The organism is Bacillus sp. 007/AIA-02/001, from assembly GCF_004634455.1.
GTDB lineage: Bacteria > Bacillota > Bacilli > Bacillales > Bacillaceae_G > Bacillus_A > Bacillus_A cereus.
Map to the genome: position 1 here is coordinate 364,734 of NZ_SEIY01000003.1, position 82,180 is coordinate 446,913.

Genomic DNA, 82,180 nt, shown 5'->3' on the forward strand with positions numbered 1-82,180 from the left:
CAAGATAAGTACACCAATTGTATAAAACAGCCACCCGAGTCTCTCTAACTTCCGATAATCAAATAGCATCATCCCAATCGCTGTTGTAACACCGAGAATTACAAATATCACCTTATTCATTAATAAGTCAGCATGTCCAAGCGCTATAACTGGCAAAAATCCTAGCCCCATCGCAGCCACTAATAAACCAATTAAGAACCAATCAACCTTTGGCTTATGTAGTTTATTAAGTTCCTGGCCAAGCTTAATTGGACTTCCCATTTGTTCAACAGCCTTATCTTCAGCAACTTCCTCACTTAAGCCTTTCTCTATCCACATATTCTTCGTCTGTTTCAAGTGAAAGTCTAGTTCTGTTGCCACCAAGTCCTTTGCTTCTTTTGATTTAATATGGTTCGTAACTTCTTTTAAAAAACGCTCCCCTTTTTTGCTCAATTTTTTCTCACTCCTGTACTAATCCTTTTAATATAAATCGTGCCTTCGTAGCATTCTTCTCTGCCTTTCGCAGCATTTTATTTCCTTTATCATTTAATTGATAATATTTAGCTCCCGCGTGATCCCAGCTAGATTGGATAAAGCGATTTTGTTCTAGACGATGTAATAAAGTGTATAGAGACCCTTCACCACCTTCGAATTTTTGAATCCCTCTCCCTCTTAGCAACTGCATCAATTCATAACCCGTTTTTTCATTCATAAGAAGTTGTAACACTGCTAAAAGGATATCTTCTTCCTTTTCGGACGATTGCTTAATTTTTTCGCGCACCTGCTTCTGGTGCTGATCAGAAAAACTCAAATGTTTAAACGTTGTGTTCTCCATTGATTTTCGCAAGCCTTTTAATCGATCTTCCATTTGATTATCCCTCCAATCCTTTCTTCAAAAGTTCCTTCGCTTTTTTCAGTCTCGTTTTTATCGTATTTTCCTTTACGTCTATTACCATAGCAATCTCTTTAATTGATAATTCTTCATAATAAAATAGATAAATGACTTCTCGATATTTTATCGGTAAACTCATTACCGCAGAAGCCAACCTACTATCCTCCGCATTTTGAATGACAGTTTGTTCGACACTATCATTTTGAATCCCAATATACGCAAATTCATCCTCTGTAACGATTACCTTTTTGTTATACCAACTTTTTATATAGTCCTTACATTGATTAATCGCAATTCTCCATAACCACGTTTTCACATTCGATTTCCCTTTATATGTATGAAGAGATTTATAACATTTCACGAATATATCTTGCGTTAAATCCTCCGCAACCTCTTTATTATTCACATACGAATACACAAGCTGCAGGACTTCTTGTCCATACTTGTTCATTATTTCGTCGATAAGGTCCTCCTTATCTTCTATTTCAAACGCTTCTATCGTTAATTCATCCACATCATTTCCTCCTTCCCATATATTAGACGACGCACTGTATGGAAAAGTTTTATAAATGTATAAAAAAATACGGATTGTAATGTCCATACCGTTTTTTTATGAATATTTATTTACTTCTTGTCCCCTGACACTAATGCTCTGCTTAAAAACAGGAATTTTCATCCATATATCTTGTTCCCTATTTTAAAACATAATACAATTAAAATGTAACTTAATAAGCTATAACTAGTAGGTGTGGCAATCATCTCTTCCATTTTGAAAAAAGGGGGGAGGTGATAATATAATCGCGATGTTTATAATTAAATTAGTGTATGGTATCCTAACCGGAGCTGGCGTTGTCATCGGTAGAAGATACGTCGGTCCGTGGCTAATTTCTGTATACAAAAAAGCGAGAACCACCCTGCTTCGTGGAAAAGGTAAGGGCGGTTCTCGGCTAAAACGTTAATGTAATTGTCTTATAACCGCACCTACTACCACCACAATAGCAAGTTAGGTTACACAAGGCAGAAGTTTCTCAGGCTTCTGTCTTTTTTATTTTATGCAAAATTCACACTACATACTCTATCATCATTGTAACACATTTTATTTATTTTTAGTCAAGAGAAAAACTACCTAAAGGGCTCCCCTTCAGGTAGTTCTCTATTTTACGCTAACGCAGCTAGACTTTTTCAAGTTCAGCTGTGCCGCTCTCATCATTTATAGCACCAATAAAGACGGATTATGTACCCGCTTCATAACAGTATGAGTAAACAAGGAACAACACCTATTACGAATATAAAAAATCCTCTCACTATATAGCACCTATGTTTTCAGCAATACTCTATTACCATCAAACTAAATTTGTATAATTTAAACTACAGAATAGCAAGCTAATTTTCAAATATCTTCTTGCGCATTATCCTAAATTTATTATCTATTTGTATCATGCTTATAAATAAAAGATATCCTACCGACGCACCGAGCATATTTATAGCAATCCGCCACACATCAAAAACATCAGACAAAGTTAGTAAATGTAATATCTCCCAAACAAGAAAGGTCATAACATACCACTTACGAGCTTTCTTATAGTTAGTCACTTTATTAATCAGCACTGGAACGAAAAATCCGAATGGAACTACTAATATTATATGTTGTAAAACACTTAACCAATAAGTTGAGTTTCCCCAAGGACCTGGATGTGCAATAAAATCTTTAATTTGCCAAAGTGTTATTCCAAAAAGTTGTAATAACGTTTCTAAATCAGATATATGTAAAAATTGCTGCCAAAATTCAATGGGATGATAGACAGTCCCACCTGTCAAACTGCGAACAGAGTCAAATGTAGAAGTTGAAATAAACGTTCCTAAAAAGACAATAAAACAAATGATTATATAAGGAATACATAAAATTTTTGATAATACCTTTAATGGTCTAGGAACTTCGTATACCGATTTATTAATCTCTACGCCAATAACTTTTGATTCTCCAAAACTTTGAATCGCTTTATAAATCGCTTCTTTTTCATTCATACCTTGTTCCATATATTCTTCTTTCAAGCTGTTCAAGTGATCATACATTTCTAGAAATAACTCATCCTGTTCAATATCACTAAGTTCTGAATAGGCTAAAATAGACTTAATATACTCATCAAATTCACTCATAAATAACTCCTTTCTGACAAGCTTGAATTAATGCTGTTACACTCTCCCAAGAATTCACTTTCTTCTGCAATTCTTTTTTCCCTTTATCTGTAATAGTATAGAATTTCCTTTTCATCCCATTCTCAGATTCATTCCAATAAGATTCAAGAAACTCCTTTTTCTCTAATCTCTTTAAAGCAGGATACAAAGTTCCCTGCCCCATACTATACAAATCTTCACTTGCATCCTTTAAACTTTGAGCTATTTCATATCCATATGTATCACGTTTTGCAATGATAGAAAGTAATAAAATATCTATACTTCCCTTCAAGATTTCTTTGTCCAACAATACCACCACCTTATATACATCGTATAACAACATATGTCGTTATGCAATATAGTTAGAAGAATATTCCATAAAAAAAGAACCACCTAAAGGCTCCCCTTCAGGTGGTTCTCTATTTTATGCTAACGCAGCTGCCTGTTCTTGTTGATCTACAGGAATAACAGCGTCTGTTAGTGCTTTTTCTAGTTCTGCTGTATATTTCATTTGTTCTTCTTTGCTCCAGCCTAGTTTCGCAGCCATGTAGTTGATTACTGCTTCTTTCCACTCATATACCCAGTGGATGTTGAAGAATACAGCGCCTCTGCGGCGTACGAAGAAGTCAACTGGTTTTGCTGTCATTTCGTAATCCATTGCGTATACAAGCGGGATTAGAACGTCAAGCGGCATGTTGTATTCTTTCGCTTCGTCTTTATGTTTTTTCGCTAAGTCAAATAGTACGTCAACGTTAGAACCATAGAATTTCGCGAATTCTTCTGCTTGTGCTGTTGTTAAACCATATTTCGTACCTTCGCCAGCTTTTTTCGCAACGAATGCTGGGAATCCGTGTGAACCATCTACATGTCCACCAGAGATTGGCATATGTTTCGTGTCGCTCTTCGGATATGCGCTATGACCTTCTTTTTGTAGTAAGTTCGTTACGTAGTCTACTACCATTTCAGCCATTTTGCGGTATCCTGTTAATTTACCACCTGCGATTGTAATTAAACCAGATTCAGAAGTCCAAATTTCGTCTTTACGAGAAATTTCAGATGCACTCTTACCCTCTTCATAAATTAACGGACGTACACCAGCCCAGCTTGATTCAATGTCTTTCTCTGTAATTTTCACGCTTGGGAACATGTAGTTAATCGCATTAATGATGTATGTGCGATCTTCTGTTGTCATTTGTGGTACAGCTGCGTCTTTATCGTAGAACGTATCTGTTGTACCTACATAAGTTTTTCCGCCGCGAGGAATCGCGAACACCATACGTTTATCTGGTGTATCGAAGTAAATCGCTTGACCTAATGGGAAACGTTTTTGGTCAATTACTAAGTGAACACCTTTTGATAACTGAAGTACTTTTCCTTTTTTCGAGTTATCTTTTTCACGAAGTGTATCTACCCAAGGGCCAGCTGCGTTTACAATTTTCTTACCGTAAACTTCGTATACTTCTCCGTCTAGTAAATCGATTACACGTACACCGCATACTTTTCCATCTTTATATAAGAAACTGTCTACTTTTGCATAGTTAACAGCTTTTGCGCCGTGCTCAATTGCTTCTTTCATTACTTCAATTGTAAGACGCGCATCATCTGTACGATATTCTACGTAGTAACCGCCGCCTTTTAATCCTTCTTTTTTTACAAGAGGCTCTTTGTTTAATGTTTCTTCACGGTTAAACATCTTTCTGCGCTCACTTCGTTTTACACCTGCTAAGAAGTCGTATACACGAAGACCAATTGATGTACTAAATGATCCGAACGTACCACCTGTATGGAACGGAAGTAACATCCACTCTGGTGTTGTTACATGGGGACCGTTCTCATATACGATCGCACGCTCTTTACCCACCTCTGCTACCATTTTCACTTCAAGTTGTTTTAAATAACGTAGACCACCGTGTACAAGCTTCGTTGAACGACTTGATGTACCTGCTGCAAAGTCCTGCATTTCAAACACAATTGTTGATAACCCGCGTGTTGCTCCATCTAATGCAATACCAGAACCAGTAATACCTCCACCAATTACGATCACATCTAACTCTTGTTTATTTACTCCGTTTAATACGTCTTTACGTTGTTTACTTGAAAATTTCATGGTAATTCCTCCCTTTGATAACGAAAAAAGAGACCACAAACTCCGCTATAGATTTCGCCTCTATAGCGCGTTGTGGTCTCTCCAAATCTCCTACCGAATTATTAACTTGTCACCATTATAACACTGTTTATGATTATTTGAAAGCTTTTGTTGCTTCAATTGCTTTTTTCCATCCAGCATATAGCTCTTCGCTTGTTTTCGCTTCCATCGTTGGTTCAAAGCGTTTGTCCATATGCCACTGTTCTTTAATTTCATCTTGGTTTTTCCAATATCCAACCGCAAGACCAGCTAAGTATGCTGCACCTAGAGCCGTTGTTTCATTGATTACTGGACGCTCTACAGGAACATCTAAAATATCACTTTGGAACTTCATTAAGAAGTTATTTTTAACCGCTCCGCCATCAACGCGTAATGTTTTCAGTTCAATACCTGAATCTGCTTCCATTGCGCATAATACATCTTTCGTTTGGTAAGCTAAAGATTCTAGCGTTGCACGAATGAAGTGCTCTTTCGTCGTACCGCGTGTTACACCAAACATAGCGCCGCGTACTTCACTATCCCAATAAGGTGTTCCTAGTCCAACGAATGCTGGTACAACGTATACACCATCAGTTGATTCAACGCGACTCGCATACACTTCACTCTCACTTGCATCTTTAAACATGCGCATTCCGTCACGTAACCACTGAATTGCAGAACCTGCTACGAAAATACTTCCTTCTAATGCGTAGTTTACTTTACCATCTATTCCCCATGCAATTGTTGTTAATAGACCATGCTCAGAAGCTACTGCTTTTTCACCTGTGTTCATTAACATGAAGCAACCAGTTCCGTAAGTATTTTTCGCCATACCTTCACCGAAACAAGCTTGTCCAAATAATGCTGCTTGTTGGTCACCAGCTACACCTGCAATCGGTACATTTTGACCGAAGAAGTGGTAATCAATTGTTTCTCCGTAAATTTCAGATGATGGACGTACTTCTGGAAGCATGCTCTTTGGTACTGTTAACATTTCTAGAAGCTCATCATCCCACTGTAAGTCGTGAATGTTAAACATTAACGTACGTGATGCGTTTGAGTAATCTGTTACGTGTGATTTACCACCAGATAGTTTCCATACAAGCCACGAATCAATTGTTCCGAATAATAGATCGCCGTTTTCTGCTTTTTCTCTTGCACCTTCAACATTATCTAAAATCCATTTTACTTTCGTACCAGAGAAGTATGCATCAATTAAAAGACCTGTTTTTTCGCGAACCATTTCGCTATAACCTTTTTCTTTTAACTCATCACAAATTTCAGCTGTTTGGCGAGATTGCCATACGATTGCGTTGTAAATTGGTTTACTAGTTGTTTTATCCCAGACAACCGTTGTTTCACGTTGGTTCGTAATACCGATACCAGCGATTTGTTCTGGTTTTACATCTGCTTCGCTTAAGCAAGTTGCGATAACTGCTAAAATAGATCCCCAAATTTCTTGTGCATTATGCTCTACCCAGCCCGGCTTTGGAAAATGTTGTGTAAACTCTTTTTGAGCTGAATGAACAATTTCACCTTTTTTATTGAAAAGAATTGCGCGTGAGCTTGTTGTTCCTTGGTCTAATGAAAGAATATATTTTTTCATATCGGTTTCCCCCTTATGCCACTTTTCTACTATTTGTATTGCTTCCACTTTTTTTACTTGTCATATAAGAGATTGCTAGTACAATCACAGTTGCGATAATCACATAAATAAGTGCTGAATTTTGTTTTCCTTCAAATACAACTTGATGGAATAAACCTGCAAGTGATCCACCTAAAATTGGACCAACTACTGGAATCCATGCATACTTCCAGTTTGAACCGCCTTTTCCTGCAATCGGAAGGAAGAAGTGTGCGATACGCGGACCTAAATCACGTGCTGGGTTAATTGCGTATCCTGTTGTCCCACCTAATGATAAACCAATACTTACAATTAAGAAACCTACGATAAATGGATTTAATCCATCTGCAAACTTATTTGCACCAATTGCTAATATACCAAATACTAAAACGAATGTTCCAATCATTTCACTTAAAAGGTTTGCAAATGTGTTCGGAATTGCTGGACCTGTTGCAAATACACCTAACTTTGTTCCTGGATCTTCTGTTTCTTTCCAGTGTGGTAAGTAATGTAAATATACGATAACTGCCCCGATAATTGCCCCAATCATTTGTGCTGCGATATAACCTGGTACATCACTCCATGGGAACGCTCCCTTAAATGCTAATCCTATTGTTAAAGCTGGATTCAAATGTGCCCCACTAATTGATCCAACCGCATATGCTGCAACCGCTACCGCTAAGCCCCAGCCCATTGTAATTACAATCCAACCAGAATCTTTCGCAAACGACTTCTTTAAACTTACACCAGCACAAACGCCGCCACCAAGTACGATTAACAACGCAGTCCCTATTAACTCTCCTAAAAATGCTGACATAGTATCCCTCCACAATCAATTTAAACGCTTCCAAATGTGATAGAGGTAAAATGAATGGCCATTCGTTTTTGTCAAAAGAAAAAGACCCACAGCTTGCACGCTTCTATATAAATTTATATAGAAACAATGAAATGTGGATCTCTACTTTTCTCCGTCACGTTTATTAACTTGTCTATAATGTTAACCGTAAATGAAAGCGGTGTCAACGAAAAAATTCACATTTTCGTCACTTTTTTTGGTAATGTTTCCATAGTTCGCGTTTTGATGTCGTAATTGCTGTCGCACCAGCGTTTAAAGCTCTTTCCACATCTTCTACAGTACGAATAAAACCACCCGCTAAAATCGGTACACCAGTACGCTCTTTCACTTCAGCGATAATATCCGTCATTGCTCCAGGAAGTACCTCAATATAATCCGGTTTCGTCTTATCTAAAAGATTGCAGCTCTTCTCCATCGCACTCGAATCGATTAAAAAGATGCGTTGTATTGCCACAACACCTTTTTGCTTCGCCTTCATAATAACGCTCGCCTTTGTTGAAAGTAACCCGTACGGTCTAAACTCCTGACATAAATATTCCGTCGCATGCCCATCACTCTGCAAACCATGAATTAAATCCACATGTAAAAATACCTTTTTACAATATTGCTTCGCAAGTGATATAACACTCTTTAATTGACCGACATGAATATCTAAAATAACGATATATTCATACGAACTATGTAATAGCTTTTCCAAATCTTTAATTTGCCTCACTGCCGGCAAAATCTTCTGTTCATGAAATTCCATTCTCTATATCCCCTTCTTTATGTCATCCTATCCTTTATAGTACACAATTTAAGTGAAAAGAACAGCTAGTGTAGGGGATTTCTTTCAAATCTTTCCTCTATCTATATATTTTCTTCAACTTATCCGATCCCATACCACCTATAATCATGAATGCAAGGGGCAAAAGATTCATTACATATGGCGCATCTGCTACAATTGTAATACTTGCTCCAGCAAACTTATTTAGCATCCATACAACGATTTTTGCAATAAACAAAAATACTCCTATCATAAATAGACTATCAAAAAACACCTTCCATTTTGGATACGCCAATTGCTTACTATCTTCAATTACTTTCTGCGTCAATTCTTCATCACTCCTTAGCAGTTCATCAATTGTAATACCGAACAGATCACTTAAATGAATAATAATTTCAATGCTCGGATAGTTCTTTCCCGTCTCCCATTTCGAAACAGATTGCCTGCTCACATGAAGTTTTTCAGCCAAATCATTTTGCGACCAATTTCTTTTTTCCCTTTCTTCTTTTAAACGCTCACTAAAAATCATACTGTGTTTATCACCTCTCTATGCCCATTATGTTCAAATAGATGATGAAGAGTAAAGCGAGTTATCGTTGCATTTCCTGCGCAACTTATACGTTACAGCTTATAATGGCGCTCTTTTATATGTATCTTCCCTATACTATGCTCCAATAATAATTTCCCGAACAATAATACAAGGGACGGATACTAATAAAGTGAAACTTTAATCAACCCTCACTAATCGGGCTTTTACGGACAGCCCGTCCCCCACCTAACTTCTTTGATTCCGCTGAATTTTGAGGTGGGGTCTTACTGCCCGGCAAATAGCGGGATAAAGACTAGATTAGGCATAAAAAATACGCCATCCCTTCTTATCAGTCTCTAGAAAGAATAACGCAAATTTTCATTTTTACTCATCATTTTTCGGACTATATGAAAACCCCGGATATTTCACAACAGGCCTCTTCTCCTTACGCAGGGAATCCATTACTTGCGGGCCAACATGTATATTACTCTCCACTATTTCTTTAGGAGTCAGTGCCATCCATTGATTTAACGATACATCTTCAAAACGATTACTTCTGAACATCTCTAAAAACCATAATGTTTCGGTACCTGTATTTTGAATATAATGCCCCGTCGCAAACGGTACATATCCGACATCGCCAGCTCTATAATCAAATGTACGAGCGGTACCATTTCCAAGAAACACAGTCATTCTCGCTTCCCCTGTCAAATAATATTGCCATTCATCATTATTCGGGTGCCAATGAAGTTCTCTCATTCCACCAGGCTCAACCTCAACGAGCGCTGCTGCGATTGTTTTGGAAATAGGGAAATTTGTAGAATCTACAATTCGAACGCTACCACCAGGCGTCTTAATCGGCTTTTGTTTTAACAATTCATGTTTAAATGTTAAAGGAACTTCTCCTTTCGGTGATTGAATTTCCTGACTTCCAAGCGAACCTGGCACCTCTCCTTGATAAATATAAACTTGATCTGAAGGGATAGAACGAAAAGCACTCTCAGGTACTCCGAAATTAGCCGACAACACTTCTTTTGGCGTATGCGCAAACCAATCAGAAATAGCTAAAGTAGATAAATCAGAAAAATGCCCATCATCGAAAACGAGTAGAAATTCACAATGTTCCAATCCTTGAATGGAATGCGGAATACCAGGCGGAAAATACCAAAGATCACCTGGTCCAACATCAGCAATAAAATTACGCCCATTTTGATCAACAGCCGTTATGCGCGCCCGTCCTAAAAGCATATACGCCCATTCCGCTTCTTTATGCCAATGTAGTTCTCGTACTCCACCGGCCGTTAAACTCATATTTACTCCCGCAATCGTCGTCGAAACCGGTAGTTCCCGAGCAGTAATCTCCCGAGACCACCCGCCTTGTTTCAAAATCATAGAAGTGTCCGAAAATGAAAACTTCAAGTTAGGAACTAACCCTGCATCGGTTATAGGCGGAACAAGCATATTCGGATTTTGAATATCCCGCATAACATTACGAGGTCCAGAATCAATCGCACCTGCTCCGTCGCTGCGGATTGGTTGTGGCACATTCCCTCCCGCTTCATTAACAGTACGTTTCTTCATGATTACACTCCTTTTTCATCCGATTAGTAAGTAAAAAGCCTCCATCATAGTGTATGAATTGGGCTTTAGATGGTTACAGTTACTATGGAGTTACATCATCTGCCTATCATTATCGTTTTGTTCATTTCTCAACTTATACTAGTATGCTTAGCGCTTAGGAAGACAAAAAATAAACTAGAACTAACAAAAAACCCTGTAAAATTTATTACAGAGTTTTTCACCAATTATTTATTGTTTTATATATCGAATACGAACATTATCGTCCATTTGATAAATTTGTAATGTGTTCCCATAACTAATTCCTAACTCTTCACTTGCACCAACTGTACTTACAAATACCCCTTTAAATACTTTATTTTTAGTTGGTTTTACTACCGATACTCTTCGCTGCCTCTTCAAACAGTTTCGAACCTTCTTGTGCTTTACTTACTGATTGATGCATTTTACTTTCGTCTTCTTGATCTAATGCATCAAAGAGAAGTTGAAAACAATCCGCATATAGTTCCATCGACTGCTTTATCTTCGCCTGTTCCCCCTGTAACTCTGGAGGCGCTTGTAGATTCTTCAGCTTTGTAGCAGTTGCCTTTGCTCCACCTAAACTCAGTTGTACTTCACTTTTCTTTTGTTTGTATGATTTTACGTCTGAATCTGCTATTCCTTCAATTAATTTCATTGTATTTTCAATTTGAGTAGCACTATTTATGATATCTGCCTTGTACCTTTCAACATCTGAACCAGTTACCTTACCAGTTGAAGAACTAGAAGAAGTTGAATTATTTGAAGAAGAATTTGGTTGACTACTTGATGAACTACTGTTTGTACCTTCACCTTTCGCTACAGACAAGCTATCCTCTTTCTTGCCATCAGTTGACTTACTCTCTTTTTCAGAAGTCTTATTCTCTTTCTCTACCTTTTGCGTTTCTTCTTTCTTTGGTTCAGCTTTCTTACCATCAGTTTCAATTGTAATACAACCACTCAATAACATAACTGGTAACGCTAAACTTACTAATTTCTTTGCTTTCATGATTACTAATACCCCTTTATTTGTAAAATGTAGTGCAAACAAGTTAATATACTTAACTAATAAATTCCCCCCGAATAATTTATTAAAATCTACTATCCATAGATTCCCTGTATATTCATAATCTTTCCATATATAAGATTTTACAAAGAATTACATATTTGGTCAAAGGGATTTATGTAGTTTTTAAAAGGAAATTTACTAAACGAAAAGAAAATTTTAATCACAAAGAAAAGAAGCTAACAATAAATTGTTAACTTCTCAGCTTAAGGAAAAAATAGTATCTTTCCTTATCTTCTACTATCTAGATTGTGGATGAACCATATACCGCTCCCTCAAAAGAAAAAAGCTACCACCTAGGCAATAATTTCTACTAAGTGGTAACCTTTCAAAATTTCTATTAAAGCAATACCGAATCTTTATCACTATCCTGATTACGTTTCTCACGCTCTTCTTCTAAACGCTTCATATATACTTCGCCTTCTTTTTCGATAAACTCATTATCCATATCTTGCTCTTTTTTCGAAGTATATAAAACCATGTAGCCACTTAATACAATCCCAACAATTACAAGATAAACCCACCATGGTAAAGTTTCCACTCTACTTCATTCCTTTCCTTAGACAAGCCTTATTAGTTTCACTCTATGAGGAAAGAAGTGGATTTATGCTTAAAATTTTTATTGTGGATGCTTCACGAAAAATGCTTGTACATATTCCATAAACTCAATTGGTTCCTGACGAAACGGTGCGTGGTATCCTTTTTCAATAATATGAAACGTACTATTCGCAAATAGCCCATGATACAGTTCACCATTTTTCCACGAAACACTCTTATCATGTCGTCCCCATATAATTAAAGTCGGTACCTTAATTTTATCAGCTTCCATCGCAATGCGGCGCTCTCGCATTTTCGTAAGCTGATCATAATGCTCTTTATCATCACGACTATTTTTTACTTCATTTTTATTATACTTCGTAATCTCAGTTACAGTTTGTAAGTCCGTCGATAGCGGTGGTACTTCATAACTTTCTTTTTGCTGGAAAGACTCTATCCCTGTAGCATCCGCCAAGATGAGATGCGTCACTGCATCCGGATATAAATACGCTAAATTAAGGGACATCTCTCCGCCCATTGAATGGCCGAGCACCGCAAACTGATCGTATCCAAGCTTCTTCATTAACTTATAATATAAATTCACTTGCGCAGGAAACGAATACTGAAAATCAACCGGCTTAGAAGAACGCCCAAACCCTAAAATATCAACCGCAATAATCGTATGATCTCGCACTAGTTCCGGATAAATATCACTAAACCCATCAGAAGAACCACCAAACCCATGCAACATGAGTAACGGAGGTTTCCCCTCACCAATTTGCTTAAAATAAATCGTCTGCCCATCAATTTGCGCCATACTCTCTTTCGTATTCAGCTTCATCATAACAGTATCTTTCACTTCTTCAACCTTCGCAATCGGCTTATCAACGAAGTTACATACGATAAGCAAAACAAGCACAATACCGCTAATCAAATAAAACTTAAACCGTTTCAAAGTTCCCGTCTCCTTTCTTGAGTTGCTATTTAAAGTTTTTACATTTTTTGGTTGTTTTATGTTCTCTTTTTAATTGTAACTAAAACAGTTACAATTATATTAAAAAAATATAACTCATTTCTATTACTAATGGTTATTCTGTAACTATTATAGTTACATATTTAAAGTAAGTCAATTCTTTTCTCTACATGGCCTAAAAATAGAAAAAGGGACTTCATGTTGAAGTCCCTTTCTTTGTTATTATAGTTGGCTTACTCCGCCGCCGTCGCCTTTATTATCTGCTGGTGCTCCTCCTGTGTCTCCAATGTTAACGTAGTCTGGTCTTGCTGGTGCTCCGCCACCATCACCTCTATTTAAAGCATGTTGTTCAGACTCTGTAAAAGCAGTAAGCCCTAATGAAAGTAGTATTACTAAACCTGCTATCAATACATTAATTTTTTTCATTTATTTTAGCGCTCCTTCTTTTAAAAGTTTTTTTCGAGCTTGGCTACTAATATAAAAGTATTTACTAGCCTTTTCATGTTTTTCTTCTTGATAAAATTTATAAGCTAATATTTCTGCGTATTCCTTAACACAATCTAAAAGGGAGTGTTCTTCAAAATACGAAATACTTTCCACAGTTACTTTCTCTAACTCATTAGCACTCGAATTAATATTTAATTCCTTCAATATCATAAAGCGATGTTGAAATTCTTTATTTTGCAACTCATTACAAATTTTCAGCCCTAGTTCTATTAAGTTATTAGCAATTTCTATTTTGCCCAGTTTATAATTTTCCTCTGCTTCAGTAAAAATCGCTTTAAAATGCTTAGGCATTTTCTTAGTCACTTCACTTAAATGTCTAATTGCCAAATCTGATAAATTCTGACTACTATATAACCACCCTAAGTTACTTCTAACCATTAAAATATGTTTTTCTTCTTTATCATGTTGTTGAAGTAAATGGATTGCGGTATTAAAACTTTCCTCCGCTAACTCAAACTGTTTAAAATCAATACAACATAATCCTATGAAGTTATGACACAACGCCACGTTTCCTTCGTAACCTTTATGTTCACAAAATATTTCTTTCGCCTTTTTGATATAATCTAAAGCTAACATTTGCTGATATACTTGATAGTAAAAATATCCCATCCGATAATTAAACTCCGCATGTTCTATCGGATCTGCAATATATTTCAATAACTTCTCAGCTTGCTCATACTGTTCTTTCGCTTCGTTATAATTTGAAATTAATGTGCAATGAAACCCTTTAAAAAAGTGATAATAATAAGCTAAAAAGCCCTCTGTTGGAATTTCGAAAGATTCCACTTTATCAAAACTATCTTCTCTAACTGAAATCCAATCAACTAATGCATCATATCTAAAATTCAACAACGCATGATAAAGTAATACATCCTGATCCACATCCAACCCACTAATCTTACTTTCAATCTCCTCTTTCATTTCTGTGGCCTTCTCTATATTTTGCTGTAACATTACACGATACCAATCATCTAAAGAATGTTTCATTTGCTCCCGCGTTACTACATCTGCTCCCATACACTCGCATCCCCTTTTCTCCAAAATTACAAAATTAGGATTTTTATACAATTATTAAAATTGTATATTAACACTCCTTTTCTATGCATTGAAAAATAATTATCAGAAAATTTAATATTTTAATTAATTATACCAAAGTTTTCCTTTTTAATAACTTGAGAAATAATTGTCAGAAAACTTACTAGGATAAATAAAAAAGCAAGTAGTTCCAGCACTCCGCTAAAACTACTTGCTCTCCTACTTACTATCTCTATTTTTACTCTTTAATAAATTCCTTCGTACTTCTCACTGTATCAATTGGACGAACTAATTTTTCAATTTCTTCACGTTTTGGCTCTAGGAATGGAGGTAAAGATAATTTTTCACCAAGTGTTTCGTATGGCTCGTCTCCCATAAATCCTGGGCCGTCTGTTGCAAATTCAAATAAGATTTGTGGTGCAACTCTTGCGTATAATGATTCGAAGAAGTGACGGTTTACATAGCCAGATGAAGGAAGTCCTACGCTACTGATTCTCTCAATCCATTCTTCTAATACAGCGCGATCTTCTACACGGAATGCCGCATGGTGCACTGTACCAAAACCTTGTTGTGCTTCAGGAAGAACTGTATTATGTTCTACGATGACAGAGGCACCGTTTCCGCCTTTGTTCACTTCAAATAAATAGAATTCTCCTTCTTGCGCAATCTCTTTAAATAATAAAACTTTTTCTAACACTTCTTTAAAGAAGCTAAAGTTTGCGATACGAATGAATACAGGTCCTAAACCAGTAATTGCGTATTCTAATGGTACTGGTCCGTTTTGCCATGGTGTACCTGATTCGATTCCTTTATCAAGTTCATCTGAGATTAATTGATAGTGTTGATCATCAAAGTCAACGAAAGAAAGAGTTTTCTTACCAAATTGCTCTTTAATTCCTGTATGTTCTACTTCAAGACGGTCAAAGCGTTTCACCCAATACGCTAGTGCTGCATCAGTTGGAACACGGAATGAAGTTTTTGAAATTTCATTTGTACCGTGTACTCCTTTCGGAACACCTGGGAAGTCAAAGAATGTCATATCTGTTCCTGCACTACCTTTATCATCTGCAAAGAATAAATGATACGTTTGAATGTCATCTTGGTTTACTGTTTTTTTAACTAAACGCATTCCTAAAACGTGAGTGAAAAACTCATAGTTTTTTTCTGCACTACTTGTAATCGCTGTAACGTGGTGAATTCCTTTTAATTGGTTCATTTTATATTCCTCCAATGGTTTTAAATTTTATATTTTCTCTTCAATAGGTGCTAAATTCGCTTCAATCTCTGCACGCTGATCTTCTAAGAACGGTGGTAAATCAAGTTTTTCTCCTAAATGCTCTACATCGCCATCAACTGTAAATCCTGGTCCATCTGTCGCAATTTCAAATAAGATTCCGTTTGATTCACGGAAATATAAGCTTTTAAAGTAGAAACGGTCGATGATTCCTGAAGACTGGAAGCCTCTTTGTTTCACCTGTTCTTCCCAATAGGCAAGCTCTGCATCGTTTTTCACGCGAATTGCTAAATGGTGGATGCTACCGCGGCCGGGCTTTTCAGTAGGACCATCTAAATATTTCACAACGATTTCTCCAAAAGCCTCTCCTTTAATGGACTGAAAAATTGCTTCCTCTTCGCTTCGGCTAACCTCTGTATAACCGAACATCTCTGTAAGTGTACTCGCCATTTTATCAAGTCTACGAACTGTCATTTCCACAGAACCCATTCCTTGAATTTGATGCTTTGCAGGAACTTCTGATTTCTCCCAAGTTTCCCAGTGCTCTACTTTTTCTCCGTTTGAAACGAGTAGTACTAAGCGAAGACCTTCAGCATCCTCAAATTGTAAAGCAGGACGATTTGCATATGTTGTCATCTCACTATGTTTCACATCAAATTTCTCAAATCGTTCTTTCCAGTAATGTAAGCTTTCCTCTGAAGGAACGAGTAATCCAATTCGAGTAATCGCATTTGTACCGCGATATGTTCTTCCTACTAAAGGAATTTCAAAAAATGATAACTCTGTACCCGGACTTCCTGTTTTATCTCCGTAAAATAAATGATACATTGACGGATCATCTTGGTTTACTGTCATTTTCACACGACGTAATCCAAGCACATTTTTATAAAAGTGATTATTTTCATTTGCATTTTTCGTAACCATTGAAATGTGATGATGCCCTTTAATTTTATACATTTGTAATTCCTCCACTTCGTTTTACTAGTCAAGTGATGATAAAAAAATAATATGTTTTTTAGCTGTTCAATTTATTCTCATTATGTTTTTGTAAATTCATCTTAGTTTTTACTGCATAAGTTACTTTCGTTTTTAACTCGAAAACAACTGAGTGTATGTTTTTCATATGACTCAATCGCTTTCGTTACTATCACTTTACAACTCAAGTGATTAAAAAGCAAGTATTTTATCTCGAATTCGAGATATTTTTTTATTAAATAACATTTTGGACTAAAAACACGAGAAATTCTTGGTTTGAGGACATTATAAAATTCATAAGTTGATGGATGTGAGATATCGCCAGCATTTTTGAAAAAAACACGCTAAGAGTATGCGAGATTTTATACAGTTTTTTCGTTAATCCAATAACAGACAAGAACCCTAAAACCGCACCAGAATAGGAATGTATAAAAAATTGCATAGATTGATAGAACAAAAAAAGGAGGTTCCCTTGTGAGAGTAGGGTTCCTCCTTTTTCCTTGCTACCGATAATAGGACGTTATGTTAACTGATCATGTATAGGATATTCATATAGGAATTGTTTCTATCAATGCTGAATTATACAAAGAAGGAGGCATGATAATGAAAAAAGAACAATTAATATTAATTGCTAGTCTTACTCTTTTATTTCCTGTCCTTGAATTTTTCTTCCAGAAATATGATTACTTTAATTTTTACGCACATATAGGTATTATAGCCATTGCTGTATCAACTGTCGTATTCACACTCCATTATATAAAACAAATTTATTGGAAATTATCGATCGTATGAGGAAATTATGAAAGAATAGAATTTAATTGAATATGTTTTCTATTACCCGTTTCAAGCTTTTCCCCATACCTTTTACTGCCCATACTAGTTTAAGGAACACTTTAAAGATAGCATCCCATACGTGTTCATTAATAAAAAATTCGTATACTTTCTTTAACCACTCTTTCGGGGATTTACTCTTACGTTTAAACCTTTGCCAATGCGTTTCTTCACTAGTTTTCATAACTACCCCTTCTTTCTTAATCGAATATGCTTTCTATTAGAAGTTTTAACACCTCGCTATAATGATGAAAAGAACGAGGTTTATCATATCTGGCAATTTAATCACTCCTAATTTTAAATTAAATTCATTATATAACGATTTCTAAATTTTTAGTTAATTACTAGTGAGAATTAAGCAAAATTTAAACAAAAACACCTATGTTAGGCTTTAGTTACAGGTTTTCCCCCTATAAAATCAACTATTTGCGCCACCAACTATGGGGTACGCGAATTACTTTGATATTATCTTTGAACGAACAAAATAACTCCTTTCGAAAAACAAATGAACTGATATTAATCAACTTCCAATATCGAGAATTATGTAAATAAGCTGCCCATATGGACAGCTTATTGTATTTTTTGCTTAACATATTTTTCTGAAATGCTGGCGGTACTCAATTTAAAAGTTGATATGCCCCCATTCTAGTGGCAAGATATGTTTTATTAGTTCTTCGTTACACCCATGCGTACTTCTTAACTATTTTATTTCATTTTTAATAAAGTGAAACTTTAATCAGTGGGGGTTTTCTTCACCCCCCACTGATTATCAACCCTCACCAATCGGACTTTAATGACTTAACATTATGCTTATCTTAGGAGCAAGGTATTTTATCGGTGAGTGTATACAAACCATGTAATGCTTGCTGTTAATAATGCTGACGAAATCAAAGCTGTAAGAACACTATATGTTTGCCACATAAGTATTGTTGACCAATCGAAAGCGCAGCACAGTATACCCAGAGCAATCGTAGCGATCAGGAAAATAACTGTTACGGTTATTCTCTTTTTTGTCATTGGCTGTCGCTCATTCGTTCTCCTTCTGCGTAATCCTAAGAGAAATAGCAAAACGGCCAATAGGCAAAAAATAATTGTGATAGACGACAAAATGATATCCAAAAGCTGTGTGCCGCTTATTTCATATGACTGAGTTAGATTGCCTTCTAATATATCTTTAACTTTTAGTACCATGTTTGTATTGGTATTTGTGCCGTTGCTCAGCAAGGAGACGGCTGTTCGTTCATTTGGCAGTATGACTACTTCGGTTCTGAAATTTGGATTGCCCCCAGTGTGTTCTATAATCGTTTGTTCGGCATTTACGGACCAACCTGCCGCATAATACATACCGTTGACAGCCGAAACAGACATATCACCCCTATGTGATTTTTCGATAACCGTGTGAAATATTTCGGGTATGTCCTGCACGATACCCATCTGTATGCCCAGCCAACGAGCCATATCTTTTGTATTAGAAATGATGTAGCCTGCGGGTTTATTCCCAGCATAATCCGGAGCTTTAAATGGAGTTGTCATAAAAAAGGAAGAACGGTAGCCCTGTGCCAACTGTCCAGTAGCTTGAGCATCTTCTTTATAAACATACGTCTGGTGAAGACCTAGCGGCTGAAATACCTGTTCCTTCATAAAGTCTTCATAGCTTTGTCGCGACACAATCTCAATAACCAAACCCAATACGTCATAATTAACGGTTCCATAGTTATACTGTTCACCGGGAGGGAACGCCAATTCAGCATCAACGAGCATTTCCACAGTCTTTTGCAACATATCCGGTGTATTGCCTTGTGGAATATTTTGAGTATGCCTAATATTTATTAGACCACTGGTATGGTGAAGAAAGTTATTTAGTGTAAGACTTTGCATATCAACAGGTTTCCCTTGATACTTTAATGTAAACCAAGGTAAATATTTTTGGACAGGGTCAGTCATTGAGAGCAGCCCTTGCTCTTCCAATAGCATAATACCCATACCGGTAAAAGCTTTACTGACCGAGGCTAACTCATAGAGTGTATTTTCACTTGCAGACAACCCCTTTTCACGGTCTGCATACCCTGAAGAAAAGTAGAACACTTCATCATCAGCAAGTATTGAGATTGACATTCCCGGCACACCTGATATACGACAGGCATCATCTAGCAACGCTTGTATTGCCGCAGATTGCGAATCTGACAACGCATAACTTTGTGTTGCGAATCCTGAGAATAATATAAATATCGTTAATACAAAAACAATAATCTTTTTCATAAACTCTCCCTTTTGGAAAATTATAAAAGAATAATATAAATAACCTCCTTTTACAACTACGAAACTAATTTTTAATGTATCTTTCTATTCACCTATATAATATCAAATAATTGCGAATAGTTACACTTGAACGAACAGATGGATGTAATTTGAAACAACTTTAAAGAGCCTTGCTACGTAGAATGTAGTAAGGCTCTTAGCTTTTTAATAATCAAAATTCAATAACTTTATTATCATTATACAACAGCCCCACTAAGCGTATTAACACTTAATGAGGCCACTTTATTCACACTATTAATTATGGAACGTCGGTTTATAGAACGAACGATTATCAAGTGCAAAGACACGCTCTGTGTATTCGCCTGGTTTTGTGCGTCCTAATGCGCGGTCCATCATGTTCATTTTTGCATCTAAGTTATCGATGTAATGCAGAATTTCTGCTTCTTTTACTAATGGTGGTTTTGGGCTACCCCATTCTGCTTTTCCGTGGTGAGAAAGGACGATGTGTTGAAGAATTAATACTTCTTCTGCATCGATTTGCAATTCGTCTGCTGCTTTACCAATTTCGTTCACCATAATAGAAATGTGGCCTAGTAAATTTCCTTCTAACGTATACGTTGTAGAAATTGGGCCAGATAGTTCGATTACTTTACCAAGGTCATGTAAAATAACGCCTGCATATAGTAAGTCTTTATCTAACGATGGGTATAGATTTGAGATAGCTTTCGCTAAATCAAGCATTGATACGACGTGATAAGCTAGTCCAGATACGAACTCGTGATGGTTCTTTGTCGCTGCTGGATAGTCTAAAAATTCGTTTTGATGCTTATTTAATAAATGTCTTGTTAGACGCTGAATGTTCGGGTTTCTCATTTCAAATATGTATTGCGTAATTTTCTCAACCATATCTTCTTTTTTCACTGGTGCTTTTTCTACGAAGTCTGAGATATCTGTTACTTCATTTTCATTCGCAACACGAATTTGTTTCACACGTAATTGAATACGTCCTTTGTAGTTTAAAATATCACCAGCTACTTTCACGATTGTTTCCGCTACATATTGTTTCTCAACTTCTGGTGATACGTCCCATAGCTTCGCTTCAATGTCTCCACTTGGATCTTGTAAGATTACTGTTAAAAATGGCTTTCCATTGCTTGCGATACCTTTTGTCGCTGTTTTAATTAACAAGAAAATATCGACTTGTTCACCAACTTCATACTCTGCAATTTTCTTTTTCATTCGAATTCCTCCACCAAATCAGTTACTTTTAGTATAGCACACTACAACTCATTTTCTTTACGCATATGTGTTAATTTTATAATCTGTTTTTCTGGAAAATACGCAAGTAAATGCGCATGACATGTAAAGAATATGACTTGTCTATCCTTTGCAATTTCCTTTATAAGTTCAATCGTTCGATTCGTCCTTACCGCATCAAAATGCACGAAACTATCATCAATAATAAATGGATAATCATGTTCGAATGTTTTCGCGAGTGCAAATCTCAGCGATAAATATAACTGCTCCGCTGTCGCTTGGCTTAGTTCATGACTGTAAAAACGCATACCGTCGTTACGTTCAACGATAAACGGTTCTGCCTCTGACGGTGAAAAGATTTTACTATAGCGTCCGCCTGTTAAATAGACGAAATACTCTTCTGATTTTTGTAAAATACGAGGAAGATGAACTTCATGATAATAGTGCTTCGTTTTCGTTAACACTGTCTTTGCGGCCGCATAAGCAGCCCACTTCTTCACTTGTTCACGCACTTGCGCTTTTTTCATTTCCCATTCATGCATTAAATCGCCGTACGTACTACCTTCTTCTAAATTCGCAATTTCCATACGATGTTTCGCAATACGCTCTGTCAGTTCTTTCTCTTTCGTAAGACAGTTTTGGACAGTTGTAATTTCTTGCTTTAATTTTCCTTCATAACCGTCAGCTTCATAATGTTCAGCTAATGATAAACTCGTTAAACGCTGTTCCAACAGATCAATTTGCGGTAATAAACGCCCCACTTGTTTTTCTGCATCCTCACGTTTTTCCGCCAGTTTACCTGCTTCTAAAAACATCTCTTCATCTGTAGACTCTGCAATATGCCATAAACCATCTCGTTCTATTAGTAATTGCTTTAATTGTTCTTGCATAAACTCATATTCTTCTTGCCATTCCGCCAGTTTTTCTTTTAACTGCTTACAAGTTTGGCGCTTCTCTTTCTCATTTTGCATACGGCTTTGTGCCTCGTGTAGCTTACTATACTCCGCACTACCGATAACAGTTTCTAGTTTATGTTCAAATTGCGAAATCATTTCATATAATGAAGATTTTCGTGTACCTTGCTTCTCTAACTCCCGATATAATTGCTGCATTTTTTCAATACGCTCAAACGCCGGCAATATGTGTGCATACGTATAAAATTCAGGAAACATATAGCGCGTTTTATATGCATCGACTTGTTCTCCCGCCTGGAACGTTTCTCTCTCCCATTCCTCATACGATGAAACGACTTTATCATACGCTCGTTCCAACTGCTGTAACTTATAAGACTCACGCTCAAATAATTTACGTATCTCTTCATCTTTTTCTAACTGATAGCGAACAGACATCGCTTCTTCACTTTGTCTCCCGCCGGCACTTTGCTGAAGTGTAAGGAGCTCTTCTTGTAATCCACTTGATGGATCTTTATATAAAACAAGGGCGAGAACAATCCCTACAAATACGATGACACTAATAAATAAAAGCGGGCGATTGTCTATAAATAAGCTCGTGAATAAAATGCCTGTATTAATAAGGAGTAACAGAAGACAAACTCTTTGCCACTGCTTTTTCTTTTGCATAGCCGCTCCTGCTTTTTCCTCGTACTTGCGCTTCATTCTCTCTGCGCCCATACCGATAAACGCCGCATCTTGGAACGACTTCTCTTTCTCAGCTAACGCATTTCGCTCTTCATCCGCTAACATTTGTTGCTTAATCTGTCTTATATTTTCTTCTTGTTCTTCTAATTGCTCCTGCGCTACTTTAAAACGATCATCGAGCTGTGCTTTTTGCGTTTCTAATTCGCGCGCCTTTTGCACTGTTTGCGTAATTAACTCTTTCGTTGCCAAACTCATATCAAATGAAAGAACTGTTTCCTTTTCAAAAGTAGCACCAATTTGTTGTTCTAGTTCTGCGATTTCTTCTTTTATATTCGTAATACTTCCTGTCATATCACGCATTTCTTGGCGTGCATTTTCGTAAGACATATGCTGCATACGAAGTTCTTCTACATAACTTTCTTTTTGTAAAAACTCTTCATCTATTTGAATCGAGGCAATTTCCGATTGCACTGTCTCAATTTTCTTGTGGAGCGAATCAACTTGTAATTGAAGCGGCTCCATCTTCGCCTTAATTGCTTCATAACGCGCCATTCCGTTTACAGGAAACTGCCCGCTCTCGTTCTCTAATACTTTCTCATGCGCACGCTTTTCAATAACGAGTGGCTCAAGCGCTGCTAATATTTCATAATCTTGCTTTCTTTTTTCTGCACTCTCTTTTTCCCCGCGAACAGAAGCAAGCTTCTCTTCGCTTTCTTTTAACTGCTCGACCTGTTTTTCATACGTGCCGATTTTCCCTTGCCACTCTTTCATCTTCTCTTCAAGTTTCTTCATCTCTTGCAATGACACGTTAATTTCTGGTTTACGACCACTCGGCTTAAAGCGCTGGTCCATTTCTTTTTCTAGCTTTTTATCTAACTGCAATAGCGCATCACTTCCGACTGCACTTGCCGAAAATAAATAATTGCCAATATCTGCTTCGCCAAGCTGATGAATGTTTTGAAGGCCATGCATATCAAATGAAAAGACAGATTCAAATAAACTTTCATTCATCCCGCTTAATATATCGTTTAAAATTTCTTCTCCGCCCGTTTTCCCGTCTTCAAAATAAACGGTCACCTCGCCAGCTGCCGTCTTTGGCAACCGTTCAATTTTCAAACGGCCGTACTTCTCTGTTTCCACAGTCATCGCACCGCCATACTTCCCGCCTTCTTTCGGCTCATAACGGCGCTGTCCTCTCGTCGGAAAACCGAATAAAATACTTTTCATAAATGAGCGAATTGTCGATTTCCCCGCTTCATTTTCACCGTATAACACTGTCAGCAAAGAAAGATCCATTTCCACATTTTCTAATTTTCCGTACCCATAAATATGGAGTTTTTCAATTCTCATTTTTTATCCCTCTCTTGCTGGAATAATTGTTCTAAAATAATATTTTCTGCTTCCTTTTGAATCTCTTTCTTCTCTTCTTCTGTAAAAGATTCAATACTATTACGCGCTACAGGAGATGTCCAAATAGTGCGCAATACTCCGTCCATATTAGTGAAAGCTTCTAACTCCTTTAGCACACTACCGACGAAATGATTTTCCGCTTTCAAACGTTCGATTTCCGCAAAAGAAACCGTCTCATTTTTCCACTTCATTGCATATACGAAATCTTTTCGCTCTTCTCCAGATGCTAAAATGTGAAAAATCTCTTCCACACGCTTTTCGTCGCGCAAATAAGGTGAAAGTGGGCCTTGTCCTGTAAATACGACAGTTAATAGCGTACCTTCCTCTTCTCTTCGGCATTCATTCATCGCAGTAGATATGCTTGTCATAAGTTCATCAACAGTGTCAAGTCCATCAATACCAACCTCGATTTCGTCCCATACAACATCTGCCGTATGGAAAAATGAACACTGCGATCCTTTTTTCGTAAGTTCAATAAGGTATGCACCCTTCTCGCCTGTTTCCTTACGATGACGACCTTGTATGTTCCCTGGATAAATAATGTATGGTTCTTCTGATAAAATTTCACGTTTATGTATATGGCCAAGAGCCCAATAATCAAACTGTTTTTCTTTCAACTCACGAATTTGAAACGGTGCATAGCGATTATGCTCTGCATCTCCTTCCACACTTCCGTGAAGCATACCAATATGAAAAGGCGCATCACTCATTTTCGTATACTGCGCTGTCATATTATCCGTTACCGCTTGCTGCAAATAACTAAACCCGTAAATAGAAGCTAACAATTCACCATTTTTATAAAATGATTTCTCTTCTACATAAGGCTCAGTAAATACATGAACATTTTCCGAAAACTCAATTGCTGCCCAGCTTCCCCCTAAATGATCATGGTTACCGTGAATAATAAAAACAGGGATATCGTATTGCAAAAGTCTCTTCATTTGCTCACGCACAAACACTTGCGCCCTCAAACTTCTCGTCTCCGCATCATACAAATCCCCAGCTAGTAATACGAAATCAACGCGCTCTTGAATCGCTTTATCAACAATACGCTCAAATGATTCAAACGTACTCTGCTTCATTCTCTCCCACACAGACTGCGTAACATTCATCTCCATCCCTTTAAACGGACTATCCAAATGCAAATCAGCCGCATGTATAAACTTTACTTGTTTCACAAATAACGATCCTTTCTATCTTTCAAAAGTTTCATTTTATCAAAATTTAAATCGCTGAAAACTAATAATCACCGAGAATAAAAATATTCTCGATGATTAAAGTTTCATTCTATTTTACCACGCAATGTCATATATTTCTTTGCATATTGTAGCATTTTATGTCAAAATAATTATAAGATTCTGATTTTAAATATTGGAGGGAATTTTCATGGGAGTATACGTTCTAACAGTCTTTGAAAAAGATGGTTCAAAAGCATTAGACGAATCATTCGAGGCGGCAACTGAAAAAGAAGCGAAAGCAAAAGGTGAATCTATCTTACAAGAAAAAGGATTGTATGAAAAAACACATCGCTGTACATCTACTGCAGGTAAGCTCGTTTTATTCCAGCGCTAAAAAAAGAAGCGTCATCCGCTTCTTTTTCACTCTACTATATCTTCGTCACACCACGTAAACACCACATCTAGAATACGATTACCGATACGTACGCGTTTATTCCATTTACCTGTTTGGATCTGATGTTGCAATTCTGCTTTCATCTTTTCCGTCCAGTCGTGAATTGTTTCACTACCGTCGTACGGATATACGCTTGGAAACTCTTTCTGCAGTAGATGCAAGCTCTCTGCATCAAAATGAAAATGGAAGAAGTAGTTTGCTGTAAGCGATGGTTCTTGCAATCGTAAAAAATGATCATCAATTTGCTTTCTATTTCGATAGAAAGTAAAGATATTCACTTTACCGCTAGTAATTTGGTCAATTTGAATTTCGTGCTTCTCTATAATCACGTCTTGTCCACCTCGTTGTATACTATCTTTAGTATATATGTCTTTTGCAACAAAGTTAACCATTTTCGCGCGAAATTCATTTCCTTCATTATATTACCTGTACCTCCATATGCAATCAGAATAAATAAAACAAAGTTGAAGGGGAGCGATCACATGTATTTCGGAAGCAAAGGTTGGTATGTAAAAGAACTTAAAAAATTAGGTATCCGTACTTATGAAGGTAAAAAACTAGAATCGTATCGTACGCATGTGTTGTCTAGTTTACTTGAGAGAATGAAGAAGGCTTCGGCTTAATAGAATAGCAAGAAGTAAACCTGAATATTGATAAATGATAAAAAACACCTCCTAAATTCGCATACTAAGTATGCAAATTAAATGGAGGTGTTTTTATTAGTTTCACTTTTCCAGGGGCGCTTCAGTTTTCATAAAATATTTTTTGTTTCCGCTGAAACGGATAAGTTTTAATCTCAGCTGTATCTAAATTTTCATTGAATAAATGAATAGCTATAATTTGTCTACAATCGTAAGTATGGTAATAATATGTTCCAGATTCCATACACATTGCACTCGTATAGATGGTATTATCTAATGTTCCGTCTTCTGTTATTACTGACCCTTTAGGAACCTCACAATTTGATAAGATATGAAAAATAGCAGATATCCCCTCTTCTTCGTTCTCTATACCTTGAATGTTTTGTTTTCCATATGCTGCCCGCACAAATCTTGATGGCGGGGTAAAATCTCCAGGAAGTCCCATCGTTCCTGAACCTTGGCCAAAAGCACTTAATGGTACATCTCCCCACTCCGTTGGCGCAAATGGCTGCGATTTAAGTCCAATATATTGTCTTAAATTTTGTAAATGCCAATTAAACTCCGGACTATTAGTCATCACTCCTAATGGATTGTCATACATTTTTAGTCCATCAGTTGTCGGCTCAAGTACAATACACTCTCCCCATTTATCTGCTAAAATCCAATGTAGCGGTGGGGCAATTCCTAAAACTGGTAATGGTATATCTATAAGGGAAATGTTATCAACAGATTTTTTTAACTCTTCAACAGAATTAAATTGCGTGAGGCTCCAAGCCACAAAATCAAATGGCGCTAAATTCGTTTTATGGTTATCTATACTGTTACTATAAGTAGCGAATCCCGGGAAATAGAGAGTGGCACACGTCATACCAGCTTCATTTACTCCGTCCGCCATAATGACCCTTCCTTCATGATTAATTCCCATTCCGACAACAGCCTTTTTCGCTCGGATAGTTTCACCAGTTATATTGTTCCACTGATAACGCCGAGGAATGATTATTACTTCCTGATTCATATCTAATGTGAAATCCATTGTTCTCGCAAAAAGATGTTGGAAATTTTTAGTTTGTAACGTCAAACTAGTACACATGAAGAAATCCCCCCATTTTATAGTTATATACACATTTTATAAAATTCTGATAAATACGTAAATTAAAAACCCTATTTATCACTAACAAAGTAACCACCCAAACTAAAAATGCTATAATAAACCCAATCAAACTAAGGGGGCAAATTACTTTGATTGGAACATGCATTCAATTTCATAAGTTTGGCAATCCAAAAGACGTATTACAAGTTGAATATAAAAATATAGAACCACTGAAAGATAATGAAGTTTTCGTCCGTATGCTAGTTAGACCGATTAATCCATCTGACTTAATTCCCATCACAGGAGCGTACGCTCATAGAATTCCTTTACCTAACATACCTGGCTATGAAGGTGTTGGTATTGTAGAAAATGTTGGCGCTTTTGTTTCTCGAGAGCTTATCGGTAAACGAGTGTTACCTTTACGCGGGGAAGGTACTTGGCAAGAATATGTGAAGACATCAGCTGATTTTGTAGTCCCTATTCCTGATTCCATTGATGATTTCACAGCGGCACAAATGTATATTAATCCCCTTACGGCGTGGGTTACTTGTACAGAAACGTTAAACTTACAGCGTAATGACGTTTTATTAGTGAATGCTTGTGGGTCCGCTATTGGACATCTATTTGCGCAGTTATCCCAAATTTTAAATTTCCGATTAATTGCCGTTACAAGAAATAATAAGCATACAGAAGAATTACTGCGCCTTGGTGCTGCATATGTAATTGATACTTCCACTGCCCCGCTTTATGAAACTGTTATGGAATTAACAAACGGGATTGGTGCGGATGCTGCGATTGATTCTATCGGAGGACCGGATGGAAATGAATTAGCTTTTTCCTTACGTCCAAACGGGCATTTTTTAACGATCGGTCTTCTATCAGGAATACAAGTGAACTGGGCCGAGATTGTCACAAAAGCAAAAGTACACGCAAACATATTTCATTTACGACATTGGAATAAAAATGTGTCAGCATATAAATGGCAGGAGACGTTTCGTCACTTAATTCGTCTAGTAGAAAATGAGCAATTACGTTTTATGAAAGTACATTCTACATATGACTTAGCGGATGTGAAAACGGCGGTTGATGTTGTGCAATCTGCGGAGAAAACGAAAGGGAAAGTTTTTTTGACGAGTTATTGAATGCCATAAAAGAATCTCTTTTAGTATCTCGGCTTCAACTACCTAAAAAATAACATTGTCAACACAACTTAAATTGGTTATCATAAAAACGAATATAACAGGAGATGAGCAGATGAATATGAACGAAAAGAAATCCTTTTCAAAAGTTTCTCGGCGAAAATTAGTCGATGAAGTATTGGAACGTCTACAAGAGAAAATCTTTTCTGGCGAGTATGAAGTTGGTGATCGCCTCCCTACAGAGCCGCAATTAATGGAAGAGCTAGGGGTAGGACGTTCAACGCTGCGAGAGAGTATAAAGATATTAGTACATGCTGGCGTATTAGAAGTTCGACAAGGACAAGGCACTCGTATTGTCTCATTAAATACAACGCAAGATTCATTTGAAAAAAGACTGCAAGCAGCTAATATAAATCATGTGTATGAAGCACGAAATATGTTAGATAAAGAAGTAGCAATGTTAGCGGCACAACGCCGAAGCGAAGAGGATCTTTTATATTTAAAAGGACATTTGAATAAAAGAAAAAATGCCCTTCAAGAAGGAAATTATGTAGCATACATAGATGCAGACATTCAGTTTCATCTAGCCATTGCAAAGGCGAGTAAAAACGAAGTTCTATTTGATTTGTATCAATCTTTCGTACCTGCCCTTCGCCATATTTTAAGTCAATTAATATTACATACAGCGAACTATGAAGACAACTCTGGCATTCATGAAAAGTTATTCCAAGCTATTTTAAAGCAAAATACCGAAGAGGCGCGAACATACGCTGTTCAAAATTTGGAGCTGAAATAAGCTCCTTATCTATTACACAAAAACATCAGATGATATACTCAATAACATCTGATGTTTAAGAAAGGAGAAAATGAAATTGAAACAGCAAGAACGAACTTATTTGTATATACTAGCACTATTTTTTGTTTCCATTAATTTACGTATCGGAATTACATCTGTTTCACCTTTATTAGAAACAATCCGACAAGACTTAAATATAAGCAATTTTTCCGTTAGTTTTTTAACAGCTATTCCTGTTTTTTGTATGGGGACATTCGCCTTACTGACTGGGAAGGTAATTAAAAAATACGGGGCAGAAAAATCAATTATGACTTGTCTTATTTTAATCGGCTTGGCAACATGTATGAGAGCTTTTACCTTTTCCATTTCCACATTATTCGCGAGTTCTTTATTTATCGGTATTGGAATTGCACTGGCAGGTCCTTTACTATCAGGTTTTATTAAAGAAAAATTCCCTACAAAAATTGGCTTAATGATTGGCATATATTCAGTAGGTATGGGAACTGGCGCTTCTTTAAGTGCAGGTTTAACAATCCCTTTACAACATGTATTAAAAGGATCTTGGAATATGGCACTCGCTTTTTGGGGTGCACTAACTATTATCGCTATTATGTTTTGGTATCCTGTTATGAAACGAAAAAAGAAGACGAGCACACAAAATAAAAAGAATAATAAATTGCCTTTAAGAAATAAAAAAGCATGGTTATTTACAATCCTTTTCGGGCTACAATCAGGAATCTTTTATTCCATTACGACTTGGCTTGCGCCGGCAAATCAAAGTATGGGTGTGAGTAGTGAGCAAGCAGGTACTCTTATAACTGTTTTTACCGTGATCCAAATGATATGTAGCTTTTTAATTCCGACATTAGCGGATATTTATAAAAACAGAGCACTTTGGTTATTAGGGAGTATATGCTTTGTAATCGTAGGTTTATCGCTTATGATTTACCCACTAACTACACCATGGATCCCTTCTATTTTACTAGGTATCGGGCTCGGCGGCGTATTTCCACTCGCTCTTATGCTGCCGCTATATGAAACAAAAACTTCAGAAGATGCAAGTGCATGGACTGCTATGATGCAATCAGGAGGATATATTATGGGCGGATTCATTCCTGTCCTAGCTGGGATAGCTCGTGACTATTTTGATAGTTATACGCAAGTTTTTATTATAATGGCACTTTTAAGCTTAATTTTACTCCTATTAACTTTAGTCATGAATAAAAGGAGAAGAAATGCAGAAGACCTTCTCTCCGCTTAAATTTAAAATGTTAATATATGGTATAATTTAATTAAAAAACGAAGGAGCTTCTAACATGTGGTTCATTTCGGCACTCGCACCTATTGTAATAGTTGGTGGAATTGTAGTATTTGTAATGAAGAGAATGGAACGTCAATATAAAGAAGAAACATTAGGAAAGAAAAAATTAAAAGAAGCTCAAAACTTATTAGACATTTTCATACCTATAGGAATGCTTGTCGGCTGTATAATTGGTTTGATTTTCGGCATGTTTTCCCCAGATTTCTCACTACTTTCAATTAGTTTAGGATCCGGAATAGGCTATTTATTTGGTTTTTTCGCCTATGAAATTTATAGCAAGACAGGAAACAATTTTTCCTAATCCAAAAGGAATAAGCGGGACAGTACATAGTAATCATATAAAATATGTAACTGTCCTTTATTTTTGCATCAATGTTATCACCTTACCTTTCGCCTACTATACACCTCTTTTATTGATTTTTCTCTCCTCCCCTTTTTGCATATCCGCTTTTTTATTTTCATTGGATCTATATCCAAAGTAAAGTAGCGCACATGTAATAACAGAACCTACAATGTATCCTAAAAAACATCCTAACCAAAACATAAAAATTGCCCCCAATCCATTATAAATTTTATGTAGTAGACATCTGTAAACCGTTCTCAGTACCTCCGTTTTTTATTACAGATTGGAAAATCCCCTTAACCATTCCATCCATGAACATTCTGTCTTCTCTATTTTGATTATTATCTATAAAGTTATTTATACCACTAATTCTTCCATTATCTCAAATAACAACTTTATTATTTATTATAAAGTTTGCACTCACACTACATATATGTAGCATCACTGTCTCTTTTTCATTTTACCCTTGCAACTGGAGTTTACTTCTACAACTTAAAAACAAAAAACCCCCTCAAAGCATAAACTTCAAGGGGGAGCCTGTTTTTTATTTACTTATATACGTACAGCTGTACCACTTACAGCAACCATTAACATTCCATCACGAACAACTTCGTAATCTACGTCAATACCAACGATAGCGTTCGCACCTTTTTGTTTTGCAAGTTCTTTCATTTCATCCATTGCGATATCACGAGCTTCTTTTAGCTTGCTTTCGTAAGAACCAGCACGACCACCGACAACATCACGAACGGAAGCGAATAAATCGCGGACAATATTTGCACCCATAATAGCTTCACCATTTACAATATCGATATACTCAATAATTTCTTTACCTTGAATTCCAGACGTTGTTGTTACAATCATGACTGACACTCTCCTAATAAGTTGTAGTTTTTTAATGCGCTTTCTTATGTCTTTATTATGACACAGAAAAAATATCTAATCTATTGAATTACCTTACAGGAGTGTGACAATTTTGTAAGAATAAAACCCCCATTATGTTCAATAAAGCGCTTTAACATTAGGATACATAAACGAGTCTCTATTTTCTTTCCAATCCTTTTCTACTTCTTTAAAAGTTGGTCGCCCTAATTCTTTATTATTTTCATGTTTACTAAACCATTTTTTCACATACTGATCTCCATTTTTACTTTGAACTGTGCAAAGGAAACTATTACTACTATCCTTTAATATTTTTACAATCACGAATAGACACCTCTTCCCTTCTCAATATCATAATAGGACTTGATCTTTTACTATAAGCCCTTCCTCTCTTATAGTCATACGACTCCTCGGCCGCGCCAAAGTTGTAAGATCAAAAACGATATTCACTTTGTTTACATTTTATTTAAAGAAATCAGAGTTATAGGCATTATGCTTATCAAATATTTTATAGATTTCTAACTTATCATCTAATTTTGCATCTACTAAAATTAATATATTTCCATCGTAAATATATTCTTCATACTTTTTAGCATGGTCTTCAGGGATTCCTAAGCCGATAAATGCTCCTATTAAACTTCCAGCTCCTCCGCCAATACCAGCTCCTCCAATAGCTGCTGCGATTGGTCCTGCTGCTACAATTGGACCCATTCCAGAAACGGCAAGTATACCAAGACCTGTTAATAAACCACCGAGTCCGCCTGCTACTCCTCCAGCTACAAGCCCTGTCGCTGAAAAGATATCTGCTTTATGTGCAGTTTCGCTATTCACTTTTTCACCCGATTTTTCTTCCAGATGTTCAATTTCCTTTTGATCTTTCGCAATAGCTGAAATGTTATCTGCTAAGTATCCTTTTTCATTTAATTCATTAATAACGAGTGCCGCATCATCAATTGTTCTAAAAACACCTACTATTTTTCTATCTACATTCATAACTATTAACCTCCTAAAGTTTTATATAATGTATCTTTATTTTTCTTCATTTCTGTATACACTAATCTTTTTATTAACATAACCATTTACGAAAAAAGCGAATAGTAAAAGCACTACAAGTGAACTACTTAACAAGTAAATTAAATCAAATGTAATATTAATCATCATTTCATTCATGTATACCAGGCTCCTTTTTATTTAAAGTAAAAGTATATTTTGATAGACTAATCTACTAAACATAGACATCTTACAATTCATCTTCAGTTAATCTCTTTGTAGTATATGTATACCCTTCCTAACCTTTTCTAAACGTAAAAAACTATAATTATATTTTTTCTTATTTATATGTTTAACACTTTTTAAAACGGGTATGTTTATATTGTTATGCTTACTATATGGAAAGGAATATTACGATGAACGCCATTCACTCTACTACTATTTCTTATAATGAAACACCTACAATAACTCAGATTCATCATTTTTATGCTTTAATGACAACATTTCAAACGAATGTATTTATAAGTAAACACGGAACACTTACTTCTATTAAAAACTTAAGCACTCTAGTATCCTTTTTCCTTACTGTAAAAAAGAGAGATCTTGTATTATTTATTTTTGAAGGAATAGATGCAAAAAGAGCTTTAAGAACACTCTTCCCTTCTTAGAATATTTGTTATCCTCTATTCCCTCGTTTACTACCTTTCATATATGTTTTTATATTTCAAAATGATTTCCTCTATAAAAAAAGAACCCCCTAATACAATAGGGGGATTTCTAGTTTAGCCTTATGAAAACTGATATAATATATATTACGTTTTTCATTCTTTAAAATAGAAAAGTTTTAATAACCTTGAAGGTAGGAATTTTTAATGAACTCGAAAGCAAAATTTAGTATTCGCTACAAAATTATGGCTGGTTATTTAGTTATCATTTTGTTCTTACTTGTTTCTTTCATTATGTTGAACAATGAGATTTCTAATTTACAAAAATCTCGTAATTTTATTATTGATCACGATTTTAAAGTTCTCAATTTAACAAATCAAGTGGAGAAAGATTTACTAACAATTGAAAATAAAGCGAAAGGGTTTATCATTTCTAATAATCCAAATTACGTACAATCTCTTAATTCTGCGGAAAAGGATTACGAAAAGCATTATCAAGATCTTTTCTCATTATTAGAGGATAACCCATCTCAGCAAGAAAAATTAAAACAGATTAACGAAAATATTATTAGTTGGATAAATAAAGAGATTCACCCGTTAATTGCAAATCATAATAGTAATAATGTACAAACAATCGACACGACTCAAATTCAGTCATTACAGTCACAGGTAACTAACTTCCGTAGCACTGAGGAGCAATTAACGAAAAAAAGAGCAGCACAATTAGATACTGAAAATAATAAATTAGAGATTTGGTTATACAGTTTATTGTTCTTACTTTCTTGTATTTCTATTATCATTTCACTCTATATTTCGAATTCCATTACAAAAACGATTAAAAATGTAATTCAAGCTATTAAATCCATTTCTTCTAAAGAAAAAATCACGGAAAGAATTCATGTAAACACACGTGATGAAATAAAAGATCTTGCTCATACAACGAATCACCTACTAGACGAAATATCGAAAAGAGAATGGTTACAAACGGAGCTTGCAGAATTAATTTTAATGTATCAAGGTGTATCTTCTATTGAGATGTTAGGTAAAAAAATTCTTAGTGGAATTATACAAAAAACGCAAACTTCTTGCGGTGCATTTTATGTACGTGAAGAATATGAAGAAACTGTCTACTATGTGAAAAAAGCTTCTTTCGCCGATCAAGGTGCTGATATTGGGAAACAATCCATTCAAATGGGTGAAGGTTTCATTGGACAGTCTGCCTTAGAAAAGAAAAGTTTTATTCTCAGGGATATACCCGAAGAGTTTCGTTATGTCACTAGCGGAGTATTAGAAATACGTCCTAAAAATCTATTAATCATCCCTATCTTATTTGAGGATGAAGTAATCGCAGTAATGGAGTTAGTAAGTGTAACTGAGATTTCAGATTTACATCAAGATTTAATTCAACAAACCGTTGATAATCTAGGTTTAACAATCCATAGCATTATGGGACGTATGCGAATTCAAACTCTTTTACATGAATCACAAGCAATGACAGAAGAGTTACAAGTTCAATCAGAAGAATTGCAAACGCAAGCGGAAGAACTACAAATGCAAGCAGAAGAATTACGAACAACGAATGAACAATTAGAGTCTAGAACGGAAGAGGCGGAGCAAAAGACAGCTGACTTACAAATTACTAAATCAGAATTAGAAGAAAAAGCAAGTGAGTTGTTGCGTAGTTCAAAATACAAATCTGAATTTCTAGCAAATATGTCACATGAATTACGCACACCGTTAAATAGTATTTTACTATTATCTGAAATGTTAAGAGAAAATCATGATAACAATTTATCCGACGATGAGATTGAATTAGCAACTGTCATTCATTCATCAGGGAAAGACTTACTTACTTTAATTAATGACATACTCGATTTATCTAAAGTAGAAGCAGGCAAACTAGACATCATTTTTGAAGCAACGAACATAAGTGACATGGCAGCCAATATGCATCAAAACTTTTTACATATAGCTGCACAAAAAAATGTCGAATTTACTATTGAAGACAGTGATACGATTCCTGATCTGTTTTATACAGATGCAAAACGGATTGAGCAAATTATTAAAAACTTATTATCCAATGCATTTAAATTTACAGAAAAAGGATCCGTTTCTTTACATTTCGATTCGATAGAAACAAGTAATTTAAGTCATGATATGCAGTCTATAAGTAAAGATTGGATTACAATTTCAGTAAAAGATACTGGTATTGGTATCGCTAAAGAACAGCATCAACTTATTTTCGAAGCCTTTCAACAGGCAGATGGCGCAACGATTCGGAAGTATGGTGGTACAGGATTAGGTTTATCTATTTGTAAAGAGTTTGCTAGATTGTTAGGTGGTTGGATTACGTTAGAGAGTAATGTAGGAGAAGGTAGTACTTTCACGGTATATATTCCTAACCTTCCAAATGGATTACCAGATATACAGTTATCCAATTTAGAAGTCGCAGCAACGATAGAAGATGTTATTCCTGCTGAAGTTGTTGAAGAAACTATCGTTACTCCCGAAACAAATAACGTCTTCCAAGAGAAAACCATTTTAATTGTCGATGATGATCATCGAAATATATTTGCGTTACAAAACGCATTAAAAAAACAAAATGCCAACATTATTACTGCCCAAAACGGCTTAGAGTGTTTAGAAATACTAAAAAGTAATACAAATATTGACCTTATTTTAATGGATATTATGATGCCTAATATGGACGGTTATGAAACGATGGAAAATATCCGAATGAACTTAGGGTTAAGTGAAATACCTATTATCGCATTAACTGCTAAAGCAATGCCAAATGATAAGGAAAAATGTTTATCTGCTGGCGCTTCAGATTATATAAGTAAACCATTAAATCTACATCAACTCTATTCGGTAATGAGTGTATGGTTAATAAAATAAGTGAGGTTTAGTTGGAGTGGAAAATAAGTATTATAATTTTGATCCATCAGTAGATACAGATGAGCGCACGAACTTAGAAATTGAATTACTATTAGAAGCAGTATTTAAACTATCAGGATTTGATTTTCGCCAATATGCTCGCACATCTATTTATAGAAGAATTTGTAATAGAATGCAGCTCTCTAATATCCCTACCATTTCAAAATTAATTGAAAAAGTAATTCACGAGGAAGGGGTTTTAGAACAGTTATTAAATGATTTCTCGATTAATGTAACTGAGATGTTCCGTAACCCTGCCTTTTTTAAAGCGCTTAGAGAGCATGTTATTCCTGAATTAAAAAAGCAAACTGAAATTAGAATTTGGCATGCTGGATGCGCAACTGGTGAAGAAGTATTATCAATGTCCATCTTACTTCACGAAGAAGGATTAAGTGAAAAGTCGGTTATTTACGCAACAGATATGAATACAAATGTGTTAGAAAAAGCAAAACAAGCTATCCTCCCGTTAAATAAAATGCAAACTTATACGAAAAATTATTTACAAGCTGGCGGTACACAAGCATTTTCTAACTATTATTCAACAGATAATCGTTTTGCTTATTTTAATCCATCACTTTTACAAAACATTATTTTTGCACAGCATAATTTAGTAACCGATCAATCTTTTAACGAGTTTCATATTATACTTTGTCGTAACGTTTTAATTTACTTTACAAGTAAACTTCAAAATCAAGTGCAGCAACTATTTTATGAAAGCTTAGGTCACAATGGTTTTCTATGTTTAGGAAATAAAGAAACTCTTCGTTTTTCAAATATAATGCCGCATTATACCCAATTTAATCCTAGCGAACAAATTTATCAAAAAATACAATAAAAAGCGTATGAAATCCTCTGTTTGGATTTCATACGCTTTTTATTTCGCATTCGTTTGTATCATAATTAGACACATATCATCTGATTGCGCTTTCTTTTGTTCTTCCTTGTAAAACCCTTCTATCTCGCCTTCTAAATCTCCCCATTTTCTTTCTGTAAAAGTACGTAATTTCTCTTCAGCCTCAAATTCATCATTTGCAATTGCTTCAAGAACACCATCTGTAAACAATACGATTTGAGCGTTCTTCTCAAAAGGTATAACTGTCTTTTTAACTTTTATTTCATCAAAAAATCCTACCGCACAACTCCCGCGATTTAGTTCAACCATATTTGTTTCATCAACTAAAACGTATCCAGAAGGATGCCCTGCATTTACATATTCAATCGTTCTCTTTTCTGTATCTACTACTAAATATATCGCTGTAAAATAATATGGAATATCGTCATTCTCATTATGTAAAAGAGTCATATATTTATTTAAGTCTTTAATGACAAGTTCTGGATCGATTAAAGATTTAATCGTTTCACGTAATACAGACGAAATAAACATACAAACTAATGAAGCAGATATACCATGTCCCATCACGTCTAATAATATAATACCGTAGCGGTTTTCATCGATTTTATACCAATAATACATATCTCCAGCTAATTTAAATGAAGGTAAGTAACTTGCTTCAATTTTTATATAATCTTCTCTTAATGGGCTACTTAATAAGTTTCTTTGTACTTGCGTAGCTAAATCTAATTCATTCCGAAGATTTTCTTCTTGTTCTTTATGCCAATTTAATTCCGATTTCAAGCGTAACGCTACACGCATACGTGCTAATAGTTCAACTTTATTTATAGGTTTCGTAATATAATCCATTGCCCCCATATCAAGAGCTTCGGCCAATTTATTGGCATCCTCTAAAGCTGTAACAAAAATAATAGGAATATCTTTAAACTTCTCCTCTTTTTGTAATCGCCTACAAACTTCAAGTCCATCAATTTCAGGCATCATAATATCTAATAAGATTAAATCAATTTCATTATACCTGGAAGAATCTTCTCCAAATTGAATGTATTCGAAAAGCTCTTGTGCAGAATTCAGCGATACAAGATCCTGATATCCGGCTTGTTTTAAAATTTTTTCAATTACAAAGATGTTAACCGGATTATCATCGACAATTAAAATGGACACAAGTTATTTCCCCTTTTCTTATTTAAAATGTAAATCTATTATCATTTTCTATTTTTCTAGTATTGCATACTCAGTTACAAAATGAAAATTTCCTACTCTAACATAATTTTTATACAGCAAAAGAACAAACCCCCAGAAATGAGAGTTTGTTCTTTCATTCTATAAATTTCCACTATTAATTTAACACCATTGCTTTGTCATTTAAAAGACGATCTAATTCTTCCATATGATTTGTTTCATCTGCAATCATATCTTCTAACTTTACAACTAACTCTGTCATATTTAATTTCGCTGCCTGTTCTTTTCTCGTTTCATAACGCTTAATTGTCTCATATTCTGATTGTCTAGCCGACTCTAACATTTCTCTAACATCTTCTACTTGTTTCACTGGTAAAGGGATTGTAGTAGGTGTACCACCTAACGTCTTAATTTTCTCCGCTAAATATAGGGCATGTCCTTGTTCATCACTAATTTCAGATTCAAAGAAAGGTTTTAATACTTGTCTATATATACCAGAAACTGTAGCTGCATTATGGTTATACATAATAATTGCTGAGTATTCTCCTGCTAAATCTTCATTCAATCCTTCGATTAGTTCTTTCACATCGTGTGACATTTTTATATCTCCTCCTATATTTAATAACTACCCCTTTTCTCATGTTTTAAACATAATGATTTTAAATTTTTATGTATCTAAAAATGCTGCTTGCTTCAATTTACTTATCGCTTGTCTTTTAATACGAGAAACGTGCATTTGTGAAATACCTAACCGTTCCCCTGTATCTTTTTGATTTAAATTTTCTCCAAATATATAATGAATAACACTCTTTTCTGTGTCATTTAATACGTTGAAAATATCCTTTAAAACGAGACGCCTTTCTGTCTCTTCATATCCTTGCTCTACTTCACCTACAGATTCAATCCTCGCTACCGAACTGCCATCAGATGAATTTTCAACTACATCATCTAAGGAAGATACGCGATAATTATTTTTCGCATCCATAATTTCTAGCACTTCCTCTTCGGATAGTCCTAAATGATCTGCAATCTCTATAATCTTCGGTGAACGCTGGAAACGATCTGTTAGCTCCTCTATCGCAAGTTTAATCTTCCCGCCTAAATCTTTAATTCGCCTTGGAACGTGAATACCCCAAGTTTTATCACGTAAATATTTCTTTATTTCGCCTACTATTGTAGGTATTGCAAACGGCTCAAAAGCATTCCCTATCGAATAATCATACCTTCTTATTGCACCTAAGAGCCCTAACATTCCTACTTGTATAATATCTTCATGCATCGGCCCACCTTTTGAATAGCGATATGCAATGGAGTATACAAGATTTTTATAGTGATTAACCAATCTTTCCTGTGCTTCATCACATTGGTTTTGTTGGAAGTCTGCAATTAGTTTAATAACGTCTTCTTTAGTAAGATTTGTAGGTTGAGATTGGATTTCCATCATTCTCCACCTGCTCTCTTTGTATATATTTTGTCATTAAAACTGTCATGCCCTCATCATGCATAATTTGTATATCATCCATTAACGTATTGATTAAATATAAACCCAAACCATTTTCTGGCAAATGTTCTACTGGTTTATTAATATCATACGGACCAACTTTACTTTTTAAGCTATTAAAATCAAAGCTAACTCCATTATCCGCAGCCATAATTTCTAATCGATCTTCATATAAGCCAAAGACAATTGTAATTTCTCCAACGTCTTCTTTATATGCATGTTGTACAATGTTTGTACAAGCTTCACTAATAGCAATTTTCATATCTTCTATATCGTCATAAGCAAAGCCCATTCGATTCGCAACACCAGCCATTGTTAAACGAATAATAGCCACATATTCTGCTTTTGCAGGAATTTTCATTTCTATCTTTTCAAATCTCTCCATCATCCCTAGTCACCTTCTTTCTACTTTTTCAAAATCGGAATTCAAATTTAATATTTCTGTTAGCCCTGTAATATCAAATAATCTTTTTAGCCTTTTAGACACACCAGTAAACTCTAGCTTCCCATCATTTTTCTTAACTGCTTTTAATAAAGCTATAAAAACTCCTAAGCCTGTACTATCCATATAATCTACGTTATGAAAATCTACTACAATATGAACCTCTTTTTCGCTTGTAATAGGCATTACCTTATGTTTTAAATCTGATGCCGTATACGCATCAATCTCACCATTAAGTTGTACCGTATAACCTACATCATTTTGCAAAATATTTATTGCCAAATTCATCATTTCCGCCCCCTTATCTCGAACTTTTACTATTTAATTACCCATAAAAATTAGTTTTAAACATATTTTTTTATTTTCATTATAAATAAATTTTCTACACCTTTCTCGGCTTAACACTTAAATCGTACTAATAAATGTTTAAAACTTATAATTTTGTGTATGTATAATGTATAAACATTATTTTTAGGGGGATCTATCTATGGAAGAGCACAACTTTAAAAAGGGAGATTTCGTTCAATTTTCTTATCGACACGATCATGCTACAAAATTAGTTGGTTCCATTATTAACATACTAACGAATACAATTGTAGTTGATATAAGTAATAGCGAGGACTTATCTCATATAGAACCAAGGCAAGTCGTAAGAATAAATAATTGTAAAAAGGTAACGATGGCTTAATACATAATAGAAAGTGTAATGTTAATGAGTGGGGGGTTCTTCATCCTCCACTCATTCCTATGTAAAATACATAAAAAAGCATCCAAATTAGTTTAATTGGATGCTTTTTTATGTATTTTTATCAGTTCATTAACTTTATAACTATATATAATAAACTTAAGATTACTATTTATTATCATACTTACGCTTTCCGCAGCATTCTAGAGAAGAATGTAACGATTAAAATAAAGACGATTGCACCTAATAACGCTGGAAGAACAAAAATGCCTCCCCATTCAGGACCCCAATGACCAAATAACGCACTACCTACCCAAGATCCGATTAATCCGGCAATCACGTTACCAACTATACCTAACGGAAAGTCTTTTCCTGTAATCATTCCAGCTAACGCACCAATAAGTCCACCTACAATACACGTAATAATAAGTCCCACAATTAAACCTCCTATATTCGTTTTATATTGAATTCATCAAGCTTTAGTATGTAACTAAAGCTTGATGAACATATATTATTCTTTATTATCCAATTCATCACTTATCTTTTGTTTCACTTTTCCGACTTTTTCTTTTATCGTTCCCTTCGTTTTTTCCCACTTACCTTCATTTTTCAACTCTCTATCTTCTGTAACTTCACCAATTCCTTCTTTTACTTGTCCTTTTTTCTTTTCAACTTTACCTTTAACTTGTTCTTTTAGTCCGTTCTCACTCATATTTACAATCTCCTTTTCGTAATAGATTTATAGATTTAAAGGATACAAATTTAAATAGAATACATGCATCTTCTTTCTTGTAACCATTCACCGACTCTTTCTAAATCCTTAACGAATAACAAGATTTTCCCTTCATCCAGTTTTTCTTCATAAAAGTTCGCTTCTTCCTCATTAAGCCCTAACTCTTGCATTTTATTTCTTAACTGATCTCCTGTTTTTTGAAAGACGTTAATAATGCTTGTCCCAAGTCCCTCCTCTTTTATCCCAATTGTATTCACGTCTGCATTGTCCGCAATTCTATCTGTCCTATCTTTCTCATGCGTTAATACGTAAATATCTTTTTGGTCTATTCCTTTTTTCACGAGATCATTCGCCGCATTCATGACCTCTTTCTCCGTAATAAATTCATATACAAAAGGTTTACTATACTTCGTTTCCATCTTTAACTTCCTCCTTTAAAATGAATTATTTGTTATATTATATGTAGTACACCCATTTTCGAAATGTTAAACATAAAATATGAAAAAAGTTATGTGAATTTTGATTTTAATAGAGAATGAACATCATCATTTACCACTTTAAAACACCTTCTCCTTACAATAACTACCTAAATTAACAGAAAATTGATATAATTAAACTTAAGGAGGGATACTATGAAAAAAATCATATCTATATGCGCACTAACCGCTCTATCTTTCACTTTAATAGGTTGTACAAGCACCTCGGCTACAGATAAAGCTTCGCAGGCTAAGCAAGAACATACACAAAATACCTTTCAATTAAATTCCGCTAATATTACAGACATTGAAATACTGAAAACAACAAATCATACTACTTCCAAATCTCAAACAGACAACGAAAAAATGATACAATCTATCGTTTCAGCAGTCCAAAAAGGCACTCCTAAACAAATCACACTAGATCAAAAAAAGAGAGAATCTGCACATTCTACTATTACTGTTACATATAAAGATGACTCAAAAGAAGAATTTCTTGTGTGGGCTGATAATAAGGAGCAAATTACGATTGCTAAAGATGAGAAGAAAGATAAGGTAGAAGGTGTGATAGTGAATATTAAAGATGCTAAAATAATGAAGGATTTCTTTTAAAATTCTAATTAACGTTAAAAAAAGTAGGATTACATCCTACTCTTTTTTTAATCATGCTCAATAAATAGACCTTTATAAAATCTATTTAAGGTCTAATTTTGCTAAATCATGTTGTAAAACATTGTTTCCTTCTTGTGGGTTAAATATGATTGCACTAAGACCAAAAACATTCGTAACAATATCTCTATCTTTCGGACGAATGATTCTTACTTCATAAGCAAAAACTCCTGGAGGAAGAGCTGCTGAACGAAAAGTAACATATCGATTAGGTGGCAATGTTTGTGTTGAAGGGTCTATTAATGGTAACAATACCGGAGAACCAGATGACCAATCAAACATTTCAACTGTTACTCTACGAGTATCATCTGGATCAACATTCATAGCTTCAACAGTAAGAAATAACGTAGCGGAATGTCTACGTAATACACCCGTTGACAAAGTTTCATTGTGATGTTTATGACATCTTCCAGGAGGATGACCATAGCCATAGCTCATATCAATTCCCCCCTTTCATTTACAATTAAGGACAAGTATTCCTTATAATATATAATGCTAGTATTATTTTAATGAAAGGTATAAAAGCGGATTTCTATCTATTCGCTCTTAAAGAATAATATGGATTCTCCTGTTTTTCCTTTGAACTCCTGCTAAGAATAAATCTATTTTGAAAAGGACCTGCTCCATTTATTCGTAAAAAGCATAAAGTAAATGGAATCCGTTAAAACACATGAGTGAACCTTTGTTTTTCTCCTCCTATTTAAAGGAGGAACTGTTATGGGCTTTGGTGGTAGTTGTGGCGGCTGTGGCTTCGCTGGAGGATTTGCTTTATTAGTTGTATTGTTTATTTTATTAATCATCGTTGGAGCTGCTTGCTTCTGCTAAAAACTATCGAAAGGACACTCACGTGAGTGTCCTTTCTTCATGAAAAAAGCTCTACGCAATGTGCAGAGGTTCAAGTGTAACGAATACTTTAAAAATGTAGTATTACATTCCCCCTCCAAAATGAACTTCGATGCTATAAATTTCGTTTAAGTGCAATCTTAATATTTTAGTTTAATAGCAATATGGTGAAACTTTATTCCAAACAATATTGCTATTGCACCAAAGTAAAACAAACTGGACAACCTAGATTTCAAAAGGAAGACACCTTAAAGGTTGTCTTTTCTTTATAAGTAAAAAAAGCCCGCCTATTTCCGTAGGCGGGCTTTATCTTTATTACACAATATGAAGTATACTCTCTTTTTCTTTGAAATTTTATGTAATTATACATATTCATGAAAATAGAAGAAGTGAAATTGTACGTTTAGATACAGTTTGGCAACAAACTAACTGTTTTCTTGTGCATTAATAGACAACTACTGCAAGAGTTATAGTTTTTATGTTTTCATTTCCTTTTTGCATTTCTCTTTTAATTAGACGAATGCTTTTTTTAGTACATAATAAAAAATATCCAGAAAAACTGTCACAAAATCCGTTTTTCTGGTTTCTCTATAATACAGGTATCAAATTGAAAGTGAGGTTTAAACGAACATGTTAACCATAGAAAATGAAGAAAGTCATGCTTCTGATATGACCTTTGAAGATTTATTTAAGCAGTACTATGCTTACGCTGTGAAACAAATCATCTGGATCGTTAAAGATCAATCTATCGCTGAAGAGTTAGCACAAGAAGTATTTTTACAATTATATCGTAGTGATTGGAAAGGGATTGAAAACATACCTGGATGGTTGATTAAATCTTCTACTTATGTAGCCTATAACCATTTTCGATCTGAAAAAAGGCAGCAAGCGAAGATTGATAAAGAAATACAATACCATGAAGTACAAAATGTTTCATCATTAGACGATGATTGGATAAGAAAAGAAGAAATTACAAAGGTCCAAACGATACTAAATAAAATGAATGATCGAGAACGAACCCTTTTACTAATGAAATTCTCTGGTTTTCAATATAAAGAAATTGCAGAAGTACTTCAAATTGAAATATCTTCTATTGGAACATTATTGGTCCGAGCCAAAATGAAATTTCGCAAGATTTATAAACAAATGGAGGAGGCATAACAAATGAAATGTTATGATATCGGGTTTATTCAAACATATATTGATGGAGAACTTTCTCATGATATAAGAAAGGAATTCACAAAACACCTAGATACATGTGAAGCATGCCAAGATTTATTAATAGAAATTAGTAAATTAAATCAATGGGAAAACGTAATGCTAGATGAAGAATCTGCAAATTCACCACAAGAAATCAAAATTGATATAGAACAAGCATGGAAAACATTTGAAAGTCGTTCCAAGTTAGACAATGTTTCTAATATAAATCACAAAAAACAACAAAAGAAGGGACTCTTTACAAACATGAGTAAAAAATCAAAACGTTTTATTTATACAGCAGTAGCTGCAGCAGCACTTTTCACAACAGCAATGATTCCACAAGTACAAGTGGCGGCTACAAATGTTGCTTCCTATTTTTCTAATGCAATTACAAATGATAAAGTTGTAAATGAAGGAATAAAAGATGAAAATGGTATCACACAAGATATGATGAAGAATGGTAAATATATTCCTATTGATGAAAAAATTACAGATCAAGGTATTACTGTACATCTCAAAGAAGTATTTATCGCAGATTCACGTATATCAGTTCATTATAGAATGGAAAAAGCGGACGGAAGTTTAGTACCATTTGAATTTGATACATCAGGATTAGATCTTGAGAGTGATGGTAAAATTGATGGGCAACAAGAGGAAAACCCTGAGATTAAAAATGACGGGAGACTATCATTTATCCATGATTCAGATGATTATCTTCCTTTTGAACTTATGGCAGCAGGTAAAAAGTTAGATAAAATAGGCATTCGTGATAATGATAGACCTGAAGGTGTTGCTACATTTGTTATAACTACTGAAGAAAAAGACGTTTTTAAACAGCCTCTTACTTTAGACGTAAATATAACTAGAATTGGAAAAGTAATTGGTTCTTGGAAAGCTCAAATTCCAATTGATACTTCACATTTGAAAAATAATACGAATTAACATGAAAAAAAGAATAGAACAATATGTATCTAATTCTCAGTTTATATGTTTCCTTGTTTTCGTTACATTTATTTCGTATATAGTTTTTACTCTATATTTTATTTATGATTTAAGTTTATAACCTTAAATCAATCATTTAAGACCATTATAAGAAAAAGCCCTCTAAAAAAGTGGGGGAATAAATAACCGGTTTCTTAACGTATAAGGAATCGGTTATTTTGTATTTAAAATGCGTCTAAACGTACAATTTTCTTTTTTTATAAAAAAGCAAAGATACCCTAAGGTGACTTCCTCCGACTTGAGCTATGTTTAGTTGTTTTGTTTATTGAGAAATACAATAATTTATTTATGCTGGCCGTCTGTATGAGGTCCTTTTGTAGTCCATGCAGCGGTTAACAAGAAGATAATAGCATTGATGACACCTAAAAGTCCCTGCTTAATCCACATAGATAATGCAGCATTTGTGCCAATGGCTAGAAAGATAAGCATTACTGTGTATCTATTGAATCTCAGTATAGACAACCTCCCAATGAGAGTATATTTAAGGGGATTTCATCATTTTTTTGTTCCGTAAAACATTGTACTTCCTAGTGAAGAGAAATTCAGTTTTACTTCTATAACTCGCCCTGTTTCCACTCTTTATTATGGATATCCAATCCTTCTTGACCAAAGAAATGGAGAATAAATTCTTTTTCATCACTATCAGTTTTTTTAGCTAGTTTAGATCCCTCCATACTTTGCTTTTTTCCTGAACGTAAATAATGAATTTCTTCAAAGTCTTTAACTACAGATTCGAACTCTCCATCATACCATTTGTTCAGAATAGATTCATATTTTGGTCTTTCATCATTATTAATAACATTTAAGTTGTTTTTTAAGTATTGAATGTTTTCTTTCGTCATTTGCAATCGCCCTACATCACGGGTACCGGAAACATGAAGATTATTCCTACTGAATGTGAGTTTTTGTAAAGACATATGTATCATCATATCATTTATAGTTTGCTCGTTTTGGATTTCACCAATCGACTGTGCCGCTTTAGAGAGTTCATCTTCACTTACTACATAACTATCTTTTTGCTGCTTTTGAATGGTTTGAACTTTCGGTTTTTCCTGAACCTTTTCTTCTTGTTTAGGTTTTGATTCAGTTGTAGCCTTCTCATTTGAGCTACAAGCAGCCATTCCCATAAGCAATGTACCGCATGTTAATACCGTTAGTAACTTTCGGTTCATTTTTTTCCGCCTATCTGTATTAGTTATTTTAAACAGTTTTTTTAATGTAAGATTTCTCATCTCATAGTAGCAAAGAATTTATCTTTATATTGTCATGCCTTGTCGAAGAATAATAAAAAACAACCTAGATCCTATAGGATCTAGGTTGTTTTTAATACGTAAACGTAATCGTCACTAAAGAATACCCTTCTTTCGCATTATACGACTCCGCTTTATAAGAAACACGGTTGGACCCTTGCGGATAACCGATTTCCCCAATTGCATTTTTCACATCTTGCAGCGCACCGTTCATTGATTGCTTATAAAGTACTTCTATCTTTTCTGGCTTTGCACTATAACGCTGCTGCATTTTATTTTTTAATTCAGTATAGTTATTTGCAATATATTCATTTCCTAAATAGTTTAACTTTGTATCTTTTAATATTTGCTGATATGCAGACGTTTTCGTACTACCTGCCGCAATTTTATTTGTCAGTGTACTATAATAATTTGTTGTAGCTTGCGGATAGTCTCCACGGTTCCACTCATGATTTCTTGCGATTTGTTCATCTGATAAATTGAAATACGAATACGTTACGCGGCCCTGCTCATCTGGAACCGGATCATCGAATGTTGTATCAAGGTGATACCATTTGTTTTCGATTTTCACTAAATTCCAAGCATGAGGTTGTCCGTCCCCAGTTCCTGTCACGAAATGATTTTCAATTCCTGCTTCTTTTAATAATTGATAAGTTAATAGTGCGTAACCTTGGCAAACCGCAGAACGATTTACAAGTGCTTCATATGCTGTGTAAGCTTTATAAGACGTATCATAAGAAACATGCTTTACTACGTAATCATGAATCGCCTTCACTTTTTCGTGATCATCCATTCCAACTTGAGTGATAGAAGAAACGATTGCTTTCGCTTGTTTCATGACATATTCCGTCTGTTCTTTCGTTTCACGATATGTAATCTTAAGCGTAAACGTATAATTTCCAGGTGATCCAGAAAGTCCATATGAAACATTCGATCTATTATTATTTGTATACTCATTTTTACTTGCCACTTCTTTATATGCGTTAAAAAGTGTATTCATCACTTCGTCTGTATTATTATTTTTCGTTTTATATGGCAGTGTAATATTTGTCTCGTATGTATTAATACGCTTTTGTACTTCCTCTTTAAACGCTGTTAATAATGCCGCATCTCCTGTATCTTTCACATCAGCATTTTTATACTTCAAAGTTTTATATAAAAACTGCGCATACTGTTCACGTGTTACTGTGCCATACGGTTCAAAATTCCCGTTCCCTGTGCCATCTGCGATTCCATTTGACTGCACCGCACTAATTGCATTTTCTGCCCAAAATGGATTTGGAACATCCTTAAAGGTATGTTTTTGTTTTGCCGCAAGATGGAAAGCATTCGTAAGAATTTGTGCCATTTCTGCACGATTCACAGAAGCTTTCGGTCTAAATTGGCCATTTTCATCACCTTTAAAAACTCCTAAATTTGTTAAAGTTAATACCTCTTCTGGGAACATTGTAGAACTTTGATTAATATCACCGTAAGGATTTTTAAACGTAGACCCATCCTTTAATACGTAACGAGTTCCATCATTACTAAACGAGCCGCCTTGTTTATTTGGTACTAACACTCGATAAATTAAAGCCGCAACTTGCTCCCTTGTCGCAACATCTCCAAAACCAAATATCCCATTTCCATAACCGGAAATAATATTTTTACTCGCTAAATCTTTAATCGCAGGATATGACCAATGTGATGTCGGCACATCAGAAAAAACACCCACTTCAGCAGCTTTTACATCGCTGCCATTTGTATATAACAACGCACCACCAATAAGTGATAATGATGTAATTGATTTTAATAGTTTTGTATACATAATGTCTTCTCCCAATACTCTCTCTATTTTTGTTGGTTTATGTCGAAAAATCTAAAAATATGACAAAATATATTATACAATTAAAACTTTTTAAGGGATATATTAAATTTTAAAATATGCAAAAATTCATATTGTTATAAGGATTCATAGTGATATTATGTTATTTTACTTGCGAATATATAAATAAAAAAACTCTCATCTGAGCGTTTCATCTATATACCTAATAATTACTTTTTTCTACACTTCGAACTCTTCTTCGGTAATAATCCTTTGATCTAACAACTCTTTATACTCCAATATTTCTTTAGCCCCACGACTCTCCATGCGTATATTGTATAACACTTTTTGTATTGACCTTTGATTGGTCCGTTGAAAGATTTACTCCATTTAGAAATAATTCTATTGAATTTTTCACCACTAGCCACAAAAATATCTTATAATCTTTATATAATAAACTACAGTATTAGGAGTAGATAAAATGCCAGTTACACTCGAACTTATTCTTTTCATTCTTATAGCAATTAGTGCTGTTGGCTATTTAATAAAAGAATTTCAAAAAACTAGGAAACGAACACTTGGAATTTCACTAGAATTTTTAGTTCTTTTCTGGTCAATATGGAGAATATCAACTCTCATAATCTAATTTATAAAACATGAATTCCTTCGAATGAAGTGAAACTCTAATCAGTGGGGGTTTTACGGGATAAATTTACCAGTATTTTCACCACAACATTCATGTTAAAATCCCTTGTGAGTACGACATAACTCGACCTTATGAAGCTCCGCAGCTTTTATCGCGGAGCTTTTTTTATTTAAATTAACGCTTTTGTTCACTTTTTTGATACATTTACGAAACATTCATATGTTACGTTATATAAGTCCTTTTTTAAATCATATTCATTCTAGTAAAAAGTCCTAGTCCCCCTAGGACTTTTTGCATTCAAATAATGAGTTGTCTTTTTTCTCAATAACCGAAACTATTTAACATGGTAAAATAATAATTGGACTGGCATCCAATACCATATTACAATGGAGCAAATCGCAAGAAGGCACCTTAGGGTGTCTTTTTTGTACATAAAAAAATCTCACCATCTTATAGAAACGATAAGCCCTTTAAAACAATAATTGCAACTATATTAATTTTACATTACATTAAGGTTAGAGAATGTTCTTATTTTAATAAAGTGCTAAATAGTAGGTGGAAAAATGGAATTTAACGATTTGGGTATTACCATTAAAGAACTTAGAATCAAAAAAAATATATCACAATCCGAATTATGTCATGGAATATGTTCACAAAGTCAAATTAGCAAGATTGAAAAAGGTATGATTTATCCATCTAGTATATTGTTATATCAATTATCAGAAAGACTTGGTATTGATCCGAATAACATATTTGCACTAACTCAAAACAAAAGATTAAAATATGTAGAAAATGTAAAATACGTAATAAAAGATTGCTTAAAGCAAAAACAATATAAAGAACTTTATGAAATAGTAAAAAAAGAGAAAAACTTAAATAATTTTCAAACAAAAGATGAGAAACAATTTCTAATATGGCATGAAGCAATTGCTGTATTTATGGTGGATAAATCAATAAAAACTGCTTTAGATTTTTTAAATAATGCATTAAAACTGACTTTAACTAATTCTGATTTTTTATCAGAAAGAGAAATAGATATTATGCAAACAATGGCTATATTTTATGCAGAAAATAAAGAATATGAAAAAAGTATTAATATATTCAAAAGATGTTTAACTAATTTTAATAAGTTAGATTTTCCTAGAGATAAAGAAATTAAATTAAAACTCATGTTAAATTTAGCAAAATGTTTCGACTTCACATACCAATATGAAGAGGCAATAAAGTACATTGATAAGGGTATCAAATTAGCAATTAATCTACATACTTTATACCTACTAGGTGAACTATTCTATTTAAAAGGTCAGTGTTTATTAAAAATGAAACAACATAATGTAGAAGATGTTATTTATAACTGGAAAAAAGCATTATTTATATTTGAACTAACAGAAAAAGAATATTATACAAAAGTGATACCAGATGAACTTATTGAATTACAAAATAAAAAACACTCATAATTTCATAAAAACTACTTACAAATCCTACAGAAAAAATCCTTATAGCTTTTAAACTTAGATCGATAATATTAAAATAATTTAAGCCGGCGGAAGGCACCTTTAGGTGTCTTTTCTTTATTTTTACAAGGACCTGCTCAATTAATTTTAAAAAACATAATAGGGAATATTGTTTTATTTATCTCGTTTTCATTCATGCTATATATAAAATTCGTTAATAAACCCACCTCAAATACTAGTTCCTTTTATAAGCCGTTTTTTTGATGTAGATGACATTATTCTCAATACAATAGAATGAATTATGGGAACATACTTAGCAATATATATCAAAAAATAATATTAAGAAAACCCCTCCACCTTAAGGTAGAAGGGATCTTCTAATTTCTATTTCAAACTACCCGAAATTTCCGTAAAGGTACCCTAAGCGCATGTGTATCTGCATATCCTAAACTTCTTTCACCAACTACCACTCCTCTGCCGAACGATCTTTCACCAATAGATTGTATGCCGTGAAGTGCTACTTGTAACATTTCAATTCAGATATACGACAGTAAAGAATACATCATCACAGTGTCAGCAAGCAAAAGTGTATTCTGCATTTCTGAAAACAGTAGATGGCAGATTATGACCTACTGAATCTGCTAAGAAAGAATATACAAGAACATCCTTAACATCCTCTTTATTTCCACTAATGATGACATCAAGGAAATCTTCTACTTGAAATTCTGGAGTAAATAACACAATCTTAGTTGTTCTGTTTGGTTCTAAAGAAACAAAAGTACGAGAGATTTCAACTAATTCATTTTGAGTTGGGAAAAAAGTGTTTCGACTTCTCTTAACAGTTACCGTTACATTACTAGTATGGCAACGTGAATCATTGTTTAACATAATGTTGAGAGCAGTTGGAATAATCCCATTTTCAGAAACTGGAACTCGAAACACTCCAGTAGATTTATGAGCCATATAATCAGATCCTTCCAAAATAAAATATATTTACAATATATTAGATGCAAAAAACGTTCATTTTGATATGGACAAATTATATGATTAATATATCTATAATAACCCTCGGTATTACTAAGCCAATGTTTTAAAAGATTAACAAATAATTACCTCTGCAAATTTAGAAAATATCTACACTTTTTACAAACATTATTACAATTAGATAAACTAAAGCAATATCTCATTAACAAAGGGACTCCATAATTGGAGTCCCTTTGTTAATGAGATATTAAAAATGATCAGCATGTGAATATTGTATAATTTCTTCCTTTTTTAGAGCATGTTGTGTATCACCTGTATTGTTACTAAATGATAATACTATCACTAATCCTAACGCCGCTAATATAAGCTTCTTCATTATTTTAACGCCCCTTTGCTTAGTAGTTTTTGTTTCGCTTCGTAACATACATCGAAATAATCACTAACTTTTTCATGCTTATTCAAATTGCTGCGACAACATCATTTGATAAAAATCATTAAGTTGTTGCATAACTGCTTCATGCATTAAAATATTTGTGCTCATATCACTACGTCCTCCTCAACTACTTCTATTTACCTAAGCATTACCATAATTCTGTAAATTATATAATAGTTCAACCTCTAATTGTAAATTGACAAAAAAACAGCAGAATATTCCGAATCAAGAGAAGGGATTGGCTAACAAATGGTTACTGTATAAAAATAAAAAACTTGTGATATTGCTTTTATCATATTTGCTCTTATATATGGTTCTGTTACAAAGTTTGCTAAGTTAATATAAACTCTAGAAAAAATGAATAAAGATCACCACAGCTGAGCTATCTTTAATCCGTATAATAATATAAACATTCTATTAATTCATATTATTAATAAAGAAATACTTAAATATTCGATTTTTTTCTAAAAGTGTATTATACTGTAAATTGCTGAGGGGTACATTTTAGTATTTTCTGGTAAATATTCAGTTTGTTAGGTTGTTATTAGTATTATGGTAACGAAAACCTTATATTTTCCCTTGAAGATAAAGCATTAGCAGCAATTACATCGAGATATCATAATAATAATTATTTTCTTAACAATATCACGGAATTTTAATTCAGAAAATTCAAACCCTTAAGTAATATAAAGTGCTAAATAAAATATTTAGACAATTGAAGTCCAACAACGATTAGAAGATATATATATTAGAAAAGGAATTTTGGGAGATCTTATCCTATATAACTAATACATATAGCGTTGTCTCTTTAAATCAATAAATTTTTCGATAAGCTAGTTAATAGATTATTGAATTTAATCTTTTAATAGAGTTAAAAAAATCAACTTTACATTCTAATTTAGAAATTATTAGGTGGTGTCGGTAGTGTTTGAGTATCTTTTAGTTAAAGCTTTATTTACTATTTTCTTAATTAGCCTAATCGTGTTAATCAGTGTAATATGGACTAAAATAGAAAAAATTCTGGACGAGACTGTATTTAAAAACGTTTCTGAAAAATCCAGATATGTAGTAACTATGGTAATTGTTATGGTGGGAGAATTTGTTCTCATAGTCATTACTTCATTAAATTGGAGAGCTTCAATTATTGACACACTCTTTTTTGGTAGTATTATTTTGTTCTGCTGTATATGGCTAATACCTTATTTTGTTAATCAACAACAAAACGTCGCTAAAGTTATGGATAAGCATTTTAGTGGAGGGGTAGATTTAGGTGAAATTCAAGTTCATCGTGCGAAACTTTCTGCATTTAATTTAGGAAGTATTGTATTTTCTATAGTGGGAATTATTATACCTATTTGTTATTATTTTAAATATTTTTTATAACGGTTTATTGGTACTGTTGCATATTTTTTAAGATATAGTAATAGGTGAGATTACAGATATTTATGTAGAAGCAACTTAGATGTATAAGACAATCCATTCATTTGAGCGAAAACAGTAAAATACCCTATAAGGTCTCTTGTACTTGTATTAATTAAAAAATGGTTCTCATTTCCAAAACTTCCACCAGGACTTCTTTTTAGCTGCCCTCCCACCACCATGAGAGGTAAGTGAAGGAAACCGATACAGCTTGTACCTATGCAGTGCATTTTGGTCTGGGTCACAGTCTTTTAACATGGTCGAACTACAGGGGGAGTAAGCATATTCCCGATGGATCCATTTCCATACTTCCGTTATCTAGGGAAATCCTCCAGTATCCAATACTAAATTTTACCCATACATCATTTTTTTGATGTAGCTCTTGAAGATAAAAACTATTTAATTTTCAAGGAACAGTTATTAACTTAAAACTTATTATACGAGGAGGGTGTATCATGAAAAAAATATGCTTTGTATTAATTGTCGACGCTGGTATAAATTATGGTTCAATATTTTCTCTACCATTTTTAAGGAATCAGGATGATTTGAAGGAATATTTTTCTAAGTATTATGATGTTTCAATTAATTATATTAGGGATAAAAACTCAGTTGACTATTTGGTAGTTCCCAAACCGTGTCCAGCTTTTGATAATGAAAATAATCTTCCAATAATTGAAGTACCAGCAATCTTATTTATGGAAAAGAATTTTGAAAAAATAAAGACTTATATAGACAATTATTTTTCTAATAACTCATAAAGAAAATAAAAGTACAGTAAAAAGAAGTCCGATAAAAAACGAGTGGTGTAGAATATTTCTATTAATCATTCGTTTTTTATTATATTTACATATATTTTTTAAAAGAGGATTATAGACGTTCTGAAAAAAATTAATTATAACAAGAACAGTGTTCGTGCTACTATCTACGGCTATTTTTTGTACTAAGTACCCCTTTAACTAACAAGACAACAAAAAATAATTAACATATTAAAGTGAATAATGTTACTATTTTTCAAACCTAATCTAGAAGACACCGGAATTCTTTCGGCTTCATATTCCTTCATCAGCTCAAAATCAGCCTGATTATTAACATCTAACTTTCGTAAATCGTACTTTTTGTCTATTTGACGTATCATATTTGAAACCTTCAAGCTGAAGCTATTTTCTTGCACCTTTTCAAAACCAAATTTAGGATAAAATTCTAACACCGTATCATTCGCGAATAAGTATATAAAATCATAATCCTTCTCGTATTTTTTAATGATATGATTCATTAATTTAGTCGCTAAACCTTGATGTCTATAATCCGGATGTGTCATCACTGTACCCAATTGAATTGCTTTATATCCCTTACCGTTAGAGATTACATTCATTTTATTAATAGATGTATTTGCGATGACTTTATCTCCATCCACATAAGAATAGCAAATATAGTTATCATTCCAACAGCCCCTGTCATACCATCCTTTAAAATCCAATTCAAATACATGTTTTGCAAGGTCATTAAAACTTTCCTTATATTTTTCATTTTGCTTGTAGTCACTAATTAATTGATATTCATTCATGATAAATCCTCCATTTTTTATTATATTTTCCTAAAAAGAGTGTATATTTCTTACAACAATCTACTCCGCCTTATAATAGGTGTAACGGCATAGAAACATGCTTCCGGAATCAAAAAACGACAAAAAAAGACCACAAGAAGAAACATCTTCTCATGGTCAAATTTTTGTCTATTATAAATACACCTATCCCGAAAAAATAGATATCGTGAAATAACATGAAATTTTTTGATAAGATATAATGTCTTCTAACCGCTACTAGTAAAAGGGTATAACAAATAAAATCAAGGAATTATCCTTAATTTGACCTTTTACAGTATAAAATTCGTTTGAATTTTAATTAGCGATTAATAAGCTTCATCATATACAATCAAAACCCCTTTTCAATATAATTTCTTACTAAGAATATCTCCTTTGAAAACCGTTGTAAATGAAGACATAACAAAAAACGAGATTTATGTCCTTCTGTATCACCAAAATCGGTCGTTTTTGGTGATACAAAAAGACACATACTATTATTCTCGAAAACTACAGAAAAATCCCTCCACCTTAAGGCAGAGGGACTTTCCAATTCCTATTTCAAACTACCCGCAATCTCCGTAAAGATAACTCCAAGCGCATGTGCACCTGCATCAGGGTATCCTAAACTTCTTTCGCCAACTGTACCAGCGCGGCCCATGCGAGCTACGATTTCTTTCGTGTACTCTGCTCCTTTAACCGCTGCTTCTGCACCTTTTTCAAAGGCAGTTTTTACGTCTACTTCGTTTGAGGCGCTATCTAACCAAGAGTCTACACATGGAGCAAGTGCGTCAACAAGCGTTTTGTCACCAACTACTGCTCCTCTGCCGAATGATCTTTCACCGATCGATTGGATGCCTTGCAGTGCTGCTTGCAGTATTTCAGCGAATTCTTTCACTGTTAACTCACGCTTCTCGCCTGCTGCTTTACTAGCTGCGCGGAATGCACCGCCCCAAATTGGACCAGAAGCGCCGCCGCAATGTTCCATAATAATCATGGAGCAACCATCAAGGAATGATCCGATTGTTACGTTCTCTTGATCTACAATAGAATGCCACTCACGTTTTAATTGCTTAAATCCTTTTGCTACACTCATTCCGAAATCGCCGTCACCAGCGTGCGTGTCTAACTCACAGAATGGTACTTCATTTTTAATGATAATATCGCTCATTTTATCAACGAGATAAATCATGTTGTTTAATGTAATGACATTATCTTTAATAACAGCGTGTTCTTCCGCCGTTTCTAGTTCAAATGAAACTTCCTTCTCTTCTGTTTCTTCAAGTACATTTACATACTCCACACTTTCAACTGGTCCATCTACTTTAAACGCTGGTGTGTTACATTCTTTCGATAGTAATGTTTTTAACTCATCATCTAACTTCATTACAGTTAAAGACATACCAGCCATATCGATACTCGTCATATAGTTGCCGACGAATACTCTATTAATTTTAATGTTTCTAGCAGCTAATTCTCGCGTCACTGCATTGTTAAATAAGTAAAGTTCCTGCAGTGGTGTTCCGCCAAAACCGTTAACTAGAAGTGCGATTTCCTCGCCATCTTTTACTCCTAAATCTTTTACAAGATCGTTTGTCATACGGTTAGCTAGTTCATCTGCTGACAACATTTTTTCACGCTTAATTCCTGGCTCGCCGTGAATACCTACGCCGTATTCCATTTCATCTTCCGCAAGTGTGAAAGTAGGTGATCCGCTCGCTGGAACTGTACAAGACGTTAACGCTAAACCAATTGTGCGCACGTTAGCCGCTGCTTTTTCTGCGACAGCTTTCACCGCTCCTAAATCCATACCTGCTTCCGCTGCTGCGCCGGCAATTTTATGAACTAAAATAACTCCTGCAACGCCGCGGCGTCCTACTGTATACAGACTATCTTCTACCGCAATATCATCGTCCACTTTGACGTAGTCGACTTCAATTCCATCTTCCGTCGCTAAATGCGCACCGTTTTTGAAATTCATAATATCGCCGCTATAATTTTTAATAATTAATAACGTACCTTTTTTACTAGCTGTTTCTTTAATTGCTTGATATACCTGAATTTGTGAAGGAGAAGCAAAAACATCTCCGCACACCGCCGCATCTAACATTCCTTTTCCGACTAATCCTGCATGTGCCGGCTCATGGCCACTACCGCCGCCACTAATTAACGTTACTTTGTTTTCGTTCATTTCTTTCTTCTTAATCACTTTATATTTTTTCAAAAGTTCAAGCTCTGGGTGAGCCATAACCATTCCGTTACACATTTCCATTACTAATGTTTCTGGTTTGTTTATAATCTTTTTCATTGTGATTATCCCTCAATTCCTTTAATATATTGTGATATATTTGAAATCTTCTTCTTACTACTCATGTTAAAATGAAAGCGTTTTATAGTAAACGGACAAAATGGACAATCTGTCTAAAGACACCGCTCTCATTTATAGATAGGATTTTTATATTACTAACATTCTAGGGATGATTCAGATGACCTCTTCTATAATTTCTAAAAAGATAATCGCGAACTCATTGAAATATTTAATGGAAACAGAGTCGTTTCATAAAATATCAGTGAGCGATATTATGTTACACTGTCAAATGCGTAGGCAAACTTTTTATTATCATTTTAAAGATAAATTTGAACTATTAAGCTGGATTTATAGAGAAGAAACGAAAGAAAATATTATAGACTTTCTCGATTATGAAAAATGGGAAAACATTTTTGATTTATTATTTGATTACTTTTATGAAAATCAAAAATTTTACCGAAATGCTTTTAAAGTTATTGAGCAAAACTCGTTTAATCACTATTTATTTGAGCATACGAAAAACTTATATATGAAGATTATTGATGAACTATCTGTAAGCTGTGGATTCAGCCTTTCTGATGAGACAAAAAATACGATTGCCTCCTTTTATAGTCACGGCTTCGTTGGAACAATAAAAGATTGGATTGAAAGCAAGTGCGAAGTAGATCCTTCCATTATGTCTTCTCTTATGAAAAATATGATAAACAATCAATTACTACTATTACTTGAGCAATCAGCAAAGTAATTAAAGGGTGGCAAAAGCAATGAAAAAGATTATGAATGATGTACAACATATCGTTCAAGATATGCTGCATGGCTTTTATTTTGAACATAACGACAAAGTAAATTACGACGAAACAAATAACATCATTTATGTAAAGGATATCGAAAAACTAAAGCAAAACGTCGCGATTATAAGCGGCGGTGGTAGCGGACATGAACCCGCTGATATTGGCTATGTAGGAAAAGGTATGCTTACAGCGGCAGTAAACGGCAGCATTTTCACTCCGCCTACAGTGGAACAAATTGTAGCGGCTACTCGCCTCATGCCAAAAGATAAAAGTATTTTATTCATCATTAAAAACTTTAAAGATGACGTTGAGAACTTTCTAGCGGCTGAGCAGATCGCTAAAGAAGAAGGAAGAAAAATTGACCATATCATCGTAAATGACGACGTTTCAATTGAAGATGATGCTTCTTTTAATAAAAGAAGACGCGGCGTTGCTGGTACTGTTTTCATTCAAAAAATACTTGGTGCGGCTGCTCTTGAAGGTCATTCTTTAGAAGAACTAACGACAATTGGCCGTTCTGTTACAGAAAACTTACACACATTAGGAGTTGCTCTTTCACCTGCAAACAATCCAGTGAAAGGAAAAGCTTCATTCACATTAAACGAAGATGAAGTCTTTTATGGCGTTGGTATCCACGGCGAAAAAGGTTACCGTAAAGAAGCACTATCCTCTTCTGAAATATTAGCGATCGAACTAATGAACAAACTTAAAAGCATTTATCGCTGGAGAAAAGGAGACAACTTTGCCATCCTTATTAACGGACTCGGCGCAACTCCATTAATGGAGCAATACATTTTCGCAAATGACATTCGCCGTTTATGTGAGCTGGAAGGATTACAGATTACATTCGTAAAAGTTGGTACATTGCTAACTTCTTTAGATATGAAAGGTGTTTCGCTCAGTTTGCTTAAGGTAAAAGATTTGGATTGGGTGAAGTGGTTGAAGGAAAGTACGGAAACTGCTAGTTGGTAATACAAATAGGATGGCTTCAATTGGCCATCCTATTTGTATACGTATATTTATTGAAAGGCAACTTCTCCTACTTTCCATATGCCATCACGTTTAAATATTTAAAACTCTGCATCATTCCTCACCTTGAAATATCCGCTGTGCTTACCCCATTGCTATCAAGCTAAACTCGCACAACGTCAATTAAAGTATAGGTTGTTTCTTGCAATAAATTTTTAAATAACTCAAAATAACAAGCAAAAAGTCCCTTCAAAGTTAAAGGGACTTTTTAGTATGTAGAAATTAGCCTAAACCTAAGATTACATCTCTTGAAAGGGGGCATTTTTATGTTATTCAGGTTTATTGAGGAGCTTTTGTTTGAAGCAACTTTAACCCCATACCAATAAAAATCAGTCCTGTTATCTTATTTAGAATCATTCCTACCTTTTGGTTTCCTCTTAATTTTTTTGTAACATATGAAGAGAAATAAGCAACAAATAAACACCATAATAGTCCAGTTACTGTAAAAGTAAGTCCTAAAATGATAAAAGGCATAGGACCTGAAGCCTTTGTATCTATAAATTGCGGAAGAAACGCAATAAAGAATAAAGAGACTTTTGGATTCGTAAGACTTGTTAAAAGCCCTTGTATATATATTTTTCTAATGTTCAATTTATTGGACGAGGCCTGGAAAGCTACATTCGTCTTATCAAGTATCATTTTAATCCCTAAATATACAAGATAGATAACACCTATAACCTTAATAGTGTTAAATAGCACAATGGATTTTGTAAGTATAATAGATAAACCAAAAGCAACCAACAACGTATGAACTAAAGAACCAGTAATAATACCAAACACAGAATACACACCTGCTTTTCTACCTTGTGAAATACTTCTCCCCACAATGTACATGGTGTCTGCACCAGGAATTAAATTCAATAAAATTCCTGTTAGTAAAAACACTTCATAATTAATAATACCGTACATTTTAGCACCTCTATCTATTTTTTTGGTGCCCTTATTGATATTAAATTAAATAAACGAAAAAAGAAAGTATTTTCTATTTATTCAATAAAATTAGCGGATTTTTGAATCTACAAACGAAATCCAGCTATTTAAAAATTCAATTACTGAAGAATTCTGCCCTCAATATTACAGCAAATTTACATTAAAAATGTAAATCCTCATTTCCTTTGTATTTTCCTTTATTAAGTCTTTTTCTTATGAATAATTCTGCAACAATTAAATTGGGTACCCACGCTAACCAAGCAATAATAGCGTAACTAAGTTCAAAACGCTCTATTCCAAATAGAACGATAAACAACGGTAGCCAAATTCTTAATGTAACTGCTCCAAAGGTTAAAGAATAATTTCTAATCATCCAATTCCGATGCTCTTTAATTTTTTTATTCTTAACTCCATGTAACGCTTGATATGCTGATGTTAGCCAAAATACAGATAACAAACCGAAACCTAGCTTCGCTACCAATCCTCCCGTAGCATAAAAAGATAGGTATAGTCCAGAAACGCCTCCTAATAATATACCAACCATATAGATTCTCCCAATTATTCGATGACGGTTGATATTCCTTTCTCTAAATCTAGTGGATAATGTAAAAGGACCAATTACTAATGCTACTATACTAGTTGTAATATGTATAAATAGCATCATATACCAGAACGCACTTAATTTAGATCCAAACATAAGCTTCACTTTTACAAGCCCTGTTTGAAATCCATCCATAATAAAATATTGGACAACAATATAACTAGCTACTAAAAATGCAAAACAAGTAACTACAAACCAAATTTTCCTGTTCAAATTTTACTGCCTCCTTATTACATTCACGAAAATTAGATTATATATTTCTTTTCATTCTCGGGAAAAATAGAAAAGCCTTCTTTACTCTCTTTAGCACATTGTTTTTATAAACCGAATGACTTACATGCAACGACGAATAAAATATATGATACAAGGCCCTTCTTCATACATAAAAACCCTCAAGTATGTCGTTCTATACTTGAGGGTTTTTTCATTTATTCTCTCTCGTCTCTCATTTTCTTAAATCAATAATTAGCTCATCTGTAATCTGCTCAAGATGGAAAAATCTTTTTATATAATGGATATCAGACCATTTTTCTTCTCCACCAATAATAAATAATTCTTGCGCATCATACATAAATGAAAAGCTTGGATAGAAACTGTCCGCTTTTATTTCAATCCCACCAGTACGATTACTGATAATCTTACAGTCTGCTGAATAGCTTAATAGCGTATAGAGAGAATCTTGTGCTGATTGGAAGAAATACTTCATAAGTGTGGTTATATCATCACTATTGGTAATGCACACTTTAAAAAAGTTCGTATCCTTTTTCTTATTAGTAAAAACTAGCTCAAAATGAAGTTTATTCTCTTCTAAAAACCCTTCAATAAAGTCTCTACATAAATAAGTTTCAAATAACATATACATAGGAAATTTGTTATGTGCGCCTATAAATCCTTTAATGATTTCTTCAAATCCTGTATGCTGATTCAAATTCGTTCCCACTCCTATCATAATAGGGTGATTTAAATAAATAGGATACGGTGATTGCCCTTCATCTTTTAACATATACACTCGTTTTTCATCTGTATGAAGAGCTGGTTTAGACTCTTTTAGTAAGTATTGAGATAATTGAACATTTAACACATTTACACCTGCCTATCATGTCATACATAAACTGTATCTATTAAGTTAGAAAAAAGGATGAACAATTCATATTTTACCGTGTATAAGCGAGAAGAACTAGAATAGATCGCCGGCTTACATGTCTCCAGGATAATAAATGAACATCGCACCTACAAATGAAAAAACTAAACAAAAAACAGCCTCGTATTTTATAACTAAAGAAGAGTTCGTATCAAGCCTTTTTTCCTCTCTTTTACATATCATTTTAAATAAAACTCTATATATTACATACCCCACAATTGCCCCAAGGGTATTCGTAAATACATCATCAATATCTGTAATTCTATTATTTAATAATTGGTTTAACTCAATTGCCAATGAAAAAAAGAATCCCGCACATACGGTGTTTTTCATTTTTCTAAACTGCGACCAAATAGTCGGTAATAAAAAACCTAATGGCATAAACAGTACAATGTTCAAAAGATACGTCGTACTACCTGCCGTATCAAATAGAGTCAAGTTGATTTGACTTACACGAATCCACGTTTCATATCTACTTATATCCCATACAGTCGCGATCTGCGTCACCCTATACACTAGCGAAAGGTAGAATAGAAAAACATATACCCACAAAAAATGCAGAATAGATATAGTTCTTTTCGCTTTAAAATAAAATCCAATTTGAAACACAATACAAAACATAATAGTAAAAAAATAAGTATACAAATAACTCATCAAAACTCCTGTATCCATGTAGAATCCCCTAACTTTACAATTTCATCTATGACTTTGTTGTTTATAGGATAGGAGAAACTTTTAAAATAAAAAGTGGGGTAAACATAAAATTTTTCTTAAATCTTCAGTTGGGTTTTATTATTACTCTTCTTAGGAATCCACCATTGATAGCTAGGCAACAGTATGCTTACACTTAACAATATTATCATTTTTGCACGTAATCCTCGTAATACTTTAACCGATGAAGCATATATAAAATCATGTGAATCGTTTGTTCAGTTAAAACATGAAATTAAGAAATATATGACGTACTATAATCACTCTTGCTATCAATAGAATGTACAGAAGATGACTCCTGTTTGCATACAGAAATCATCTTTTTTAGGTTACCGATTTTTTTTATAATGTCCTTTACAAAGGGTACAAATCAAGAGCATCTTATTCCTATTCAAGGGGATCAACTATACCTTCTTCCCTTAAAATCACTAAAACCCATTTACAAATCTATAAAAGTAGATATAATATCATTATGGAACCTTTATTAATTTATAAAGCATTGTCAAATGAAACAAGATGTCAAATTTTATCATGGTTAAAAAATCCAGAAAACCATTTCGACGAAAAACCTTACCTAGAACAAGACCTTAACTTTCAAGTTGGAGTATGTGTAGGAGATATCCAGCTTAAAACTGGCTTAGCTCAATCGGTTATTTCTAGTTATTTATTAACTATGAAAAAAGCAGGCTTACTAGAGTCTGACCGAATTGGAAAATGGACCTACTATCGTCGAAATGAAAAAACAATACGAGAGTTTTCTGAATACGTCCAAAACGAATTATAAAATGAAAGCTAATAATCAATCAGCATACTAATTGATTATTAGCTTTCACACATTCTGCTTTTTTACAGGTATCCAATGACTTCTTATAAATTGCACTGCCTGTAAAAGCAAGAAACATCGAAAGGAGAATTTTTTTTAATATATCATATCTAGTTATTTAGATATCTGTTATTGTATTTCAGATTACATACTCCTGATAATATTGGCATCCAATCATGCTTATAATAATGCTTCTTTGTTAATGAATTTACTTTCAAAATACTGATACGAATGGAGAGTTTTATAAATGAAAAAAGTAAATCCTTTACTTATTCTGACACTCGCAATAGGTGTGTTCGGAATTATTACTACCGAGATGGGTATTGTCGGCGTATTACCACAAATCACTGAAAAGTTCGGAATTTCAACTACACAAGCTGGATTTTTAGTAAGTATATTTGCACTAGTTGTTGCTATTTCTGGTCCGTTTTTAATTCTGCTCGTCTCTAGTATTAATCGCAAAATAATTTTATTAACAGCAATTTTCACATTTGTTATTTCAAATTTAATCTACGCTTATACAACACAATTTGAAGTCATGCTTGTTTTTCGTATTTTACCGGCAGCGCTTCATCCACTCTTCTTTTCAATCGCTCTTGTAACAGCTGCTAAACTTGTCCCTCCAGAAAAGAGCGGTCAAGCAGTTACAAAAGTTTTCATGGGAATTACTGTTGGTTTCGCTTTAGGTATACCACTAACCTCTTACCTTGCAGACCAATTTTCACTCGAAATGGCTTTCTTATTCGGAGCATTCGTTAACACTCTTGCATTCATTGGAATACTACTCCTACTTCCTTCTATGCCTGTTAAAGAAAAAATGTCTTTCGGCAAACAAATTCGTATACTCGGCAAACCAGGATTATGGTTAAATATTTTAACCGTCACATTCCTTTTTGCAGCCATGTTTTCCGTATACAGCTACTTCGCCGAGTACCTTGCAAAAGTAACTTCCATGAATGGATCTCTCATCAGTATCATGCTATTCATATTTGGTATAGTTATGATTTTAGGTAATCATTTATTTGGTGGTCTCCTGCAAAAAAGCATAATAAACACTGTAATATCATTCCCTATTCTATATTCTATTGTTTACATATTGGTTTATTATTTAGGTTCCTACCTTGTTCCAATGATTTTTATAGTATTCATTTGGGGAATCGTACATGCTGGTGGATTAATTGTTGGTCAAACATGGTTAATAAGTGAAGCTAAAGAAGCACCTGAATTTGGTAACAGTCTATTCGTTTCGTTCTCAAATCTCGGAATTACTTTAGGAACCACTATTGGAGGCTGGTTCATTTCAAACTTAGGTATTCACCAGCTTATTTGGAGCGGCTTTATATTCACACTACTCTCATTTCTATTAATTATAATAAAACTAAAATTTTTCAATTCTAATAGCCAGGCTTCATTATCAAGCTAGTACATTTTCAGTTCCAAATTCGATAAAGTGAAACTTTAATCAGCCCTCACCAATCGGACTTTTATTAATTTCAACGTTTAGACAGATACATAACTCCAAAACTAAAACGTTTATTGCAATTATCGATATGGAACATTTTACAAAACAACTTAACATGGTAAAATAATATTCGGACAGGAGTCCAATATTATTAAAATTAAGATGGTTCAAGTCGGAGGAAGGCACCTTAGGGTGTCTTTTCTTTATTTGCAAATGGACCTGCTCAATTATTGTGTAAAAAACATAAAGTAAGTTGAATCCATTAAAATACATGAGTGACCCCTTGTTTTCCCCTCTTATTAAAGGAGGAACTATTATGGGATTTGGTGGTAGTTGTAGTAGTGGTTGTGGCGGCGGCTTTGCTTTACTAGTTGTATTGTTTATTTTATTAATCATTGTTGGAGCTTCTTGCTTCTGCTAAAAAACTATTGGAAAAGACACTCTTATATGGGTGTCTTTTCTTTGTAATAAAAAGCTCTCTAGAAAAGAAAGTTTTGAGGCTTTTACATTCAAATCATCCAAATTAGTTATTTACACAGCACTTTATTTCTTCTCATCCCTCATACTGTAATAGCCCAAATTAATAATAATCAGGAAATACCCACCCATAATTCCAGCTGCAAATGTCCACATGTACTCACTGTGTTCAATTTCATACATAATAATCGCACCGAGTATGGCGGCTGCAAACCGATTCATCATGCCGAGCATTGGTGCTTTTTCTTTTTTTACGATGCTATTTCCGAACTTTTCGATACGCCTTCCTAAAATCCAGGCGCAGTACATACTCACTAAAAGGCCGATGCTTATCCCTACAAACTGGGCTGGAAAAGGTGTCAGCAACCATCCCAATAACATCACGCCTAATAAACAATATATTTGTATGTTGAATGATCTTAATGCCATACGAATCATATTATGCTCCTTATCTTTCCTATTAATCCCATCTTTCGGACTTCAAGCTTTCCGATATATCTTTTTTAAAATGAGGGAATTTGATTTTGCTCACCATTAAATAAGCGAGTACGCATGTGCCAAATGCCACGGAAACTGGGTTATTTAGGAGGCATAAAATGAGGAGACACATTGCCGCAAATGGAATGGGCATTCCGATGAATGTTGGGAGTTTGCTTTGTTGCGTGTTAAATCTAGCAAGCCGCAGCATTCCGCAAATACTATAAGCGAGCGCACATATCATCCCGATAAACTGCAAATCTTTTAAAGCGACACTATAGGCAAGAATAGATGGTGCCACACCGAAGGTCACTAAATCCGCAAATGAGTCTAACTCTCCGCCTATTTCCGAAGCAGCATCTAGTTTCCGAGCGACCATACCATCAAACAGATCAAATACCATACCTGTAATAATGAACATAACTGCACCATGCATATCGTGAACGAAAACAGCGTGAATAGCCAAAAGCCCACACACAAAATTTGCTATCGTAATCATATTTGGTATGTAACTCATCACACGCTTCTCCTCCTTTCTACTAATGCTTCATCTAAGTTCTTACTCATTACAATCAAGATCCTTCTGCTTTTCTTCCAATATCACTTTATTTATTTTCGTTAACGTATCTGTCATTTGCTCTAGGGCGTTTATATCGATTTTAGAGAAATATTTCTCAATTAATACATCATCTAACTCAGACAACCGTTCTATATACTTACTACCGTTTGGACCAAGTGTAAGAAAATACTCCCGTTTATTATTAGGGTTTACTTGTTTTGAAATCATCTTCTGTTTCTCCAATTTCGATAAAACTTGGCTAACGGCACTTTTCGTTATATTAAACGTACTCGCAATGTTATTTGCTGTCGTGTTTTCATTTAAATGAATATGAAATAACATGCTCTCTTGCTGCCCAGTAAGACCGAACTCATCCTTTAAATCTTGAAATAGTAAAATATAGAGTTCCGTATAGGCTCGATTCATTTCATTAATTACTTCTTTATACGTTCTAGTCATAGCATCCTCCATGCTTTTATTTCGTTTTGCTTAATAGTTAAGTTTACTTAACTTAACTATATTATACCGTTATGTTTGTGTAAAGGGAAATATAACTCTACACTCTACTCACAATGATACAAAAAAGACACTCTTCTAAAACAAGTTTAGTCGCTTCTGTCTCACTGCTTTCCTCATCCAAATACTTGGTAAGTAATTCTGAATAATCAAAAAGAAAATCAACAAAATTCCATATAGACCCATTAATGGTTAAAATGTTATAATGGAATTACCCTACATAGTTACTCATAGCCAGACTGAGGAACTAGCGTCTTATTAAGTAATGCGCATAACTAAAATAAAAAAGACACTTTACGGTGTCTTTTTTATTTATATTCATTGGAAATTGGAATTATCTCTTTTATAAACAGACTCTATCAAACAGTAAAGGAGACTAACAGATGGAACATCCTGTTGCAAGAGAATTACGTTTTATACGGGTATGTCTTATCATTTTGATTATTGTCATTGCGTTTTGGGACCGGGAGAAAACTGTAGAAATTACTGATCACGGTAGCAATCCTATCTTAAACACCAGCAATATGACCCAAGTTGGTGAGAATACATTTGCATACAAAGACGAATCAAATCAAATTAAAATATTTAAGTTTAATCCAGATACAAATGAAATATCACTTATTAAAGAGTTTCGTGCTGAGGAATACTACTCAGATACAGCTAAATAAAGTAATATTGACCACAAAAGTATAATGACCACAGCCTTTAGCCATAATTACGACTAGAGGCTTTTTGTATGTAAGTAAATGAAAAAGGAGCTAATTTTATGGAACATAATAAAAATGGAATACTTGCTTTAATTGTTTTATTTTTAGGATTAGTGTTTTTTGTTAGTGGAATGGTTTATCATTTATGGGGCTCATTTTAATTTCAACTTTTAGACGGATAAAGTGAAACTTTAATCAGCCCCCACCTAACTTCTTTGCTTTCGCTGAATTTTTAAGTGGGGGTCTTACTGCCCGGCAAATAGCGGGATAAATAACTCGAATCAGAGAAATGCACAATATTTTCCCTTTTCCTTCCAAAATTAATATAATAAGATATAAAATGTAATACATATAAAGACAAATATATAGCACTCATTAAAGTGCTTCTATTTTGGAAGGAAGAAACGATGAACAAAAAGTTATTAGCCCCATTATTATGTAGCACATTCTTGTTTGGAGTATCAGCTTGCAGTTCACATGATGCGCCTGCAAAAAATGAGCAGGCGACTTCTAAAAAAACAGAGAATGACAAACTTAGTAGCAAGGATTCGCAAAAAGAACTTCCTACCAATGTAGATTCCTCTGATGTATACATGTCAATGGGATCTGCCGAGTCATTAGATGTTATAGGGACTGGAGAAGTTAAAGCACAAGGTGTCTTTAAAGTATTAGACATCGCAGTTTATAATCGTAAAGAAGAACCCATTACACTAGATATTAACAACTTTAAATTAATTGATGGATTTGGAAGAGAATATCACATTTCTAATGAATATCAATCCGTACTTAAAGCTGCAAATACGTCTACATTTAAATTTGGTATTGTTAACCCTGATGAACATTCGGACGGAAACATTGTATTCGATGTACCGAAAAACACGCGAGGATTAACTTTAAAATTTAATAATGATAAGTTAGATAAAGAGCTCCAATTAAAAGTGGAATTGGAATAGGCAAAATAAATACGTCTCCCTTAACATTCTCTACTAACATAAAAAAGTACAGTCTTTTCTACAGCAGACTGTACTTTTTCATTTATCATTTCACATAACATTCCCTAATTTTTTTGACTAGATGCTCTCCAATCACGAAAAGATGTTGGGCGTCCAGAAAAAGCTCTTTGCTTTGTAACAGATGGTTTTTCTTCAGGAGTCATTGTTTTTTCTTTAAGCGTCGCTGGTTTTTCTTTAAGCGTCACTGATTTTTCTTCAAGAATAGTCACAGCTGTTTGCATTTTCTCTAACTGTTCTTTCAGCAATTGTTGTTCAATCTTTAAATCCGTAAGTAAACGTAAAATCATCTCAGAATTAGCCATAAGATCCTCCTTCCCCCAATACACAGAATAAAATACAATATGTAGAAGGCGGGATACCGGTGACAAAAATAAGGTCGTCAACTCTTTTTAACTTCTAAAATCCTTTTATTTTTTTAAGGACCTGCTCCATTCATCCTTAAAAACATAAATTAAATTAAATCCATTAATAAATGGTCTTTATGGAAGGAGGAGTTAATATGGGCTATGGCGGTAGTTGTGGTGGAGGCTGTGGTTTCGGCGGCGGATTTGCCTTACTTGTTGTGCTCTTCATCTTATTAATCATCGTTGGCGCTAGCTGTTGGGGCGGCGGATTCGGCTGCTAAGGAGAGGCACTCTTGAGAGTGTCTTTTTTTTGGTATGTGGCTCGTATACATATTTAAAAAAATTTCCGTTCTAGAAGTACTATAATATTAGCTTAACATGTCAGTTCCCCCTAATTAATAGGTGGTTCTAGCCTATAGAATTCTTTTAAATATAAAATGAAACTATATTTCTCAATGAATAAAACAATTTAACATGGTAAAATAATATTTGGATGGGAGTCCAATATATTATTAAAATTAAGATGGTTCAAGTCGAAGGAAGGCACCTTAGGGTGTCTTTTCTTTTTTATAAATAATTATAAAGTAAAATTGCAAAGGATGCTTACTACTTACAAGGAACATTTTCTTCCCTACAACTATTTATTTGAAACTAATTACTATTATAAATATAAAGAAGTTATGGATAAAGTAGTGAGGTAAATAAAACAAAATATAGATTTAATTCATGTTTCTCAACGAGGTACCACCAGCATTTTCAAAAAAATACGCTAAGCAAAAAAAATAATCAGCTGTCCATATGGACAGCTGATTTACATCATTACATTTCTATTATTTATCTTACCACTTGTACAGATACTGGTTTCCACCCCTGATTTTCTACCCAATCAATATTAACCTTATATTTTTTATTATTTTGCTTATCTCGTACATTACCGTAGGCTTTATTATTACCATTATTCCCAATAAAATCGAAAATCAATTGGCTCTCTGGAACATCAACAGCATAAGAAATTGCTTTTTTCATCTCACTCCAATCTACTGTTCCTTCTTTAAATTTCATTTCAGGTTTTGCTCCTTGCTCGGTACCAATTGGCTTCCAAGAAGGATTAGTTTGAGAACCCTTTTCTTGAGATGCCGTTTTTTCTTCCTCATTATTTTCATTTCCGTTCGTTTTTACCGATTTTTCTGCTTTTGATTTCTCTTCTAGCTGTGCTGCTTCTTTATCTTCAATTTTCTTCTCTTCTATCTTTGCTGTTTCTTTATCTTCAGTTTTCTTCTCTTCTATCTTTGCTGTTTCTTTATCTTCAGTTTTCTTCTCTTCTATCTTTGTTACTTTCTTTTCTTGAGCAATTGCTTTCGTTGATGTATTAGAAGGGGTAAACAATTGGTATGTCACTATACCAACTGTCACTAATACCAAAGTAAATGCAATATTAAAAATTGCCTTTTGACGACGATTCTGTTGTTTTTCTTGAAATCTGCTTACTTGTCCCATTCTTCAAACCTCCGTGTTTACTTTCTCCTCTACTCTTTATGTATTATCCCTAAAATTCTTAATATTTTTATTAAACAATAGAAATAAACTACACTTTCCATACAGGATTTCATATCATAATAAAATTTGTGTTTTTTCAAGTATCTGACATATGTTATTCAAAATAGTTTAATACATTAAAAATAGATAAGCTTCTGCACTTAAGAAACTTTCAATTTTATTCAAAGGTGATTCCAATTATGTCCATATTAGATCTCCTGTAGAAAGCTTTTTAACAATTAAACCTCTTCTTCCCTTATTTATAATTTTTAAATTAAATTTCCCTCTATAGTATAATAAAGATGTTTCGTTTTCTAATGGGGTATGTCGTAAAATCAAAAGGGATTTTATCTCTTTTACCTTCTTTTCAGAGTAAATTTCACCACTAGGAAATTCTATTATTCCTAATGTAATCTTTAATTCGCTCTCATCGAAAGGCCACTCCTTATTAAGTTCCCTTATCTTTTGTATAAAGCTTCTTTTGGTTTGTCCTATATATAGCAATGTTACACTCTTAGCACATACTCTAGAGATTGCAAATATCCCCTTCTTAGAAGCTTCTTCCCTATTATAAAAATCATTTATACTATACATTCCATACCATTTAATATGTACTGTTTCTATGAATCTCACCTCATTTTTAGACAATATTATAATTTCTGAATGTTCAAATTATAATGGGCGCATAGTCCTGATTACTTGAATTATAAATTGTGCTTTTCAATAATACATTTTATTATTACTAATTTCAATAATACAAAAAAAATACAATATTATAGTTTAATTACAAAACTTTATAAAAAAACAAAGTGATGTCGTACCAAATATTATATTTTTTCAATATCAGACTACCATGAACAAAAGTTAGAGAGTTATGGAATAAAATATAATTTGTATGTACATTTCTTTCAAAAAAAGTTTTGTAGTTTGCAACTGAATTAAAAAACATAGATTTTTATGACTCTTTCGGAGATATACCAAAGTGGGATCTTTGATATGCACATTACTATACCGAACTTTCGGTATAGTATTTTTTTGCAGCTCCTTGATTTTTCACCAAATACGTATAAAAATCAATAGTAGGAAAATAAACTGCTGGCTAAAAGTTTACTTTCGATAAAATAAAAAAGAATCTGCAAATCTGCAGATTCTCCTGATAATGATTATATAAGTATAGTATCATCTATTTATTTGACTATTATTCGGAAAGTATAAAACGGTTCACTAGATAGCAGAGTATTTTTACATATTGTATTAATTCCTTCTTCAAAAATCCCCCTAAAATAAAAAATACGCTATTCTTTCTGTAGAATCATAGGAAAGGATGGTATTTTTGTATGTCTATTTCTGTATTTGATGAATTATAACTATTTGCTAAAGAAATTCAAAGCTTTTTATGGACTTTCTTTTATTATATCGGTTTCACATATTTCCTCTAAAATCTCTAATACTTGCTTTTTCAATTCAGCCATTTACTTATTTTCTATGACTTCTTATTCTTTTTCTTTTATAGGAATCATTGCAAGAACTGTTAAATCTGCATTCGTTAAATCTTTTATCACTTGATGAGAAGCAAATACCGGTAGCGAAACAATAAAACCATCATCTACTTTTGTAATATCATTATGTGTAACATACTCCAGAAATACTTTATTTGCAGCCGCTATAAATTCTTCATCGCCTGTTCCATCAGGGTATGATACACCAATTTCCCCTAACATAATATAATATTGCTTTTTAATACCAGTCATATCCATTGGATCAATGGATTGAATTTTGTAATTTACCATTCCAGATTTCACTTTTCTTTCAGGAATATCTAAGTCAAAAAACTCTCCAGCTTCTTCTAAAATAATATTGATATCTTTGATTGTTGTTATAGCATTAGTTGCTTCCTTAAAAAACATGAGTTGCTCTCTTGATAAAACAATATTTTCTTCCTCTTTCTTAAACTGTAGATTTTCTAAAATATCTTCTATTTCTTCTACATTTTCCAGAAAAAATATATCATTCTCCATATGAGGAATTAATTCTTTTAAGTTTATCAAATACATTTGTGAATATTTTATATTCATCTCTTTCATTTCACGTAATTTGTCTAGAAATTTTAATACCTTAGCTTTACGATATGTTTCTGCCATCATTTTCACCTCTCGTTACATTTCGTATACAATCTGCATACAATGTGTATACAGATTGTATACGAGGTGTATTGGATTTGCAAGTATTAATTTTAAAATACAAAATTAATTGGTATTGTTTAAAAATTTTTATTATAGCTATCATGAATTTACTAATACAACTCCACCTATAAAGGTTACGATTCTAAAAAATATTAGATTTTCAAATATTCTTCTTCGCCTGCTGAAACTCTTACAGCGAAACGGACGAAAATCCCCATCGATACAGGGAGAAAACAGTCTTTAATATATTAGGTGTCGTTTACAATTGGACCATGTCTGATAATTAAGCCGCTTAATTTTAAAAATGAAACCCGTTAGGATTTATTTGATATGCAGAATCCCCAATGATTTGCACTGGTTTTTAGAATAAGAAAAAATCCCTTCTGAAACTGACCTTTCTTAGCCTTAGCTTGATAGCAATGTGGCGGTACCCCATCGCTATCAAGCTAAGACTTTAAAGAAGCCCCTAAACGATAATTTTGTGTTTTTTACAGCACCGAAGTTCATTTTGATAGTTTTTGGGTAACCTTTTTTGTTAGGGTGATAGATATGGGGGCTAAGTCATAAATGTTTAAAAAAGAGCTCGTCCTATCTTTTCTGTACGAGAAACAAGATAGATTGACCTAGTACTGTGGAAATCTTTAATGGGTACAGAACAAAGAGATAAATGACCTATGTGTTCTGAAATTGTTCGAAACACGCTCTTACTTTATTTAATTGATTCATTCTTTTATAAAAAAGTCTGTTCATTTCTATGATCCTTCAACTAACGCCATCCACCCATTGAACAAAAAGGAAAAAGTAAAGTTAACTCTTTTTCCCATAAGGAATAATGACTTTGTTCAGTAATCATTATCATTTTGCTAATGTAATGAACTTACTTTATTAATTTTCAACGGATACCCTCTTCATTAATCGCTTTAATTTATTTTCTGTATCCGTTTCCCCTACTGGCGTATAGATACTACACCGTAAATCCATATCACCTTGAACTTGAAAAGAAGTTAAATTAAACAGCATTTTGCCTGCTTTAGCATGTCTGAATTCAATTATCATGTCTGGAGCCTTACTCACTTGACTTTCTTGCCATAAATTCTGGAATTCTGGATAGGAACGACTCATTTCTTCAATAAACTGGCTGTACCATTCATCGTCTAAATAGCGTCCATAATAGGTACGGAAAATAGCAAGAAAACCTTTCACGAAATGTTCCCAATTGACGGCCAATGCTTTTAACTCTTTTCTAGTGAATACTAAACGAATCAAATTTCTTTGATCATTTGGTATTTGTTCAAAATCTAAAAAAACATGAGCAGCTGCAGGATTCCAGCCCATAATATGGCAATGTCGATCCGTAATGATAGTTGGACAATATGTTAATTCATCTAGTATTCGTATTAAAGAAGGGCTAAGCTTTGATTGATCCTTTTTTGGACTTGTACTTTCTGAATTTGTTTCGAATGCCAGGTCATATAAGTAGTCTGTTTCATCATTATTTAATTGCAAAGCTTTAGAAATACAATCAAGTACGATTGTAGAAACCTTTATATCTCTTCCTTGCTCTAGCCATGTATACCAAGTGGTGCTTACACCTGCTAACTGCGCAACCTCTTCTCTTCGTAACCCAGGTGTTCTTCTCCGGTTTCCGGCAGACAAACCAATAGACTCTGGACTAATTTGGGCACGCTTAGCTTTTAAGAATGCCGACAGAGCTTTAAGCCTTGTTTTATTATTCATTTTTAAAACTCCTTATCTTATCAATTTATCCTAGTAGTAGTTATACTAGGATAAATCCCCCCCTTGTAATAGGATAAATTGACTGTAAAATACAAGTATATTATTGATTGGAGGGAATGCAAAGTGGAAAGAGTTGTGATTACTGGTATGGGCGTAGTTTCTCCTATAGGAAACGACATCAAAACATTTTGGAACAATCTAATTAAAGGGGAATCTGGTATAGTCAATATCGATACTTTCGATGTTACCAATCATAAAACAAAAATTGCGGGTATCGTCCAAGATTTTGATGCAGATGAAGTTTTAGGAAAGAAAGAGGCAAGACGTTTAGATCGTTTTTCTCAATTTGCTTTGGCTGCAGCTGAACAAGCTTGGTCAGATTCTAAGTTAGACCTCGATCGTATAGATGTAGAAAGGTTAGGCGTATACGTGGGTTCAGGTATTGGAGGGATTGAAACCTTGATTGAAAATGTTGATGCACTTAGGCAGAAGGGACCAAGAAGAGTCAGCCCAACTCTAGTACCTGCCATAATGTCTAATGCTGCTGCAGCACAAATTAGTATCAAGTGGAATGCGATGGGACCTTCTATGTCACCTGTTTCTGCCTGTGCAATTGGAAATACATCTATCGGGGAAGCCTTTAGACTAATTCGTTCTGGGGAAGCTGACGTTATATTTGCGGGTGGAACAGAGTCAGCTATAACAGACTTATCAATAGCCAGTTTTGGTAACGCTACAGCATTATCAACAAGAAACGATAATCCCACTAAAGCTAGTCGTCCATTTGATGAAAATCGAGATGGATTTGTCATGTCAGAAGGAGCTGGAATTCTAATCTTAGAATCTTTATCTCATGCTTTACATAGAGAGGCAAAGATTTATGCAGAAGTCATTGGATATGGTGCAAGTTCAGACGCATACCATATCGTAGCTACACATCCGGAAGGTAAAGGTGCTTATCTTGCAATGAGATCAGCTTTAAAAAATGCCAATATATCGCCTGAAGAAGTTGATGTTATTAGTGCCCATGCAACAAGTACAAAAGTGGGGGACATCTCTGAAACGATGGCTATTAAGCAACTGTTTGGAAAACAAGCTTATCAGATTCCGGTAACAGCTAATAAATCTATGCTTGGTCATATGTTAGGGGCAGCTGGTGGAGTTGAAGCAATTGCTCTAGCAATGAGCTTAAAGGAAGGGACAGTTCCTCCAACAATTAACTTAGAAAATCTTGATCCATTATGTGATCTGGATTATGTACCATCTGTTGCTCGCCAAGTGAAAATAAATATAGGTCTATCTAACTCATTTGGTTTCGGAGGTCATAATGCAGCCATTGTTTTAAAGAGATACGAGTGAATAAATTTCTCTCGTAAATTTAACCGTTTACTCTAGAAACGGTTAGATTTATTCAATTAAAAAAAGGAAGAGAGAGTGAGAAAATGAATATTAGAGTAGCAACTGCATTAGACTACCCTAATTTAAGAAGGATATATTTAGAATCACGGCGTGAAAGTTTTCATTGGCTAGATAGAAATGAAATGACTATAGAAGATTTTGATAAACATACTGAAGGAGAACATATACTACTAGCAGAGGAAGATAATCATATCCTCGGATTTGCTTCTTTATATTTACCTGAAAACTTTATACACAATTTATTTGTACATCCTGAGTTCTTTGGTAAGGGGGCTGGAAGACAGTTACTTCATGCTTCCATAGAAAAGATGAATACACCATTAAGATTAAAGTGTGTTTCTAAAAATCAAAAAGCATTAAAGTTTTATGAGAATATGGGCTGGAAAAAAGTTATTGAAGAAGGTGAGCTAGAAGAAAAATATTGGGTAATGATATATGAGAGGTAGCACCACATCGCTATCTAGTGAACCGTTTTATACTTTCCGAACAATAGCCAAATAAATGGATGATACTATACTTTGAATAAAAAACACAAGCATTACATAATAAATAAAATATTCCTTATCTATTAACTTAAATATTGCTACTAATGCTACTCCAATTAATATACCAACGGTTAGAACAGTATAAGATAATGACTTAATTTTAAAGATGAACATTTGCCCTCTCTCATCTTGTGACTCCATCCGACGTTCAAATGTAATTTTGTAAATTTCTGCAATAAACACCAATACTACTAACACACAAATTACAATCGTAGCAATATTAACCATTATTCATCCTCCTTATATTTAAATACATCGGTTATCTCTTTCTCAAGTGAATTAGAAATTTTGAAAGCTAAAATCAAAGAAGGGTTATATTTATTTTTTTCTAAAGCTACTATAGTTTGTCGACTGACACCAACTGCATCTGCTAATTGTTGTTGAGTCCATCTTTTTTCAGCTCTTCCTACTACTATATTATTTTCAAGCATGTCATTCCTCTCTTCTATTATACAGTTATATTAACGTAATAGTAATATCTTTTTTACAAAAAGTAAAGAATATATTACAACGAACCGAATAATACATTATATGTTTCGCCGAAAAAACATGAAAATTATACGCTATTAAATTTATTTGGGGTTCTGCCGTATGCCCACCAACTTAAGAAAACAAATTCACCCCATAACGAGAAAATGAGCTTTTTATTACAAATTAGCACAAAGTTTCGTTCTGGGGGTAGGTGTATTTTGTTAGCTTGATAGCGATGTGGTGCTACCCCTCAATGAACAAAAAAAATTAGCATAGTAAAATAGTATTCGTCGGATAGGAGTCCAATATATTATTAAAATTAAGATGGTTCAAGTTGAAGGAAGGCACTTTAGGGGGTCTTTTCGTTATTTTTAAAAGGACCTGCTCCATTCATTCTTAAAAACATAAAGTAAAGTGAACCCGTTAAAATACATGAATGAACCTTAGTTTTAATCCTCTTACCTAAAGGAGGAACTATTATGGGCTATGGTGGTAGTTGCGGAGAAGGCTGTGGTTTTGCTGGAGGATTTGCTTTGCTTGTTGTACTCTTTATACTATTAATCATTATCGGATGCAGTTGCTTCTGCTAAAAAACTATTAGAAAGGACACTCTTATATGGGTGTCTTTTCTTTATGAAAAATATCTAACTATCAACCTTTTCCTTATGACTTCTAACATCAACAAAGGGTGATACAAACTATTACATATGTTTGTACCACCCTTTATTGATGCGTTTAGACTTCACAGTTGTTAAAGTTTTAGACTTCTCCCTTAGTGTACCCATATTATTAGAACATCCTGTAATCTGTAGACAAAATGTAGCTAATAAAAACAATATTAATAATTTCTTCAATAAATCCTCCTACATGCATAAAACACCATATGTTACAAAACAAACATAACATCAACTCTTTATAAAAACAATATAATCCTCGGTCCTTAAGCTATCTCTTAACATAGGAGTACCGCTACATATTCATACAGCCAAAATTTTAAAATATCCTCTACTTAAGGAATTTGTAAGTATCAAGTAAGAAAAACGAGAGCTTTGCTTCGTATAATCAAAATATAAAGTGAAGGAAGAAAGATTATTTCTGGGATTAATATGCATGTAACAAGAGAAGAAATCTACATTTTTTTAGAATAATAATATTAGTATGTCCAAGTTTTGGAGATTGCTTGCAAATATTTTGAAGTTTTCGCACCAGAATTCTAATTACCATACCTGTTTTGTACCATCACATATTGGAGGTTGAAACATGAATAAAAAAAAGAAAATACAAAAATCAGTCCTTACCTTTACCCTACTCTTTTCTTTAGGCGTTTCATCTTTCCCGCTTACAACAACTATTCACGCAGATACACATGAGGAACAATCTGCTGAAAAGAAACTAGTCTCTTTAACGGAGCGTACATCATTATTTTTTGAATATCTCCAGAAAGGTAAGTATGCAGAGGCACTACAGTTGACGTCTGCTGCTTTTCAATCCAAGTTTACAGCAACCACATTACAAAACTGGTGGACACAAAGTGGCTGGAGCGGGATAAAAAGTATGGGAACCCCCGTGATAAAAGAACGAAACTTGGTCCATCAGACGGTGGAAATTCCAGCAGATACCGAAGGAACTACCATACCGCTACTCCTTAAATTCACACCTGGCGGGAAAGTAGATGAAATTGGAGAAAGGCCACCCGAGGAATCTTATACCATCCCGCATCCTAGCTATGATCAACCTGACTCCTATCAAGAACGTGAAATCGTCATTGGAAATTCTACCTATCCGTTACCAGCGACATTAACAGTTCCGAAACATAAGCGTGGTGAAAAACTGCCCGTAGTTGTTCTTGTTCATGGTGCTGGCATCCATGATCGCGATAGCACATATATGGGAACAAAAATCTTACGAGACATTGCAGTGGGCCTTTCATCCAACGGAATTGCAGTGTTGCGCTATGAAAAACGCACCTTAGAACATGCATTAAAGATGAGTACAGAACCTGTTACGTTAGACCGTGATACTACAGATGATGCTATATTTGCAGCAAAATCAGCAGCGCAGCAGGAAGGCATTGATCCAAATAATATTTTCATTCTTGGACATAGCCTAGGAGCTGGCACAATGCCACGTATACTAAGCAAAGCACCTTCCTCACTTGTCCGAGGAAGCATCTTACTCGCACCACCTGCACGCTCTTTGACTGAAATTTCCATTGATCAGTATCAATACCTTGGGAAACCAAAGGAAGAAATCGATGAACTAAAAAGACAGGTCGCTTTTATTCAGGATCCTACTTTCAATCCCAATCATCCTCCAGCTGGCTACAATTTTGGGTCACCTCATTTTATGTATGATGTTTCTAGGTGGCGTCCAGTTGAAGAGGCAAAATCACGAAAAGAGCCTTTACTCATTCTGCAAGGAGCACGTGATTATCAAGTAACAGTAAAAGATGAATATACAAAATGGCAGAAAGGACTTTCAAACCGCGGGAATGTTCAGTTCAAAAAATATCCGAAATTGAATCATTTCTTCACGGAGGGTGACAGGGAATTAAGCCTCCCTAGTGAATATGAAATCCCTGCTAACGTTCCCGAATACGTCATCCAGGACATTATTACATGGGTTAACGAGACAAAAAAATAAGCAAACATCAAAAGCCTTCATGCAATCATTATTGCGTGAAGGCTTTTTGAAACTAGTGATTCAGAGATAGCTATTATTTTATATAATATTTGCCCCAAAACGAAAAATTAGAGTCTTTTATAGCAATGAAGTTCATTTTAAGAGCAACCTGTTCTGTGAGCTTAACGGTGATGGGCGGTACCCCTAGAATAAAGAAACAAGAGTAGTTAAAGAGACTACTCTTGTTTCTTTTCCTTCTCTTCTTTTTCAATTTCAGATACAGATTTTGCTGGTTTTTTAATCATTTTATCTAATTCCCCAGAACAACCAAACTTATCCTCAAATTTATCTGTAGTACTTATACTTGCATCAAACCATAATTCCTTATCATTATTTATATATCCTTCTACAGAAGGAACTCCCATTGGACTTACATCATTTTTTGTAAATGTAATCGATTTTACATCTTTAATATTATAGTGAATATATTTTTCTACTCGTTCTTTTTGCTCGTTCCAAAACTTTTCTTCAATTTCTTTTTGTTTTAAATATTCCATAGTAAAATATCCTCCTGCTATGATCACCACAGCAGATACAATCAAAATCATTACTTTCTTCATTGGAAATCTCCTTATAAAAAGCCTACCAATGTATTCTTCTTAAAATGGGATACAGAAAATAAGAGTAGTACAAAGACTACTCTTGTTTTTTTTCTTTCTCTTCTTTTTCGATTTCAGATACAGATTTTGCAGGTTTTTTTATCATTTCATCTAATTCTCCAGAACGCGTAAATTTATTTTCAAAGTTTTTAGTTGTACTTATACTAGCTATAAAATCTAATTCTTTATTATTGTTTATATAACCTTTTAATTTAGGGACTCCCATAGGACTTACACCCTTTTCTATAAACGTAATAGATTTTACATCTTCAATATTATAATAAATATACTTTTCTACTCGTGCCTCTTGTACTTTCCAAAATTGTTCTTCTTTTTCTTTTTGTTTTAAGTATTCCATAGTAAAATATCCTCCTGCTATGAGTATCACAGCAGATACAATCAAAATCATTACTTTCTTCATTGGAAATCCCCTTATATTCCAAGCTAGTTAACATATGCTCTTTCTAAAGTAGGGTACAGAAACCAAGAGTAGTCGCAAGAACTACTCTTGGTTTTTTTCTTTCTCTTCTTTTTCAATTTCAGATACTGATTTTTCAGGATTTTTTATAAGTTTTCCTAATTTCCCAGAACGCGTAAATTTGTCTTCAAAGTTTTCAGTTGTACTTATACTAGCTGTAAAATCTAATTCTTTATTATTATTTATATAACCTTTTATATGAGGAACCCCCATTGGACTTATCTTATTTTCTGTAAATGTAATCGATTTTACATCTTTAATATTATAGTGAATATACTTTTCTACTCGTGCCTCTTGTACTTTCCAAAACTCTTCTTCTTTTTCTTTTTGTTTTAAGTATTCCATAGTAAAATATCCTCCTGCTATGAGTATCACAGCAGATATAACCAAAATCATTGCTTTCTTCATTAGAAATCTCCTTATAAAAAGCCTACCAATGTATTCTTCTTAAAATGGGATAGAGAAGACAAGAATAGTACAAAGACTACTCTTGTTTCTTTTCCTTCTCTTCTTTTTCAATTTCAGATACCGACTTATCAGGTTTTTTTATAAGTTTATCTAATTCCCCAGAACATCCAAAATCATCTTCAAAATTTTCCGTAGTACCTATACCAGCATCAAACCATAATCCCTTATCACCATTTATATAACCTCTTATATGAGGAACGCCCATTGGACTTACCTTATGTTCTCTAAATGTAATCGATTTTACATCTTTAATATTATAGTGAATATACTTTTCTACTCGTTCTTTTTGCTCGTTCCAAAACTTTTCTTCAATTTCTTTTTGTTTTAAATATTCCATAGTAAAATATCCTCCTGCTAT

The 82,180-nt window shown here is 34.1% G+C and carries 96 protein-coding genes and 2 pseudogenes (1 of these 98 running past the window's edge); 32 read left to right on the top strand and 66 right to left on the bottom strand.

Annotated elements, in window-relative coordinates; genetic code table 11:
• The 3 genes in view from ES895_RS11090 to ES895_RS11100 are tightly spaced (at most 7 nt apart) and all read right to left on the bottom strand, a layout consistent with a single transcriptional unit that may run on beyond the window.
• A protein-coding gene (locus tag ES895_RS11090) for an FtsW/RodA/SpoVE family cell cycle protein (RefSeq protein ID WP_135238342.1) crosses the window boundary here: on the bottom strand, positions 1-432 show its start. It extends 822 nt beyond the left edge of the window; the window shows 432 of its 1,254 coding nt (coding positions 1-432); its start codon is at positions 430-432; its stop codon lies off the left edge, out of view.
• 7 nt (positions 433-439) lie between these two features.
• Positions 440-847, bottom strand: coding sequence for a PadR family transcriptional regulator (locus ES895_RS11095; RefSeq protein ID WP_000390151.1), 408 nt, complete (start codon positions 845-847; stop codon positions 440-442).
• Between the two features lie 4 nt (positions 848-851).
• On the bottom strand, positions 852-1,385 hold the full coding sequence (locus ES895_RS11100; RefSeq protein ID WP_097862869.1) for a sigma-70 family RNA polymerase sigma factor: 534 nt from the start codon (positions 1,383-1,385) through the stop codon (positions 852-854).
• A 289-nt stretch (positions 1,386-1,674) separates the two neighbouring features.
• Here ES895_RS11100 and ES895_RS29245 point away from each other — a divergent pair, with 289 nt between their 5' ends.
• Complete coding sequence (locus ES895_RS29245; RefSeq protein ID WP_000469930.1) at positions 1,675-1,830, top strand: hypothetical protein; 156 nt, start codon at positions 1,675-1,677, stop codon at positions 1,828-1,830.
• Between the two features lie 424 nt (positions 1,831-2,254).
• Here ES895_RS29245 and ES895_RS11105 read toward each other — a convergent pair whose 3' ends face one another.
• From ES895_RS11105 to ES895_RS11180, 16 genes are all read right to left on the bottom strand, one after another.
• A complete protein-coding gene (locus tag ES895_RS11105) occupies positions 2,255-3,028 on the bottom strand; it encodes a VanZ family protein (RefSeq protein ID WP_097814072.1) in 774 nt (257 codons plus the stop codon).
• Positions 3,021-3,353, bottom strand: coding sequence for a PadR family transcriptional regulator (locus tag ES895_RS11110; RefSeq protein ID WP_000356630.1), 333 nt, complete (start codon positions 3,351-3,353; stop codon positions 3,021-3,023). The genes ES895_RS11105 and ES895_RS11110 overlap by 8 nt, the downstream gene beginning before the upstream one ends.
• A 117-nt stretch (positions 3,354-3,470) precedes the next feature.
• Positions 3,471-5,153: an aerobic glycerol-3-phosphate dehydrogenase gene (gene glpD, locus ES895_RS11115; protein WP_000672831.1), complete on the bottom strand. Its 1,683-nt coding sequence runs from the start codon at positions 5,151-5,153 to the stop codon at positions 3,471-3,473.
• A 133-nt stretch (positions 5,154-5,286) separates the two neighbouring features.
• Complete coding sequence (gene glpK / locus ES895_RS11120) at positions 5,287-6,777, bottom strand: glycerol kinase GlpK (protein ID WP_000760015.1); 1,491 nt, start codon at positions 6,775-6,777, stop codon at positions 5,287-5,289.
• A gap of 13 nt (positions 6,778-6,790) precedes the next feature.
• Entirely contained in the window at positions 6,791-7,612 is an 822-nt protein-coding gene (glpF, locus tag ES895_RS11125) for a glycerol uptake facilitator protein GlpF (protein ID WP_001272195.1), read from the bottom strand.
• A 226-nt stretch (positions 7,613-7,838) separates the two neighbouring features.
• A complete protein-coding gene (gene glpP, locus ES895_RS11130) occupies positions 7,839-8,399 on the bottom strand; it encodes a glycerol uptake operon antiterminator GlpP (RefSeq protein ID WP_000394286.1) in 561 nt (186 codons plus the stop codon).
• Positions 8,400-8,496: 97 nt separating this feature from the next.
• Positions 8,497-8,946, bottom strand: coding sequence for a helix-turn-helix domain-containing protein (locus ES895_RS11135; protein WP_000577656.1), 450 nt, complete (start codon positions 8,944-8,946; stop codon positions 8,497-8,499).
• Positions 8,947-9,330: 384 nt separating this feature from the next.
• Complete coding sequence (locus ES895_RS11140) at positions 9,331-10,527, bottom strand: oxalate decarboxylase family bicupin (RefSeq protein WP_135238343.1); 1,197 nt, start codon at positions 10,525-10,527, stop codon at positions 9,331-9,333.
• A gap of 228 nt (positions 10,528-10,755) precedes the next feature.
• Positions 10,756-10,926: a hypothetical protein gene (locus tag ES895_RS29250; RefSeq protein ID WP_162840099.1), complete on the bottom strand. Its 171-nt coding sequence runs from the start codon at positions 10,924-10,926 to the stop codon at positions 10,756-10,758.
• The gene (locus ES895_RS11150) at positions 10,886-11,551 is read right to left on the bottom strand and encodes a DUF7018 domain-containing (lipo)protein (protein ID WP_098279428.1); all 666 of its coding nucleotides are present in this window, start codon (positions 11,549-11,551) and stop codon (positions 10,886-10,888) included. Before ES895_RS11150 ends, ES895_RS29250 begins: the two co-directional genes overlap by 41 nt.
• Before the next feature lie 397 nt (positions 11,552-11,948).
• Positions 11,949-12,149, bottom strand: a complete 201-nt coding sequence (locus ES895_RS11155) for a sporulation YhaL family protein (protein WP_000449223.1) — start codon at positions 12,147-12,149, stop codon at positions 11,949-11,951.
• Between the two features lie 78 nt (positions 12,150-12,227).
• On the bottom strand, positions 12,228-13,100 hold the full coding sequence (locus tag ES895_RS11160; RefSeq protein WP_000819469.1) for an alpha/beta fold hydrolase: 873 nt from the start codon (positions 13,098-13,100) through the stop codon (positions 12,228-12,230).
• A 240-nt stretch (positions 13,101-13,340) separates the two neighbouring features.
• A complete protein-coding gene (locus ES895_RS11165) occupies positions 13,341-13,544 on the bottom strand; it encodes a hypothetical protein (protein WP_000723609.1) in 204 nt (67 codons plus the stop codon).
• Positions 13,545-14,642, bottom strand: coding sequence for a response regulator aspartate phosphatase (locus ES895_RS11170; protein WP_000500590.1), 1,098 nt, complete (start codon positions 14,640-14,642; stop codon positions 13,545-13,547). It lies immediately after the preceding gene.
• Positions 14,643-14,898: 256 nt separating this feature from the next.
• Positions 14,899-15,876 carry a ring-cleaving dioxygenase gene (locus ES895_RS11175; protein WP_098295546.1) on the bottom strand — a complete coding sequence of 326 codons (978 nt, stop codon included), beginning with the start codon at positions 15,874-15,876 and terminating at the stop codon, positions 14,899-14,901.
• Between the two features lie 27 nt (positions 15,877-15,903).
• On the bottom strand, positions 15,904-16,851 hold the full coding sequence (locus tag ES895_RS11180) for a ring-cleaving dioxygenase (RefSeq protein WP_074624889.1): 948 nt from the start codon (positions 16,849-16,851) through the stop codon (positions 15,904-15,906).
• 621 nt (positions 16,852-17,472) lie between these two features.
• Here ES895_RS11180 and ES895_RS11190 point away from each other — a divergent pair.
• Positions 17,473-17,661, top strand: a complete 189-nt coding sequence (locus ES895_RS11190) for a hypothetical protein (RefSeq protein WP_000712159.1) — start codon at positions 17,473-17,475, stop codon at positions 17,659-17,661.
• Between the two features lie 22 nt (positions 17,662-17,683).
• Here ES895_RS11190 and ES895_RS11195 read toward each other — a convergent pair whose 3' ends face one another.
• The 5 genes from ES895_RS11195 to ES895_RS11215 form a co-directional block, all read right to left on the bottom strand.
• Positions 17,684-17,884, bottom strand: coding sequence for a hypothetical protein (locus ES895_RS11195; RefSeq protein WP_000858032.1), 201 nt, complete (start codon positions 17,882-17,884; stop codon positions 17,684-17,686).
• A gap of 647 nt (positions 17,885-18,531) precedes the next feature.
• Positions 18,532-19,959 carry a serine hydrolase domain-containing protein gene (locus ES895_RS11200; protein ID WP_000720971.1) on the bottom strand — a complete coding sequence of 476 codons (1,428 nt, stop codon included), beginning with the start codon at positions 19,957-19,959 and terminating at the stop codon, positions 18,532-18,534.
• Between the two features lie 294 nt (positions 19,960-20,253).
• Positions 20,254-21,198, bottom strand: a complete 945-nt coding sequence (gene yhaM, locus ES895_RS11205) for a 3'-5' exoribonuclease YhaM (protein ID WP_000726639.1) — start codon at positions 21,196-21,198, stop codon at positions 20,254-20,256.
• Between the two features lie 41 nt (positions 21,199-21,239).
• Complete coding sequence (locus ES895_RS11210) at positions 21,240-24,164, bottom strand: ATP-binding protein (protein WP_135238344.1); 2,925 nt, start codon at positions 24,162-24,164, stop codon at positions 21,240-21,242.
• Positions 24,161-25,402: a metallophosphoesterase family protein gene (locus ES895_RS11215; protein ID WP_135238345.1), complete on the bottom strand. Its 1,242-nt coding sequence runs from the start codon at positions 25,400-25,402 to the stop codon at positions 24,161-24,163. Before ES895_RS11215 ends, ES895_RS11210 begins: the two co-directional genes overlap by 4 nt.
• Before the next feature lie 208 nt (positions 25,403-25,610).
• Between ES895_RS11215 and ES895_RS11220 the strand changes: the two genes are divergently transcribed.
• On the top strand, positions 25,611-25,796 hold the full coding sequence (locus ES895_RS11220; protein ID WP_000539552.1) for a YhzD family protein: 186 nt from the start codon (positions 25,611-25,613) through the stop codon (positions 25,794-25,796).
• Positions 25,797-25,822: 26 nt separating this feature from the next.
• Here the strand turns inward: ES895_RS11220 and ES895_RS11225 are convergent, their stop codons facing one another.
• Positions 25,823-26,185 (bottom strand): hypothetical protein, encoded by a 363-nt coding sequence (locus ES895_RS11225; protein WP_000582785.1) that lies wholly within the window; start codon positions 26,183-26,185, stop codon positions 25,823-25,825.
• Between the two features lie 153 nt (positions 26,186-26,338).
• Between ES895_RS11225 and ES895_RS11230 the strand changes: the two genes are divergently transcribed.
• A complete protein-coding gene (locus tag ES895_RS11230) occupies positions 26,339-26,479 on the top strand; it encodes a YflJ family protein (RefSeq protein ID WP_000273536.1) in 141 nt (46 codons plus the stop codon).
• A 121-nt stretch (positions 26,480-26,600) separates the two neighbouring features.
• On the opposite strand, the gene bsh is transcribed toward ES895_RS11230, so the two are convergent.
• Complete coding sequence (bsh, locus tag ES895_RS11235) at positions 26,601-27,587, bottom strand: choloylglycine hydrolase (protein ID WP_000337591.1); 987 nt, start codon at positions 27,585-27,587, stop codon at positions 26,601-26,603.
• Positions 27,588-27,736: 149 nt separating this feature from the next.
• Here bsh and ES895_RS11240 point away from each other — a divergent pair, with 149 nt between their 5' ends.
• The 4 genes from ES895_RS11240 (at position 27,737) to ES895_RS11255 (ending at position 31,144) form a co-directional block, all read left to right on the top strand.
• Positions 27,737-28,729 carry a zinc-dependent alcohol dehydrogenase family protein gene (locus tag ES895_RS11240; RefSeq protein ID WP_135238346.1) on the top strand — a complete coding sequence of 331 codons (993 nt, stop codon included), beginning with the start codon at positions 27,737-27,739 and terminating at the stop codon, positions 28,727-28,729.
• Positions 28,730-28,841: 112 nt separating this feature from the next.
• Positions 28,842-29,522 (top strand): FadR/GntR family transcriptional regulator, encoded by a 681-nt coding sequence (locus tag ES895_RS11245; RefSeq protein WP_001056899.1) that lies wholly within the window; start codon positions 28,842-28,844, stop codon positions 29,520-29,522.
• A gap of 70 nt (positions 29,523-29,592) precedes the next feature.
• A complete protein-coding gene (locus ES895_RS11250) occupies positions 29,593-30,783 on the top strand; it encodes an MFS transporter (RefSeq protein ID WP_097814078.1) in 1,191 nt (396 codons plus the stop codon).
• Between the two features lie 55 nt (positions 30,784-30,838).
• The gene (locus ES895_RS11255; RefSeq protein ID WP_000264242.1) at positions 30,839-31,144 is read left to right on the top strand and encodes a hypothetical protein; all 306 of its coding nucleotides are present in this window, start codon (positions 30,839-30,841) and stop codon (positions 31,142-31,144) included.
• A 96-nt stretch (positions 31,145-31,240) separates the two neighbouring features.
• Here the strand turns inward: ES895_RS11255 and ES895_RS29255 are convergent, their stop codons facing one another.
• The 5 genes from ES895_RS29255 to ES895_RS29260 form a co-directional block, all read right to left on the bottom strand.
• Positions 31,241-31,387, bottom strand: a complete 147-nt coding sequence (locus ES895_RS29255) for a hypothetical protein (RefSeq protein WP_000498632.1) — start codon at positions 31,385-31,387, stop codon at positions 31,241-31,243.
• 351 nt (positions 31,388-31,738) lie between these two features.
• The gene (locus ES895_RS11260) at positions 31,739-32,050 is read right to left on the bottom strand and encodes a YbjQ family protein (protein ID WP_000637510.1); all 312 of its coding nucleotides are present in this window, start codon (positions 32,048-32,050) and stop codon (positions 31,739-31,741) included.
• 138 nt (positions 32,051-32,188) lie between these two features.
• Positions 32,189-32,392, bottom strand: coding sequence for a DUF4028 family protein (locus ES895_RS11265; protein WP_000635861.1), 204 nt, complete (start codon positions 32,390-32,392; stop codon positions 32,189-32,191).
• A gap of 138 nt (positions 32,393-32,530) precedes the next feature.
• Positions 32,531-33,061 (bottom strand): general stress protein, encoded by a 531-nt coding sequence (locus ES895_RS11270; protein ID WP_001100095.1) that lies wholly within the window; start codon positions 33,059-33,061, stop codon positions 32,531-32,533.
• A gap of 36 nt (positions 33,062-33,097) precedes the next feature.
• A complete protein-coding gene (locus tag ES895_RS29260; RefSeq protein WP_001004571.1) occupies positions 33,098-33,238 on the bottom strand; it encodes a hypothetical protein in 141 nt (46 codons plus the stop codon).
• 236 nt (positions 33,239-33,474) lie between these two features.
• On the opposite strand from ES895_RS29260, the gene ES895_RS11275 reads away from it, so the two are divergent.
• From ES895_RS11275 to ES895_RS11285, 3 genes are all read left to right on the top strand, one after another.
• Positions 33,475-33,726, top strand: coding sequence for a hypothetical protein (locus ES895_RS11275; RefSeq protein ID WP_000991357.1), 252 nt, complete (start codon positions 33,475-33,477; stop codon positions 33,724-33,726).
• Between the two features lie 204 nt (positions 33,727-33,930).
• On the top strand, positions 33,931-36,621 hold the full coding sequence (locus tag ES895_RS11280; RefSeq protein WP_001084956.1) for an ATP-binding protein: 2,691 nt from the start codon (positions 33,931-33,933) through the stop codon (positions 36,619-36,621).
• Positions 36,622-36,637: 16 nt separating this feature from the next.
• Positions 36,638-37,495 (top strand): CheR family methyltransferase, encoded by an 858-nt coding sequence (locus ES895_RS11285; protein WP_135238347.1) that lies wholly within the window; start codon positions 36,638-36,640, stop codon positions 37,493-37,495.
• Between the two features lie 39 nt (positions 37,496-37,534).
• Here the strand turns inward: ES895_RS11285 and ES895_RS11290 are convergent, their stop codons facing one another.
• From ES895_RS11290 to ES895_RS11310, 5 genes are all read right to left on the bottom strand, one after another.
• Positions 37,535-38,677, bottom strand: coding sequence for a fused response regulator/phosphatase (locus ES895_RS11290; RefSeq protein ID WP_000025538.1), 1,143 nt, complete (start codon positions 38,675-38,677; stop codon positions 37,535-37,537).
• Positions 38,678-38,852: 175 nt separating this feature from the next.
• Positions 38,853-39,293 (bottom strand): ferritin-like domain-containing protein, encoded by a 441-nt coding sequence (locus tag ES895_RS11295; RefSeq protein ID WP_000017755.1) that lies wholly within the window; start codon positions 39,291-39,293, stop codon positions 38,853-38,855.
• Positions 39,294-39,362: 69 nt separating this feature from the next.
• Positions 39,363-40,139: an RNA polymerase sigma factor SigB gene (gene sigB, locus ES895_RS11300; RefSeq protein WP_002093898.1), complete on the bottom strand. Its 777-nt coding sequence runs from the start codon at positions 40,137-40,139 to the stop codon at positions 39,363-39,365.
• Positions 40,102-40,584 carry an anti-sigma B factor RsbW gene (rsbW, locus tag ES895_RS11305; protein WP_000970580.1) on the bottom strand — a complete coding sequence of 161 codons (483 nt, stop codon included), beginning with the start codon at positions 40,582-40,584 and terminating at the stop codon, positions 40,102-40,104. Before rsbW ends, sigB begins: the two co-directional genes overlap by 38 nt.
• Before the next feature lie 6 nt (positions 40,585-40,590).
• Positions 40,591-40,929, bottom strand: a complete 339-nt coding sequence (locus tag ES895_RS11310; RefSeq protein WP_135238348.1) for an STAS domain-containing protein — start codon at positions 40,927-40,929, stop codon at positions 40,591-40,593.
• Between the two features lie 196 nt (positions 40,930-41,125).
• Between ES895_RS11310 and ES895_RS11315 the strand changes: the two genes are divergently transcribed.
• A complete protein-coding gene (locus tag ES895_RS11315; protein WP_000391011.1) occupies positions 41,126-41,326 on the top strand; it encodes a hypothetical protein in 201 nt (66 codons plus the stop codon).
• A 181-nt stretch (positions 41,327-41,507) separates the two neighbouring features.
• Here the strand turns inward: ES895_RS11315 and ES895_RS11320 are convergent, their stop codons facing one another.
• The 3 genes from ES895_RS11320 to ES895_RS11330 all read right to left on the bottom strand — a co-directional run bounded on the left by ES895_RS11320 (position 41,508) and on the right by ES895_RS11330 (position 42,475).
• The gene (locus ES895_RS11320; protein WP_000522903.1) at positions 41,508-41,759 is read right to left on the bottom strand and encodes a GlsB/YeaQ/YmgE family stress response membrane protein; all 252 of its coding nucleotides are present in this window, start codon (positions 41,757-41,759) and stop codon (positions 41,508-41,510) included.
• A 75-nt stretch (positions 41,760-41,834) separates the two neighbouring features.
• Complete coding sequence (locus ES895_RS11325) at positions 41,835-42,035, bottom strand: CsbD family protein (RefSeq protein WP_001293468.1); 201 nt, start codon at positions 42,033-42,035, stop codon at positions 41,835-41,837.
• Between the two features lie 50 nt (positions 42,036-42,085).
• Complete coding sequence (locus ES895_RS11330; RefSeq protein ID WP_000448802.1) at positions 42,086-42,475, bottom strand: YflT domain-containing protein; 390 nt, start codon at positions 42,473-42,475, stop codon at positions 42,086-42,088.
• Between the two features lie 213 nt (positions 42,476-42,688).
• Here ES895_RS11330 and ES895_RS11335 point away from each other — a divergent pair, with 213 nt between their 5' ends.
• Entirely contained in the window at positions 42,689-43,144 is a 456-nt protein-coding gene (locus ES895_RS11335) for a hypothetical protein (protein ID WP_000720850.1), read from the top strand.
• 81 nt (positions 43,145-43,225) lie between these two features.
• On the opposite strand, the gene ES895_RS11340 is transcribed toward ES895_RS11335, so the two are convergent.
• Positions 43,226-43,639, bottom strand: a complete 414-nt coding sequence (locus ES895_RS11340) for a hypothetical protein (protein ID WP_097995023.1) — start codon at positions 43,637-43,639, stop codon at positions 43,226-43,228.
• Between the two features lie 279 nt (positions 43,640-43,918).
• Between ES895_RS11340 and ES895_RS11345 the strand changes: the two genes are divergently transcribed.
• From ES895_RS11345 to ES895_RS11355, 3 genes are all read left to right on the top strand, one after another.
• Entirely contained in the window at positions 43,919-44,026 is a 108-nt protein-coding gene (locus ES895_RS11345; RefSeq protein ID WP_000505670.1) for a YjcZ family sporulation protein, read from the top strand.
• A 648-nt stretch (positions 44,027-44,674) separates the two neighbouring features.
• Positions 44,675-45,205 (top strand): RNA polymerase sigma factor SigX, encoded by a 531-nt coding sequence (locus ES895_RS11350; RefSeq protein WP_000955505.1) that lies wholly within the window; start codon positions 44,675-44,677, stop codon positions 45,203-45,205.
• Positions 45,206-45,208: 3 nt separating this feature from the next.
• Positions 45,209-46,186: a DUF4179 domain-containing protein gene (locus tag ES895_RS11355; RefSeq protein ID WP_135238349.1), complete on the top strand. Its 978-nt coding sequence runs from the start codon at positions 45,209-45,211 to the stop codon at positions 46,184-46,186.
• A 342-nt stretch (positions 46,187-46,528) separates the two neighbouring features.
• Here ES895_RS11355 and ES895_RS11360 read toward each other — a convergent pair whose 3' ends face one another.
• The 3 genes from ES895_RS11360 to ES895_RS11370 all read right to left on the bottom strand — a co-directional run bounded on the left by ES895_RS11360 (position 46,529) and on the right by ES895_RS11370 (position 49,303).
• On the bottom strand, positions 46,529-46,708 hold the full coding sequence (locus ES895_RS11360) for a hypothetical protein (RefSeq protein ID WP_058839201.1): 180 nt from the start codon (positions 46,706-46,708) through the stop codon (positions 46,529-46,531).
• Between the two features lie 92 nt (positions 46,709-46,800).
• On the bottom strand, positions 46,801-47,418 hold the full coding sequence (locus ES895_RS11365) for a DUF6241 domain-containing protein (RefSeq protein WP_087966203.1): 618 nt from the start codon (positions 47,416-47,418) through the stop codon (positions 46,801-46,803).
• 151 nt (positions 47,419-47,569) lie between these two features.
• The gene (locus ES895_RS11370) at positions 47,570-49,303 is read right to left on the bottom strand and encodes an S-layer homology domain-containing protein (protein ID WP_058839203.1); all 1,734 of its coding nucleotides are present in this window, start codon (positions 49,301-49,303) and stop codon (positions 47,570-47,572) included.
• 1,206 nt (positions 49,304-50,509) lie between these two features.
• On the opposite strand from ES895_RS11370, the gene ES895_RS11380 reads away from it, so the two are divergent.
• Positions 50,510-51,403 carry a helix-turn-helix domain-containing protein gene (locus ES895_RS11380; RefSeq protein WP_078439229.1) on the top strand — a complete coding sequence of 298 codons (894 nt, stop codon included), beginning with the start codon at positions 50,510-50,512 and terminating at the stop codon, positions 51,401-51,403.
• Between the two features lie 443 nt (positions 51,404-51,846).
• Here ES895_RS11380 and ES895_RS30210 read toward each other — a convergent pair.
• The 3 genes and pseudogenes from ES895_RS30210 to ES895_RS29970 form a co-directional block, all read right to left on the bottom strand.
• Positions 51,847-51,933 (bottom strand): annotated as a pseudogene (locus tag ES895_RS30210) (dihydroxyacetone kinase, ATP-dependent); the annotation flags it as partial.
• Positions 51,934-51,973: 40 nt separating this feature from the next.
• A complete protein-coding gene (locus tag ES895_RS11395) occupies positions 51,974-52,363 on the bottom strand; it encodes a hypothetical protein (RefSeq protein ID WP_000940662.1) in 390 nt (129 codons plus the stop codon).
• Positions 52,364-52,631: 268 nt separating this feature from the next.
• A complete protein-coding gene (locus tag ES895_RS29970; RefSeq protein WP_255256275.1) occupies positions 52,632-52,760 on the bottom strand; it encodes a hypothetical protein in 129 nt (42 codons plus the stop codon).
• A 981-nt stretch (positions 52,761-53,741) separates the two neighbouring features.
• Here ES895_RS29970 and ES895_RS11400 point away from each other — a divergent pair.
• The gene (locus tag ES895_RS11400) at positions 53,742-54,200 is read left to right on the top strand and encodes a hypothetical protein (protein ID WP_000464473.1); all 459 of its coding nucleotides are present in this window, start codon (positions 53,742-53,744) and stop codon (positions 54,198-54,200) included.
• A gap of 491 nt (positions 54,201-54,691) precedes the next feature.
• The gene (locus tag ES895_RS11405) at positions 54,692-54,994 is read left to right on the top strand and encodes a hypothetical protein (RefSeq protein WP_000717611.1); all 303 of its coding nucleotides are present in this window, start codon (positions 54,692-54,694) and stop codon (positions 54,992-54,994) included.
• Positions 54,995-55,188: 194 nt separating this feature from the next.
• Here ES895_RS11405 and ES895_RS11410 read toward each other — a convergent pair whose 3' ends face one another.
• Together ES895_RS11410 and dhaK are read right to left on the bottom strand one after the other, a co-directional pair.
• The gene (locus ES895_RS11410) at positions 55,189-55,800 is read right to left on the bottom strand and encodes a GNAT family N-acetyltransferase (protein ID WP_001008207.1); all 612 of its coding nucleotides are present in this window, start codon (positions 55,798-55,800) and stop codon (positions 55,189-55,191) included.
• A 571-nt stretch (positions 55,801-56,371) separates the two neighbouring features.
• On the bottom strand, positions 56,372-58,123 hold the full coding sequence (gene dhaK / locus ES895_RS11415) for a dihydroxyacetone kinase subunit DhaK (protein ID WP_000720739.1): 1,752 nt from the start codon (positions 58,121-58,123) through the stop codon (positions 56,372-56,374).
• 178 nt (positions 58,124-58,301) lie between these two features.
• Here dhaK and dhaS point away from each other — a divergent pair, with 178 nt between their 5' ends.
• Positions 58,302-58,868, top strand: a complete 567-nt coding sequence (gene dhaS, locus ES895_RS11425; RefSeq protein ID WP_000204212.1) for a dihydroxyacetone kinase transcriptional activator DhaS — start codon at positions 58,302-58,304, stop codon at positions 58,866-58,868.
• 19 nt (positions 58,869-58,887) lie between these two features.
• Complete coding sequence (gene dhaQ, locus ES895_RS11430; protein ID WP_135238350.1) at positions 58,888-59,886, top strand: DhaKLM operon coactivator DhaQ; 999 nt, start codon at positions 58,888-58,890, stop codon at positions 59,884-59,886.
• 336 nt (positions 59,887-60,222) lie between these two features.
• On the opposite strand, the gene ES895_RS11435 is transcribed toward dhaQ, so the two are convergent.
• From ES895_RS11435 to ES895_RS11450, 4 genes are all read right to left on the bottom strand, one after another.
• Positions 60,223-60,852: a LysE family translocator gene (locus ES895_RS11435; protein WP_000274247.1), complete on the bottom strand. Its 630-nt coding sequence runs from the start codon at positions 60,850-60,852 to the stop codon at positions 60,223-60,225.
• 181 nt (positions 60,853-61,033) lie between these two features.
• Entirely contained in the window at positions 61,034-61,687 is a 654-nt protein-coding gene (locus ES895_RS11440; protein ID WP_001080302.1) for a DUF2306 domain-containing protein, read from the bottom strand.
• Between the two features lie 232 nt (positions 61,688-61,919).
• Positions 61,920-62,555, bottom strand: a complete 636-nt coding sequence (locus tag ES895_RS11445) for a hypothetical protein (RefSeq protein WP_000935784.1) — start codon at positions 62,553-62,555, stop codon at positions 61,920-61,922.
• 114 nt (positions 62,556-62,669) lie between these two features.
• Complete coding sequence (locus ES895_RS11450; protein WP_065704703.1) at positions 62,670-63,287, bottom strand: VanZ family protein; 618 nt, start codon at positions 63,285-63,287, stop codon at positions 62,670-62,672.
• Between the two features lie 216 nt (positions 63,288-63,503).
• On the opposite strand from ES895_RS11450, the pseudogene ES895_RS11455 reads away from it, so the two are divergent.
• The 4 genes and pseudogenes from ES895_RS11455 to ES895_RS11470 all read left to right on the top strand — a co-directional run.
• Positions 63,504-63,605 (top strand): annotated as a pseudogene (locus ES895_RS11455) (TetR family transcriptional regulator); the annotation flags it as partial.
• A 193-nt stretch (positions 63,606-63,798) separates the two neighbouring features.
• Positions 63,799-64,110: an ArsR/SmtB family transcription factor gene (locus ES895_RS11460; RefSeq protein ID WP_000433539.1), complete on the top strand. Its 312-nt coding sequence runs from the start codon at positions 63,799-63,801 to the stop codon at positions 64,108-64,110.
• A 286-nt stretch (positions 64,111-64,396) separates the two neighbouring features.
• A complete protein-coding gene (locus ES895_RS11465; RefSeq protein WP_000757550.1) occupies positions 64,397-65,572 on the top strand; it encodes an MFS transporter in 1,176 nt (391 codons plus the stop codon).
• Between the two features lie 355 nt (positions 65,573-65,927).
• On the top strand, positions 65,928-66,032 hold the full coding sequence (locus ES895_RS11470) for a YjcZ family sporulation protein (RefSeq protein WP_000505689.1): 105 nt from the start codon (positions 65,928-65,930) through the stop codon (positions 66,030-66,032).
• Between the two features lie 122 nt (positions 66,033-66,154).
• Here the strand turns inward: ES895_RS11470 and ES895_RS11475 are convergent, their stop codons facing one another.
• From ES895_RS11475 to ES895_RS11485, 3 genes are read right to left on the bottom strand one after another with little or no spacing between them, the layout of a single operon-like run.
• A complete protein-coding gene (locus ES895_RS11475; RefSeq protein ID WP_000620583.1) occupies positions 66,155-66,526 on the bottom strand; it encodes an ATP synthase subunit I in 372 nt (123 codons plus the stop codon).
• Positions 66,527-66,548: 22 nt separating this feature from the next.
• Positions 66,549-67,082, bottom strand: coding sequence for a CDP-diacylglycerol--serine O-phosphatidyltransferase (pssA, locus tag ES895_RS11480; protein WP_002060853.1), 534 nt, complete (start codon positions 67,080-67,082; stop codon positions 66,549-66,551).
• Positions 67,083-67,124: 42 nt separating this feature from the next.
• Entirely contained in the window at positions 67,125-67,583 is a 459-nt protein-coding gene (locus ES895_RS11485) for a MarR family winged helix-turn-helix transcriptional regulator (protein WP_065704709.1), read from the bottom strand.
• A 440-nt stretch (positions 67,584-68,023) separates the two neighbouring features.
• Between ES895_RS11485 and ES895_RS11490 the strand changes: the two genes are divergently transcribed.
• Entirely contained in the window at positions 68,024-68,308 is a 285-nt protein-coding gene (locus ES895_RS11490; protein ID WP_000400968.1) for a YmzC family protein, read from the top strand.
• Positions 68,309-68,754: 446 nt separating this feature from the next.
• Entirely contained in the window at positions 68,755-69,300 is a 546-nt protein-coding gene (locus tag ES895_RS11495) for a DUF4352 domain-containing protein (RefSeq protein ID WP_065704710.1), read from the top strand.
• Positions 69,301-69,404: 104 nt separating this feature from the next.
• Here the strand turns inward: ES895_RS11495 and ES895_RS11500 are convergent, their stop codons facing one another.
• Positions 69,405-69,662, bottom strand: coding sequence for a hypothetical protein (locus ES895_RS11500; RefSeq protein WP_000013694.1), 258 nt, complete (start codon positions 69,660-69,662; stop codon positions 69,405-69,407).
• 197 nt (positions 69,663-69,859) lie between these two features.
• On the opposite strand from ES895_RS11500, the gene ES895_RS11505 reads away from it, so the two are divergent.
• Positions 69,860-69,985, top strand: coding sequence for a YjcZ family sporulation protein (locus tag ES895_RS11505; protein ID WP_000540377.1), 126 nt, complete (start codon positions 69,860-69,862; stop codon positions 69,983-69,985).
• 553 nt (positions 69,986-70,538) lie between these two features.
• Here the strand turns inward: ES895_RS11505 and ES895_RS11510 are convergent.
• The 4 genes from ES895_RS11510 to ES895_RS11530 form a co-directional block, all read right to left on the bottom strand.
• Positions 70,539-71,201, bottom strand: coding sequence for a YrrS family protein (locus ES895_RS11510; protein ID WP_016090139.1), 663 nt, complete (start codon positions 71,199-71,201; stop codon positions 70,539-70,541).
• A 237-nt stretch (positions 71,202-71,438) separates the two neighbouring features.
• Complete coding sequence (locus ES895_RS11515) at positions 71,439-71,873, bottom strand: hypothetical protein (RefSeq protein WP_002100802.1); 435 nt, start codon at positions 71,871-71,873, stop codon at positions 71,439-71,441.
• 860 nt (positions 71,874-72,733) lie between these two features.
• On the bottom strand, positions 72,734-73,384 hold the full coding sequence (locus tag ES895_RS11520) for a glycoside hydrolase family 18 protein (protein ID WP_135238351.1): 651 nt from the start codon (positions 73,382-73,384) through the stop codon (positions 72,734-72,736).
• A 924-nt stretch (positions 73,385-74,308) separates the two neighbouring features.
• Positions 74,309-75,160 carry a helix-turn-helix transcriptional regulator gene (locus ES895_RS11530; protein ID WP_135238352.1) on the bottom strand — a complete coding sequence of 284 codons (852 nt, stop codon included), beginning with the start codon at positions 75,158-75,160 and terminating at the stop codon, positions 74,309-74,311.
• A gap of 123 nt (positions 75,161-75,283) precedes the next feature.
• Between ES895_RS11530 and fabF the strand changes: the two genes are divergently transcribed.
• Positions 75,284-76,519, top strand: a complete 1,236-nt coding sequence (fabF, locus tag ES895_RS11535) for a beta-ketoacyl-ACP synthase II (protein WP_000442906.1) — start codon at positions 75,284-75,286, stop codon at positions 76,517-76,519.
• An 83-nt stretch (positions 76,520-76,602) separates the two neighbouring features.
• Positions 76,603-77,025, top strand: coding sequence for a GNAT family N-acetyltransferase (locus tag ES895_RS11540; RefSeq protein WP_001026484.1), 423 nt, complete (start codon positions 76,603-76,605; stop codon positions 77,023-77,025).
• Positions 77,026-77,052: 27 nt separating this feature from the next.
• On the opposite strand, the gene ES895_RS11545 is transcribed toward ES895_RS11540, so the two are convergent.
• Both ES895_RS11545 and ES895_RS11550 read right to left on the bottom strand, forming a co-directional pair.
• Complete coding sequence (locus ES895_RS11545; protein ID WP_000247165.1) at positions 77,053-77,352, bottom strand: hypothetical protein; 300 nt, start codon at positions 77,350-77,352, stop codon at positions 77,053-77,055.
• Positions 77,352-77,555 carry a helix-turn-helix transcriptional regulator gene (locus tag ES895_RS11550; protein WP_000892395.1) on the bottom strand — a complete coding sequence of 68 codons (204 nt, stop codon included), beginning with the start codon at positions 77,553-77,555 and terminating at the stop codon, positions 77,352-77,354. Before ES895_RS11550 ends, ES895_RS11545 begins: the two co-directional genes overlap by 1 nt.
• A gap of 519 nt (positions 77,556-78,074) precedes the next feature.
• Between ES895_RS11550 and ES895_RS11555 the strand changes: the two genes are divergently transcribed.
• Positions 78,075-78,185 carry a YjcZ family sporulation protein gene (locus ES895_RS11555; RefSeq protein ID WP_000540371.1) on the top strand — a complete coding sequence of 37 codons (111 nt, stop codon included), beginning with the start codon at positions 78,075-78,077 and terminating at the stop codon, positions 78,183-78,185.
• Positions 78,186-78,855: 670 nt separating this feature from the next.
• Positions 78,856-80,238: an alpha/beta hydrolase gene (locus ES895_RS11560; RefSeq protein ID WP_135238353.1), complete on the top strand. Its 1,383-nt coding sequence runs from the start codon at positions 78,856-78,858 to the stop codon at positions 80,236-80,238.
• 215 nt (positions 80,239-80,453) lie between these two features.
• On the opposite strand, the gene ES895_RS11565 is transcribed toward ES895_RS11560, so the two are convergent.
• The 4 genes from ES895_RS11565 to ES895_RS11580 form a co-directional block, all read right to left on the bottom strand.
• Positions 80,454-80,837, bottom strand: coding sequence for a DUF1433 domain-containing protein (locus tag ES895_RS11565; RefSeq protein WP_000757415.1), 384 nt, complete (start codon positions 80,835-80,837; stop codon positions 80,454-80,456).
• Between the two features lie 76 nt (positions 80,838-80,913).
• Positions 80,914-81,297 (bottom strand): DUF1433 domain-containing protein, encoded by a 384-nt coding sequence (locus ES895_RS11570; RefSeq protein ID WP_000757414.1) that lies wholly within the window; start codon positions 81,295-81,297, stop codon positions 80,914-80,916.
• An 81-nt stretch (positions 81,298-81,378) separates the two neighbouring features.
• Positions 81,379-81,762 carry a DUF1433 domain-containing protein gene (locus ES895_RS11575; RefSeq protein WP_000710032.1) on the bottom strand — a complete coding sequence of 128 codons (384 nt, stop codon included), beginning with the start codon at positions 81,760-81,762 and terminating at the stop codon, positions 81,379-81,381.
• A 76-nt stretch (positions 81,763-81,838) separates the two neighbouring features.
• The coding region (locus ES895_RS11580) for a DUF1433 domain-containing protein (protein WP_240690228.1) at positions 81,839-82,180 on the bottom strand (342 nt) is incomplete at its 5' end.

Excerpts from the sequence above, each read along its gene's own strand:
- ES895_RS11095 (WP_000390151.1), bottom strand. The coding sequence starts at position 847 with ATGGAAGATCGATTAAAAGGCTTGCGAAAATCAATGGAGAACACAACG.
- ES895_RS29245 (WP_000469930.1), top strand. The coding sequence starts at position 1,675 with ATGTTTATAATTAAATTAGTGTATGGTATCCTAACCGGAGCTGGCGTT.
- ES895_RS11105 (WP_097814072.1), bottom strand. The coding sequence starts at position 3,028 with ATGAGTGAATTTGATGAGTATATTAAGTCTATTTTAGCCTATTCAGAA.
- glpD (WP_000672831.1), bottom strand. The coding sequence starts at position 5,153 with ATGAAATTTTCAAGTAAACAACGTAAAGACGTATTAAACGGAGTAAAT.
- glpK (WP_000760015.1), bottom strand. The coding sequence starts at position 6,777 with ATGAAAAAATATATTCTTTCATTAGACCAAGGAACAACAAGCTCACGC.
- glpF (WP_001272195.1), bottom strand. The coding sequence starts at position 7,612 with ATGTCAGCATTTTTAGGAGAGTTAATAGGGACTGCGTTGTTAATCGTA.
- glpP (WP_000394286.1), bottom strand. The coding sequence starts at position 8,399 with ATGGAATTTCATGAACAGAAGATTTTGCCGGCAGTGAGGCAAATTAAA.
- ES895_RS11135 (WP_000577656.1), bottom strand. The coding sequence starts at position 8,946 with ATGATTTTTAGTGAGCGTTTAAAAGAAGAAAGGGAAAAAAGAAATTGG.
- ES895_RS11140 (WP_135238343.1), bottom strand. The coding sequence starts at position 10,527 with ATGAAGAAACGTACTGTTAATGAAGCGGGAGGGAATGTGCCACAACCA.
- ES895_RS11150 (WP_098279428.1), bottom strand. The coding sequence starts at position 11,551 with ATGAAAGCAAAGAAATTAGTAAGTTTAGCGTTACCAGTTATGTTATTG.
- ES895_RS11165 (WP_000723609.1), bottom strand. The coding sequence starts at position 13,544 with ATGAAAAAAATTAATGTATTGATAGCAGGTTTAGTAATACTACTTTCA.
- ES895_RS11170 (WP_000500590.1), bottom strand. The coding sequence starts at position 14,642 with ATGGGAGCAGATGTAGTAACGCGGGAGCAAATGAAACATTCTTTAGAT.
- ES895_RS11175 (WP_098295546.1), bottom strand. The coding sequence starts at position 15,876 with ATGAACCAATTAAAAGGAATTCACCACGTTACAGCGATTACAAGTAGT.
- ES895_RS11180 (WP_074624889.1), bottom strand. The coding sequence starts at position 16,851 with ATGTATAAAATTAAAGGGCATCATCACATTTCAATGGTTACGAAAAAT.
- ES895_RS11190 (WP_000712159.1), top strand. The coding sequence starts at position 17,473 with ATGAAAAAAGAACAATTAATATTAATTGCTAGTCTTACTCTTTTATTT.
- ES895_RS11195 (WP_000858032.1), bottom strand. The coding sequence starts at position 17,884 with ATGAAAACTAGTGAAGAAACGCATTGGCAAAGGTTTAAACGTAAGAGT.
- ES895_RS11200 (WP_000720971.1), bottom strand. The coding sequence starts at position 19,959 with ATGAAAAAGATTATTGTTTTTGTATTAACGATATTTATATTATTCTCA.
- yhaM (WP_000726639.1), bottom strand. The coding sequence starts at position 21,198 with ATGAAAAAGAAAATTGCAGAGTATGAAGTTGGTGAACAAGTCGATATT.
- ES895_RS11210 (WP_135238344.1), bottom strand. The coding sequence starts at position 24,164 with ATGAGAATTGAAAAACTCCATATTTATGGGTACGGAAAATTAGAAAAT.
- ES895_RS11220 (WP_000539552.1), top strand. The coding sequence starts at position 25,611 with ATGGGAGTATACGTTCTAACAGTCTTTGAAAAAGATGGTTCAAAAGCA.
- ES895_RS11230 (WP_000273536.1), top strand. The coding sequence starts at position 26,339 with ATGTATTTCGGAAGCAAAGGTTGGTATGTAAAAGAACTTAAAAAATTA.
- bsh (WP_000337591.1), bottom strand. The coding sequence starts at position 27,587 with ATGTGTACTAGTTTGACGTTACAAACTAAAAATTTCCAACATCTTTTT.
- ES895_RS11245 (WP_001056899.1), top strand. The coding sequence starts at position 28,842 with ATGAATATGAACGAAAAGAAATCCTTTTCAAAAGTTTCTCGGCGAAAA.
- ES895_RS11250 (WP_097814078.1), top strand. The coding sequence starts at position 29,593 with ATGAAATTGAAACAGCAAGAACGAACTTATTTGTATATACTAGCACTA.
- ES895_RS11255 (WP_000264242.1), top strand. The coding sequence starts at position 30,839 with ATGTGGTTCATTTCGGCACTCGCACCTATTGTAATAGTTGGTGGAATT.
- ES895_RS29255 (WP_000498632.1), bottom strand. The coding sequence starts at position 31,387 with ATGTTTTGGTTAGGATGTTTTTTAGGATACATTGTAGGTTCTGTTATT.
- ES895_RS11260 (WP_000637510.1), bottom strand. The coding sequence starts at position 32,050 with ATGATTGTAACAACAACGTCTGGAATTCAAGGTAAAGAAATTATTGAG.
- ES895_RS11270 (WP_001100095.1), bottom strand. The coding sequence starts at position 33,061 with ATGAATGTAGATAGAAAAATAGTAGGTGTTTTTAGAACAATTGATGAT.
- ES895_RS29260 (WP_001004571.1), bottom strand. The coding sequence starts at position 33,238 with ATGAATGAAATGATGATTAATATTACATTTGATTTAATTTACTTGTTA.
- ES895_RS11275 (WP_000991357.1), top strand. The coding sequence starts at position 33,475 with ATGAACGCCATTCACTCTACTACTATTTCTTATAATGAAACACCTACA.
- ES895_RS11280 (WP_001084956.1), top strand. The coding sequence starts at position 33,931 with ATGAACTCGAAAGCAAAATTTAGTATTCGCTACAAAATTATGGCTGGT.
- ES895_RS11295 (WP_000017755.1), bottom strand. The coding sequence starts at position 39,293 with ATGTCACACGATGTGAAAGAACTAATCGAAGGATTGAATGAAGATTTA.
- sigB (WP_002093898.1), bottom strand. The coding sequence starts at position 40,139 with ATGATGGAAATCCAATCTCAACCTACAAATCTTACTAAAGAAGACGTT.
- rsbW (WP_000970580.1), bottom strand. The coding sequence starts at position 40,584 with ATGATGGAGAGATTTGAAAAGATAGAAATGAAAATTCCTGCAAAAGCA.
- ES895_RS11310 (WP_135238348.1), bottom strand. The coding sequence starts at position 40,929 with ATGATGAATTTGGCAATAAATATTTTGCAAAATGATGTAGGTTATACG.
- ES895_RS11315 (WP_000391011.1), top strand. The coding sequence starts at position 41,126 with ATGGAAGAGCACAACTTTAAAAAGGGAGATTTCGTTCAATTTTCTTAT.
- ES895_RS11325 (WP_001293468.1), bottom strand. The coding sequence starts at position 42,035 with ATGAGTGAGAACGGACTAAAAGAACAAGTTAAAGGTAAAGTTGAAAAG.
- ES895_RS11330 (WP_000448802.1), bottom strand. The coding sequence starts at position 42,475 with ATGGAAACGAAGTATAGTAAACCTTTTGTATATGAATTTATTACGGAG.
- ES895_RS11335 (WP_000720850.1), top strand. The coding sequence starts at position 42,689 with ATGAAAAAAATCATATCTATATGCGCACTAACCGCTCTATCTTTCACT.
- ES895_RS11340 (WP_097995023.1), bottom strand. The coding sequence starts at position 43,639 with ATGAGCTATGGCTATGGTCATCCTCCTGGAAGATGTCATAAACATCAC.
- ES895_RS11345 (WP_000505670.1), top strand. The coding sequence starts at position 43,919 with ATGGGCTTTGGTGGTAGTTGTGGCGGCTGTGGCTTCGCTGGAGGATTT.
- ES895_RS11350 (WP_000955505.1), top strand. The coding sequence starts at position 44,675 with ATGTTAACCATAGAAAATGAAGAAAGTCATGCTTCTGATATGACCTTT.
- ES895_RS11355 (WP_135238349.1), top strand. The coding sequence starts at position 45,209 with ATGAAATGTTATGATATCGGGTTTATTCAAACATATATTGATGGAGAA.
- ES895_RS11365 (WP_087966203.1), bottom strand. The coding sequence starts at position 47,418 with ATGAACCGAAAGTTACTAACGGTATTAACATGCGGTACATTGCTTATG.
- ES895_RS11370 (WP_058839203.1), bottom strand. The coding sequence starts at position 49,303 with ATGTATACAAAACTATTAAAATCAATTACATCATTATCACTTATTGGT.
- ES895_RS11380 (WP_078439229.1), top strand. The coding sequence starts at position 50,510 with ATGGAATTTAACGATTTGGGTATTACCATTAAAGAACTTAGAATCAAA.
- ES895_RS11395 (WP_000940662.1), bottom strand. The coding sequence starts at position 52,363 with ATGGCTCATAAATCTACTGGAGTGTTTCGAGTTCCAGTTTCTGAAAAT.
- ES895_RS29970 (WP_255256275.1), bottom strand. The coding sequence starts at position 52,760 with ATGAAGAAGCTTATATTAGCGGCGTTAGGATTAGTGATAGTATTATCA.
- ES895_RS11405 (WP_000717611.1), top strand. The coding sequence starts at position 54,692 with ATGAAAAAAATATGCTTTGTATTAATTGTCGACGCTGGTATAAATTAT.
- ES895_RS11410 (WP_001008207.1), bottom strand. The coding sequence starts at position 55,800 with ATGAATGAATATCAATTAATTAGTGACTACAAGCAAAATGAAAAATAT.
- dhaK (WP_000720739.1), bottom strand. The coding sequence starts at position 58,123 with ATGAAAAAGATTATAAACAAACCAGAAACATTAGTAATGGAAATGTGT.
- dhaS (WP_000204212.1), top strand. The coding sequence starts at position 58,302 with ATGACCTCTTCTATAATTTCTAAAAAGATAATCGCGAACTCATTGAAA.
- dhaQ (WP_135238350.1), top strand. The coding sequence starts at position 58,888 with ATGAAAAAGATTATGAATGATGTACAACATATCGTTCAAGATATGCTG.
- ES895_RS11435 (WP_000274247.1), bottom strand. The coding sequence starts at position 60,852 with ATGTACGGTATTATTAATTATGAAGTGTTTTTACTAACAGGAATTTTA.
- ES895_RS11450 (WP_065704703.1), bottom strand. The coding sequence starts at position 63,287 with ATGGATACAGGAGTTTTGATGAGTTATTTGTATACTTATTTTTTTACT.
- ES895_RS11460 (WP_000433539.1), top strand. The coding sequence starts at position 63,799 with ATGGAACCTTTATTAATTTATAAAGCATTGTCAAATGAAACAAGATGT.
- ES895_RS11465 (WP_000757550.1), top strand. The coding sequence starts at position 64,397 with ATGAAAAAAGTAAATCCTTTACTTATTCTGACACTCGCAATAGGTGTG.
- ES895_RS11470 (WP_000505689.1), top strand. The coding sequence starts at position 65,928 with ATGGGATTTGGTGGTAGTTGTAGTAGTGGTTGTGGCGGCGGCTTTGCT.
- ES895_RS11475 (WP_000620583.1), bottom strand. The coding sequence starts at position 66,526 with ATGATTCGTATGGCATTAAGATCATTCAACATACAAATATATTGTTTA.
- pssA (WP_002060853.1), bottom strand. The coding sequence starts at position 67,082 with ATGAGTTACATACCAAATATGATTACGATAGCAAATTTTGTGTGTGGG.
- ES895_RS11485 (WP_065704709.1), bottom strand. The coding sequence starts at position 67,583 with ATGACTAGAACGTATAAAGAAGTAATTAATGAAATGAATCGAGCCTAT.
- ES895_RS11490 (WP_000400968.1), top strand. The coding sequence starts at position 68,024 with ATGGAACATCCTGTTGCAAGAGAATTACGTTTTATACGGGTATGTCTT.
- ES895_RS11495 (WP_065704710.1), top strand. The coding sequence starts at position 68,755 with ATGAACAAAAAGTTATTAGCCCCATTATTATGTAGCACATTCTTGTTT.
- ES895_RS11500 (WP_000013694.1), bottom strand. The coding sequence starts at position 69,662 with ATGGCTAATTCTGAGATGATTTTACGTTTACTTACGGATTTAAAGATT.
- ES895_RS11505 (WP_000540377.1), top strand. The coding sequence starts at position 69,860 with ATGGGCTATGGCGGTAGTTGTGGTGGAGGCTGTGGTTTCGGCGGCGGA.
- ES895_RS11510 (WP_016090139.1), bottom strand. The coding sequence starts at position 71,201 with ATGGGACAAGTAAGCAGATTTCAAGAAAAACAACAGAATCGTCGTCAA.
- ES895_RS11520 (WP_135238351.1), bottom strand. The coding sequence starts at position 73,384 with ATGATGGCAGAAACATATCGTAAAGCTAAGGTATTAAAATTTCTAGAC.
- ES895_RS11530 (WP_135238352.1), bottom strand. The coding sequence starts at position 75,160 with ATGAATAATAAAACAAGGCTTAAAGCTCTGTCGGCATTCTTAAAAGCT.
- ES895_RS11540 (WP_001026484.1), top strand. The coding sequence starts at position 76,603 with ATGAATATTAGAGTAGCAACTGCATTAGACTACCCTAATTTAAGAAGG.
- ES895_RS11545 (WP_000247165.1), bottom strand. The coding sequence starts at position 77,352 with ATGGTTAATATTGCTACGATTGTAATTTGTGTGTTAGTAGTATTGGTG.
- ES895_RS11550 (WP_000892395.1), bottom strand. The coding sequence starts at position 77,555 with ATGCTTGAAAATAATATAGTAGTAGGAAGAGCTGAAAAAAGATGGACT.
- ES895_RS11555 (WP_000540371.1), top strand. The coding sequence starts at position 78,075 with ATGGGCTATGGTGGTAGTTGCGGAGAAGGCTGTGGTTTTGCTGGAGGA.
- ES895_RS11560 (WP_135238353.1), top strand. The coding sequence starts at position 78,856 with ATGAATAAAAAAAAGAAAATACAAAAATCAGTCCTTACCTTTACCCTA.
- ES895_RS11565 (WP_000757415.1), bottom strand. The coding sequence starts at position 80,837 with ATGAAGAAAGTAATGATTTTGATTGTATCTGCTGTGGTGATCATAGCA.
- ES895_RS11570 (WP_000757414.1), bottom strand. The coding sequence starts at position 81,297 with ATGAAGAAAGTAATGATTTTGATTGTATCTGCTGTGATACTCATAGCA.
- ES895_RS11575 (WP_000710032.1), bottom strand. The coding sequence starts at position 81,762 with ATGAAGAAAGCAATGATTTTGGTTATATCTGCTGTGATACTCATAGCA.